The organism is Pantoea sp. WEP, assembly GCF_041678305.1.
Taxonomy (GTDB): domain Bacteria; phylum Pseudomonadota; class Gammaproteobacteria; order Enterobacterales; family Enterobacteriaceae; genus Pantoea; species Pantoea dispersa.
Genome location: NZ_JBGNXB010000001.1, coordinates 3,495,248 through 3,609,546, shown reverse-complemented (window position 1 = coordinate 3,609,546; position 114,299 = coordinate 3,495,248). Strand labels below are relative to the sequence as shown.

Below are 114,299 nucleotides of genomic sequence, written 5' to 3'. Positions count from 1 at the left end.
ACGTATACGAAATTCCATATCGCTCGCCGAATTAACCACGTTGATCGGTGAGAAGACGTTTACTCAGTTAGCCGAAAGCTACATAGATGAATGCAGCAGTCCGGATATTCTTGACGGGAAACAGCTTGAAACCCTGCGAACGGGCTTCCTCCGCGGGGGATTTGAGGTTCTGTATTACCTGCTGACCAACGGCTACATCATGCAGGATTACATGATGTTCAGGTCAATCTTTCAGGAAGGAACCATTTCAGTTAACGATAACGACTATATCAAAGCCGTGGGACGCTTTACCGGATGCAAAGAGATAAATGACAGTTTTTCTCTGGACAGTGAAAAAGAGGTCATTACCGAACTGGCAGAGCAGCATTATATTTACCGTGAAGGTGCGCTGCATCATCAGATTGTAACCTACCTGATGAAGGTACCCACTTCGATAAATTCAGGTTATCTTTCAGTTATGATTTCCAAATTATTTGAAAAGAAGCCTCACGAAATTATTTCAGTATTTGATGTGCTGGCATCCAAGTTTATTCACGGTGAATCCTTTAAGGACTTCATTATTTATGCTCTGGAAAAAAACGGCTATCTGGACAGCATGCTTTCCGTTCTTCAAGCCACTGAGCCTGCACCAGTACGGATAAAAACTATCATAAATATGATTGCGTTTGTGAAGCCGGCAACTTCAGATAATCCTAAAAATTACAGAAAGTTTGTTGAAGAGCAGGAATACGGTCTGCTATCCCGCCTTGATGAAAATACGTTTCAGCCCTTTATGGACAACATCAGGAAACTCGGCGTAATTTACACCGACGTTAAACTGCCGGGGACCGATACTGAGGCACGGGCTTTGAATTATATCGCTGAACATGGTATGTACCGCTTTGATAAAGCCAACTTCAGGACCGTGGTCGCGGGTCTGCTCGCAAAGGATAACGTAACCTGTGAGGATGTGGATGCCCGCCCGCTCTCTCTCGTAACGGACAATGACTTATCGCAGGTGAAATCCCGTATTGATTCGAACAGTGATGTTTTCGTCAGGGAAATGTTTATCGGTTCAGACGAGAGCAGCTCAGCGATTGTCGAGATGCTCCTTCATGACACCCTGTCCGATGAGGCAAAAACGGAGATTTTGGAACAGATGCAGTTTACCGTGCCAGACCTTAAACCGTTCGGCGATGACTTTTTAAATACGGATGAGGGGCGGTCCTGGCGGGACCTGTTTTTCATTCATGACCATGTGGAGCCACACTGGACGTCTCTGCTTGAGTATCTTCATCAGGAGTGTGACCAGGCGGTACTGACCGGCTACGTTGAGAGGCACGCTGAAGCTCTCGGCATGCAGCAGGTGGCTTTGACCGGCGACGGGGATGAAAAACTGTTATACGAACGAATCATCTGCGATGACGATCTGAGCGATGCAGCGTATAAGGCTGTGCTGCACGCCTTGCCTGTAAATACCGATTTATGGGACCAGAACCTGAGTTCCGGAAATGTCCGCCGTATGATATTCAGCAACAAACTCACTCTGGGGACAGGGTCTTTTTCAAAAGTCACAGAGCGGTTAAGCACACTCACTAACGGCGTCGTATGCAAGACTTTACTGTTCTGGTTTACGCAGTTCAGGGAGGAATTTCTGACTGATGCAGAATTCTACCTGAATTCTGATAATGATGAGACTTACCATGAATGTATGCTGGCTTCAGTATGTCGTTCTGCTGAATTCAGCGTAGCGGAGAAGGCCGGCCTTGTCTTAAATGGCTACGAAAATTACAGCGAGGATGTGCTGAATATTTTTGGATTATCCGATGACGTCATTAAAATGATGATTCGCAACGCAGGCACTGACGACCTTAAAATAAGCCTGATCCTGAGACTTTTAAAAACGGGTAACCCTGCCAGAAAAGACATTTCAGCTCTCGTGAACGTACTCAGTGAAACGGAGTACAGAAAAGTATTCTCCCAGAAAACGGCGACCCTCACCCTTAACAACAGTTCCGAGGCCGAAGCCTTACTCGGTGCACTTCAGGGCAGTGGCTTCATCACCTCATGGTCAGCCAAAAGTGAGGGTAAGTATTTCGTCATCTGCAGGAGAACATATTCAGAGGAAGACGAGTAAATCCAAGGGTTTGAGGGCTAACCGTACGAAAACGTACGGTTAGCGAAAAACGAACGTCTGAAAAAATCTATTAGTAGACAATACTGTCCGTTAAATGCCATTTTTCGATTTAAAAGACACCATTTTGAGGGCGTTTTATTATCTCCATTATGTTTCAATTTATCAGAAAGTCACGTCACTAACGTACGTTTTCGTTCCATTGGACTTTAGACCCCTTATTCATCATATGAATTTTTAATTTATTATAAAACAAAATTCTCACAGAGATGGTATAGTACGATAGTAAAAATGAAGTTCATCTTTAAAACATAATGGTGGAAAAATGATCTCATCCAAAACGCATAGACTTAGTTCGCTTTTTAGTCATTCTAGGTTTCAATTAACAAGTGAGCTTTTATCAGCATGCATTGGTTATGGAAGCTATATTGAACCATATGGATATATTACTGGGTTTAGTGGTAAAAAAAGAAATGGATATGCAATTTTACTGCGGCTAATGTCAAGGGCTTTTGATGTGAATGACGTGCCAATTGATGATGACAGAATATACACTAGGTATAGCAAGGAGGTTGATGCATTTATTGCTTCCCTGAGTAAACCACAGTTAAATGAAATCGCCGGTGAGTTGAAATATATTTATCTTCACCTGCAAGGAATTTTTAATGATGCGGGAGTTACTCATATAAAATTAAGGCGAGAAATCGGCCCCAAAGAATTGCCTCGACAAAAAATTAAAGAAGTAACAGTATCATCTCATTTTTCTGAACGTCTTAATTATAGTGACTTACTCATGCTGTATAAATCCGCAGCTGATTTATTAGGTAAAGAAAAAATACCTCTACATATGGACGTACTTAACTCTTTTACTGACACCAATGATAAAGGTGGCTATGGATCTATATCGATTGAGTTAAGCATACCTGCAGAGGATGTCCTGTACTCATACTTAATGTTCCCTTCGGATCAAATGGAAGGAGAAGAGTGGGTAATAATGAACAGGTCCTCAACAGGTGTAGTTGAAATCCCTGCTTCTAGCATTATCATTGAAAATACTAAAATAAGAGACTTTTATAAGGAAAGCTATATGGATTTAACTTTGGATTTTGCACAGCAATTATTCAGCATGGAGTATTCTAGAACATGGGGGAGGTTACCACTGTTCCGTTCTTTCTAACTAGTTTCGAAATGGCGTAGAGTTCTAATAATTTATTGAACCTTTATTCGCTACCTGCTTCAGACTCGTTATCTTATATGATTCACATGAGGCTATGACATTTAACTTGTAAAAGGATCATGCTTCGATCTAACATCTCCCTCGTTGTACCGTTGCGTAAAGCAACATGCCAATGTCCCGGCAATCTGAGAGGGACGCCTTCGGGTGATTGCATGCCAAAACCGTCATGACCTGAGAGACGGTGCCTTAGGGCGGTAACTCCGTTTAACCTTTGAAAACGGAGGTCGCACAACGACGAAGGTCCTTTTCTTTCAATGCCTGTTCAGGGCTTTTTCATCTCCACGGCGTTTTTCGCCAACGTTTACTCTTTCGTTCAGACGCTGAATTCCGGTTGCAAACTTTGCGACGTGGGTATGACCATTTGGAACATTTGGGCATCTTCCACGACTGCATTGAGAGCAGAGGAGCGCGGCGTCACTTGCGTTCGAGTGAAACGAGTACCAAGTGACGCGCGCAGCGCACAACAGGCAGCGCTGACGCACTGCCGTTTAAACAACTTCTTTACCAACTGACCAACACGTACTCAAAGGTTTTAAGCGCCTTAAAGACGTGCTTCATTCACGGTTTGTTCACTTATCAATCAAACGTCTTCACCGTAAAAACGGCCAGGGACTTCATTAAAAGAGGAGAAAATCGACACGATATCGATGGCGACACCAGTCAACACACTGGTGTGTGGAAGCAGACTGATTCATTTCAGCCCGGTGCAAACCGCGAACAGGTCAGAGACCTGGGGAGCTTCGCAATAACTCAACATTTCGCCGCCCCGATGCACAGATATCTGTCGAGACGCAGGAAGCGCAACAATAAACCGTGCCGTCGGGGTGAAATTCATCGTCTGTAGCTGTGGTGCAGTCGGTGTCAGTGCTTTTCCGTTCACACAGACGGAAAAGCACTGACACCTGTTTAAGTGGAGGGGGGATTATGGCAAAACTGAATAAAAATCTTAAAACGCTTGCCAGACAGGCGGGGGGAAGTTTTAAAACTGTTTCTGACCGAATGAAAATTGCTGACAGGTTTGCCGAACGTTTATTAAGGCTTAATGTTCAAATCAGAGATATCAAGAAAATTAAAACGTCGCATATCGAACTGTATATGAAAAGTCGCCTTTCAGAAGAAATTTCCAGGCGCACTCTTCAAAATGAAATGGCGGCGATCCGCGCTTTACTGCGGGTTGCAGGAAAGACATTCATGGCTAATCCTTCTCATGAAAAACTGAGCAACCAGGCCCTGGGCATTTCGGAAACGAGCCGGGACGGAACGAAGGTTGCCATTCCCGATACTTATTTTCGGCAGGTATTAACGAGTGTAGAGCAAAAGGATGAGGGCATTGCCTGCGCAATGAGGCTATCCCGATTACTCGGTTTAAGAACGGAAGAAACAGTTCAGTCTGCTAAATCATTGCGTACCTGGCAAAAAGCGTTACTGAATGGGGACGAAAAAATACGCATTGTATTCGGTACAAAAGGAGGGCGTCCAAGAGATACCACGGTATTAGATCGTGATGCGACTCTGGCTGCAATCAATGCGTCTCTTAAACATCTGAGTGAAAATAATGGAAAGTTAATCGATAAACCATCATTACACACGGCCATTGAACGCTATCGCAATGTCGTCCGTGAATCAGGATTAACCGGTAAATATGCACCCCATAGTTTACGTTATGCGTACTCTGTTGATGTTATGAATCTCCATATGAAAAAAGGTTTTACTAAAGAAGAGGCACAGGCTCTTGCATCAATGGATCTGGGACATGGCGATGGCAGGGGGCATTATGTGGCGCGTATTTATAACAAGGTTGAGCTTCATGATTAAGCATGGTTTTATTTCTGGTGAGGTTTCGATTATTTGTCGCGTGCTTTTAGGGTTTAAAGTAAACATTTCACGCATTATCGACAGGGGACATTGCGAGGTAGCCTGTTTACAGGAGGCTTATGCCCATTATGGTGACAGGTTCACCCGTACTGATGCCTGTCTGTACTTCACTCAGGGCGCACTGTTTGAAACTTTCAGGATTGTGCTGAGAGAAAAATAATGCGGGGAGATCTTTGCGTTGACACTCTTGCCTGAGGTGCGGGAATTGTGTACGCTTATTTTGCTAACGTTGTCTCTGACAACTGCCAATGTTCCGGTGATTTGAGAGGAACGCCTTCGGGTAATCACATGCCAATGCCATCACAACCTGAGAGATGGCGCTTTCGGGCGGTTACAAATCTGTTTAACCTTTGAAAACAGAGACCCCTGTGGTTAAGGTCCTTTTTTACTTCGCTTCACTCTCCTGAACATCTTATTTACTCATCAGCCATTTTTGGCCTGATTCTCACCCTGAGGGATACTTTCCCTTTGGGACGGTTCCCTTTTTTCATAAGGAATCGTACCCATGCATTACACCAGAATGATCAATCCGCTCACGTTACTGAATTGTGATTCCCCCGCTTCTGCAAGAATCATGGTGGATTACGTTAAAACTCAGCTTAACGTACGTCTTGGTTACAAACTCATGGTTGACGCCGATCCTCAGGTTCCTGCTGACGGCCTTCCTGACTACCTGACTTTTCTCAGATATGTCGCACATACCGTAGGTTTTGCAACTGAGCATTGCTTCATAAGACACACCTTTGTCGAAGAGGCCGTGACCGAGCTTACGCTCCTGGGGGTAAATGTTCACAGTCGTCACTGGAATACCGCTTTTCACCAGGGCGTTACCCTGTCTCGCCAGGAAAAAGAACTGGACGACGCTACAGAAGAAGCGCGCAAAATGTTTTATCAGAGCGCCGGTTTTTCTGACAGCGCCTGACTGCCTTATTAAACGAACAATCTTTCACCCTCACGGGACTTCTGTCCCCGTCAGGGACAGATTTCCCCGACGCTTCAGGGAATCCTCAATGAACGATTTAACTCTCACTGCAGATTTTATCATCGTGCCAGCGAGCGTACCGCTCACAAAGTCGCACTGGCCAAAGCAGAGGGCAAGCTGCTGAGTATCGCAGCGCTTCGTCGTCTTGGCCTGAATACCGGGACAAATGACGACGGCTTTCCGTTTTACGTCTGGGAAATGGCTGCGGTCGCCAGGGACCTGGCTGAACTGCATGTCCGGAAGCTTATACCTGAATCATGGGAGGCATTCTTTAACGGTCTTTGCCGCATGGCAGAAGGTATTGATAAAGAGGCCTGGACATATTTCTACAAAAGTGCAGTCAAAGACGAAAAATGCTTTCTGTCTATGGAAAATAGCGATGCAGATTTCTGAGGTGATGCACTTAACCCGTATGGGGATTTTCTCCATACGGAGATAAATCCTCTTATTTTTACTGAAGAGGATTTACCTGTGAATACACTGGCATTTAATACGTTATTACTCGTTAAACATAACAGCAGCGAATGGCACCGGATGTGGAGCAGGCTGGCAAAGCACAGGTCCAACCGCGCCCTTCAGGACCCGGCTGTTGCTGATAATGACGGTGAAGTCTGGCAGTACATGGAGACAGTGGAAAAAAGCGTTCTGTGGTTTGGAAAACGCTACATCCATCGTTTCCGTCATCGTTATCACCCAGCCTGCGGTTGCGCCATGACAGTTAACATTCCTGCCAGCCGAACCTTTAATCCGGACGATCCGGATAACGCTTTATATCATCACTTCGGTTAGTCATTAACCAGACGCCAGTGTCATTTATGACAAAGGCGTTAACCCATGCGGGGACAACCTCCCTGCATCTGCGGTGATGGTTTTCTCCGCATTCATTAAGGAGAAAACCATGAGCAGTATAATGCTGTTACTTATCACCCGCACATCGCGCGCCCTCAGCTGCCTTGCAGAGGCAATGCGTCAGCAGCAGGCTGAATGGTTCACCAACCGCAGCGGACACAGTAGTTTCCGCGCCGAGGTCGTTCAGTCTGAAGGGGGGTTTACCGCCATCATTTCACGCAGAACAGGCTACAGTTCGCGTGACTGGCAGTATCAGCAACTTGGCAGCGCAGGTAAGTTTGCATCCGCACGTAAGGCTTTACGGGCGGGCCGGCAGATGGCGCAGCAAATGGCCGGACTGCGTTACCGTTTCGACTGAATCTGTTTTTACTGATTAACACTTCCCGGAGGGACCTTCCCTCCCGGGGAGGTTTCCTCCTTCTTTTATCCGGAGGAAATATGATCCGTTTTACTTCTGCTGAACTTCGTCCGCTTTTCACACAGAACCTGGGTATGCAGGGCCCGCTGATACTTGAAAAGAACCTGGGGATTTATCTTCGTGTACCTGATGACAATCATCCCGGAGAGTGGCTGAAAGCCTGGGCTGCAGGGTGTAATCCGTCGGAGGATGCAGACTGGTCAGAACTTGCTGACTCACTGATACCCGAACGGGAATTCTCCTTTCAGACCTTTATTGCGCAGAGCATGTTTGATGCTGTGCTGAATGACCAGCATGATCTGCTCATCAAACCCGTGATCAGTAACCTGAACAATGCGCTGACGCTTCATGTGGAAACGCATCCACCGCTGAAGGTGTATGTACCGGTGAGCGAATATCGTGACCGGACCCGCTGGCTTTACGATCAGTCGCTGCGCCATTTTCATGCCTGTGTAGGTAATGCTGAACTTCTCAGCTGGCGTTCGCAGGCACTACATGTTCTCGACCAGGTCATTCGCCTTGATTCAAAGCGGGCGAAACCCGCCGATCGGGAGATGTTTGACTGTGCGGTCGCGAGCGTACGTGACCGTATTCGTTCGGTTATGGCCGACGGCTCATTACGTTTTTACTGATTTTTCCACTCACCGGTGGCGCATCGTCCGCCACCGGCCGGGATGCGCCCCGTTTTCAAAGGATGCATCTCATGAAAAAGACAACAGCGCGATCCAAAGCGGCAGCAGTACAGACTACCGACCTGTATCAGCAGGTCACCGATAAAATCATTGTGGCGCTGGAAAATGGCGTGCCGCCCTGGCGGCGCCCGTGGCGTTCGGCTCAGAACGTGCACGGCAGCTGCCTGCCGGTCAATGCCGTAACCGGCCGTGCCTACAGCGGGGTTAACGTTCCCCTGCTATGGATGGCCGCAGAAGAACACGGTTATATATCCGATCGCTGGCTGACTTTCCTGCAGGCTAAAACTGCGGGAGGTCACGTCAGGAAGAATGAAACCAGCGCGCTGGCCATTATCTACAAACCGTTTGAGAAACAGGCCACGGACAGCAATGATAATCTGCTGTTCCGGGACGGTGAGCCGGTTATGGAGCGACTGACCATGCTGAAGCAACTGCAGCTGTTCAACGTTGAACAGTGTAAGGGCCTGCCTGAATTCGTCAGCGGTGAAGGTGTGGTTTCTGTTCCGGCAGAATCCCCGTCTGAACTCAGCGCGGTACAGCTGAATCAGGTACAGCAGATATTCAGCTCCACGGGAGTTGGGTGCGATCACCGCCGGCAGGACCGCGCTTATTACCGGCCGGGCGCTGACCGCATAGTCATGCCGACGGTATCGCAGTTCCGGACGGAGGCGGACTACTGGTCCACCCTGCTGCATGAACTGGTGCATGCCACCGGGCACGGCAGCCGCCTGAACCGGGAAGGCATTACCTCATCGTCACGGCAGTTTGGTGACCCGGTTTATGCGTTCGAAGAGCTGATAGCGGAAACCGGCAGCGCCTTTCTCTGTGCGGAGCTCGGTATTACCGGCGACGTGCAGCACGAAAGCTATCTTGCCGGCTGGCTGAGAGCACTTCGGGAAGATAAACGGGCAATTTTCCGTGCCTGCCGGTTCGCCCGGGAAGCTTCGGAATATTTAATTGCGCCCCTGAAACGTAATACGGAACAGGCGGCATAATCTGATCCGGCGGCTGCGGCCGCCATCATCTCCCTGAGGGCATCTTCCTCAGGGAGATGCCCTCTTTTCGTTTCAACCGACAAGAGGAGTTTCACAATGTTCTCATGGTGCCAGAACCGCCTGGAAATCACCGGTAAGTCAGTCTGCCTTGATGTTATGCAGCCCTGGATTGCCGGCACGGAAAAACCGCTTTACCGCCATGCCGTCCGGCAGGCGATAAACTGTTTCTCGCTGGCTGTGCCGGCATACTTAAGCCTGTCAGGGCCGTGGACTATGCGCCGTATCCGATGCTGACCGCTTCAGGTACGGGGGCGCAGAATTCACCTAACCAGGCATTCCATCACTTTATCGAGCTGCTGGAGCAGGATGCGTGGCTGGACACGAAGACGCTCTCCCGCATGGAGAAAATCACGCTGCAGTCCGGCATCGATGCGCTGAAATGGGAAGCCATTCCGTTTTCAGCCCGGCAGATAATGGCGCAGCTGATGGCCGTGCATTATGCCGACTGGTTTGGTGTAGCCGGTGCCGGTGGCCAGTTCGATCCGCAGGAGCGCTGGGAATGGCTCAGCAGTATGCCGGAGACAACCTGCCCCTGTGACATGCTGATGCGTGATGCGGTCATGGCGAATTCCCGGGCAGTCCTCCCTCAGCACGGTAGCCTGTTCCTGCGCGTCCGGCGTCAGCACTGCCCGCGCAGCTTCCAGCCCAGCCACTCGTCGAGCTCCCCTTCCGGCAGCGGCCGGGAATAAAAAAAACCCTGCGCCTGGTCGCAGCCGTACTGCGTGAGTGCGGTAACCGTTTCTGCATCCTCGACCCCCTCGGCAAGCACCGTATAGTCCAGCTCCTTCAGCATGGCGATAATGCTGCGCGCGATGATGCGCGAGGCGGTGTCTGACGAGATTTCACTGATGAGCGTGCGGTCCAGCTTGATGACGTCAAGCGGCATGCGCCGCAGGTAGCTGATGTTGCTGTAGCCGGTGCCGAAGTCGTCCAGCGAGATGCCAAAGCCCCTGAGCTTCAGCATCTCCAGCCCCTGCATTGCCGCCGGGCTTTCGATGATGCGCTCGGTCTCCAGGCACTCAATGCCCAGCAGCGAAGTGGGCAGCTTTGCCTTCAGCATCTTTGCCTCCAGCGCGTCGGCAAATCCCTCGCGGGAGAAGTCCCTGCTGCTGACATTGATGGTTACCGGGAGCTGGATGCAGCTGTTGCGCAGGCGGGCAAGGCGCGCGATCGCGCGGTCTGTCACCCAGGCCGTCAGCGCGCTGAGCAGCTCGGTCTGCTCAGACAGCGGCACGAACAGGGCGGGCGAGAGTTCGCCCCGTACTGGATGGCGCCAGCGCACCAGCGCCTCCAGCCCCACCGGCAGGCCACTCTGCAGGCAGACTTTAGGCTGGAAGGCGAGCCACAGCCCCCTGTCTTCCCGCAGCGCGGCGGCCAGGTCGTTCACCAGGGTAAAGTCCTGCGTATGGCGCGAATCGGTCGCTTCGCTGAAGCGCATGGCGGGCACGTCCCGGCCGATGGCCTCGTGCAGGGCGCTGACCGCGCGACGCAGCGCTTCCTGCGCCGGAATGTCGCCCGGGGTGAAGGTGACCTCCCCGGTGTGGGTGCTGAGCGCCACGGCGATGCCGTCGCCCAGGTCGGCGCTGATCCCCTCCAGACGCCCCGCCACCCAGTCCGCGCTGAGCCGGCTGTCGTTACGCGTCAGTACGGCAAAGCGGCCGGTGGCAACGGTGTAGAGCAGCTCGCCGGTGGCAGGACGCAGCCGCAGCGGCAGCAGCGTGGCCACATCCTTCAGCAGGCTCTCTACCGGACCCATGCCCATCGAGCGCGCGAGTTCATAGGCGCGCGGCATGTCGATGCAGTCAATCAGCACTAGCCGGCGCGGCGTACTGTCCCCCGCCGCCGCCAGATACTGCAGGTCGCGGATGAGGCGCTGGCGGTTGGGCAGGCCGGTGACCGGGTCGGCAAAGCCGGCGGAGTGCCAGGCCTCCAGAAACGACATCACCAGCGCGGCCAGCAACTTCAGGGTGGTAACCTGCCCGGCGCCAAACGGGTGTGGGGCAGTGTCCGTGACGCACAGTGTGCCGAGCACGATGCCTTCGCGGTTCTTCAGCGGTACGCCGGCATAGAAGCGGATGTAGGGCGCGCCCGTGATGAGCGGGTGCGTGACGAAGCGGGCGTCCAGCCAGGTGTCGGGCACCACCACCGGGCTGTCGTTGTCCACCGCGTGACGACAGAGTGAGTCCTGCCGCGAGGACCGCGTGAGGGCGAAGTTGTGGGCGGCCTGCACGTGCTGGTGCTCGTCGTCCAGCACGGAGATAAAGCTGCCGGGGATACCCAGCGCCTGGCTCGCCAGCCGCACAAATTTGCGCAGCACGTCGTCGCGGCTTTCGTCGGGGCTGCGCAGTGCTTTCAGCGCCCGCGCGCGGCGATCGCTGTCGCCGTTAATATTCATCAGCATGGGTTCCTCCGCACCGGCCTGGTTCCGGTGCGAAATTATAAAGAGAAAGTGGACGGTAACGGACCGGTGTAAAAGGCAATAACTGCGAAAGGGAAAAGCGATTAAAACTTTCTTATGGTGCTTACTATAGGCGCTTCCTGGTCTGATGTCATGTTTATTTTCTTTAGCAAAATATTTAGCGCAGCGCGATTCTTTTATTTTATCGTCCGTCAGTGTCCTTTTTGAATAATACCTGCCAGACTCTTGCCAAATAAATGTAGTGCGCAACTTAATCACGCGCGTAATTAAAACAAACGATAACGCCTCTTGTTATTTAATAATAACAACACCGGGGAAAACCTCATGCAGTTACTCAGACATTTTACCATCCGCCGCGTCGTGCTGTGGATGATGATTGTTTCATTTAGCATGGTTGCGGTCGCCGGCGCCTGGAGCGCGCTGACGCTGCGCGAAATGTACCGCCACGCCGACCACGCCGACGCGCTGACCCGGCAGCTGACCTTTCTGGCCCGCGCCGGCCTCGTCATGCAGGGCGGGACCGCAGCCGAGAAGACGGCCCTGCTGGCCGCCGTTCCGCCGGAGGCGGCGTGGGACGGCTACCGCGCGGCGTTGAGTGCGCCGGACCGTTATCCGGCCGCCGGCCGCGAGCGGCTCGGAAGCCTGACGCAGCAGCTCGCGGCCGACGACGCGCCGGTGATGGCCGGGCGCCACCGGCTGGAGGTGATTCTCAGCAGCGCGCTGCTGGCCGCTGCCGCGCTGCTGGCGTTCTGTGACCGCTATCTGGTGGTGCACCTGGTGCGCCCGGTGGCGAAAATCCGCGCGCACCTGAAGATTATCGCAGGGGGTGACCTCACGCGCGAGCCGGAAGACCTGGGCCGCAACTGCGTCGGGCAGCTGGTGCCGCTGGTCCGTGAGATGCAGCACAGCCTGCTGGACGCGGTGGCGGCCATCCGCGACAACGCGGCGATCCTGCACCGCGAGGCTGGCGAGATTGCGGCCGGCAACGCCGACCTGTCCGACCGGACCGCCACTCAGGCCGCCGCGCTGGAGCAGACCGCGGCGAGCATGGAGGAAATTACCGCCACTGTGGCACACAACGCGGAAAACGCCTGCGAGGCGCGCGAGCTGGCAGAACGCACCGCCGGCACCACGCAGCGGGGCGCGGAGCAGGTGCAGACCGTGGTTGATGCCATGAGCGGCATCGCGGAGGGCTCAGAAAAAATCCGCCAGTTCACCGCTGCCATCAACGGCATTGCCTTCCAGACCAACATCCTGGCGCTCAACGCCGCCGTTGAGGCCGCCCGCGCCGGGGAGCAGGGGCGGGGCTTTGCCGTGGTGGCGGCCGAAGTGCGGTCGCTGGCACAGCGCAGCGCGGCCGCCTCAAAAGAGATCGAGGGCCTGATTGCCGACACCGTGGCGCGCGTCAGCGACGGGCGACGGGCTGCCGGCAGCGCCGGTGCCACCATGAGCGAGGTGCTGCACGGCGTCGGTGAGGTCAACGCGCTGATCGGACAGATTGCCCTGGCTTCGGAAGAACAGAGCAAAGGGATTGCGCTGGTCACGCTGGCGGTTGCGGAGCTTGACCGCGTCACGCAGCAGAACGCCACCCTGGTGCAGGAGGTTTCTGCCACCGCGGGCAACCTGAATGGGCAGACGATCGCGCTGGGCGGCGCCATCACCCGCTTTACACTGCCTGTAGAAGAAGGCAACGTGGCTGTTGCCGCGTCCGCTTCACCGGTCAGCCCGCGCCGGGCGACGCCGCCACCTGAAGGCGACTGGGTGGCCTTCAGGCATCATTAACGCGTCGTGCGGGGGGGCGGATTTTTCTCCAGCCACGCCCGCACGCGGTCGGCTTCCGGGCCCGCCTCGCGCACGGCCCGGGTCAGACGCTCCTGGGTCGTGCGCAGTTCCAGCGTCCAGAACGTGATCTGCCACTGCTCCCGGATGTCTATGCGGCTCAGGTCGGCGGGTACCCGCCGCTGAATATAATCGCGGTTTTTCATCAGGTTATCCTTTTAATCAGTACAGGGTGTGGCGGCACAATAAATACGGCCGCCGGCAAGCCCTGCCTATCCTGGCGAATAATAATCAGGAAAACACCGGATTAATCCCTCTGTCAGGATTTCGTAAAAAAAGGAGAGGATTCCTGGGTGTATGGATATTATGCCTGTCGCGCTGAGCGGCTGATTTGGTTTAGCGTTATAGAAATAAATCAGGTAATTGCGGTTGACTATCCCGCGATCGATTCAGGGCGCATTGCATTACGGAATAAATATTAAGATAATGTGATGTATCAGGGGCGTGTCCCGTATTTTTTATCCTGACGGCCCGTTGTGGTCCGCCTGCCCGCGAAAGGAGTGTCTTCTGGGAAATCAGCTTTTATACCGGCCCGTCGCGGTCGGTTCCGACGTCCGCGAGCTCCGGCTTGCGGCCGGCCTGTCGCAGGAGGCCGCCGCCGAGCGGTTTGAGCTCAGCCTGCGCGTCTGGCAGATGAAGGAGGCGGCGAAAAATCCCGCCCCCCTGAGCCAGGGAGAGTACGAGTTCCTACTGCTGCTCGCCGGGCGTCACCCGCACTATGCCCTTGTGCCGCAAAAGAAAAAGTAGCAGGCTCTGTTCCCTGAGCCCCCTGAAGTTCAGGCGGGCCCGGCCGATAAAAGGATAAGGACATGAGCGGAAAGTACTACTATGCAGTTCGATGCGGGCGCCCCGCGATTGAAGAGGTGCACTGCGCGGGCTGTGGCGAGCTGGCGCAGGCCGACGGGGGCCGCTTTCTCGGCACGTTTTACTCGCTCAGGCACGCGCTCCAGTCCGCGCGCCTGCGGCATCCCGACTGCGTAATCTGCCTGCGGTGCGCCTCCCTGCTGCGCTGAAACGCGGCCAGGAGTGGTCCTGAAGTAACGTTTTCGTGATGCCCGGACAGCCGGGCGTCACTGTTATCCCTGACTCCGCCCGCGGCGGGGTCAGCTGACGGGCCTTTCTTCCGGCGGCGGGGCGGCAGGGATTTCTGCGGCCCCGTCTGATTGAACGTGTCCCCTTTTTGCTGTGTCATGCCGGCCACAGCTCATTCGACCCGGGGGGGGACAGACCTTGAAACGCCCGACATCAGACCACGAAGCGACCCGTCTTGCGGCGCTGGCACCCTATCAGCAGGCGGAAGCGCTGCCGGAAAACGCGCTGGACCGGCTCACCACGCTCGCCGCGCGCCTTTTCCGCGTGCCCACCGCCTTCGTTTCGCTGATTGACGACCAGCGGCAGCTTTTTGCGTCCCGCTACGGGCTGAACATCACTGGCACCGCCCGCAGCGTCGCCTTCTGCGACCACACGCTGGCGCAGGGGGAGATCCTCTGCGTGCCGGATACCCTCGACGATCCGCGTTTTCGCGACAGCCCGCTGGTGCACGGCTACCCGCACATCCGCTTCTACGCGGGGATCCCGCTCGCCACCCCGGACGGCCACCATATCGGCACCGTGTGCCTGACCGACACGCAGCCGCGCCCGCCGCTCACGGACGCGGACCGGCAGCACCTGGCCGACATCGCCGCGCTGGTGATGGACCGGATGGAGGTCCACCGGCTCGAGGTGCTGCGCCACGCCAGCCAGCAGCGGCTGGAGTCCATCTCGGCCACTTCCCCGGACGCCATCATCTGCACCGACCTGCGCCGGGGCATCACCTTCTGGAACCCGGCTGCCACCGCGATGTTCGGTTACGGCCCGGAGGAGATGGCGGGCCAGTATGTGGCCGGGCTTATTCCCGAGCGCTGCCAGACCGACTACCGCAACGAGCTGGAGCGCCTGACGGCCGACGAGGCGGCGATTTCGCAGCCGCGCACGCTGCAGATATGGGGGCTCAGGCGCGACGGCCGGGAGTTTCCGGCCGAGGTGTCATTCTCGGGCTGGCGGGAGGGCGGCGAACGCCTGGTGGGGATGATTGTGCGCGACGTTACCGCCCGGCACGAGAGTGAGGCCCGCCTCTGCGAGCTCGCCTCGCTGGACATGCTGACGCGTCTGGCCAGCCGCGGTGCCTTTATGCAGCAGCTGGGGCAGCTGACCGAGGCCGGCGTGCCCTACACCCTGCTGATGACCGACCTGGACGGCTTCAAGGAGGTCAATGACACGCTCGGGCACGCCGCCGGCGACGCGCTGCTGTGTCACGTGGCGGAGCAGATCCGGCTGGTGTGCGCGGAGGCGGTCACTGCGGCCCGGCTCGGCGGCGACGAGTTTATCATCCTGCTGCCGGGCGGAAGTACCGGTGCCAGCCTGAAGGCGGAGCGCCTGATTGCCGCCGTGCAGACGCCATTCAGCTACCACGGCTCCCCCGTGATTGTCGGGGCCAGCACTGGCATTGCCGCCTATCCCGAACACGGAGAAGACGCCTCGTCGGTGATGTCGGCGGCGGACCTGGCGCTCTACCGGGCCAAGGCGTCGGGCAAGGGCTGCAGCGTCCTGTTCCGGCCCGAATTCCTGGCGGCGGAGCAGCGGCGCCGGCGCTTTGAACGCGAGCTGGAAACCGCGGTACGCCAGCAGCAGTTCATCCTGCACTACCAGCCGCGCTATGACGCCGGCAGCGGCCGCCTGCTCGGCTGCGAGGCGCTGGTGCGCTGGCAGCATCCGGCCCGCGGCCTGCTGCTGCCAGCCGAGTTTATGGATATGCTGGTGAAAAGCCCGCTGTCCGTGACGCTCGGCGACTGGGTCATCCGCACCGCGCTGGCGCAGGTCCGGCAGTGGCAGGTCCGCTGCCCGCGGCTGCGGGTCAGCGTTAACCTGTTCCCGCGCCAGCTTTCCGGTCCCGGGCTGGAAAGCGTGCTGCGCGAGTCCGCGGGCGGCGACGCCACCTTTGTGGACCTGGAGGTGGACGAGCCGCTGCTGACGGGACTCGTTGAGGAAATGCCGGCACAGTTTGCGGCCATCCGGCGCACGGGGGCCGCGTTCGTCATCGATCACTACGGCCGCACGCTGGGCGCCATCAGCCTGCTGCGGCACGGCTTCGTCAGCGGCTTCAAGATTGACAAGTCGCTGACGCTTGAGCTCGGCACCAGCATGCGCGTGCGGATGATGTTCTGGGCCATCGCGGCGCTGGGGAAAAGCCTCGGGCTCAGCGTGGCGGCCGAGGGTGTGGAAGACGCGGAGCAGCGGGCGTACGTAACAGGCGCCCGGTGCGACATCATGCAGGGGAACGGGCTGTGCAGACCCCTGACGGCGGTGGCGTTTGAGGCGCTGCTCAGCGCGGAGGGTGACAGTAAGACGCTGAAGCACAGCTGATAAAACGGCGCCCTCAGCGGCCCATCAGCCCGTGCGCCAGCTTATCGGGCAGAAGTGAGGGCAGCGAGCCCGGTAACAGCAGACCCCGGCCGGTCCTGTGCAGCGGGTCAGACGCTCATAGTTCGCCAGCTCGAAGTTGGTGGCGGGCACCTCTGCCAGAAGTCCCGCAGGACCGCTTCCGGGCTTTCGACTATCAGGCTGACGTTTCCACCGACGCTGCAGGCGCAGCCAGGCTACTTTGTAATCCAGACCGCCCTTTCCCGCAACTGCCTTACTTAACCGCATCTGCTCCACTGATGAAGTCGGTTCAGCCGGGGCAAACCCGGAAGCCTCAACACGTGTAGCCGCCGCCAGCGTGACGGCCCATGCGCAAGCTTGCTGCACAAGCCAGGTGCCGATACCGCTTCCGCGCAACGGCAGGGCCAGCACCAGACCGCCGGGTGCCAGCGCCACACGTCCCGGCCGGCCGTGCGTGAAAACGGCGCTGACGGTGCCCGAAAGGTCGCCCTGCGGCAGAGCTGATAGCACGTGCCAGGCCAGTATCAGCGAACACATCGGGCTCCGTGACCTCCGGCAGGGAAAGTGCCCCTCCCGGACAGACACCAGGAAGCTGACCGGCGTGTCAGGCAGAATGTCTGTGGATAAACGGCGGACCGTCAGGAAATATTCCGTAAAGGGCCCACCCTGTGGCGGCTGACATAAAACGGCTCCTGATGGTATTCAGGGTACCGTGATGTGAGCGGAGCGCGCTTTACAGCAATGCGCGCTCAGCGGGCCATAATTCAGGATAAACTGTACCGGCTGAAACGATAGTGGCGCAGTCAGTGTAAAAAAATCAGTGAATCAGACACTTCCTGGCATCACTTTCTCGACAGCGTAATATATTCATATAATGTTTTCCCGTATCATGGATGGCGGCTTTCCGCAATATCAGTAAGCACTTTGTGGACTCTGGTCCGCCCTTTACACAGCCAGCGTAAGACCGGTTATGTGAAATCCAGCCTTGATCCCGGGTTACTTTTTGCCATGTGTCCCGCCACATCGTTTCCGGCTGTACTCGCTGCTGCCCCACATTGTTCTGTGACACCGTGCACGCTTATCTATTCCGCCGCCGTCACCTGCTTTACGCCTGCGTGACAGCGTCAGGTTGGGAGTGATAAAACCCAAAAGGTTGAGTTGACAGGAGGCATCCCGATGAAAAATGCTGCCACACCTTACCGCGAAGCGCTGATACGTCTTTGTGCGCTCAGGTTGCGCTACCGGCGTGCGAGCCGTAATCCGGCCGCCGGAGTGGTTGACCTTGCGGCGCTGATGTCCGAGCTCGAAGAGGCCGAACAGGACGTTGAGCGACATGAAAAGCAGTAAATGCTTCCGGCAGATCGGGCTTTAAAGTTTTACGCCAGCAGACCTATACGAATAAGGTGATTAATCCGATGGCCACACTCCACGAGTAAGTCCGTTTATCTCATTGACGTTTTCAGGGGCTGACCGGCCCTGACCGTAACGCGCTTCACAACGTCTTCCATAACTGCAGATGCAGGCATGACACCGCGCCAGTCTGCCGTGATTACTGCCACCGGTTCATGCCTGACATTTTCTGTCTGGTCAGTTTGATAAAAACCGGCTTCCGGGAGGAAGCCATCAGCACAATCAGTCGCAGTATCTGTTATTTGTCCCCTGATAAGGCACACTAAAGATGTCGGTACGCGCAGGCCAGACATATGCGCAGCGACGATGTACTTTTTCTGGCCGGCAGGCACCACGCCAATAACGTAAAAACGCTGAAAGGCTGAGGAAGGGTCCCTGCCCCGTGTTTCAGTCTAAGAAACCGTAACTGCTGCCTCAGAAGCTCTTCCAGTTATCATCTCCCGCTGCCGCAACGGCAGGGGTGGGACGTAATGCAGCAGCCGTCCTTATCGGCCGTGTTGCCTGAGCGCGCACAGTGTCTGACTGTCCCGAATCGGGAACCAGCGTAAAGGCACTGACCAGCTGATTCAGCGCCGCCGCCTGCTCCATCAGCGAGCGTGACGCGGCCGAAGCCTCTTCAACCAGCGCGGCGTTCTGCTGCGTCACGTCATCCATCTGGTTTACGGCAATATGGACCTGCCCGATACCCTGAGATTGTTCACTGGCGGCAACGGATATCTCATCGACAAGGTCGGTGACCTGCCGCACGGCGTCGTTCATGCGGGACATATTCTCTCCTACACCCTCAGCCTGCGTCGCTCCGGCTTCGACAAAGCCCATGGATGACTCAATCAGCTCCTTGATTTCGCGGGCGGAAGAAGAGGAGCGCTGCGCGAGGTTGCGGACTTCGCCGGCGACCACAGCGAAACCACGGCCCTGCTCCCCGGCACGCGCGGCCTCGACGGCGGCGTTCAGGGCCAGAATGTTGGTCTGAAACGCAATCCCTTCAATGAGCCCGATAATATCCGTAATTTTTGCAGAGCTCCCCCTGATGTCACCCATTGTGCCCAACAGCGTGCGCACCCGGCTGGCGCTGTCTTCAGAAATATCGCGGGCATTTTTCGCCAGCTGACTGGCAAGCTGTGTGTTTTCTGCGGTCTGACGTACGGTCTCACTCAGCTCTGACATGCTTGCCGCCGTCTGCTCCAGCGAGGCAGCCTGCTCCTCGGTTCGTGAAGAGAGGTCCTCATTACCGGCTGCTATCTGCGCAGAGGCTGAGCTGACCGACTGTGCAGAAGCCTCGACCTTCGACAGCGAGGCTGAGACGTTTTCAATAAGATGATTAAACGCTTTTGCGGTCAGGCCGATTTCATCCCGGCGCGACTCGTCCACCCTGAGAGTCAGGTCAAGCTGCTGGCTGGCGATTTCCATAGTCTGCCGCATGCCGTTGAGCTGTCCGCGGATAGCGAAAATAGTTTTCAGCGCAAAAAAGGCCAGAATGGAAATGGCCAGCATTGAGCCACCCACAAGGCTCCAGACTGTCATCTGATAAGTCCGGTCATTTTCTTTACGCAGAGTACTACCAATGTTCACATTCAGTTTGAGCTGTTTCTGGTAGCCAGCAATCAGCTGGCGGGCAGCTTCTCCAATGCCGTCATTGCTCTGAAGCGCTCCCAGTGCAACGGCGTCATTCTGTGCGCGTGAGCCAGCAAGAAATGCAGGAAGCGACGATTCAACTTGTTTGATGGTGGAGAACGCCTTCTCTGTCAGTTGCCGGTCCTCCTCGCTCGATATGTCGTTATTTAGGTAATACTGGTTCAGTGATTTGATATTACTGATAGCTTCATCGATTTTCTTTTCGACTTCAGCCTGCCGCCGCGGGTCTGTTGCGCTCTGGTGGCGGTAAAGCCAGATAATAAGGGAGTTACTGCCGTCTACCAGCTTGCCCAGGTCCAGCAGTGAGGCAACGGTATTTTCCTGCACATACTGAAAGCGGGACTGAAATCCGCCGGCAACCATGACGGCCACGATGACCATCGCGACCAGCGCGGCTGAGAGGAGTGAAAAGGTGAGCAATAATCGCTGTGTAATCGTCATCTGTAATTCCTGCCATTGTAAGTGACTGATACTTTATGAAATCTGAAAATAATAAAAACTTTCAGCATATATATCGGCAGAAAAGCAGGAAACGTTATTTCAGGAAAGGCGCACCCGGCGAAATAAATTCTGTTTGTGGCAATCCCATTGCCTGATCCTGTTCGATGAGGATATCCATACAGCATCTCTCAGCAGCACTGTGGCGGATGAGCATCAGCGCCCCCGAGCTCTGAAAGAAAAAAGCCTGTCTGGCCGCTATCGGCCTGCTGGCAGAGCGCCTTCACTGACTCAGAATCGTAATGTTCAGGAATAAACCAGCGGGTCGTTGGCTCTTCCTGAGATACAGGTGCTCATTAACCCGTCCGCTTAAGCAGATAAGGCCTGCGAAGCAGGCCTCATACAATCAGTGTTGTGGCTTCATTGCCGAACCGGACTAAGCGTCCTCTTCCTCTCGCGAATACCCCACAACCATCTCCAGCGCGCCGCGCAGTACATCGAGCCTGACGACGTCAGAGGTGCTCTCCAGCTCTGCTATCAGGCTGAGTATCACGTCCTTTCGCAGCACGCGTCCGCCCTGAGCCTTCAGGCGTGCAAATACCGCGCTGATGATTTCTGATTCAGCGGCCAGCTGATCGCCGCGCTGATTAATTACACTGAGAATTTCTTCTTCGGTTTTGTTCTGCTGCATAACCCATCATCCGGGACAGATAAAGAGAAGGGCGCCGCCGGCGCCCGGGCTGTCTTCAGACTCCGTTCTGCCTCCGCCCGTGGCGGAGATACGTTACCGGTCAGTGCCGGCGCGTGCCTGGCGGAGGGGCATCCTCTGTCATAAACAGCGACTCCGGACTCTGTACGAGCCGGGCGCCAGGAAGCGCCGCACTGACCTCATCAAGCGCCAGTTTCAGGGCCTCAGCCCTGTCGGGATGCGTTTCACGCGCGGCCATTTCGATCAGCCTGACGGCAACCGTTGCACCCGATACCGGTGCATTCTCGCTGAGCAGACCGAGGACGGCCTCACCGATAACGTGGTCCATAAGCATTTCAGTTTTGTTTCTGTACATACCACTTCCCGGGTGTCAGTAAAGGGACGCTTTCCTGTACCTGCCGCCGCTGACGCGGCTGGCTGACGTTACATCCGCATGCATGACCGGATGTGATATCCACGCCGGAGAAGGCACTGCTGTGGGCAGATACCTGATTCAGAGAGCCTCTTCCCGGCCAAACAGCAGGCCAATCAGCGTGCGGCAGAGCTGCTCCTCTTCTGCGCTGCCCGCGAGCTCCAGGCGACGTACGAGCTTTGCGCAGATGGCCGGCCGGTTGAGGGCGGCGCCGCTGCGCAGGATTTCCACCACGATCTGCCCCAGCATGGCCTGCTGCGAAGGGAGTTGGGCGTCAGTGAAATAACGGGCAATGTCTCCCGCATTATCAGGTTGCATGCTGTTCTGGCGCATAGTCATTTCTCTCGAGATAATGGTTAAAATGTCATCGGGTGATGATGCGCGGAAAGTTATACAAAAAATAAAAACCTGTACAGAAATATTTTTGACGGTGAAATGAATTTTTTAGCAAAAAATGCTAATCATTATAAATCATGAGGATAAATAACTTATCTTACGAAGGGCGGAGGGGGGCATCCCTGACAGTTTCTCCGGCCGGCACGCGCACAGCGCGCCCGATGCGAGGCTGGCTTTTCATCGTCGTGTCCCGGCCAGAGCCGTTCTACGTTCCAGGTCGTTCTAACCGTCGTTTTCCTGACCCGTCATCGTCATCCAGTGCAGCTCAGCCTGCTCGCGACTGCCGTACTGACGGAAACCCTGCAGCCAGCGTCTGGCATCAAAGATTTCCGCAAGCTTCTCGTCGCTGACGTCAGCTTCGGCCATCACGGCGAGCTCCTTTCTCAGGGACCCTACCGTACTGTCCTGGCCGGCGCTCGCCAGGCTGACCGCTGCCTCTCCGATAATGAGATGGCCTTTCTCATCGTCGTGATAGAACACAGCAAATCCTCCTTCTCGGGAAAATAACAACCTCAGGACTGAATGTAGACGGAGAAGGCGCCTTCACCAGAAGAAAAATCTGTCATATGGATAAGAAGTAAAATATTGGTTTTGTGTGGCGGAGTCGCCGGGTGTAGAACAGAATATAAATGCGTGAGAAAAACTGATGTGTTCAGTACCAGGGGAATATGCGGTCAATACAATAACGCTTTAAAAATTAGCCGCGGCATAACAGCCGCGGCGTTTCGTTACACAGCCTGCCACTCACTTTCAACTTCATCTTTAGATTTGGAAAGAATGACTTTATTGTCATCCACTTCATTAACCCAGCTGAAGGGGATGATGTGATGCTGACCGCCAGCTTCCGGGTCGCTTTTCGCCAGCTTAATTTTGTCATCACCCTCGAAGTGGTCAACAACACCCACGTGCTCGCCGTTAACGTCCACTACCTGAGCATGGTCCAGAACTTCTGTTTTATCAACCATAATTAATCCTTAATAACGTCTGGTAAATGATAAATTAACCCAGTCATCATGCTGGGTATGCTTTTAAAGCGTGGGTTATTAATGTGTCTGGCGTCAAGAAATTAACATAATGAAACATCTTCCTCATCGCAGTGTATGGCGCATACCTCTGTCCCGCCTTTCAGCCGCGAGGCTGCAGAGGCCGGTCTGAAAACTATTTACCCGGTGCCATGATGAAAGCGCCGGCTGGATTAGATCCAGACTCAGTTAAGGTAAATCGTTGAATTATTCCCCTGGCACTTCCCGGACTCTTTATGAATACGGTTAATCTGCCCTGTGCCACTCTTCTACAGACAACCATACTTTTTCTGGCCTGAATTACTGCCGGTGGATGGATGAGGTAACCTGATTTCCAGCGTTCTGAACGCTACAAAAATGATTAAAGGTGTCGCACTGTATTTTCGGCTCTGTTGCAAAGATCAGCGGCGCTGATAAACTTTCTTCCCATTTTCACCAGTGACGCACCCCATGAATGTATTTAAAGGCGGGCATTTTCATGCGCGACATCATCTTCTGGGTGAAATGCGCCTGGTAGCCAGAGTGTTTGAAATGTGGGCCTTTATCATCGGCCAGAAGGCATATCAACTTTAATATTTGCAACAGTGCCTAAATGCGCACCCTACGAAAACTTCGCACGATCTTCGTAGTGTTGTGACCAAAAAGCGCTTAACAGCAAGCATCAGGGCAGCTTTCGCCGCCCTTTTCATAACTGTTACTTCAACGCAATACGCGCGATGTCGTCAGCGCCTTTTGTAGAAGAGTCTTTATTAAATTCCGCTTTCAGGGTCACATACAGGGTGTTGTCGTCTGGGCCAATCAGCAGACTGTTAGGATTCTGATCAAACGACCAGCTGTTTTTCACCGCGTAAGTGGTGGCATCCAGCTGCAGCACTTTCTTCGATTCACGCTGGCTGATGTAGATTTCGTTGCGCTTCGCGTTGAATTTGATGCCCAGCGAGTCACCTTCAATACGTTTGATCACTTTGCCGGTGTGCTCGTCGAGTACCAGTGTCGCTTTTCCTTTGGAATCGTCAGTGATGAACAGACGGCCAGTGGCAGGATCTTCTGCCATGTTCAGGAACAGATACTCTTTACCGTCACCCGCCGTCCAACGCTTCTCGATTTTGTGGGTGCGCGGGTTAATCACCAAAATTTCGCCAGAACCATTGGCGGCATAAATGCGCTCAGTGACCGGGGAATAGATCAGGCCCGTTACCCATTTACCGGCATTTTTGATCTCGGTTTTTAGCTTGAAGGTTTTCGTATCAACCACCGAGATGTAACCTGGATCGGCAACGCGGCCCACGTATAATTCGTTGCCGTGCCACAGCACTTCACGGGCGCCCGCCGGATAACCTTCTTTACTGATTTTGCCTGGGAACACCAGACGTGCCAGCACTTTGCCACTCTGGGCATCAACCTTAGAGATTGCGCCATCCAATGAGTTAGTGGTGTAGAACACACTGCCTTGTTCATCGATTGCCGCACCAAAGTTTTTCAGATCGGTGTGAGTCTCGCCTTCAGTCGCCAGGGTTGCTGGGTGCAGACGATAGATAACACCGCCATTCACATCCTTAAAGCTCTGCGCGCTGGCGACAAACAGCCCTTTTGAGTCCTGTGAGTAAACCATCTCATACAGGCCATCACCCAGGACACGCTGTGTCACGGCGGTATCAACCGGTTTAGCGGTTTCAGCAACAGGGGCTTCGGCTTTTTTAGCAGGCGCCTGACAAGCAGTCAGACTAAATGCAGCAGCAACCGCCATGGCAACAGCGGCTTTGCGCGGACTAAACAACGATTTCATGCAGTACTCCATCAATGGATGAACGGCTCCGACCGTATCTAACGAGCGGAAAATATAAGAAGAATGAGAATCATACGCATTAAGATGAAGGAGGCAAATATTCACGTGGATTTCTCTGCTCTCCCGCTTTCAAACAGAAAAAATGTTCACTGCATCTGCCGCGCCATTTACCGCAAAGTTCCTGTTTATTCCCGTAACAAAAATGAAAACGCCAGCAACTAACGGGTTATGAACGCATCCATCACACTGATTTCGTTGTTATTTACACATTATTACACTTCAGGTTGAATCATTGCGAGATTCTATAAAGCAAATGATTATCATTGGCGTTCGTAAACAGGAATACGCCGCACCTGCCCCTTTTCTATGGGGGTAAATTCAGGCGCAAACATAACAACCGAAGCCTGATGGCTTTACATAACAATCATTGACCACGGAAATAATTATGTCTTCGAAAGGCAGGGATTCAGGCATCCGAAAAACGTATAGCGTGTCGCTTTTGGCGATGGCAGTACATACCCTTCTCAATCCAGGCATAGTACAGGCGGCAGATAACACGCAGCAGGATTTGGTGGTTAATGCCATCACCAGCGACAACAGCGGAGATAATGAGAAGCAGGATTATGCGGTGAAAACCACGCGTGCTGGCACCAAGTTGTTACTGACGCCGCGCGATGTGCCGCAATCGGTCAGTGTGGTGACTCAGCAGCGTATGCAGGACCAGCAATTACAAACCGTCACCGATGTTTTGAATAACACCACCGGCATCACCAGTAACCTGGTCGACTCAGAACGTTCAGAATATTATTCACGCGGTTTTAAAATCACCAACTTCACCTTTGACGGCATCCCCACGTCGGTGGGTGACAGCTGGAACTACGGTGATGCCGCCTCTGATACCGCGATTTATGATCGTATCGAAGTGGTACGTGGTGCGACCGGACTGATGACTGGTGCGGGCAGCCCATCAGCGTCGGTGAATATGGTGCGTAAGCACGCCGACAGCAAAGAATTCACCGGTAGCGTCAGTGCCAGTTACGGCAGTTGGAATAAGCAGCGCTATGTGGCTGACATTGCGGGCCCGCTGAACAGTAACGGCTCGTTGCGCGGACGTGTTGTAACGGGTTATCAGGACCAGGACAGCTGGTTAGACCGTTACCATAAAAACAAGAAGTTCCTGTATGGCGTCGTTGATGCCGACCTTACCGAACACACCACGCTTTCACTGGGTTATGACTATGAGAAAGCCGACACGCGTGATCCTACCTGGGGCGGCTTACCAGTGTTCTACAGCAATGGATCACTGACGCATTACAATCGCAGTCTCAACTCCGCCGCCGACTGGACTTATTACCACACTGAAGTGCAGAAGTTGTATGCCGACCTGGTGCATAACTTCAACAATGGCTGGAGCATTCATGTTAACGGCACACATGCGAAAAATACCTTTAGCGATAAACTGCTCAATATCTACAGCGCCTTCCCGGATGAAACCACGGGTGAAGGGGTGACCGGTTACGGCAGCCTCGATCGCGGTAAACGTGAACAAACTTCCGTTGATGGCTATGCCAGCGGTCCGTTTGAGTTGTTTGGACGTCAACATCAGCTCATGGCGGGTGTAAGCTACAGCCGTCAGCATAACCAAACCTACAGTCAGGATGGCGTCACCGATCTGGATGAATACGACATTACGTCAGCCGACATGGGGGCTTTTAATAACAACTGGACCGGCAATATCGCTGAACCGCAGTGGCAAGGCTGGTATCTCAACGCCAATGACGTGATCCGTCAGAAATCCGCCTACACCGCCGCGCGCTTCTCGCTGGCTGATCCACTGTCACTGATTATTGGGGCGCGCTACACCGAGTGGAGTACCAACGGCAGCAGTGGCAATATGACCAAGAGCAATACGACGCCGTATGCCGGTTTGGTGTATGACATCAACGATACCTGGTCAGCCTATGCCAGCTACACCTCGATCTTCCAGCCCCAGACTTACCGCGACGCCTCAGGTCATTACCTGTCGCCAGTTACCGGGAAAAGTTACGAAACGGGACTGAAATCAGCGTGGTTTGATGGTCGCCTGACGGCTACCGTCGCGGTATTCCGCATCCAGCAAGAGAATGTCGGTACGGCTATTGACGGCGTTTATGTTAATAACAGTAGCGAGCAAGCGTACTACGCCACTAAGGGCGCGCGCAGTAAGGGTGCAGAGTTTGAGCTAAACGGGGCCTTGACCGATAACCTGCAACTGACCTTCGGTGCCACACGTTACGTGGCACGCGACAGTGATGGGCGATATAACCCGGATCAGCCGCAAACCGACTTCAAACTGTTTACGCGCTACCAGGTACCGATGTTGCCAGACCTGACCATTGGCGGCGGCATCAACTGGCAGAACCGTACCTTTGAAGATGTCAGCGCACCAGATGGCAGTACGCAGCGTGTTTATCAGGGCAGCTATCCGCTGGCCAACCTGTTTGCGCGTTATCAGGTCACCAAACAAGTTGCGGTGCAGGCCAACGTCGATAATTTATTTGACCGCGAGTACTACACCTATATGAACAACTATGTTTACGGTGAACCGCGTAACTTCTCGGTGAGTGTCTCTTATCAGTTTTGATTGAAAAATCCCCGGTGCTAAGCCGGGGATTTTTGACATCAGACCTTGTTTTTATAATTAAGACTGAGCTGCGAATTCTGCTCATGCGGTAAACGCCACGCTTCTAAATAAACCGATTTCCAGTACGGATTATTCAGGGATGAGCGCATCACGCCCCGGCTAACCGAAGCGTGAAGGAATTGATGATCGGTGTCATAAAAGCCGACGTATAACTCATGTTTGATACTAAAGAACACTAAATCACCGGGTTGCAGGTGTGACTGATCAACCGGCTGATCCATGGCGATTAATTCTTTGGTGGTGACACGATCCATCGGAATATTAAAACGATCTTTTAACGTGCGCCAGACGAATCCCGAGCAATCACCCCCGTTAATTGCGTTCGACCCCACTGGTATTTGGTGCCTTCCCATGAGTGCATCTGATCGTGTAATGCGGCTATCATGGGGATTAAATGGCACTGTTGCAAATATTAAAGTTGATATGCCTTCTGGCCGATGATAAAGGCCCACATTTCAAACACTCTGGCTACTAAGTGCATTTCACCCAGAGGATGGCCGAAGTAGAATGACTCAGCCTGGCCTTTGCACAGCGCGCGCATCACTTCAATCCCTTTTATCGTGGCGTGAGCTGTCTTAATCGATTTAAACCCCAGCGTGGCGCTGATTATCCGTTTCAGCTTGCCATGACCGCATTCGATAACGTTGTTCCGGTATTTGATCTGCCGGTGCTCCACCTCCGGCGGGCATTTCCCTTGACGTTTCAGTAACGCCAGTGCCCGGGGGGAGTCGGTGCTTTGTCTGTACTGATGATGCGCGGGATCTTCCACTGTTTTACGTTGTTTAAAATCTTACCCAGAAACCGGTACGCGGCATTCGTATTGCGATGCGGCGAAAAGTAAAAATCGACAGTGCGGCCCCTGCTGTCAACGGCCCGGTACGGATAAGCCCACCGGCCATTCACTTTGATATAAGTTTCATCCAGATGCCATGAACAGAAGCCGGAATGCTGTCCCGTAAAGAAAGACCCAGTGGAAGTCCGCCCGCTTTCGCGTGGGGTAATGTCGCCCGGAAGCTCAACCCCTTTCTGCCCGGTTACAGGGCAGCATTCGCTTTCTCCACCTTCCTGTACCCGCACCTCCATCAGCTTCCCTTGCGGTCGGCTTGCCAGCGTGGGCAGAAGTACGGGCTTACCGTGTTTCACTTCAGTAACAGAATGGGTCAGACCCTGCCTCTTCATCGGCAATCGTGATGTGCGTGTGCTCTCACTCGACAAAAGAGCAGCCGATTGCGTACCTTTTGGTTCAAGCCTGTCAGCATCTTTGGCTTGTCAATGTTAACGGCGATTCACAGTAGTTCACTTATGTTGGTCATGCCATTCACCCTCGATAATGTCGCGGGCCAGCGGCGGGTTCAGCGGGCCGTCAACGGACCACATCTACGCCTCGGCATGGTGTCCATCAGCACCTGCGCGGTGCGGGTGTAGCATTCAAACGCAAACAGCGGATCGTCGCTCAGGCAGCGGGAACCCCAGAAGCGGTAGCCGTCTTTGCGGATAAGCGTGGTGACGTCGTTCTGGTTAAGCAGGCCCGCGTCGGTAGCCGGATCCTGTAAATCCCAGAATACGTCCTTTGAAATACCGGTCACGCCGTTCACGCCGACGTTAGAGAGCGACTTATGCCAGCCGGTTTGTTCGTCGATTTTGGCGCGCAGGCCCAGCGCGCGGGCGGTGGCGTAGGCCGTGGCGTCCTGCTTCAGTACGGTGTCAAAGCTGATGAAGTCCGACCAGATCAGCATCCCTTCGCGCTGGCTGAAGTTGGCGCGGTAAGCGATCGCCTCCTCCACGCTTTTGCAGCCGTAGGCGGACAGGTACGCAAACCCGCGCAGGCTCTGCGCCACACTCAGCAACTCGGTTGCAACGGCCTGCGTATCGTGCCCAGGCGCGCCGAGGATGCGCGGCTTTACGTCGCACACCGACTGCGCGGCCAGCAACGCTTTCATACCGGTGCGCTGGCCGTCGGTGACGCCGCCGATGATGTTCGCGGAGGTCTCCGCCTCAGTCTCGCCCTGCGGCACGCGCACCACGACGGTGACGGGTTTGGACTGGTCGGCGATAGCGTCCAGCGATCGGGCCAGCGTGCCGGATTCGCCCGCCTTGCCGCTGGCGGTGAGTACGTCGGTCAGCAGCACCGGTCGGTTAAGCGAGAATGTTGCCGGGTCGGCGTCGTCGCCGGTGCAGACCAGCCCGACGATCGCGGTACTGACGGTGGTAATGGTTCGGGTGCCCTCGTTGATTTCCTCAACGCGCACGCCGTGATGATAATCCTGTGCCGTTTGGCGGTTCTCCTGTTAAGGGGTTCCGCTATGGTCGTGCCTCATTGCAGATGGCGCATCTGAGTAGTGTTGTGTGAGGGCTCACACAATTATCCGCGACTCCGGAGTAACTGCCGTACCCGCTGGTACAAATTAAGAATGGACCGAATCAGGGATTATTCCCCCTGAATCCGATTGATAACCCTCTTCAATACTTTAACTATGAGGGAAATGTTAAACGGGAGAATAACGATGAAACTGGCCCCGAAACATTACCGCCTGTTGTCCCTACTGCAGGAAAGAGGCTCGATTCCCGCGCGTATCAGGCCTGTTATAAGGGAAGAATTGGTGGCAATGGGCCTCGCTGAATATTTTCACTGTGAGGAGTGGCTCAGGGAAAAGGAACGCTACAGGCTGACGAAGCAGGGCCGGGAATTACTTGAGAAACACGATAAAGAGATTGAGCAGGAAAAGCAGCGTGCCGCCGGTGAGTCACGGCCATTTCGTCCTGGAAGGCCGCGAAAGGACAGCAACCGCTTCCCTTGACGCTTCCAGTCTACAGACTAGCCTTGGTAGGCATTCTAATAAAATCGACGTTTTCGTTACCCCATATTATCCGCGCGCTGGCGCGGTTTTTTTTGCCCAGTAAATCAGTTCGACAGTGTTTAGTCTTGTCATATCAACTCGCCCGCAAATCATGCAATGGGGTATTTGTCAGCGAGACATCTCACCTGCCGTAACCCGATATCCTGCGTAGTGTACCCTCTCAAAACATTGCATCACCTTGACGATGCCGTTAAACCGGTTATATTTACCTACCTGAATAAGAAATTGTGTTTTCATTTTAGTTTGCTGCCGCGCCCTCCAGCGCGGTTTTTTTTGCCCCTGATATAATCACACTGCTGACAGTTAAGTTCTTTATCTTCGCGATTCAAACAAATCATTATCCATTTGTGCAGTAATGGTATTCTCTCACAGCGATTTATCCTGTCGCGAATTTCACTTCTTTATTTTTCCGCCCGACATACCTGGTCAGGTTGCGGCGTTTTTTTATCTGTAATGCTTTCGTCCTTAAGCTCTCTTGGTCTTGCCGCCGGAATATAGCGGTATAGTGTTTTGACTGACACTTCCAGCACCAGTGAAACCTGCAGCATTGTTGCCCCCTGAACCAGCATCCGCTCAGCCCTGGCTGTCACGTCCGCTGTCATCACCCGCCGGCGGCCCCCAACGCGCCCTTTTTCCCGCGCAGCTGCCAGCCCAGCGCGGGTTCGCTCTACGATCAGCTCGCGTTCCATTTCCGCAAGCGCCCCCATCACGTGAAAGAAAAAGCGCCCCATCGGCGTGCTGGTATCAATGCTGTCGGTCAGGCTGCGGAAATTAACGCCGCGTTCACGCAGTTTCTTCCGTCAGCATTACCAGATGACGCATGCTGCGCCCGAGCCTGTCCAGCTTCCAGACAACCAGCGTGTCCCCGGCTTGCAGGCAACGCAGCGCCTTTTTCAGTCCGGGGCGAACACGGGTTTTTCCGCTGATCCTGTCCTCGAAAATCAGCTCACAATCTGCGCTCTGAAGCGCAATCCGCTGTAAATCCGTGTTTTGGTCATTTGTTGATACCCTGATGTAGCCAATCAGCACGCTGCAATCTCCGCAAATGGGCGTGAGTGTGCCAGTCCAGGCCATCACGGGCCAGGCCATTGATTCGCCTAAACCTCGGTTTAGACGATATCGCAAAAGCGGGGGTTGCGACCGGCGTAATGGCATGGCCGGGTTATGCGATACTGCCGCTTATCATCAATGGTGCAAAGGTCACCATGGTTGAGCCGCAGGCGTTGCCGGTGCCGACGTTGAACGCCAGCGACACCAGCGCGTCGCAAACCTGCTGCGCGCCACGCAGCGCGCCAGTGCCGCCTCGACGCGTAACACGTTGGTGGTGAAGTTGCCCGCCGCCTGCCGCTCGGTGATCGTCTTGCCGGGAATGACGCCCAACCTGGCGTCCCACCCGTATTGATGCTCACAGGTAACGCTTCACCTCACGGTATCCGCGCGGCCTAAGTCCGGACTACCTTGTTCTGGCAGCTTCACACAGGCCCGTTGCCGATCCTGCATGTGCCAGTAGGCTACTGATGACGGAACATCAGGTTCCTCTCTGATTTCTCAGCGGAACAATTACTGAAGCGACTTTTTACGTCGCACGTCCAGAAACATTTCGTCGGTTGACTGAATTTTCGTCATCACACGCCGATATAGCGCCTGAAGCATATTTTGTGCCTCATTACGCTGACCAGGAGAAGTGATGTTCCGGAAATTATTAAAAAAAGCGCCTGCCGTAGAAAGGGCTGATACAGTCACATCTGCAATACCGGCTGTTGAAACGGTCTGCGCAGATAACAGCGACACTCTGCTGCTGAAATGTCTGATGAATATCAATCAGACGTGCGTGTGGTACATTGAGGCACCTGACCTGCGGACTGATTCGCCCGCTTTCTTCTCACCTTCGGCCCGTCGTCTTTTAGGATTGTCTTCTCAGAAGGAATTTGGACTCGCCTCGCTGGTGCAGAGGGTTCATCCGGATCACAAAGACGCTTTCAGAAGTTTCATTCATTATGCTGTCAGCCACAGCGTCGTCGGTAATCCCCTACGATGCCGTATTAAAACAGATGCAAATAATTCTCAATGGTTCCTTCTCCGGGCTCAGTACAGCGCAGACTTTATGCCGCCCCGGCTGGTTGGCACTATTGAAAATATCGGGGAAGAAATCGAGCAGGCCCGCCTTTTCGATATCGTATCCACACGCTTTGACCTGTCCCGGGAAATGCTTAACGACGGACTCTGGGACCTCGATATTATCGGTGGAAATCCGCTCAACCCGGACAACGTATTCTGGTGGTCACCGCAATTCAGAAAGCTGCTTGGCTTTGAAACGACTGAAGAGTTTCCGGACGTAATGGAAAGCTGGGCATCACGCCTTCATCCGGAAGATAAACAGGCTGCGCTTGACGCGTTTGTCAGCCATCTCATGGACTTCAGCGGTAAAACCGGTTTTGATATCGAGTATCGCCTTAAACTGCGCAGCGGGGAATACCGGTGGTTTCAGGCCCGGGGCCAGACAAAGCGCGCGCCAGACGGGACGCCACTGCGTGCTGTCGGTGCGCTTATTGACATTCAGGGGCGTAAAGACCGGCTGCAGCACGAAGAAAGTGAAATCAGGCGGAATATCCAGACAGCTGAAACCGCTAAAGAAATTGCGGAACTGGTATCTGAAAACGGAAGCATTGCAGCGCAAATTAAACTCATTTCGCTCAACGCAAGTATTGAAGCCGCAAGGGCCGGGATACACGGCAGGGGATTTTCTGTTATCGCCAGCGCTATCAGGGGGCTGGCCGAAAGAACAGCTGACATCACCGGGCAGATTTCCCGCCTGCAGATGCGCATAAAAAGTTTTGCTGCGGACACTGACAAATCAGACATACGCTGATCGTCCGGCATTATGTGTGTTCATATCAGCCAGCCGCCTGCTCTGCCCTGTTAGTAGGTGCGGGATCCCATTAATGACCCGAGAGGCTGCTTTTGCAGATGCAGTGAGGTAAGTCCTACTACGAACGGGGCGGGGCTCAGGCGATGTGTTGCCGGCAGACAGGTCATGGTTACCTCTTCAGCCAGCCGGTTTCCGCAGAGCGTGCAACCGATCTGACTGCATCCGGTCCGGTTACGGTTTTCGGTGCCAGCAGCACTTTACCGACAAGTAAGGCTGCATAGCCTTTAGCCGGGCGGGCTGAACGAGCCCTGCCGGTGCGTCACGGCACGCCCGGCTAAGCAGGGTCTATGGAACATTCACCCGGTGTCGGCCTGACCGGCTCAGGCATGCCGGGACCATCCGCTGACGGGTGTTATTACCGTGCGCAGCAGGATATTCAGGTGATGTGGTTGCCTGCCACGACAGTGAAAAAACTATATTGCGTGCAATTTTGTTGCGCTCAACCCTACTGAATCAACGCTTTCTGCCGATACCCCTTCACCAAACAAATGTTTCCCGGAGAACTGATGAAAATTTCAACACGCCTCAGCGCAGGATTTGGTTTGCTTATCCTGCTTTTTATCCTGTGCACAGCTATCGCCGTTCACGCACTGTGGCAGGCCAGGGAGGGGATGAACGACACCGTCGACGTGAAGATGAAGCGCTTTGCACTGGTCGTGGACATACGGAACGGCGTGCGCGACATGGCGATTGCCGCGCGCAACCTGGCCCTGCTGTCTGACCCGGCACAGATGCAGCCCGAGTGGCAGCGCCTGACTGCTCAGCGTGATGCGTATATCCGTAATCGTGAGCAACTGCAAAGAAGCATGTCCGGCAACGTTACCGCTCAGGGGAAGGCTGCCCTGGAGAAAGTGCTTTCAGCGGAGGGAGCCGCACTTTCCACCCTGATGACGGCCGGAAAGCTGGGGCTGGATAACCGCCAGCAGGAGGCTACCGCGTTTCTGATGGCCACCGCCCGGCCGGCGCAGAAGGCTTTACTGACACCCCTTGATGACCTGACGGACATTGAGATGCAGCTGAGCCGGGATACGGTATCTGAAAATAGTGCCCGCACCGCCCGGACGGCCGCTATCCTGTCGGGCCTGGCCCTGCTGTCCGTTCTGCTGTCGGTGGCAACCTGTTATCTGCTCGTCCGCATGCTGATGCGCCAGCTGGGCGGTGAACCTGCTCAGGCCCGCGCGCTGGCCGCCGCCATCGCCGCCGGTGACCTGACCTCTCCGGTCACGCTGCGCCGCGGCGATACTTCCAGCCTGCTTGCCTCGCTGGAAGGCATGCAGGCTAACCTGCGCGGACTGGTGTCGCAGATTAAGGATGCGTCCGCCTCGGTGGCGCTCGCCGCAGACGAAATTTCGCAGGGAAATACCGAGCTTTCCTCGCGCACTGAGCAGCAGGCTGCCGCCCTGCAAGAGACGGCAGCCAGCATGGAGCAGCTGACCGCCACGGTGAAAAGCAACGCGGCCGGTGCGCACCAGACTGCGGGCACGGCGCGCGAAACCGCCTCGCTGGCCCGCGCGGGTGAGGCTGACGTGCAACGCATGTCGGAGACCATGAACGAGATCTCGCTGAGCGCGGTCAGGGTCCGGGACATCACCTCGGTCATTGAGGGCATTGCTTTCCAGACCAACATTCTGGCGCTCAATGCGGCCGTAGAGGCCGCACGCGCCGGCGAGGAGGGCCGGGGGTTTGCCGTAGTGGCGGGGGAGGTCAGGTCACTTGCCCAGCGCAGCGCCAGCGCGGCGCGGGACATCAAACTGCTGATTGAGCAGGCCGTTTCCCAGGTCGAAGGCGGCGTGGCCGCGGCCGCCGGCACGGGAGAGAGTATCCTGAGGGTTGTCAGCATGGTGGGCGAGCTGGCAGACGCCATGGACAGCCTTTCCCTCTCCTCCGGCGAGCAGATGCAGGGTATCTCTCAGGTCAGCATCGCCGTCAGTCAGATGGACGGAGTGACGCAGAATAACGCCGCCCTGGTGGAAGACTCCTCTTCGGCATCGCAGTCGCTGTCAGAGCAGGCCCGTGCCCTGCTCGGCATGGTGGAGACCTTCCGCGTATGACGTACGATAGCGATGCTGTATTCGCCGGCCCGGACCGGATCACCTCTCTTAAGGCCGACGTGGACGCGCTGTTACGGCAGCTAAGCGAGGGTGAATACCTTAGCATAGACACGTTTGCCAACAACTGGGTGCACCTGACAGCCCTCTATGCCAGAATCCAGGCACAGATGAATGACCGGGTCCTGATGGACCGGATGGTCCGCACAGACCTGCTGCTGACCGCAGACCTGATAGCAGTAGGCCGGATGATTATGGTGATAAACAACTTTATGCGCTGTGCGGCCGCCACGCGCTGAACCGGCCAGCCGGTTCACGTTGACATCAATTTAATCTGACCCAATACTGTGCGCGCCCTGATAGGGCGCAGAACCGCTGCTGTCCGGCCGGTGAGGCAGACTGACTGACAGAAGCGTGTCCGGCGCCCTGAACCGCTGGCCGGTGCAGGCTGTCACGCCGCACCCGGCCCAATCCGGAAAACGTGATGATATGAAAGATGACATTCCAGCAAACTGCGATGCGGTTCCTGCCGCAGCGGCACCTGAAACCATTGATCAGTTTCTGTGCTTTGCGCTTTACTCGGCATCCCTTGCCATGACGAAACTCTATCAGCCCCGGCTGAAGCCGCTGGGCCTGACCTATCCGCAGTACCTGGTGCTGCTGGTGCTGTGGGAAAAGGATGGCCTGACGGTCTCCGAGGTCGGCGCGCGCGTACGGCTGGACTCCGGCACGCTCAGCCAGCTCCTGAAGCGTCTGGAGAAGACCGGCGTTATCTGCCGGCAGCGCGACATGCAGCATGATGAGCGGCGCGTGCTGGTTTTCCTGACGGAGCAGGGCCGCCGGCTGAAGATAACGGCCGCCGGCGTGCCCGCGGATATGGTGTCGGTGATGGATACGGCCTGTGATGAGTTGGGTGAGCTGACCAGCCGGGTCGCCGCGCTGCGGGAAAAGCTGGCGCGTGCCCGCACATGATACCGCTTCCCGCCGAGTGCGGGAGACATCATAACCCCGCCGGGTGACCCGAATGACGTCGTTCCCGGCGATATAAGCACGACACCAGTTGTGCGTCAGGAGTATGAATTGGGTAGCGACAGTCCGGATAATACGGAAAGCATTGCGTCAGTAATAGGGCAGGCCGTCTCGGCCCTGCTGAAGTCAGGAAAAGAGGTGGGCATGCAGCAGATCCTGACCGTCCTGGAGCAGGAGGCCGCGCGGTCGGTGGACGGCCGTAAAAAGCTTTACGACCGGGCGATCCGCGTCGTCGCCGGAGACACGGATGGATGATGCGGACTCAGCAGGCCACCGGCTGACACACAGCCGGATGGCCGGTGAATCAGTGCCTGAACGCTGCACCCGGGACGGTTACGTCAGCCCGTTCCGGGTCATCTGTCCGGTTCAGGACGCGGCCGGCGGCACTGTCCTGATGCTGCCTGCGCAATGCCGCTTCGGCTTCCCGGATGGCGGAAAAGGTTGCCTTTCTGCAGCCGGCATCCTTTTCCGTCATCAGCATCTGCTGCAGCCGGAGGAGCAGCGTTATCTCATTAACCGGTTCTTTCTCTCTGAGTAAAAAAAGCACCGCCTCACCGAGCTTCGTGTCGGCCCGTTTTTCATCTTCTGTTCTGTACATTACGTTGCACCACATTCCTGGTTTCAGTCAGGGCAGATGCCGGCCTTGCCGGTATCTGCCAGAGAACTCTGCCACCAATGGTAGCCTCTGCCACGGTATGTTCAACCTGAAATTAATGCACCGTCCGGCAGGGCGTATCATCCCTCCGCATGTGCAACCGTTCCGCTGGTTGCCTCTCTGAACTGTCAATATATAAGACTAACCTTATGATTAAATTTATTTTTTACAGATGTCAGAATGATATGAGACGTTTCCCGTAACGAATTTTCCCGCCGCCGGCGGTTTTTTTTCCTGATGTAATGTAATGCCCGGCCGGCTCTGTCATTTCTGCTGGTTCGCTTGCGTAACCTTCAGGCCGGAGTGCCCGTCGTTATGCGAGCGGCACCACAGCTGCCCCCCGGAGAGAGCAAACCATACGCTAATCATGCGCAGCAGGGCGTTGGCGGCGACCGCCCCCTGCCCGAACATGCTCTGGTTGACGTAGCTGATGGCTTGATCAGCCAGCCTACCGGACGTGCTCCGGTCGATGATTGCGTTAAGCGGTCGCCTGCGGGCTTCCGGCACTGCGGCGTAAACGCTAGCCCCCCTTGCCTCGGCATAGAGTTGCTCCTGCCCGATGATATGACGCATGAGCAGAGCCTGTCCGCGATGTTAATTGCGGAGCCGCTGGCAGGCGCCTGAAGATACTGTTTATTCTCCTGTTCAGCAGGCGTCATAGCGGGTCCATGGCACCTGCTGAATAACTGAAATTGTTGTTACGTTGTGTGACATCCACGTACTGGTCTGGCGGTCTCTCCTGTGGCATCTATACTTTTCCACCCAGGATTAATCTCAGTCACCGTAGCATTTATGCCCGGGACCCGCGATGGACTGCCTTTAACACACCAGAAAGAGGTAAGACATGTATATTCGACTGGATCTCTTTGCCGAGATGCTCGGCATCCGGCCGGGCGACCTGCTACAGGCGACGCGCACGGACGGGGTGCTGGCAGGCTTTACTCTCCCCCGACGTCGTCAGGTGCGCGGCGCTGCCGTGATGTTCCTGCAGGAGGAGGCTGTAGCCTTCTTAAAGCAGTGGCAGACGCGTTCATCTGTACCCTCTGCTCCGGATGCCGATGAGCCGCTGGTATCACTGGACGCATTCGCTCGCCAGGCCGGTATCGCGCCGCTGGCACTCTGGCAGGCTGCCAGTGCCGGAAAACCGCTCCGGGGCATTGCCCTGCCCGTGGCTATCAAATCTTACGGCAGCCAGCTGATGTTTTCCGCTGCGGCCGTTGAGTTATTTACCGCCGAGTACCGATGCTGTTTATCGAAAAAGTAAGGTAAATCAGCTTATTGCCAGTTTTTATTTTTGCCGGATAGTCTCATTATCCGGCCCCTTCGCTGACTCTTAATTAACATGTGGAATATGGATGAACCGTACCGAATGGCTGCTAAAGTTCCGGCGATACCAGAATCTGGAAACGCTGGAGAGGGTTTATGAGCACCTGAGCTATACCGGCGACCCTGATGAAGAATTTGCGATGACGTCGGCTTATGACCATCGAAAGGCCGAGCTTGCCGCTGGCAAGCTGTTTGACCGGGTACCCAGGCACATCTGGCAGTACGTAAAGTAATCTCCTTCTGGCGCCGTTCTCATAGTGCGGCTCTCTCTCGGCCGTTTAGCTGGCGATGGTTGATAAGTAGCGGCAATTTCCGAAGGAGCTGGCCAGCGATATCAACAGGCTGCTGCGGGAGGGCCGTGAGAAAGGGCTGCACGCCGACCTTCCCGGCCAGCCGGACTACCCCTGGCGGGCCGGTAACGGCAACCTGAAGGCTCAGAACGACCTGTTCCGGCGGCAGCACGCGCTGCACGTGGTCAAGCTCACCTGCTGGATATATCAGGTGTTGGCAGAGAGCGGGTGGAGCGACCGCAGGCAGCTACGCCTGAGCCTAGCCATGTCCGGCATCTACCTTAACCGTAACGGGCTTGTTTCAGGCTTTGATGAGCATGGCCAGCAGCGTATGGCCATACCCGGCTGTGCCTGCCAACTGGTGCCTTCAGCGATCGCCGATGCTGACCAGCCTGCATTATCCTGACAGCTGTTACGTGCGCAGAGAGATAGATGTCCGATACAAACCCGTAATGCTGTTTAAGGTTCATAGCAGCCGTATCAACAGGAACCGGGCCAGACTTTCACACCATATTATTGCGTGTTGCCGACTCTTCGTCGCCTGTTACCGGTTGCTGACTGACAGGGTTGAGATAGCTTGTGAGGTTATTGCCGCTGCAGCAGGTTAGCGTTATTAAAAGGGTCATAATGGAGAGAATTTTTTTCATATTAACAGCCTATGGAATGAAGGACTGCACATGATCGTTCAATTCGAATGCATGTGTGTAGTCAGTGTGTACATTCCCTAAATGCCCTAACACCTGAAATTATTTTTCCGACTAGGAAGATTTACGCCGTAGTATCAGCACGGGCCATTCCCTACGGAATTCCGTGCGCCAGCGCCACTGCCGGAAGAGAATTTCCAGCTGCATCAGCGCCCTCATCGCTGGTGTAAAAGGGATACGGTAAGTGCGGTGATGGACGGTAAGCCCACCTTCAGCGATACAGGCCAGCATCCGGCGAGCACGAATGTCGGTCAGAAGGTGCGAGGAGATGATAACGATGTGGTACTTTTCCAGAGCCTGTCGGGTTGACGCCTTCACGCATTGCCAGAACTGATGGACCCGCTCTGGCGTCAGATCTGTGGTGGGCTGCCAAGGGGCGAGGTGCACCCACGCCCGACTGCGACGATGGCGGATCAGCGTCAGCGCCGGTCTTAACTGCCGCTCTGCCCATGCGAGCGGGCGAAGGAGAAAGGGAAGAAGGAACAGCAGCACCCATACCAGATAAAACCCGGTGGATGTGCCGTGGAGGGTGAAACTCAGGCTCATCGTCCCGCACAGTGCCAGCCAGATCATAAAAAAAAACAAAACAAAGAATTGCTGCATACGATGGTTCGCGATACCGGTGTAATCAGAGGTATGCAGGAAAGCATCACGGTGTTACCAGATCACCCTGAAAATCTGAAACCACTTCTGAACATTTTAACAAGCAGGATTTCTGTCAGAGACGGTTACGGGTTTCCGGTTGAAATTGTCCGGAGAGCTTTTAGCTTAGCGTCATATTCAGCAGGCATATTACGGCGGAGGTGACGGTGATTGGACTTAACTGGTTAACAGGCAGGGGCAGACAGGAAAACCAGCACGTAGAGGGACTATCTAAGGGCGACACATCCCCCCGGCCTGTTGCTGATGGTAGCTGGCACCCAGCTCTGACGGGCAGTGCGCAGCTTCAGACAAACGAGTACCGTCGTCTTATCCGGGTGCTGACAGAAAACAGTCCGCTTTCAAAGGAAGTCACTGAAGCCTGGTGGCTCAGGCCTCTGGAGGAGATGGCGGCACGGGTGCAGGCCTGCCCGGCTGCCTGGTCCGGCCCGTACTCTGGTCCCGGAGGTTTTAATGAACTAAGCCTGAACGTGGCCGCGCGTGCGGTCAGGCTGGTCCGCGGCATGATGCTGCCAGCAGGCGCCACGCCTGAAGAACAGGCTGAGCAAACGCCCGGCTGGGTCTGTGCGGCATACTGGGCCGGGCTGTTCCATCATCTGCCCTGGCTGATGCAGGTGGAGGGGGCTCTGAAGAACGGTCGGGTCTGGTATCCCGGCCTGAGCGTGCCCGGAGATCAGTGGCGGGTCAGGCAGACCACTGAACCCTCAGGCGAGATGAACTGCGTATTTGTGGCGCTAAGACTATTGCCTGAGACGGCCCTGTTGTGGCTTCAGCGCTGGCCCGCTCTGTCTGATACACTCCTGCTCTTTCTGTCGGGACGCCGTGCCGAAGCCGGGACACTAACCAGTATTGTGAACGATGCCCTGAGCAGTTGCTGTCTTTCAAATGAGACCGTAATGTCCGGGCAAAAACCGCAGCAGGCCTCTCTGGTTAATATAACATCTGTAACAGACCATACCCCCCCGAAATTATATGAAGTAAAACCTAACTCATTGTCCAGTCTCGATAATGCTGAAGGTATTTTAGTGCCAATCAAAAATGTATTTTTGGACTACAGTTCTGCTCAGGAAAGTGAGTTGTCGCCTGAGAAGATTGTCCCGCCTGCTCCTTCATTGGTGCTGGAATCCGCACTCACAGTAGAGGAAGCCCTGCTTTCTGCAGAAAACGCCATCAGTAAGGGAGAAGAAGAGCAGACGCAGGGCTATACGGAGAATCTCCTGTCATTGCTTGATTTAATGGCTGAAGGGAAAACTGCTACGGCATTGGATAATTCTTCTTCGGATAATCGTCCAGCCACGCCAATTACAACTGAGGTGTTTCATTCCGATGAAAACAGGAAAGATAAGGGAGAAGAATCCGGTGTGCTCTTTCTTGAGTGGATTAGGGACAGCATTGAGGACGGCAGGCTGAGCGTAAATCAAAAGGACAGTCTGCTTCACGTTCTGGCGCAGTTTGTTTTTGTGGTCTCACCGGCCTGTTTTTACCGTTACACCACGACTGCAGGAGGCAGCGATACGGATAAGGCCAGACTACAAAAAAGTTTTGAGGCACTGAACGTACACCATTCACGAAATGGTAAGGGGTTATTTCATTACCATCAATACGATACTCTGGATAAGAGTGGTCGTTTTACAAAAGTGTCAGGCTATATGATTAATGCCGACATTTTATTTAAAAAAGGGAGCTGTCCTTCGGACAGCACATGGCTTTCAGCCAGGAAATGACTGGTTGGGGATCATTTATAAAATTGAGGTCAAAATGAAAGATTCGTGTTCATTTGATGAACTTCTTGAAGGATATTTTTTTAGTAAAACTCTTCGAGTTGCAACTGAATGGAGTTACAGAAAAGTATTAAAGACTTTCCTGAACTTTGCTGGAGCAGCCATATCTCCTGCTGATGTTGATGACAGGTTGGTTTTAAACTGGCGCAGACATGTGATTAATGTGGAGGGTCTAACAAAAACCACATGGAACAATAAGCTCACACACATGAGAGCATTGTTCAACTTTGCAATAGAGGAACGTTATATTTCGGCAACCAAAAATCCCTTTAATGGCAAGATTGCACGGCCAGATGTAAAGCGAAAGAAAACCCTAACTGATATCCAGATTAATAAAATATATCTTTTAATGGAGGCCAGGGAGGCGGATGAACAGTATGGTAAAAACTATAACCACAGGTCGGCATTGAGACCTGCATGGTTCTGGCTTACCGTGCTGGATGCTTTACGAAGGACAGGTATGAGGCAGAATCAGCTTCTGCATATACGATTGTGTGACGTTAATTTTATGCATAACTGGATAAGCCTTCGACCGGAAGGAGCAAAAAACCATCGCGAGCATCTTGTTCCGATCACGCGTCATCTGAGACCAAGATTAGAAATGCTTTATAACCGTTCTCTGGAAAGAGGAGCAAAGATGGAGGATCAGCTTTTCAATTTATCCCGATTTGATGGCCGCAGAAATGAGACAAGTGAAAACATGGATAATCCACCATTGCGTGCATTTTTTCGCCGGCTTTCAAATGAATGTGGTTTTGTTGTGAGCCCTCATCGATTCCGGCACACAATAGCTACAAATCTGATGAGTATGCCTGACAGAAACCTGAAAATGGCTCAGGATCTTCTGGGCCATTCAACGCCTGCAGTCACTCTGCAATACGTAGAGAGCGACATTAACAAGGTCAGGATCGTTCTCGAACAGCTGGAAGTGACCTAAGAGTAATCTTAAGTCAAATTTTAACGATATGATTCTTATAGAGGAAAAAAGGGAGGCAAACCTTTACAAAAGATTGACAGAAAACATTTCTAAAGGTAAATACGATGCTGAAGTATTTTTTAAGGATTTGAGAAGTCCAGAGGATGCACGAACATCCTCCGGACTTTAAGTCCCATGTTCAACAATGGTGCGGTAAGCAAACTACCAACATCATGCTGGGGACCACTGTCATGCCCGTTAAGGATCTCAACACCTAACGAACAGGCTCTGAAGAGTGGTGCCCGGAGGCGGAATCGAACCACCGACACGGGGATTTTCAATCCCCTGCTCTACCGACTGAGCTATCCGGGCAACGGGGCGCATTAAACCCTAATGGCTCACAGCCGTCAACGGGTTTCGTAAAAAAAGCGTAGCAATCGTGACTGATTGCCTGCTTTTCAGGCAGACTGAACAAAAAGCCTACGCCAGCGCGCCGTTTTGCCGGCATAGCGCGATGCTCAGCACATCTTCAGCCAGACGCCGCGCGGTAGCGACATCCTGCACGTTGCGTTTCACCAGCAGCTTACTCAGACAGCCTTCGAGGATCAGCTCCATCTGATCGGCCACCATGCTGGGGTTGTCCAGCGCCAGGTCGACGAGGATTTCATGGGTGAACTGCCAGGAACTGCGCTTCTGCTGTTCGGCAAGCTGGTGCACCGGTTGATCCGGCTGGGGATAGAAACTGCAGGCGGCAATAAACAGACAGCCGGGAAAGCGGCCTTTACTGACGTGCTCTGCCAGCACGTCGTAACGCGCCAGCAGCTTTTGTGCCGCACTGAAACGCTCATCCAGTTGCACCTGGCGGCGCCAGCTGTCGATCTGCTGGCCGTGAAAGCGCAGCGCGTCATACAGCAGGGCATCGCGATCGGGCCAGTAGCGCTCCAGCTGATCGCTGGTGAGGCCGCTTTCGCCAGCCAGCTGCTGCAGCGAGGTGGTCGCGGCCAGGCCGCTCTGTTCGAGCACATTCAGCGCATGCTCAAGGATCTGTTCGCGTTGCAAAAGACTCTCCTCCGGAATGCGGGCCCGGGCGCGTACGCCCGGGCAGTGTCGTGCAACCAGTTTCGTTTAACGCGGCAGATTGTGCAAATGGGCGCGGAAATCCGCGGCGTTAAGGAATCCGGTGACGCGTGAATCGGCAATCTCTTTGCCCTGCGCATCAAAGAACAGGATGGTCGGCAGGCCAAGCACCTGCAGATGCTGCAGCAGCGCGTTATCCTGCGCGTTGTTGGCTGTCACGTTAGCCTGTAGCAGCTGCACGTTGCTCAGGGCACTGCGTACGCCGTCATCGCTGAAGGTGTATTTTTCAAACTCTTTGCAGGCCACGCACCAGTCGGCATAGAGATCGACCATAGTGATACGGCCCTGCGCCTGCTGTAATGCGCTATCCAGCTGCTGGCTGCTGCTGATGCGCTGAAACGGCAGGTGCGCGACGCTTTGCGTACTGCTGCTGCCAAATGCCCAGTCCTGCAGCGGGCGCGCCACCACCAGCGCGGCCGCCAGCATGATGATCGGCAGCACGCGCGCTGTGCCGCGCGCGCTGAGACTCAGGCTGAACGCCCAGGCAAAAAATGCCACGCCGAGCAGACTCCACAGCCGCAGTCCCCAGATATCGCCCAGCACGCGCTCCAGCAGAAACACCGGCAGCGCCAGAATCACAAAGCCACAACCCTCTTTCACGCTCTGCATCCACGGCCCGCTTTTCGGCAGCAGCCGGTTGCCGAACATCGTTACAGCAATCAGCGGCAGTCCCATGCCGAAGGCGTACAGCCACAGCGTGCCGGCACCGGCCCACAGATTACCGCTCTGCGCGATATACAGCAGGATAGCGCTGAGCGGCGCGGTGGTGCAGGGTGAGCAGATCAGGCCTGCCAGCGCGCCCATCATAAACACGCCCGCCAGCGATCCGCCTTGCTGACGGTTGCTCCACAGCGTCAGACGCGTCTGGAGGCTGGCAGGCAGCTGCAGCGTGAACAGGCCAAACATCGACAGCGCCAGCAGCACAAACAGCACGGAGAGGCCGATCAACACGTAAGGATGCTGCAGCGCAGCCTGGAAACGCAGGCCCGCCGCAGCCACCACCATACCGAGCAGGGTGTAAGTCAGCGCCATACCCTGCACGTAGACCAGTGCGAGGGCGAACAGCCGGCCCAGCGAGTAGCGGCGCTGACCACCAAGAATGATGCCGGAGATCAGCGGATACATCGGCAGCACGCATGGCGTAAAGGCCACGCCGATGCCAATCAGCAGCGCCCACAGCGGCGAAAACGGCAGCGGCGTGCGGTCAGCGGCCGGTGATGCCGCGATTGCCGGCGCGGCGCTATCGGCAGCCATCGCCGTCAGCGGCACCGAGCGGGTCTCCGGCGGATAGCAGAAACCGGCCGCGGCGCAGCCCTGATAGGTCACGCTGAGCGTTGCACCGGCATCGGCCTGGCGCAGGGTGATCGGCAGCTGTACGTCCTGCGGATAGATTTCGCTCTTGCCGTAAAACTCATCTTCGTGCGGCTGGCCCGGCGGCAGCGTGACCGGCGCCAGCTGCGCGTGTTGCGCGCTGATGTGGAATTGCTGGCGATAGAGGTAATAGCCGTCCTTCACTTTCCAGCTCAGCGTCAGCTGATGGCCCTGCTGGCTGAAATCAAAGCCAAAGGCCTGATCGACCGGCACAAAGCGGTTGTTGGTGGTGGGCGAGAACAGGCTGGCCTGCGCCGACAGGCAAAACAGCAGCGCCAGGCACAGGCTTAACAGGCGGGAAAATCGAGCAGCCATGACGAATTAATCAGCTCCGGTGGCGAATGAGCCGCGATAATAACACGGCTCATTCGCCACGAGGTTTTCAGGATGTAACCACGACGCTACAGAATCAGGCTACCGAACAGGAAGCCAAACGCCACCGAGAAGGTGATTGCCAGTACGCCGGGAATGATAAACGAGTGGTTGAACACGTACTTACCAATGCGGGTCGAGCCGGTGTCGTCCATCTCCACCGCGGCCAGCAGCGTCGGGTAGGTGGGCAGCACGAACAGCGCGGACACCGCGGCGAAGGAGGCGACCGCCGCCAGCGGCGACACGCCGAGCATCAGTGCCGCCGGCATCAGCGCTTTGGTGGTGGCCGCCTGCGAGTAGAGCAGCGTGGCAGCAAAGAACAGCACCAGCGCCAGCATCCACGGATAGCTCTGCAGCATGTCGCCGGCCAGCGTCTGGATGTCGCTCAGGTACGCCTTGACAAAGGTATCGCCCAGCCAGGCGACGCCCATCACGCAGATACAGGCGCTCATGCCGGATTTAAACGTGCTGGCACTGAGAATTTCACCGGTTTCCACTTTGCAGGTCAGGCAAATCAGCGTAGCAACCGTCAGCATAAACACCACAATGGCTTCGTTACGCGGCAGCACCGGATTGCTGATCAGGCCCACGCTGTCGCTGATTGCCGTCGCGTACAGCACCACCGCCGCAATACCGATCAGGAACAGCAGCACCGCGCGTCTGGCTCCCGGCTTGATGTGATAAACCTGCTCACCGCGCAGCGTCACTTCACCTTTCGCCAGGCGCGCCTGATAGACGTCATCTTCTTTGAGTTCTTTGCCGAGAAAGTTGGTGATCACGGCGGCACAGAAAATGGCCAGCATGGTGGCAGGCAGCGCGACGCCGAGCAGCGCCAGATAACTGACGCCGCGCGGTTCAAGAATCGAGGCAAAAAATACCACCGCGGCTGAAAGCGGCGAGGCGGTGATGGCGATTTGCGACGCCACTACGGCTATCGACAGCGGGCGCGAAGGGCGTACGCCTTGCTCTTTGGCCACTTCCGCAATCACCGGCAGGGTAGAAAAAGCGGTGTGCCCGGTACCCGCCAGAAGCGTCATCGCATAGGTCACCAGCGGCGCAAGGAACGTGACATAGCGCGGATGGCGGCGCAGCAGGCGTTCCGCCAGCCCGACCAGATAATCCATGCCGCCAGCCACCTGCATCGCGGCGATGGCCGCAATCACCGCCATAATGATCTCGATGACATCAAACGGGATCGCGCCGGGTTTCATGCCGCAAACCAGCGTCAGCACCAGCACGCCTAAACCGCCGGCAAAGCCAATGCCGATGCCGCCGAGGCGCGCACCCAGCCAGATCGCCAGCAGGACGATGAGCAATTCCACCACTACCATAGTTTCACTCCCTGAAGTGCCGCAACACGCAGCCACTTTAGTTATAGACGTCAAAATAAAAAAGCACGCCGTATTGTATACAGGCGTGCTTCAGACGACTTGATCCGGAACGGATTACTGTTCGTTTTCGTCGGTGTAGCGTTTGGCTTTGTATTCCGGGTGCATCAGGTTCTGAATGGAGAAAATATCGTCCAGCTCGGCTTCGGTCAGCAGACCGCGTTCCAGCACCACTTCGCGTACGCTCTTACCGGTTTCAGCACAGATTTTCCCGACGATATCGCCGTTGTGATGGCCGATGTACGGGTTGAGGTAAGTGACGATACCGATGGAGTTGAACACGTAGGCTTCACAGACCGCTTTGTTGGCGGTGATGCCGTTAACGCATTTTTCCAGCAGGTTGTAGCAGGCGTTAGTCAGGATGCTGATCGACTCAAACAGCGCCTGGCCAATCACCGGTTCCATCACGTTGAGCTGCAGCTGACCGGCTTCAGAAGCCATGGTCACCGTGGTGTCGTTGCCAATCACTTTGAAGCACACCTGATTGACTACTTCCGGAACCACCGGGTTAACTTTCGCAGGCATGATCGAAGAACCGGCCTGCAGTTCCGGCAGGTTGATTTCGTTCAGGCCGGCGCGCGGACCGGATGACAGCAGGCGCAGGTCGTTACAGATTTTCGACAGTTTCACCGCCAGGCGCTTCAGCGCTGAGTGCACCATGACATAAGCGCCACAGTCTGAGGTGGCTTCAATCAGATCTTCGGCGGGCACCACCGGCAGGTTGCTGACTTCCGCCAGGCGCTGTACCGCCAGCTGCTGGTAGCCGTCCGGCGTGTTGAGGCGGGTGCCGATCGCCGTGGCGCCGAGGTTAACCTCCAGCAGCAGTTCGGCGGTGCGCAGAATGCTGCGCGTCTCTTCGTTCAGCAGTACGTTAAACGCGTGGAACTCCTGACCGAGCGACATCGGCACCGCGTCCTGCAGCTGGGTGCGGCCCATCTTCAGGATGTTTTCAAACTCCACCGCTTTGCGCTGAAAACCTTCGCTCAGCTGGCCAATCGCGTCGAGCAGTTTGAGGATCGAGGCGTAAACCGCAATGCGGAAACCGGTAGGATAAGCGTCGTTAGTGGACTGACACTTATTCACGTGATCATTTGGGTTGAGGTACTGATATTCACCTTTCTGGTGACCCATCAGTTCCAGACCGATGTTAGCCAGCACCTCGTTGGTGTTCATATTGACCGAGGTGCCCGCGCCGCCCTGATAGACATCAACCGGGAACTGGTCCATGCACTTACCGTTGTTCAGCACTTCATCACAGGCCTGAATGATGGTGTTGGCGATGTGGCGGGGGATGGTTTGCAGCTCTTTGTTGGCGAGCGCGGCGGCTTTTTTCACCATCACCATGCCGCGAACAAACTCAGGGATGTCGCTGATCTTACTGTTACTGATATAGAAGTTCTCAATCGCACGCAGAGTATGAACACCGTAATAGGCATCTGCCGGAACTTCACGCATGCCTAACAGGTCTTCTTCGATACGAATGTTGTTCGCCATGATTACCTTCTTATTATTGCTGCTGTGTTACTGCCGGGCATCCGGAATGGATGGGCGGCGAATAACGTGCAGGTGAAGCAATTATATTGTCGTGGAATACCAGTGCCGACATTTTATCCATCTTCGGGCTGGCGAGCACGATCATATTCTGTCACTGCAGAAATGCTTGTGCACAGATCACTTTACGGACATTTGCTGGCCCAGCGGTAATAACGATATGTGATGTACTTCGCAATTTTAAGTCAGTGGCATAAATTTAATAGCGGCGGTTGAATTTCCCCGGCCGCGTGCCCATCTCATACGTTATGGTCATGCTGACCCTTCAATTTTGCTGCTCCGCACGCTGCGTGGCGGCACGACTCACAGGAGATATCGGTGCGCTGGTTACCGTTAGTGATTTTTTTTGTTCTGGCCTGGATTGAGATCTCGATTTTCATCCAGGTGGCGCACGCGCTCGGCGTGCTGCTGACCATGCTGCTGGTGATTTTTACCTCGTGCATTGGTGTGTCGCTGGTGAAAAACCAGGGCATGAAGAACTTTATGCTGATGCAGGAGAAGCTGGCGCGTAACGAGAGCCCGGCGGCGGAGATGATCAAAAGCGTGTCGCTGATCATCGCCGGTTTTCTGCTGCTGTTGCCGGGCTTCTTCACCGATTTCCTCGGCCTGCTGCTGCTGCTGCCGCCGGTGCAGAAACACCTGACGCTGAAGCTGATGCCGCACCTGCGCGTATGGCGCGGCCCGGGGCAGGGCCCGGATAGCGGCGTCACCATGGACGGCGAGTTTGAGCGCAAAGATCAGGATCGTATCGGTCACGATAAAGATCGCTGAATGTAAGCGGGGCGGCGTAAGCCGCCCTTTTTGCTGTCTTTTTCGTCATCTGTTACGCAAACGAAAATTTTTTATTTTTTTGCCCTTGAAAGCCCCTTTTCTGCCCCTATCTCTCTCTCCACGAGGCCGGAACCCTCAAGCCCGGCGTTCAACCCAAAAATGAATGATTGGACTTCTCAAAGGAGAGCTATCAAATGAAAATTCGTCCGTTGCACGATCGCGTTATCGTCAAGCGTAAAGAAGTTGAAGCCAAATCTGCTGGCGGTATCGTTCTGACCGGCTCTGCAGCAGGCAAATCAACCCGCGGTGAAGTACTGGCTGTTGGCAATGGCCGCATCCTGGAAAACGGCGACGTGAAGCCGCTGGACGTGAAAGTGGGTGATCTGGTGATTTTCAGCGAAGGCTACGGTGCCAAGACTGAGAAAATCGACAACGAAGAAGTTCTGATCATCTCTGAAAGCGACATTCTGGCGATTGTTGAAGCGTAATTTACGCGTAATTCACTGAACGAAACGAATTTAAGGGATATTTGAAATGGCAGCTAAAGACGTAAAATTCGGTAATGACGCACGCGTAAAAATGCTGCGTGGCGTGAACGTACTGGCAGATGCAGTAAAAGTTACCCTGGGCCCGAAAGGCCGTAACGTGGTTCTGGATAAATCTTTTGGTGCACCGACCATCACTAAAGATGGTGTTTCTGTGGCACGTGAAATCGAGCTGGAAGACAAGTTCGAGAACATGGGTGCGCAGATGGTGAAAGAAGTCGCTTCTAAAGCTAACGACGCAGCAGGCGACGGCACCACCACCGCTACCGTTCTGGCACAGGCTATCGTCAACGAAGGCCTGAAAGCCGTCGCGGCGGGCATGAACCCAATGGATCTGAAGCGCGGTATCGATAAAGCCGTTGCAGCAGCCGTTGAAGAGCTGAAAACCCTGTCTGTACCATGCCAGGATTCCCGCGCTATCGCGCAGGTAGGTACCATTTCTGCCAACTCCGATGAAAGCGTCGGTACCCTGATCGCTCAGGCGATGGACAAAGTGGGTAAAGAAGGCGTGATCACCGTTGAAGAAGGCACCGGTCTGCAGGACGAGCTGGACGTGGTTGAAGGTATGCAGTTTGACCGTGGCTACCTGTCTCCGTACTTCATCAACAAGCCAGAAACCGGTGCAGTGGAGCTGGAAAGCCCATTCATCCTGCTGGCTGACAAGAAAATCTCTAACATCCGCGAAATGCTGCCAGTGCTGGAAGCTGTGGCGAAAGCCGGCAAACCACTGCTGATCATCGCAGAAGACGTGGAAGGCGAAGCGCTGGCTACGCTGGTGGTCAACACCATGCGCGGTATCGTGAAAGTGGCTGCGGTGAAAGCACCGGGCTTCGGCGACCGTCGTAAAGCGATGCTGCAGGATATTGCTATCCTGACCGGCGGTACCGTGATCTCTGAAGAGATCGGTATGGAGCTGGAAAAAGCGACGCTGGAAGACCTGGGTCAGGCAAAACGCGTGGTGATCAACAAAGACACCACCACCATCATCGATGGTGTGGGCGATCAGGGCGCAATCTCTGGCCGCGTGACGCAGATCCGTCAGCAGATCGAAGAAGCGACGTCTGACTACGACAAAGAGAAACTGCAGGAGCGCGTTGCAAAACTGGCAGGCGGTGTAGCCGTACTGAAAGTAGGCGCAGCGACTGAAGTTGAGATGAAAGAGAAGAAAGCACGCGTTGAAGATGCCCTGCACGCTACCCGTGCTGCGGTTGAAGAAGGCGTGGTTGCCGGTGGTGGTGTCGCGCTGGTGCGTGTTGCGGCGAAAATCGCAGCATCTGGCCTGAAAGGTCAGAACGAAGACCAGAACGTCGGTATCAAGGTTGCTCTGCGTGCGATGGAAGCGCCACTGCGTCAGATCGTTTCTAACGCCGGTGAAGAGCCATCTGTGGTTGCTAACAACGTGAAAGCCGGCGACGGTAACTACGGTTACAACGCACAGACCGAAGAGTACGGCAACATGATCGACTTCGGTATCCTGGATCCAACCAAAGTGACCCGTTCTGCGCTGCAGTACGCATCTTCTGTGGCCGGTCTGATGATCACCACCGAAGCGATGGTCACCGACCTGCCGAAAAGCGACGCACCTGACTTAGGTGCTGGCGCTGGCGGCATGGGTGGCATGGGCGGTATGGGCGGCATGATGTAATTGCCCTGAACGTCTGAGCTGTTGAGAAACCCCCGATCGGAAACGGTCGGGGGTTTTTCTTTTGCCGGCGAACAAGGTATAAGTAAGGGCGCAATACTTCGGCTTTGCGGGTTTAGGGCAATGAATGTTCAGAAAAAATGTGCGCTTTTCTGCTACGCTGCCGCCCGACACTGATGATAATAAATGGGGATTATAATGCGGATTAACCTCTCGCTCGGACTGGCAGTCGGTACCTTACTGCTGGCGGGCTGTAGCACCTCCAACCAACTGAGTGCCGCCGGCGAACGTGTCACCTTTGTTGATCAACAGCCAGGCAGCCAATGTCAGCTGCTGGGCAATGTTACCGGTTCGCAGAGCAACTGGCTGACCGGCTCAGGCGGTGAAGGCAGTTCACTGCGCGGCGCGGCCAACGACCTGCGTAACCGCGCAGCAGAGATGGGCGGCAACGTGATTTATGGTGCCACCAGCCCGACGCAGAACCTGCTGTCTGCCTTTGCCCCGCTCGACAGCAAAATGTCGGGTCAGGTGTATAAGTGCCCGTAATGGCAGAGCAGCAATAAAAAAGCCGCGAGAGCGGCTTTTTTGTTTTTGAGTACAGTTCCAGCACGGTCGCCATCAATGGCGACACTACGGTGATGGCGCCGACTGTAGGGTGCGCATTCATGCGCACCGGGCAGCTGGCAGGGAACGTCACTCCTGACGCAGCTGCAGATCCAGCGGCGTTTTGCTCGGCTCACCACCTATTTCCCGCGCCAGCTTCGGCACCATATAGCCCGACACCATGGTCAGCAGCTGCCGCACCAGCGCCCGTGCCTGCTCATCCGGCACAAAGAAGTGCGCCGCCCCCTGCACCTTATCCAGCACATGTAAATAGTAGGGCAGGATGCCGGCATCAAACAGCGCATTGCTGAGCTGTGCCAGAGTCTGCGCATCGTCATTAACGCCGCGCAGCAGCACGCTCTGGTTCAGCAGGGTGACGCCGGCGCGCTTCAGCCTCTGCATGCGTTCGCGCAGCGCCTCGTCAATCTCCTGCGCGTGGTTGATGTGGCTGACCAGCAGCACCTGCAGACGCGTATCCGCCAGCAGCTGGCATAGCCCTTCGGTAATGCGCGCCGGGATCACTACCGGCAGCCGGCTGTGAATGCGCAGGCGTTTCAGGTGCGGAATGTTTTCCAGCGCGCCAATCAGCCACGCCAGCTCCTGATCTTTCGCCATCAGCGGATCGCCGCCGGAGAAGATGATCTCGTCGAGCTCGGGATGGGCGGCAATGTAATCAATCGCCGCCTGCCAGTTGCGCTTGTTGCCCTGATTATCCTGATAGGGGAAATGCCGGCGGAAGCAGTAGCGACAGTTCACCGCGCAGCCGCCCTTGACCAGCAGCAGCGCGCGGTTTCTATACTTATGCAGTAAGCCCGGCACCACGCTGCTCTGCTCATCGAGCGGATCGGTGCTGTAGCCCGGCGCATCGGTAAACTCCTGACGGCTGGTCAGCACCTGCAGCAGCAGCGGGTCCTGCGCATTGCCGCGCTGCATGCGCTGAATAAAGGCGCGCGGTACGCGCAGGGCGAACAGACGGCGTGCTTCGCTCCCGGCTGCCAGATCTGCGTGGTTTTCGAGGGCTAAAAGTTGCAGTAATTCAGCAGGATCGGTGACAACATCAGCAAGTTGCTGCAACCAATCTTCTCTGACGGGGGGATTTAGGGTTACAATGTGTGCCATTTTTTTGGCTATTACCAGTTAATATCTACAGAGGGCCTTTATGGCGACTTATCTTAGCAACGATTTTCGTGCCGGTCTTAAAATCATGTTCGAAGGCGAACCGTATGCCATCGAATCCAGTGAATTCGTTAAGCCGGGTAAAGGCCAGGCGTTTGCACGTGTTAAAATGCGTCGTCTGCTGACCGGTTCACGCGTTGAGAAAACCTTCAAGTCTACCGACTCCGCCGAAGGCGCAGACGTGCGTGACATGACGCTGCAGTACTCCTACAACGACGGTGACTTCTTCTACTTCATGCACCCGGAAACCTTCGAACAGTATCAGGTTGAAGCCAAGGTACTGGACGACGTGACAAAATGGCTGCAGGACAACGCCGAGTGTATCGTAACCCTGTGGAACGATAAACCGATCGCCGTTCAGCCACCGAACTTCATCGAAGCAGAAATCACCGAAACTGACCCAGGTCTGAAAGGTGATACTGCCGGTACCGGCGGCAAGCCAGCGACGCTGTCTACCGGCGCCGTGATCAAAGTGCCACTGTTCGTACAGATTGGCGAAGTGGTAAAAGTGGACACCCGCTCTGGCGAATACGTTTCCCGCGTAAAATAATCGTCAAATCAGGCGCATCATCGATGCGCCTTTTTTATTCCCGCGCTCTTCCCCGCACCGCGTCTTTTTTCAGCGGCTTAACCGCCATCATGGCGTATCCGGTCTATGCTTTAAAAGCTGTACTTTTACTGCAACCAACAAGGATATGGCTATGTTAAAGAAAAGTATTGTCGCGATTTTCTCGGTACTGGTGCTTTCCTCGCTGCTTTCAGCCTGTAACACCACGCGTGGCGTAGGCGAAGATGTTGAAGCGGGCGGTCAGGCAATTCAGCGCAGCGCGCAGTAACTAAAACCGGTGCGAAACCTGCTTTCGTACCGGCTTTCTCTTCTTCCTGTTGTCCTGCCAGCACCTGTGATTTCTGAAACTGCCTGCCGCGACGGCGGTGCCGTTGTTTGCCGTCAGCAATACGGGTAGACTTCCTCCCCTTGTCTGTATAAGGAGTCATCACCATGAGCGAAACGGCAAGCTGGCAGCCGAGCGCACCCATTGCCAATTTGTTGAAACGCGCCGCCATCCTGGCGGAAATCCGGCGTTTCTTTGCCGATCGCGGCGTACTGGAAGTGGATACGCCTGCCATGAGCCAGGCGACGATCACCGACATCCACCTGGTGCCATTCCAGACGCGCTTTGTCGGACCTGGCGCGGCAGACGGGCGCGATCTGTGGCTGATGACCAGTCCGGAATATCACATGAAGCGCCTGCTGGCGGCGGGCAGCGGCCCGATTTATCAGATGGGGCGCTGCTTCCGTAATGAAGAGGCCGGGCGCCACCATAATCCGGAATTCACCATGCTGGAGTGGTATCGGCCGCACTACGACATGTATCGGCTGATGAATGAAGTCGACGACCTGCTGCAGCAGGTGCTGGAGTGCGACAGCGCCGAATCGCTATCGTATCAGCAGGCGTTTATCCGTCATCTGGAGATCGATCCGCTGTCGGCGGACAAGGCGCAGTTGCGCGAAGCGGCGGAAAAGCTGGGTGAGGGCGAGCTGGCGAATCGCGAAGACGATCGCGACACGCTGCTGCAGCTGCTGTTTATGCTGGGCGTGGAACCGAAAATTGGTCTCGATAAGCCGTGCTTCGTCTATCACTTCCCGGCCAGTCAGGCGGCGCTGGCGGAGATCAGTACCGAAGATCACCGCGTGGCAGAGCGTTTTGAGGTCTATTACAAAGGCGTGGAGCTGGCCAACGGTTTCCGCGAACTGACCGATAGCCGCGAACAGCGTCAGCGCTTTGAGCAGGATAATCGTCGTCGCGCCGCGCGCGGTTTGCCACAGCATCCGATTGATACTTACCTGCTGGATGCGCTGGCGCACGGCATGCCGGCCTGTTCCGGCGTGGCGCTGGGCGTCGATCGCCTGATTATGCTGGCGCTGAAGGCCGATGCGCTCAGTGAGGTGATCGCTTTCCCGGTCGATCGCAGTTAGTTACGCCGCGGTTCTGCACACCCGGCCGCGGCTCAGCGAAGGCGCTGTCCGCGGCCGGGTGCGTTTACGGCGAGGTATTATTGGCCGCTTCCGGAAACTCCTGGATGGTAACCGGCAGCGTCATCTTCTGCTCATTGCGCAGCACCTGCACATCAATCACCGATCCCGGGCGGATTTCCGCCACCTGGTCCATGGTCTCCTGCGCGGACAGCGCCGGCTTACCGTTCACCTGCAGCAGGACATCGTTGGCCTGAATGCCGGCGCGATCCGCCGGACCGCCCGGCGTCACTTCACTAACAATAATGCCCTGCACCCGATCGAGGTTGCTGCCCTGACCGTGCAGCGGCGGCAGCTCGCGCCCGGTAATACCGATATAACCGCGGATCACCCGGCCATCGCGAATCAGCTTATCCATAATTTTGGTCGCCAGCGCGGTCGGAATGGCAAAACCAATGCCTTCCGGAGTTTCGCCGTCGTTGCTTTTGTCGAAGGTCAGCGTGTTGATGCCCATCAGCTCGCCCAGCGAGTTAATCAGTGCGCCGCCGGAGTTCCCCTGGTTGATCGAGGCATCGGTTTGCAGGAAGTTCTGCCGACCGGAGGAGCTCAGACCGATGCGGCCGGTGGCGCTGATGATGCCCTGGGTGACCGTCTGGCCGAGGTTGTACGGGTTGCCAATCGCCATCACCACATCACCAATATGCGCGACACGTTTGGCGTTAATCGGAATTACCGGCAGATTGGAGGCGCTGATTTTTAACACCGCCAGATCGGTCATGGCGTCGGAGCCCACCAGCGTCGCTTCAAAAAAGCGTCCGTCCTGCAGCGCGACGATAATCTGGTCAGCGTTATTGATGACATGTTTGTTGGTGAGGATGTAGCCTTTCGCGTTCATGATGACGCCGGAACCGAGCGTGGTAATGCCGCGATTATTGTTACCGTGCGCGCTGCGGTTATAGACGTTGACCACCGCCGGCACAGCACGGCGCACGCCCTGATTGAAACTGAAGGGCGCTTGATCGGCGCTGCTGTCGTGATCAAAGGTGACGTTGCTGCCCATTCGCAGCGCCGGGATCGCGACAAGCAGTAAACCTGCCACGATCAGGCCCATCACCACAGAACGTAAAAGTTTAAGAAACATGGTGTTATTTCAGGCAAGAGTTGATCGCAGGGCAGAATAGCACGAGAAGGGCGGACAAACACCTGCTTGTCCGCCCGTTGCGAGGATTATCGCAGAAGCAGGTAAATACTCTCGTCGCCGCGCACCACGTTCAGCGCCAGTACCGGCGGTTTGCCCTCCAGCACTTTGCGCATCTCGGCGAGGCTCTGCACCCGCGTACGGTTGACGCCGACAATCACATCGTCTTTCTGCAGGCCAACCTGTTCTGCCGGCGTGCCTTTTTCGATGGTATCGACTTTGACCCCTTTATCGCCGGCTTTGGTATTGCCGTCACTGAGCGTGGCGCCCTGCAGCGCCGGCGACATCAGCTGGGCGCTGGCGGTGCTCTGCGCGCTCTGTTCCAGCGTTACGGTCACCGTCAGCGGTTTGCCATCGCGCAGCAGACCGATTTTCACCTGCTGGCCTGGCGGCGTGGTGCCGACTTTCACCCGCAGCTCGGCAAAACTGGTGATTGGCTTATCGTTAATGGCGGTGATGATGTCGCCCGCTTTGATGCCCGCCTGTTCCGCCGCCGACTTCGGCAGCACTTCAGAGACAAATGCTCCGCGCTGCGCATCGACGTTAAACGCTTTCGCGATATCGGCGGTCATTTCTGTCCCTTTGATCCCGAGCTGACCGCGCTTCACTTCGCCGAACTGAATCAGCTGCTGCGCCAGGTTCATCGCCATGTTGCTGGGGATGGCAAAGCCAATACCAATATTGCCACCGCTCGACGCCAGAATGGCGGTGTTAATGCCGATCAGCTCACCGTTGAGGTTCACCAGCGCGCCGCCAGAGTTACCACGGTTGATGGCGGCATCGGTCTGAATAAAGTTCTCCAGCCCTTCCAGATTCAGCCCGCTGCGGCCCAGCGCCGAGATAATGCCGGACGTCGCCGTCTGGCCGAGGCCGAACGGGTTGCCGATCGCCACGGCGAAATCACCCACTTGCAGCGCGTCAGAATCAGCAATTTTCACCTGCGTGAGGTTTTTTGCGCCTTCTACCTGAATCAGTGCGATGTCGGTTTGCTCGTCATGACCAATCAGCTTTGCGTCATATTCGTTGCCATCGCTCAGCTGCACGCTGATTTTATCCGCACCGTTTACCACGTGGTTGTTGGTCAGGATGTAGCCTTTGGCCGCGTCGATGATGACGCCGGAACCCAGTCCTTCAAACGGCTGTGGCTGAGACTGCCCGGGCGCCTGGCCAAAGAAGCGCTTCAGCGGCTCGGGAATATCCTGGCCCTGCTGACCGCTGTCGGTGCCCTCGACATGCACGCTGACCACCGCCGGCAGCACTTTTTCCAGCATCGGTGCCAGGCTTGGCAGTGCTTGTCCCTGAATCTGTGCCGGCAACGTGGCCATGGCACCCGGCGTCGCCGCCAGACTCATCCCAATGCTCAAGGCTAATGCGCTTAACAGTCGTGCTGGTTTTTTCATTGCTATGACGCTCTCGCTGCGAAAAGGGGGATAAAAGAAGTGTGACAGTTATTGGTAATAAGCGTTCGGAAAACAAAAAGGGCACAGCCATGCTGTGCCCCAAAAGGATTAACTGCGGGTGGTGCGCTCGCCGCTGCGCAGCAGGCCCGATGCGCCTTCAGAGTAGTCGCGCGGGATCTGCACCGGCGCCTGGTCGTTATCGGCCTCGGCTTCCGTCAGCTGGTAAGCAAACGGGTTTTTCTCGCCCGGCAGATTTGGCAGCAGGTCATTCGACCCTTTCGCCATGTGCTGATACAGCTGGCGATAGTCGCGCGCCATGTTGTCCAGCAACTCTGCGCTGCGCGCAAAGTGGTTGGTGAGCTCTTCGCGGTAATCCGCCAGCTCCGCTTTGGATTTTTCCAGTTCGTACTGCATGCTGCGCTGCTCACGCAGCTTTTTGTTGCCAAAACGCATCGCTACCGCGCCGACAATAATGCCAATCACTAAACCAATCAGCCCGTATTCCCAGGTCATAATGACTCCCGTGTAATTTCCGTTGCTTCGTAGGGCATTGCTTCTGTTTCAACTTCAATAGTAGCCACTATACCCGTTAATCCATCGGAAGTGGAATCCTCGGGCTGTATCGCTTAGTGTAGAGCGGCCTAATTTTCGACAACCGACACGTGAATCGGACTTTTTCAGGGATTCTGAGAGAACCATGCAAACCTCATCTCCGCTTGCGCGCTATGAGCAGGCGCTGTCGCAGGGCGAGTTTCGTCCGGACGATGTACAACGTGACGCCATCACCCGTTTAGATCGCATTCAGCAAGGCCTGATTGCCCGCCAGCCGCAGCCGCAGCCGGCAGCTAAAGGGCTGTTTGGCCGCTTATCAAAGCTGATGAATAAAGCGCCGGAGAGCCATGAAGCGCCGGTGCGTGGCCTGTATATGTGGGGCGGCGTCGGACGCGGTAAAACCTGGGTAATGGATCTGTTTTTTCAGTCTATTCCTGGCGATCGCAAACTGCGTCTGCATTTCCATCGCTTCATGCTGCGCGTGCACGAAGAGTTAACGCAGCTGCAGGGCCACAGCGACCCGCTGCTGATTGTCGCTGACCGTTTCAAAGCGGAAACCGATATTCTCTGTTTCGACGAGTTTTTCGTCTCCGACATCACCGACGCAATGCTGCTTGGTACGCTGATGGAAGCGCTGTTTGCCCGCGGCATTACGCTGGTGGCGACCTCCAACATTCCGCCGGATGAGCTGTACCGCAACGGCCTGCAGCGGGCGCGTTTTCTGCCGGCTATCGAGCAGATCAAGCGCCACTGCGATGTGATGAATGTCGATGCCGGCATTGATTATCGCCTGCGCACCCTGACATCGGCCCATCTGTGGAATTTCCCGCTTAACGACGCGACGCACGCGGAGATGGAGCGCATGTTCAGCGCGCTGTCCGGTAAACCGCGCACCGACGCGCCGGTGCTGGAGATTAACCATCGCCAGCTGCCGACGCTCGGCGTTCATGAAGGCGTACTGGCCATCAACTTCCTCGCGCTGTGTGGCGAAGGGCGCAGCCAGCACGATTACATTGAGCTGTCGCGCCGCTTCCACAGCGTGCTGCTATACGATGTGCCGGTGATGATTTACAAAACGGAAGACCAGGCGCGGCGGTTCCTCGCGCTGGTGGATGAGTTCTACGAGCGCCACGTCAAGCTGGTGGTGGCGGCAGAAACCTCGCTGTTTGAAATCTATCAGGGCACGCGGCTGAAATTCGAATATCAGCGCTGTCTGTCGCGCCTGCAGGAGATGCAGAGCGAGGAGTATCTTCGCCTGCCGCACCTGCCCTGAGGGGCAAACAGAAATCACCGCTTCGGGCGCAAAAAGAGTCGATCTTTAGATTCGACTTCTCTATAATCTTGCGACCCCACGTTACAGCACAGGCTTTCTTTTCCCGGAAAACTGTGTGATCCGGTAACTCTACCTGAGGGGGTGGGCTTGCTGGGCGAATTGGTCGTGTGAGCCTCAATCGTTAACTTAGCGTTTGGGATTTCACCAACGTGTAACTTTTATTTGGGTAAGCTTTTCAATGAAAACTTTTACAGCTAAACCAGAAACCGTACAGCGTGACTGGTATGTTGTTGACGCAACTGGCAAAACCCTGGGTCGCCTGGCGACTGAACTGGCGCGCCGTCTGCGTGGTAAGCACAAAGCGGAATACACTCCGCACGTTGATACCGGTGATTACATCATCGTTCTGAACGCTGACAAAGTTGCTGTAACCGGCAACAAGCGTAACGACAAGATTTACTATCACCACACTGGCCACATCGGTGGTATCAAGCAAGCGACCTTTGCAGAGATGATCGAACGCCGTCCTGAGCGTGTGATTGAAATCGCGGTTAAAGGCATGCTGCCAAAAGGCCCACTGGGTCGTGCTATGTACCGTAAACTGAAAGTTTACGCAGGTAACGAGCACAACCACGCGGCGCAGCAACCGCAAGTTCTTGACATTTAATCGGGATTATAGGCAATGGCTGAAACTCAAAACTACGGCACTGGTCGCCGCAAAAGCTCTGCCGCTCGCGTCTTTATCAAGCCGGGTAGCGGTAACATCGTCATTAACCAGCGCTCTCTGGAGCAGTACTTCGGTCGTGAGACTGCACGCATGGTCGTGCGTCAGCCGCTGGAGCTGGTTGATATGGTTGGTAAACTGGACCTGTACATCACCGTTAAAGGTGGTGGTATTTCTGGTCAGGCTGGTGCGATCCGTCACGGTATCACCCGCGCTCTGATGGAATACGACGAGTCTCTGCGTTCTGAACTGCGTAAAGCGGGCTTCGTTACCCGTGACGCGCGTCAGGTTGAACGTAAGAAAGTCGGTCTGCGTAAAGCACGCCGTCGTCCACAGTTCTCCAAGCGTTAATTGCTGGCTGCTTCGGCAGTTACAATTGGCTCAAAAAACCCGCTTCGGCGGGTTTTTTATTGCCTGAATCGCGGCTTTTTCAGCGCAAAAACGCGAGCTTTCCCCGCATTTTGCCCGCAAATGATTATCCCCGCCCCACAAGCTGCTTAAAATCTGGTAAACTGACTGACACTTTGCGCCCGCGAGTCGCGGCGTTGTGCATACTGCTCCTGTCGGGACGACCGGACAATGCCCGTAACGCCCGGCTGTGTGCGAATCTGATGAGCAGGTGAGTCGCCGCGTGGTTGGCTATTCGCAGTATTTTTTTGTGAACAAACTTGGAGGTTTTCATGGCTGTCGCTGCCAACAAACGTTCGGTAATGACGCTGTTTTCTGGTCCGACTGACATTTTCAGCCATCAGGTACGTATCGTGCTGGCTGAGAAGGGCGTCAGCGTGGAGATCGAGCAGGTTGAAACGGATAATCTGCCGCAGGATCTGATTGACCTCAACCCGTATCGCACTGTGCCAACGCTGGTCGACCGTGAACTGACGCTGTATGAATCCCGCATCATCATGGAATACCTCGATGAGCGTTTCCCGCATCCGCCACTGATGCCGGTTTATCCGGTCGCGCGCGGTGAAAGCCGTCTGATGATGCACCGCATTGAGCAGGACTGGTACAGCCTGATGCGTACCATTGAAACCAGCAGCGGTGCCGAAGCCGATGCCGCGCGCAAGCAACTGCGCGAAGAGCTGCTGGCCATTGCGCCGCTGTTCTCACGTACGCCGTTCTTTATGAGCGAAGAGTTCAGCCTGGTTGACTGCTATCTGGCGCCGCTGTTGTGGCGTCTGCCGCAACTGGGTGTGGATCTGGCTGGCGCAGGTTCGAAAGAGCTGAAAGGCTACATGACGCGCGTATTTGAACGTGACTCCTTCCTCGCTTCTTTGACGGAAGCCGAACGTGAAATGCGCCTGCAAGCCCGGGGCTAATCTATGGAAATGTCGCAACTTACTGCCCGCCGTCCCTATCTGCTGCGGGCCTTTTATGAATGGCTGCTCGACAACCAGCTGACGCCGCATCTGGTGGTGGATATCAATCTGCCTGGCGTACAGGTGCCGCTGGAGTACGCTCGTGACGGACAGATTGTCCTGAACATCGCGCCGCGCGCGGTGGGTAACCTTGAGCTTGCCAACGATCAGGTGCGCTTCAATGCGCGTTTCGGCGGCGTGCCGCGCCAGGTATCTGTGCCGATGGCTGCGGTGCTGGCGATTTACGCGCGCGAAAACGGCGCCGGCACCATGTTCGAACCGGAGCCTGCTTATGAGCTGTCCGGCGACGAGCAGGAAGGCGGCCAGGAAGAGACGCTGATGTCGGTGATTGATGGTGACCGTCCGGACGATGCGACGGATGACGACTCTTCACCGGATGATGAACCGCCGCCGCGCGGTGGACGTCCTTCACTGCGCGTAGTGAAGTAAATCGCGGAAAATAAAAAACGGGCTGATTAGCCCGTTTTTTTATGCCTGTGTCGCGGCGCGGCTTAGTGCGCAGCAGACCAAAGGGAGCGTAGCGCTCCCTTTGTACCGATCTTAATAAACGTCGCGCAGGTAACGCTTATCTTTCTTCAGCTGATCGATATAGGCTGCGGCACGCTCGCTGGAAAGACCACCGAACTGACGCACCACTTCATACAGCGCGGCATCGACATCTTTCGCCATGCGTGAGGCATCGCCACAGACGTAGAAGTAGGCGCCTTCCTGCAGCCAGGCGTACAGCTCAGCGCCTTTCTCCAGCATGCGGTTCTGCACGTAAATCTTCTCTTCCTGATCGCGGGAGAAGGCCAGGTCGAGATGCGTCAGCAGACCGCTCTGCTGCCAGCCCGCCAGCTCATCCGCGTAAATGTAATCATGTTCCTGATGCTGGTCGCCAAAGAACAGCCAGTTTTTACCTTCAGCACCGGTCGCCTGGCGCTCCTGCAGGAAGGCGCGGAACGGCGCGATGCCGGTACCCGGACCGACCATGATCAGCGGGGCGTTATTGTTCGCCGGCACGCGGAACGCTTTGTTCGGCGAAATAAAGATCGCCGGCTTCTCTCCGCGACGCACGCGTTCAGCCAGATAGGTTGAGCACACGCCTTTACGCTCGCGGCCACCGCTGTGATAGCGCACGGAAGCGATGGTCAGATGGACCTGGTTAGGGTGCGCCTTCGAGCTGGACGAAATGGAGTAAGCACGGTGCTGCAGCGGACGCAGCATCGCCACCAGCTCCGGCACCGACAGATTACGCTTCAGCTCGAGCTGCAGCAGATCCAGCGTATCTTTGCCCCACAGCCAGTTGGCCAGCGTATCTTTATCGTCGTGCTGCAGGACGTGCAGCAGCTCCTGGTTGGTGGTGTGCTGTCCGACCCACTCAATCAGCTTGCGCGACGGCTCAGAAATCTCGAACTGATAGGTCAGCAGATCGCCGAGGTTACGGTCAAAGCCCGGCACTGGGGTTTCGTAGTCGGCTTTCAGCTCGCTCAGCAGCAGGCTCACCAGCCCGGCATCGTTCACCGGGATCACGCCCAGCGCATCACCGGCTTCGTATTTCAGGCCGCTGTCGCTCAGGTCAAATTCGAAGTGACGGATATCTTTGGCGGACTGCTCGCCGGACAGACGCTTATTGGTCACCAGCGCCGCCGCGTACGGGTTTTGCTTGTTGCTGCCCGGGATCACCGGCGCTTCCGGCGCGCTCTCCAGCACCGTGCCGCTGCTGCCCGCGCTGGCGGCAAACTGTGGCATGGCGCTGCCAATCCACTCGCTGGAAGGCTCTTCGTAATCGATGTCGCAGTCGATGCGATCCACCACGCGTTTCGCCCCCAGCTGCTCCAGGCGCATATCAATGAACTTACCGGCCTGGCAGAAACCGTCGTAGCCGGTATCGCCGATTGCCAGCACGGCAAAGTGCATCTGCTCCAGACGCGGCGCGGTGCTGGCTGAGATGGCCTGCCAGAACAGCTGTGCGTTATCCGGCATTTCGCCTTCGCCGTAGGTGGAGGTGACGATCAGTACATGACGCATGGTGGCGAACACATCCAGATCCACTTCACCCAGCGCCTGCACTACCGGCACCAGGCCTTTAGCGCGCGCCGCTTTGGCTGCGGTCTGCGCCAGCGCTTCGGCGTTACCGGTCTGGGAGCCAAACAGAATATGCAGCTGGGTGGTGGCACTGGCGCCCGCTGCCGGTGCGGTCTGCTTGTCTTCTAATACCAGCAGGCGCGAGTGGAGACCGGCGAGAAACCCCGCCAGCCAGTATTTCTGTTCGCCGTTAAACGGCGCGTCTTCAGGAATGTAAGGAATCTTCATGGATATCAGTACTCAAACCGTTTTATCGTCATCAATCTTCTTTCGCAGCGCAATCAGGAGAGTTTCCCGACCGCGGCGGCAATCTCTGGCAGTGCGGCGCGTGCAAACAGCTCTTCAAAATCAGGCAGATGGCCCAGCACCTCACGGTTGCAGGCGTCCTGATAAATGATCCAGCCATAGGTTGCCAGGCTGTCCATGGAGCGAATGTTGCGCTGCGTCAGCGCGGCTTTGTAATCCGACATACGCTTGGCGGCGATCAGGCTTGCCAGCTCATCATCGCTGTAGTTCTCAATGGCCGCACGGGCATGACGCTGCAGCTTGCTGACCAGCGCGAAATCTTCGGTCATCAGCAGGTTGCGAACCGCTTTCTCGACTGCCGCATCTTCCACCGCTGTGCCTTTCGGCAGTTTGCCCAGCGCCAGCTGCTGCGCGAAGCTCAGAACGGTGTAGTTATTCAGCAGAACAAACATCTCCTGCGTATCGGTCGCGCCGTAGGCCGGTACCGCACCGTCGGCGATGGTTTTGCCCGCACGCCAGGCTGATTTGAACTTGGCAACCTGATGCGCGGCCAGCGACGTGGACAGCTCTTCCAGCAGATCCTTACGCGTTTTCGCTTTCAGAATTTCGCCGCCATCCTGATACAGCAGCAGCGAGCGCGGCATCACATAAACGAAGTGCTGACACTCGGTTTCCCAGTTCTCCAGCAGCCACGCCGCGCGCGGCGACTGGGTAGCTTCGAGGTGCCAGTGCAGCATGGTCAGCACTGCCTGCTTGTGCACCTGCGCCATTTCGTCTTCGTCAGCGATGGAGCCGAACAGCACCGAATCACCGGCGGCGTGCGCGGCCAGGGAACGGTACGGATCGTACTGATAGGCGAAGCCGCCGCTCATGCCGTTACCGAAACCTTTACCAAAGGTGCCGAGGTTAAGAATCGCGCCATTGGTCATGTATTCACAGCAGAAGTCGCCGACGCCTTCAACCACCGCGGTGGCGCCCGAGTTACGCACGGCGAAACGGTCACCGGCCTGGCCCTGAACAAACAGACGACCGCCGGTCGCGCCGAACAGCGCAAAGTTACCGATCAGCACGTTGCCGTCGCTGTCCTGTGCGCCGCCGCCCGGTGACATCACCACCAGTTCGCCGCCACACTGACCTTTACCGACGCCATCGTTACAGGTGCCGTAATGCTTCATCTGCATGCCGTCGTTGCAGAACGCGCCAAATGACTGACCGGCTGACCCGCGGGTATCAACCTGCACTGTGCGCGGTGCCAGATATTTCCGGCCACGGTCATCCTGCAGTACCGCTGGCAGCGCGGCCAGCTGCTGCGCCGACAGCTCGTGGTTCAGCATGCGCTCAATATCGATCGCCAGCTGACCGCCAACGCTCTTGTTACGGTTGTTCAGCGTCACGCCGTTACCCAGCGTAATCTCGCGGCGGGCGGCATCAACCAGCTGCGCTTTCAGCTCGTCTACCCAGCCATCGTCCAGCTCGAAATCTTTTTCCAGATACACTGGCTGAGCGATCTTCTGCTCCGGCACCACGGTCAGCATGGCGCGCAGATCGAGTTTGCCCACTTCCAGCGGATGATCCATCAGATGCAGCAGGTCAGAGCGGCCGCGCGCTTCACGCAGCGAACGCAGACCGAGGCGTGCGAGGAACTCACGCACTTCCTGCGCCACGTTGATAAAATACTGCGCCAGCTGACGCGGATCGCCATCGAAGGCTTCAGCGTTAGTGGTGAGGCCAGCCGGGCATTTGACGTTGCAGTTTTTCGCCATCACGCATTTCAGCATCATCAGCGCGGTGGTGCCAAACTCGAAGCTGTCGCCGCCGAGCAGCGCTGATTTGATCACATCGCTGCCGGTCTGCTGTGCGCCGGAACAGCGCAGCTGCACTTTGTCACGCAGCCCGTTAGCGCACAGCGCCTGGTGTACTTCGGCGATACCGATTTCCGCCACGCGCCCGGTGTATTTCAGGCTGGTGACCGACGCCGCGCCGGTGCCGCCGGTGTTACCGGCGACGTTGATGACGTCTGCGCCGGCTTTTGCCACGCCGACTGCGATAGTACCGATGCCTTCAGACGACACCAGTTTGACGATAACGCGCACGCGTGCCGCTTTACAGTCGTGGATCAGCTGCGCCAAATCCTCGATAGAATAAGTATCGTGATGCGGCGGCGGTGATACCAGCTCAACGCCCGGCGTACCGCCACGCGCGGCCGCAATCTCCACCGTCACTTTCGGTGCAGGCAACTGACCGCCTTCGCCCGGTTTAGCGCCCTGGCCAATTTTGATCTCCAGCTCTTCCAGCATCGGGTCGGCCAGATAAGCCGCCCACACGCCGAAACGACCGGACGCCAGCTGTTTGATGCGCGATGCGCGAATGGTGCCGTGGCGTGAATAGTGTTCGCCACCTTCACCACAGTTACTCATTCCGCCCACCATATTGGTGCCGTGCGCCACCGCTTCGTGCGCCGGCGCGACCAGCGCGCCGTGGCTCATGGCGCCTGAGGCGAAGGTACGGGTGATTTCGTGCGCCGGCTGGATCTCTTCCAGCGGCAGCGAAGGCAGCGCGGTAAAGATTTTTGCCAGATAGTCTGCTGCCTGACCGTAAGCGGTAATGTGCAACACGCCTTCAGTGATGCTGCTGCTTTCGATCTCATCGTTAAAGCGGGTTTTCAGCGCGCGTGACAGCGCGGCCAGACGCTCGCTCTCCGGCTTCAGGCCGGCAATGGCATCAATCAGACGCAGCTCAAACTGGTTGAGGCTGCCGTTCACCGCTTCACAGCGCAGGCCGCGAATGGCGAAGCCGTTGTTAACCAGCGAGTAGCGGCCCAGCTTGCGGCCAAATTCGGCTTCGCTGTCCACGTGGGTCAGATCGCACGGCAGCGCGAGGATGTCGCGCAGCGCCGCCGGACGACGCTTACGCTCAGCGTGCATCAGGCTGGAGAACTGACGGTAATCCGGCGTGATAGCAAAGCTGTCGATCACCGCATTCGGGATGCGCTCGAAGCTGCTGTCTTTAAACGACTCGGCTTTGATGCTGAACGCGTTGTCCAGCCTGGCCAGCGTCATCAGACGGATAAAATTGTCCTCTTCGCGCGCTTTGTCAGCGAAGCGAATCGGCTGCTCTGTCATATCAATAAAGGTACGCACCGCGATGGTGCCGTACGAGTGGCCCGCGCCTTCGGCACGTTCTTTAAACAGACCCAGCAGCGGCACTTCGGCTTCGCCCTGAATTTTCAGCGCGCTCTGGTGCCAGTCCACCGCCATCTGCGCGATGGCCGGGAAGCCCGCGCCGCCCACCGGGGTTTTGATATTCGGGAAATATTTCTTCAGCACCGGATCTTCGGTATCGAGGAAGTTCGGCTCGAAGAACTCACCGCAGCTGTAGCTCTCAACGGTACACAGGCCCACTTTGCCCATGGTTTTCATCAGCGCTTTTTCTGCCGCTTTGGCATAGCGTTTGAACGCTTTGTTGCCTTCTTCACCTTCACCAAACTTCTCTTCTGCACGCATCTGTACGCCCAGCGGATACACGGCAGAGGCGCCGAAGCCGAGCGTGGCGGCGATATGGTGTGAGGAGATGCTCTGGCCGCTCTCGACCACCAGCGACACATCCAGACGCAGGCCTTCCTGCACCAGACGCTGGTTGATGGCCGACACCATCAGCAGCATCGGAATGGCAGCATGGGTTGACGAGATATGGCGATCGGTGATCACCGCGATGCCGCCCTGCTGACGGGCAAAATCCACCACCTGCTGCGCCAGGTTATCGATAGCGTTTTCCAGCGCTTTGGCGTTGGCGGCGCGGCTGACGATGTCTTTACCGATGACCGGCTCATACAGCATCTCGAAGCGCGCATACGGCGCCACTTTCTGCTCGCGCAGACGCAGCATGTCCAGGTGCGTCAGGATCGGGCTTGGCACGATGATCTGCTGGCCTTTACTGCGGCCGAGATGCGGTTTGGCGCCGAGCGCCACGCGCAGCGTCATGCCGTCCGCTTCACGGATAGAGTCGAGCGGCGGGTTGGTGACCTGTGCAAAGCGCTGCGAGAAGTAGTGCGCCATGCCGCCTTCATGATCGGACAGGCCATTGATGGCGTTGCCGTAACCCATCGCGGAGATCTTCTCAGCGCCGGTTTGCAGCATCGGGTCCATCATGAATTTGAAGCTTTCCTGGTTGTAGTAGTAAGCCACAAAGCGCTGATAGGTTTTCAGGTCGCCGCGATAGCGCAGCGGTGAGCCGAGTTTCTCTGCCGGCACTTCCGGCAGCTGCTGCAGTTCAACGCGTGCCGCCTGCACCAGGGAGAGATAATCTTTTTCTGCCGCCAGCTTTTCCAGCGCCTGCACGGTGGTGTAAGAGCGTTTCTCTTTGTGATCGTAATAGAGCATGCCGCCAGCTTCGATACGGCCACGGCGCAGCACGCTCTCCGGTGGGAAGGCGATCTGGCCGGCTTCTGACATCGCACCGATGTATTCAGCGGTTTCTACGGAGCGCAGCGGACGCAGACCAAGACGGTCCAGCCGTGCGCCAATCACTTCGCCGTTACCGAAGATCAGCGCGGCGGGGCCGTCGTTCTTCTCTTCATACAGCGAGAAGTATTCCAGCATGGCGCGCACTTCAGCTGACAGCGAGGTGTCGTTTTCCCACGCCGGCGGCATCATTGAAACCACGGCGTTGATCAGATCGAGGTTATCTTCCATCAGACGGCTGTGGATGCTCTGATCGAGACGCGAACTGTCAGACTGGCCTTTTGGCCGCACGATCTTTTTGCCGCGCGCCAGCATCAGTGCCGCTTCCGCGATGCGGTTTTTACGGTCCGTGTTCAGCTCACCGTTGTGCGCCATCAGGCGGAACGGCTGCGCCATCGTGGTATGCGGATCGGTATTGGTGGAGAAGCGGGTATGGAAAAACAGTCCGCGCACCTGATGATCGGGATCGGTCAGATCTTTGAAGTAAGGGATCACTTCGTTGGAGTTCAGGCGGGCTTTGAACACCTGAGTGCGCGACGACAGCGACAGCGGATAAAGACCGCCGAATTCGCTTTCGGTAAAGGCGCGTGCTTCGATGTCCAGCAGCGCACGGTAAATGTGGCGCTCGAAGTCGCTCTGCTCGGTAACGTCCTGCGGTGCGGCAAACACCCACTGCACGATCGGCAGCTGGAACTGCTGTGCGGCCGGGCGCGTGACGCTGTTGTCCAGCGGCATATCACGCTTCAGCAGCACCGGGAAGTTGTAAGCGGCCAGCGTCTCTTCAACCAGACGCTCTGCGTTCGCGCGCAGCGCCGCATCTTTTGGCACAAAGAAGTTGCCCACGCCAAAGCGGCCCGCTTCCAGCGCCTGACCGGTCAGCTTACGGAAGAAGTTCAGGGAGAGGTCAACGTTAACGCCTGCACCATCGCCCACACCCTCTGCAGACATCCCGCCACGGTGCGGTACCGTGCACAGGGCGCTATGCGCCATCTGCAGGATTTCATGGGTCTGCTCGCCGTCCTTGCGGGTAATGAAACCTACACCACAGCTGTCGCTTCCTGCTGATGGATCATACAAACCCCAGGGGTTAGGTTGTTGAGTGGACATTGAGGGTCTCCTTAAACTGCTTTAGACATTACCTGCATTATTTCAGGCACAGAGCGCTGCTGCGTGCTGTATCAATTTGTTTTCGCGCGCTTTTACGCGGACGTCGCAACACCGGACAACGACAATCAAGGCACTGATTTACGTCCTTGATTGGCTGTCCATAAAATCCGGTCTCTAAGGGAGATAACTTGCATCCAGAGGGAGTCTTCTTGCTGCATAGATATGCCGAGACACAGTCCCGACTGGAAAGCATCCAGCGGAATTCCAACTTATCGGGAAAGCGAACTCAGGTCAAATAGCCAGCTTTATTACGGTTAATCAGCCTTTTTGCAATTTAACTGTATGATTATTATGTTTTTATTACGTAAATATATGTCAATCTGACCTTTCTGATTCCCTTATGAAGTGTGAGCCGTCTCACTGTGTGATCGGCCTCATATTTCCAGACCATGCTGTTGAATATGGGGATGCCAGCACAAAATTCTGTTTGGACCGTTTCGTGCACAGCATGTATCTGTTTTTCTTATGGCGGAACATTTGAATCAAAACGCGGTTGCCATTAGTAAAATTAATTAACCAGGGTGTGATTAAAACAGCACTTAAGCTGAATGGATATGCAATAACGGAAGGCAACCATCAGGAGGGATGGCTGCAGAAAGCGGATGCGCCGGGCACGCGGCACCGGGACCCGCAAAAGCGCGGCCCTCCAGATTATTCAGTTGGCAGAATTAGTCAAGCGCTTTAGGCATAAAGCCGCGAACGTCGGCGAAACGCCGCGCTGCTGCACCATAACAGGGCGTAAAGTCAGTCCGCACGGCGCGTGCGGCGGCGCAGCGCGCGGATAATTACGCTATGATGAGCCAGATTCGTTCAGGGAGCGCGTAATGAAACAGATTCGTCTTTTAGCACAGTACTACGTGGATTTAATGGTCAAGCTCGGGCTGGTGCGGTTTTCGCTGCTGCTGGCTTCGGCGCTGGTGGTGCTGGCAATGGTGGTGCAGATGGCGGTCACCATGGTGCTGCGTGGCCACGTTGAAAGTATCGACGTGGTGCGTTCAGTGTTTTTTGGCCTGCTGATTACCCCATGGGCGGTCTACTTTCTCTCCGTGGTGGTCGATCAGCTGGAGGAGTCGCGCCAGCGGCTGTCGAAGCTGGTGGACAAGCTGGAGGAGATGCGCACGCGCGACCTTGAACTGAATCAGCAGATGAAAGAGACCATCAGCCAGCTGAACCAGGAAATCAGCGACCGTATTAAAGCAGAGCAGGCGCGCGAGCAGGTGATGGATAAGCTGCGCGAAGAGATGACGCGGCGTGAACAGGCGCAGATTGAGCTGGAGCAGCAATCTTCCTTCCTGCGTTCGTTCCTCGACGCCTCGCCCGACCTGGTGTTCTATCGCAACATCGACAAACAGTTCTCCGGCTGTAACCGCGCCATGGAACTGCTCACCGGCCTGAGCGAGAAGCAGCTGATTGGCCTGACGCCGCGCGACATTTATGACGAAGATGCCGCCACCAAAGTGCTGGAGACCGATGAGAAGGTGTTTCGCCACAATGTGTCGCTCACCTATGAACAGTGGCTGCAGTATCCGGACGGGCGCAAAGCCTGCTTTGAAATCCGCAAAGTGCCGTATTACGACCGCGTCGGTAAGCGTAGCGGCCTGATGGGCTTCGGACGCGATATTACCGAGCGTAAGCGCTATCAGGACGCGCTGGAGAACGCCAGCCGTGAAAAGACCACCTTTATCTCCACCATCAGCCACGAGCTGCGTACGCCGCTTAACGGCATCGTCGGGTTAAGCCGCATCCTGCTGGATACCGATCTCAACCAGGAGCAGCTGAAGTACCTGAAAACCATTCACGTCTCGGCCATCACGCTCGGCAATATCTTTAATGATGTGATCGAAGTCGACAAGATTGAGCGGCGCAAAGTGCAGCTGGATAACCAGCCGCTGGATTTCACCGGCTTCCTCGCCGACCTGGAAAACCTCTCCGGCCTGCTGGCGCAGCCGAAAGGGCTGAAGTTCGTCATGGCACCGGAATTGCCGCTGCCGCACAAGATCTCCGCCGACGGCACGCGCCTGCGCCAGATTCTGTGGAACCTGATCGGCAATGCCGTGAAGTTTACCCGGCAGGGCGAAATCGTGGTGCGCGTCGCCTATCGCCAGGACGAAACGCTGCACTTTGAGGTGCAGGACTCCGGGATGGGCATTCCGCAGGAAGAGCAGGACAAAATCTTCGCCATGTATTACCAGGTGAAAGATCAGCACGGCGGTAAACCGGCCACCGGCACCGGGATTGGCCTGGCGGTGTCACGCCGGCTGGCGCAGGCGATGGGCGGCGATATCACCGTCAGCAGCGCACCGGGTCAGGGCTCGTGCTTTACCGTGGAAATCCACGCGCCGCGCGTGGCGGATGAAGTGGAAGATGAGGATCAGGACGACAGCATGCCGCTGCCGGCGCTGCACGTGCTGCTGGTAGAAGATATCGAGCTCAACGTGATTGTGGCGCGCTCGGTACTGGAGAAGCTGGGTTGCAGCGTGGAGGTGGCGATGACCGGCGGTGAGGCGCTGGCGATGTTCGATCCGCAGGAGTTCGACCTGGTGCTGCTGGATATCCAGCTGCCGGACATGACTGGCCTCGATGTGTCGCGCGCCATTCATCAGCAGCACGCCGGCGTGACGCTGCCGCCGCTGGTGGCGCTGACTGCCAACGTGCTGAAGGATAAAAAAGAGTATCTCGATGCCGGCATGGACGATGTGCTGAGCAAACCGCTGGCGGTGCCGGCGCTGACCGCGATGATCAAGAAATTCTGGGATTACCAAGCCGAAGCGGAAGCGGTGGTGAGTGACGCCGACGCGGAACAGTCACGCACGCTGCTGGATGTCGACATGCTGGAGCAGTATATCGAGCTGGTTGGTCCGGGGCTGATCACCCAAAGCCTGACGATGTTCGAGCAGATGATGCCGGGTTATCTTGAGGTGCTGGACTCCAACATGATGGCGCGTGACCAGAAGGGCATCGCCGAAGAGGGGCACAAGATCAAAGGCGCGGCGGGCTCCGTCGGCCTGCTGCATCTGCAGAAGCTGGCGAAACAGATTCAGTCACCGGAATTGCCGGCCTGGTGGGATAACGTGCAGGAGTGGGTCGACGAGCTGAAGCACGAGTGGCGGCACGACGTTGAAGTATTACGGAACTGGGTTGCGGAGCGGGAAAAATAGCGCGGGCCAGAAAAAAAATGACCCCAGTCGAAACCGGGGTGCGCGAATACTGCGCCAACACCAGGGAAATGGGCGCTGCTGCTATTATTAGAAATCGAATACAAAAGCAACAGCGTGGTATTGGTTAACGCTTCAAAATCACCTTAGCAAATTCGCCACAGCTTGTGACAAGATTCATTAAATTGTGTGATGTTGAGCAGCGTTTAAATACAGAAAACATTAATTTGCTGACACAGTCAAGCAAGGAATCAATTTCTTTGGCGTATTGCACTATTTTTGAGCAAATGTGCGCTTTTTTGCCTGGTTTTCCCACAGTCGCGGTCCGGAAAGCGCTGTGCGGCGAAGGGAAACGGCAAAAAGCGCAGCGCAACGGTCTTTTTTATGCTCATGTTATTGATTCTAATAATGAATAACCAGATTTTGTGGCGGTTATCCAAAACGTTTTGGAAACCCCCGGCTGAAAGTTCCAGTTCGGGCATTGAACGGTTAGCGTAAACCGGATGGGCGGTAAAACGTTTTACAGGTTGCGCCCTGGTCTGAAGCGTAATTGTCGCTATTTGCGCCGTGTTTTTCAGAATGGTCTCGGTTGTCAATGAACATCTTCACTGACTACTAAAGATGATAGTTAAACATCGTGAAAGGTTTAACGTGAGCGGTATCACAATCGGTTAAGTATTTATGCCTGTGCGCGCTGCGCGATTTTTCTGCATGGAACCGATTCCTTTTTGCCGGAAGTGCTTGATGCGACTGGCTCTAATAGAGGAACGATGGTTGCCCGCGCAATGAGTTTGGCTGGTGGTCGCGATGCTGCAGAGATAAAATTCCGGCTTGCATCACCGCTATTTGAAATCATGACCTGAGTAATTGATTAATCCAGGGAACCGGTAAGAGACGATTGCATGAGTAAGAGTAAAGGGAAGAAGGTCCAGCGCCTGAAGCGGCTGGCTGGCAGGGTGCTTCTGGCATGGCTGGGTCTGTGGCTGGCCGGCATTGTGCTGTTCGCATTTTTGCCGGTGCCGTTTTCGGCGGTAATGGTGGAGCGGCAGCTTGGCGCGTGGTTCAGCGGACGCTTCGATTATGTCGCGCATTCAGACTGGGTGGGAATGGATGAGATTTCACCGTGGATGGCGCTGGCGGTGATCGCCTCGGAAGATCAAAAATTCCCCGAGCACTGGGGCTTTGACGTGCATGCCATTCAGCAGGTGCTGGACAATGACGGCAGCGAACGGATGCGCGGCGCTTCAACGCTGTCTCAGCAGACGGCGAAGAACCTGTTCTTGTGGGATGGCCGCAGTTGGGTGCGCAAAGGGCTGGAGGCCGGGCTGACGGTGGGACTGGAAACGGTATGGACCAAACGCCGCATTCTGACGGTGTACCTGAATATTGCGGAATTCGGTAATGGAGTGTTTGGTGTGGAAGAGGCATCGCAGCGCTATTTCCACAAGCCTGCCAGCCGGCTGAGCATGGCGGAAGCCGCTTTGCTGGCGGCGGTGCTGCCGAATCCGATTCGCTTCCGCGCGGATGCACCGTCCGGCTACATTCGTCAGCGCCAGCAGTGGATTATGCGCCAGATGCGCCAGCTGGGCGGCGAGGGCTTCCTCAACCGTTACCAGCTGCACTGACGCGGTTAATCTTCGTCAAAACCGGCTTCAAACAGCTCAATGACCGCGGCCAGCGCCTGGGTTTCCTGCGGGCCGCTGGCCTCGATTTCGATATGACCGCCTTTAGCGGAGTCGAGCATCAGTAGCGCAATCACGCTGCTGGCTTCGGCTTCGGTACCGGCCTCGTTACGCAGCAGCACTTCCGCATCAAAACTCTGCACCAGCTCAAACAGCTTCATCGCCGGGCGCGCATGCATACCCAGCTTATTTCGAATCTCAACGGTTTGCTTCACGGTCATGATTTGCGTTTTTCCAGGGTGCGATGACGGGACTGCACATTTTTACCGCGCGAACGGAAATAGTCTGCCAGCTGTTCGGCAATGTAGACCGAACGGTGCTTACCGCCGGTACAGCCAATCGCCACAGTCAGATAGCTGCGGTTATTGGTTTCCAGCATCGGCAGCCACAGCTCGAGATAGCTGCGCGTCTGGTAGATAAAGTTGTGCACTTCGGTGTGACGATCGAGGAAGGCCGCCACCGGACGATCGAGCCCGGTCATCGGACGCAGCTTCGGATCCCAGTGTGGGTTGGGCAGAAAACGCACGTCAAACACGTAATCAGCGTCGATCGGGATACCGTGCTTGAAGCCGAAGGATTCAAACACCATGGTGAGTTCACGCTCACGCTTGCCCAGCAGGCGCGTGCGCAGCATTTCTGCCAGCTCATGCACCGACATCTCTGAGGTATCGATGATCAGATCGGCACGCGAGCGCAGCGGCTCCAGCAGATCGTTCTCCTCATCAATGGCGCTTTCCAGCGACAGATTTTTGCTGGAGAGCGGATGCAGGCGGCGCGTGTCGCTGTAGCGGCGGATCAGCGTGTTGCGATCGGCGTCCAGAAACAGCAGCTGTGGCGAGAACGCTTCCGGCAGATTGTTCAGTGCCTGCTCAAACACCTCCGGTGATTCCGGCATGTTGCGCACGTCAATGCTAACCGCCGCTGAGATATTGCGCTCGGTTAAGGTGTTCGCCAGCTCCGGCAGCAGCACCACCGGCAGGTTATCGACACAGTAGAAGCCCATATCCTCGAGGGCGCGCAGCGCGACTGATTTTCCTGAGCCTGACCGACCGCTAACGATCATCAGCACCATCACATTTCTCCCGTGTTAAACCGGCACGCAGGCCGGTAAAAGTGTCTGTCGCTTAAGCGTGATCTTCCTGAGCTTCTGTAATGATGGCGTAGAGCTCTTCATCGCTCTGTGCCGCGCGCAAACGGCGGCAGACGGTTTTATCCGCCAGGCGTTTCGCCACCAGCGACAGGGTGTGCAGATGGGTTTTGCACTGGTCTGCGGGCACCAGCAGGGCAAACAGCAGGTCAACCGGCTGGTTGTCGACGGCGTCAAAGGCGATAGGCTGGTCGAGGCTGATAAACACGCCAACGGCGCGCAGCGTATCCTCCTCCAGCTTGCCGTGCGGAATGGCGATGCCGTTACCAATGCCGGTACTTCCCATGCGTTCACGGGTCAGGATGGCTTCAAAAAGCGTCTGGTGCGGCAGATTGAGCTGCTTAGCGGCCAGCTCGCTGATAATTTCCAGCGCGCGCTTTTTACTCTGGCAGTGTACGCCGCTGCGGGTGCAGTCCAGCGAAAGGACCGCGCTCAATTCCAGTGTCAGATCGTTGTTCATCATCGTTTCACTTGCGTGTTCACATAGCCGTAAGGCACGTACCGGGACACCGCGAACGGGCAGGGCAGGTGACTGCAGGCGCTTGCGCAGATGACAAAACGGGGCGGTGACCCGCCCCATTTCTCCTCTGAGTGCTGAACCCGTCAGCACTCTGCAAGCGTGAAGGTTAGTGTTTTTTCAGTTTGTCTTTGTGTTTGGTCAGCTGACGGGCCAGCTTGTCAATCAGCCCGTCGATGGCCGCATACATGTCTTCCGCTTCCGATGTGGCGTGCAGCTCCCCGCCGTTGACGTGCAGGGTTGCTTCCGCAATCTGCGTCACCTTCTCCACTTTCAGAACAATATAAACCTGATTGATACGATCAAAATAGTGTTCCAGTTTGGCAAATTTGTTATTTACAAATTCGCGCAGTGGGTCGGTTATCTCAACATTCAGTCCGGTAAGGTTTAGCTGCATAGGTCTTCCTTCTTGTTTCGGTCAAACCAGCTGCTTGCGCTGGTTTGATGGCGGTATAGATAAAGACTCGCGATACTTAGCAACCGTACGTCGCGCCACCATGATGCCCTGTTCAGATAACATGGAGGTCAGTTTGCTGTCGCTCAAGGGTTTTGCGGGATTTTCCGCGGAGATTAATTTTTTCACCAGTGCACGGATCGCCGTCGACGAGGCTTCGCCACCGCCTTCGGTGCTGACGTGACTGGAGAAAAAATACTTCAGTTCAAAAATGCCACGCGGGCTGTGCAAATACTTTTGCGTGGTGACGCGGGAAATGGTGGATTCATGCATATCCACGGCCTGGGCGATATCCGCCAGCACCATCGGACGCATATACTCTTCACCCTGTTCAAAAAACGCCTGCTGCTGTTCGACAATACAGCGCGTCACTTTCAGCAGCGTGTCGTTGCGGCTCTCCAGGCTCTTAATCAGCCAGCGGGCTTCCTGTAAGTTGCTGCGAATAAACTGACTGTCACTGTCATTACGCGCAGAACCGCCCATCGCGGCGTAATGCTGATTGATCTTCAGGCGCGGCAGGCTGTCAGCGTTCAGCTCCACCGTCCAGCGCGTGCCAGTCTTGCGCACCAGCACATCGGGAATCACGTACTCGGGCTCGCTGGTATTGATGGACTGCCCGGGGCGCGGATCGAGCGACTGAATCAGCAGCATCGCTTCCTTCAGCACCTCTTCTTTCAGCCGCGTCACGCGCATCAGGCTGCGGAAATCGTGGTTAGCCAGCAGGTCGAGGTGCTCGCTGACAATCAGCCGTGCTTCGTTCAGCATCGGCATATCGGCCGCATACTGCGACAGCTGCACCAGCAGGCAGTCACGCAAATCGCGTGCGCCGACACCCACCGGATCGAAACGCTGTACGCGCTTCAGCACCGCTTCCACCTCTTCCAGCGTCAGCTCTTCGTCACCAATACTGTCACAAATGTCCTGTAAGCTGACGGTGAGATAACCGGTATCGTCAATGGCATCGACGATGGAGGTAGCGATGGCGCGGTCGGTGTCGGTGAACGGCGTCAGTTCTACCTGCCACATCAGATAGTCCTGCAGCGATTGCGTGGTTTCCCCCTGATACACCGGCAGCTCGTCGTCCTGGTAATCGGTGCCGGTGCCGGAGGGCGTGCCGGCCGTGTAGATCTCGTCCCAGGTGGCATCGAGCGGCAGCTCTTCCGGCATCTCTTTCTGTTCGAGTGCCTCACGGGTATCTAACGCCTCGTTCTCCTGAAATTCGCGGGCGTCGACTTCATCGTGCAGATCGGTTTGTTCAAGCAGCGGATTGCTTTCCAGCGCCAGTTGCAGTTCCTGCTGGAGTTCAAGCGTAGAGAGTTGCAGCAAGCGGATTGCCTGCTGCAACTGGGGGGTCATCGCCAGCTGTTGGCTGAGCCTGAGTTGCAAACCTTGCTTCATAATCCGGCTAGAATTTCCTAAGCAAATGTCGGGTATGCCGACACCTTATCAGAGTCTGAACTCTTCGCCCAAATAAACCCGCTTAACTTGCTCATCTGCAAGAATTTCATCTGGCGTGCCGTGGGCAATCAGATGGCCCTGGCTGACGATATATGCGCGCTCACACACCGCGAGCGTTTCACGCACGTTGTGGTCGGTGATCAGCACGCCGAGGCCGCTGTCACGCAGGTGTTCGATGATCTTTTTGATATCGATAACGGAGATGGGGTCAACGCCGGCAAAAGGTTCATCCAGCAGGATAAACTTTGGATTGGCGGCCAGCGCACGGGCAATCTCGACGCGGCGACGTTCACCGCCCGACAGCGCCTGGCCCATGCTGTCGCGCAGATGGCCGATGTGGAACTCGTCCATCAGCTCATTGGCGCGGTCCTGACGCTGCTCTTCCGTCAGGTCGTCACGCACCTGCAGTACCGCCATCAGGTTGTCGTAGACGCTCAGACGGCGAAAGATCGACGCTTCCTGCGGCAGATAACCGATGCCGCGGCGCGCGCGCGCATGCAGCGGCAGAATACTGATATCTTCTTCATCGATAATAATGCGTCCGGCATCGCGCGGCACGATGCCGACCACCATGTAGAAGGTGGTGGTTTTACCGGCCCCGTTGGGGCCCAGCAGGCCGACAATCTCGCCGGATTTCACCTGCAGGCTGACATCTTCTACTACGCGACGGCCTTTGTAGGCTTTCGCCAGGTTTTCAGCGACTAATGTGGCCATAGCGATCAGTTACTCTTTTTGGGGCTCGCAGACGAACCGTTTTTATCCTGCAGCTGCGACGGCACCAGCACGGTGGTGACACGCTTGCTCTGGCCCTGACTGTAGGCCTGCATTTTCTGCTCTTTCACCAGATAGGTGATGCGATCGCCTTTGATGTTGCTGTCCTGCTGCTCGATAAAGGCGTTGCCGGTCAGCTCGACGAAATCGTTGGCCAGCTCATAGTGCAGTTTGGCGGCGTGACCCTGCACCGGTTTGCCGTTGTCCTGCATCTGATAAAAGGTGGCCGGATTGCCGTAGGCATCAACGATGGTTTTGTTGCTGTCGCCACCGGGACGCGTTACCACCACTTTATCGGCGGTAATTTTGATGGTGCCCTGGGTCACGATCACGTTGCCGGTAAAGGTGGCGACGTTACCCTGCAAATCGAGCGCCTGGTTCACCGAGTCGATGTTAACCGGCTTGTCCGAATCGCCTGTTAACGCCAGCGCCGGCAGGCTGGTTGCCAGCAGCGCACTCACCAGCAGCAACTTAAGGCTATTTTTGTTCATTTTGAATTTCATAGGAGGTTTTGACCTTTTCAAGCAGCTCGGCATTCTTTGTCCGTAGGTTGCCGCGCATCTTCATGCCAGTGGAGTTAAAACTGCGGCCAAATAGGGTGACCTGATCGTCAGACGTCACATCCTGGCTGACCAGATTAACCTGAGCATTATCCGTGATGATGCGCTCAAGCTGGGAATCCTGCGTCAATGTGTGTACTTCAACGTGGCCATAAAGATACAGCATACGATCTTTCGTCAGCTTTGCCTTGTCAGCACGAACCGACCACGTGGGCACTTTGTTTTCGTCGTAAGTGGTCATCACCGGATTATCGAACCAGCTCACTTCTTCGGCCGAAAAGTAGGTCACTTTATCCGAGACCAGCTTATAGGCCAGCGCACCCGTCGGGTTATATACCACGGTGCTGGAGTTGGCGCTGGTGTAGGTCGGCGCCTGATCGTTGGTCGCCACCGGCGTGGCGCTGTCGTCCTGGTTGGTAAGATTCCAGCCGATCAGCACCAGGGCGATCAGCGCCAGAATCAGCGTTATCCAACGCCTGCTTTTACTCATACTGATTGCCCTTTGGCATCCTCAAATTTGTTCTGCGCCAGCAAAATCAGGTCGCATAGCTCACGTACTGCACCGCGACCGCCAGCAATGCGCGTCACGTAATGCGCGCGCGGCAGTAATACCGGATGCGCATCGGCGACGGCCACGCTCAGACCCGCCTGTGCCATTACCGGCCAGTCGATCAGGTCGTCACCAATATACGCGACCTGATCTGCCGATAGTGACAGTTTATCCAGGAGTTCGCGCCAGGCCAAAAGCTTATCCGACTGTCCCTGGTAAAGATGCGTAATGCCGAGCGTTTTACAGCGATCTTCCAGCAGTTTAGCGCGACGGCCGGTAATAATAGCCACTTCGATGTCCGAGGTCAGCAGGCAGCGCACGCCGTAACCGTCGCGCACGTTAAAGGCCTTTAGCTCTTCACCGCTGTTGCCCATGTAAATCAGGCCGTCGGACATCACGCCATCGACATCGCAAATCAGCAGGCGGATGTTGGCCGCCCGCGCCATCACGTCGGCGCTCACCGGGCCGTAGCAGGTGTCGACCATCGTGGTTTCAGCACTCATTGTTGTTTCCCGTTCAGACCACGCCAGCGCGCAGCATGTCATGCATATGTACCACACCGAGCAGGCGATCGTCATCGGCCACCAGCAGCGCAGTGATGTTTTTGTTTTGCATCAGATTAAGCGCGTCCACCGCCAGCAGGTTAGGGCGCACGCGAATCCCGCCGCGCGTCATCACATCCTGGATGCGGGCCGACTGGAAATCGATGCCCATATCGAAGATGCGGCGCAGGTCACCGTCCGTGAAAATCCCTTCGATTTTCATCAGGTCGTCGACAATCACTGTCAGACCGAGGTTTTTGCGCGTGATTTCCAGCAGCGCGTCGCGCAACGAGGCGTCACGGGTGACGTGGGGAATTTCATCGCCGCTGTGCATAATGTCGCTGACGTGCAGCAGCAGTTTGCGCCCCAGTGCGCCACCCGGATGCGACAGCGCGAAATCTTCCTGCGTGAAGCCGCGCGCTTCCAGCAGCGCCACCGCCAGCGCATCGCCCATCACCAGCGTGGCGGTGGTGCTGGAGGTCGGTGCCAGCCCGAGCGGACAGGCTTCCTGCGGCACTTTCACGCATAAATGCACATCGGCAGCCCGGCCCATGGCGCTCTCCGGACGGCTGGTCAGGCAAATCAGCTGCACTTTCTGCCGTTTGAGCACCGGGATCAGTGCGAGGATTTCGCCCGACTCGCCGCTGTTCGAGATGGCGATCACCACATCGTTGGTGCTGACCATGCCGAGATCGCCGTGGCTGGCTTCACCCGGGTGGACGAAGAACGACGGCGTGCCGGTGCTGGCGAAGGTGGCGGCCATCTTCTTGCCGATATGGCCGGATTTGCCCATGCCCATCACCACCACTTTGCCACGGCAGGCAAAGATCATTTCGCAGGCGCGGCTGAAGTCGGCGTTAATATACTGGTCGAGCTGTTCCAGCCCTTCGCGTTCAATGCGCAGTACCGCTTTACCTGCCTGCTGGAAGTCGAAATCCGGTTGCTGATGTGACATGGTCAGTCATCCTTAATAGCTTGTGATAAGCGTGGGGCTGAGCCACAGCCACAGCACCCACACGATAAATCCACCTAACAGCAGCGTGCCCGCTATGCGGCCGATGCGGCGCTTGCGCAGCAGGCACAGCAGGGCGAACAGCACGCTGACGCCCAGCATAATCCAGTAATCCCGCGCAAAGGCGTGCGCATCGATCGCGCCGGGATGCACCAGCGCCGGCAGGCCCAGCACAATCGCCAGATTGAAGATATTGGCGCCAATCAGGTTGCCGATGGCGATATCGTCTTCGCCTTTCAGCGCGCCGGCCAGCACCGTGGCCAGTTCCGGCAGGCTGGTACCGACAGCAATCAGCGTCAGTCCCATCACCAGTTCGCTAATGCCGAAGTAATCCGCAAACACCGTGGCGTTGTCGATCACCATGCGTGTCGACATCGGCAGAATAATCAGCGCCACCGCCAGCCAGAGAAACGCCACCGTATTGCCGCTTTCGTCACGCGGCAGCTCCGCCAGTTGTTCACGCGTCAGGGTGTCATTATTATCGCGCTCGGCCCGCCGGGCGATGCGGATCGCCACCAGCAGATAACCCAGCGCCAGCAGCAGCAGTGCCACGCCATCCAGCCGGCTGAGCTGGTTATCAAACAGCATGATGCCGCTGAGCAGTGAGACCAGCAGCAGCAGAGGGAGTTCGCGGCGAATCAGATTGGAGTGTACGGTTAAAGGGTGCAGCAGCGCAGCGCCACCCAGAATCAGCAGAATATTGGTGATGTTCGAGCCCAGCGCGGTACCCACGGCTAAATCCATCTGACCATGCTGCGCGGCAGAGAACGAGACGATCAGTTCCGGCAGTGAAGTGCCAATGCTCACCACCGTCATGCCAATGATCAACGGGGGAATGCCAAGGGATCGACACAGGATCGCGGCGCTGAACACCAGGCGGTCAGCTCCGTAAGCCAGTAAAATCAATCCGATAAACAGCAGGGCAGTGGCTACGAACATGAAAAATCCTTGATGGATAACGGTGCCGGCAAACCTTGTCCGACAGGTAAAAGCAGTGCGCGTGCGGAATCAGGCGCTGATTTTGACTGTCTGAGAGGCAAAAGTAAATTTTAAGGCCGTTTTCGCCACACCGGACGGGTAAGTTTCTGTAAAACTATCGTGCATTGTGGTTTACCAGGCTACCATCCACCACGTTAATTACGCCCGATCCGTTTAAAGAGGTAATGATGATCCAGCAGCAAACGAATCTGGTTGAGGTTCGTGGCGTCAGTTTTACGCGCGGCAATCGCACCATCTTCGACGACATTTCGCTGACCGTTCCGGCGGGCAAAGTCACGGCGATTATGGGCCCTTCCGGCATCGGTAAAACCACCCTGCTGCGCCTGATTGGCGGGCAGCTGCAGCCGGACAAAGGTGAGATCTGGTTTCGTGACCAGAACATTCCGACGCTGTCGCGCCGTAAGCTGTATGACGTGCGTAAAAAAATGAGCATGCTGTTCCAGTCCGGTGCGCTGTTCACCGACCTTAACGTCTATGAAAACGTTGCCTGGCCGCTGCGCGAACACACCCGGCTGCCAGCGGAATTGCTGCACAGCACGGTGATGATGAAGCTGGAAGCCGTGGGACTGCGCGGCGCAGCGCAGCTGATGCCGGCCGAACTCTCCGGCGGCATGGCGCGCCGGGCGGCGCTGGCGCGTGCAATTGCGCTGGAGCCGGAGCTGATCATGTTCGACGAACCCTTTGTCGGCCAGGATCCCATTACCATGGGCGTGCTGGTCAAGCTGATCGATGAGCTCAACCATTCGCTGGGCGTCACCTGCATTGTGGTTTCACACGATGTGCCGGAGGTCTTGAGCATTGCCGACCATGCCTATATTGTTGCCGGGCAAAAGATTATTGCTCAGGGTAGTGCGCCGCAGCTGAGGGAGAATCCCGATCCGCGCGTGCGCCAGTTTATTGAGGGTCATGCGGATGGTCCGGTACCGTTCCGCTTCGCTGCCGGGGATTACCTCAGCGATCTGACCCGCACAGGGAGAAGCTAAACTGATGTGGTTACAGGCACTGGCGTCATTTGGGCGTCAGGGAATTAACACCTGTGCGGCCTTTGGCCGGGCGGGCTTAATGCTCTTCCATGCGCTGGTGGGTAAACCGGCGTTTCGTAAGCATGCGCCGCTGCTGGTGAAGCAGCTGTATAGCGTGGGCGTGCTGTCATTGCTGATCATTGTGGTCTCCGGCCTGTTCATTGGCATGGTGCTGGGGCTGCAGGGCTATCTGGTACTCACCACTTACAGTGCGGAAACCAGCCTGGGTATGCTGGTGGCGCTGTCGCTGCTGCGCGAACTGGGGCCGGTGGTCACCGCGCTGCTGTTTGCCGGGCGCGCCGGCTCGGCGCTCACTGCGGAAATTGGCCTGATGAAAGCCACCGAGCAGCTCTCCAGCATGGAGATGATGGCGGTCGATCCGCTGCGCCGCGTAGTGTCGCCGCGCTTCTGGGCCGGCTTTATCAGTATGCCGCTGCTGGCGCTGATCTTTACTGCGGTGGGCATTGCCGGTGGCGCGCTGGTCGGGGTGGCCTGGAAAGGCATCGACCCGGGCTTTTTCTGGTCGGCGATGCAGAACGCGGTGGATTTTCGTACCGATGTGATCAACTGCCTGATCAAGAGCGCGGTGTTTGCCATCACGGTGACCTGGATCGCGCTGTTCAATGGGTATGACGCCATCCCGACTTCGGAAGGGATCAGTCGCGCGACGACGCGTACCGTAGTCCATGCTTCGCTGGCGGTGCTTGGACTGGATTTTGTGCTGACGGCACTGATGTTTGGGAATTAATGCAATGCAAAGCAAAAAAAACGAAATCTGGGTTGGCGTGTTTATGCTGGCTGCGCTGCTGGCGCTGCTGTTCCTCAGCCTGCGCGTCGCCGATCTTAAATCGCTGGGCACCGAGCCAACGTGGAAGCTGTACGCCACCTTCGATAATATCGGCGGCCTGAAAGTCAGCTCGCCGGTGAAAATTGGCGGCGTGGTGATTGGCCGCGTCACCGACATTTCACTGGATGACAAAACGCTGTCGCCGCGCGTCACCATGGACATCAGCGAACAGTATGCCAATAAAATTCCTGACACCAGCTCGCTGGCGATTCGCACCCAGGGTCTGCTGGGTGAGCAGTTCCTCGCGCTCAACTTAGGTTTTGACGATCCGGAGCTTGGCTCGGCGATGCTAAAAGATGGCGGCACGCTGCGGGATACCAAATCGGCGCTGGTACTGGAAGACCTGATCGGCCAGTTCCTCTACAAGAGCGGCGACAACAAGGACAATGAGAAATCGTCGGGCGCCGCCAGCGCGAGCGCCCCGGCAGCACCTGCTACAACGGAATAACCCAGAGAGGTACAACACGATGTTAAAACGTTTCCTGATGGTGGCCCTGCTGGCCATCGCGCCGCTGGCGGCAAACGCAGCGGATGCCAACCAGAGCAATCCGTACAAAATGATGAACGAAGCGGCGGAGAAGACCTTTACCCGCCTGAAGAACGAACAGCCGAAGATTAAGCAGAATCCTGACTACCTGCGCGAAATCGTGCGCCAGGAGCTGCTGCCGTACGTGCAGATTAAATATGCGGGGGCGCTGGTACTGGGCCGTTACTACCGCGAAGCCACGCCGGCGCAGCGCGACGCCTACTTTGCCGCGTTCGGGGATTATCTGGCGCAGGCTTATGGTCAGGCGCTGGCGTTGTATCACGGCCAGACTTACCAGATTCAGCCTGAGCAGCCGATTGGCGATGCCAATATCGTGGCGATTCGCGTCACCATCATCGATCCCAACGGTCGTCCGCCGGTGCGCCTTGATTTCCAGTGGCGCAAGAACAGCCAGACCGGCAACTGGCAGGCTTATGACATGATTGCCGAAGGCATCAGCATGATCACCACCAAACAGAATGAGTGGAGCGATCTGCTGCGCACCAAAGGCATCGACGGCCTGACTGCGCAGCTGAAAACCTATGCCGCGCAGCCTATCACCCTGGACAAGCAGCAATAATGAGCGAACCGTTACGCTGGCAGCGCACTGCCAGCACGCTGGCCCTGAGCGGCAAACTGGACCGCGATACGCTACTGGCGCTGTGGCAGGCGCGTGACAGCGCCATGGCCGGTATCACCACGATTGACGTGGCGGCGCTGGATCGGGTTGATTCTGCCGGGCTGGCGCTGCTGGTGCATCTGCGCGAAATCGCGCGGGCGCAGGGCACAACGCCGCTTTTCAGTGGTATCACCGATAAGCTCGACTCGTTAATCAAGCTGTACAACCTGCAGCAGATTATTGTTTCTGCGGAACAAATCGCCTGATTAACGGCGCTGCTGACAAAGCCCCTGATTTTTTCAGGGGCTTTTGCGTATTTAAGAGTCAGGCGCTTTCCTCTAAGATATCCGCCTTATTATTATCAAGTGAAGCAATGAGCGATGGAAAATAGTGAAGTTCAGGCCGTGCTAATGCAGGCGCTGCCGTTAGAAGAAGTACATGTTCTCAGCAACGATGGCAGCCATTTCCAGGTCATTGCCGTGGGCGAAATGTTTGGCGAGCTGAGCCGCGTAAAGAAACAGCAGGCTGTGTACGCACCGCTGATGGAATATATTGCGGATAACCGTATTCATGCGGTGTCCATCAAGACTTATACCCCAGCCGAGTGGGCGCGCGACCGTAAACTCAACGGTTTCTAAGCGCCACTCTGGCTGTTTTGTTGATAGATAATTGAGAGCCGTGTTAATGGACAAATTTCGTGTGCAAGGCCCCACCCGTTTAAGCGGTGAAGTGACCATTTCCGGGGCGAAGAATGCTGCGCTGCCGATTCTGTTTGCTGCGCTGCTGGCTGAAGAGCCGGTAGAGATTCAGAACGTGCCGAAGCTGCGTGACATCGATACCACCATGAAGCTGCTGAGCCTGCTCGGTGCGCGCGTGGAACGCAATGGTTCGGTCCACGTTGATGCGCGCGAAGTTAATGTCTTCAGTGCGCCGTACGATCTGGTGAAAACCATGCGCGCCTCCATCTGGGCGCTGGGGCCGCTGGTGGCGCGTTTTGGCCAGGGCCAGGTTTCTCTGCCAGGCGGCTGTGCGATTGGTGCGCGTCCGGTCGATCTGCACATTACCGGCCTCGAGCAGCTGGGTGCCGAGATCAAACTGGAAGAGGGCTATGTTAAAGCCTCTGTGGATGGCCGCCTGAAGGGCGCGCACATTGTGATGGATAAGGTCAGCGTGGGCGCGACCGTGACCATCATGAGCGCCGCAACGCTGGCGACGGGCACCACCATCATTGAAAACGCGGCGCGTGAACCGGAGATTGTCGACACGGCAAACTTCCTTAACACGCTGGGCGCGAAAATCAGCGGCGCCGGCACCGACAAAATCACCATCGAGGGCGTTGAGCGCCTCGGCGGCGGCGTCTATCGCGTGCTGCCGGACCGTATCGAAACCGGCACCTTCCTCGTGGCCGGCGCCATCTCGCGCGGCAAAGTGGTGTGCCGCAATGCGCAGCCAGACACGCTGGACGCCGTGCTGGCGAAACTGCGTGACGCGGGTGCGGAGATTGAAGTCGGTGAAGACTGGGTGAGCCTGGATATGCACGGCAAGCGTCCGAAAGCGGTTAATATCCGTACCGCACCGCACCCGGGTTTCCCGACCGACATGCAGGCGCAGTTTACGCTGCTCAACCTGGTGGCTGAAGGCACCGGCGTGATTACCGAGACCATCTTCGAAAACCGCTTCATGCACATCCCGGAGCTGATTCGTATGGGGGCGCACGCCGAAATCGAAAGCAACACCGCTATCTGTCACGGTGTTGAAACCTTGTCCGGCGCGCAGGTGATGGCGACCGATCTGCGTGCGTCAGCCAGTCTGGTACTGGCAGGCTGCATTGCAGAAGGTGCGACGCTGGTGGATCGTATCTACCACATCGATCGTGGCTACGAGCACATTGAAGACAAGCTGAAAGCGTTAGGCGCCAACATCGAGCGCGTCAGCGGCGAGTAATCCTTTGTCCTGATTGCCAGGCATGAAAACCAGTCACGACAGCGTGGCTGGTTTTTTTTTGCTTTACCCGCGTGAGACGATCTTTTTCAGATCCTGGGGCGATCGAATGCGTTTTTTACGATCCAGCAGACGCTGTGTGACCGGATCAAAATAGCGGCTGGGCCAGATCTCGGAAGGATGGACCTTCAGCGCCGTGGCGATCAGCCATTCACCTTTAGGCCAGGGGCGTGACAGCGCGTTGGCCAGCGTCGATGAACTGAGGCCAGATTGACGTGACAGGGCGGCCAGTGACGTACCGCGCTTGCGCAGGGCCGCAATGATATCTGCCGGATGCCAGTCTTCTCTCCTTGCATGCATAACTCTCTTCTCCGTGTCCGTGTTAGTGCTCCATCTCTGCAGCGCTGTGGCTCTCCTGCGCAGAGATAACTGGAAAAATCCGGATTTTTATAGCAAATAATTTCCATATGTTTCCAGTAATTGTTTTGCCTGTGCACGAAACTGCGCAGTTTTTCGCAAAAATGCTGCAAGGGAATGTAATCAGACCGGCAGAGCAGGGGGAGAAATAAAAACGGGGCCGAACGGCCCCGTAGCAGGTCAGAAATCGCGCTGCACCGACATGTGCGCCAGCGCTTCCAGCGCGCTGCGCCACGGCGTTTCTGGCAGTGCCTGTAGCGCCGCGATGGCTTTATCCGCCTCTTCTTCGGCACGTTTGCGCGTCCATTCCAGCGAACCAGTTTGCTGCATTGCCGCCAGCACCGGCTCCAGCAGATGACGGCCATTACCTTCTTCGATGGCCTTGCGGATCATCTGCGCCTGCTCTGGCGTGCCGTTGTGCATGGCGTGCAGCAGCGGCAGCGTCGGCTTACCTTCGCTCAGATCGTCACCGGTATTTTTACCCAGCGTCTCGCCGTCGGCACTGTAATCCAGCAGATCGTCGATCAGCTGAAACGCCGTACCGAGATAGCGGCCATAATCCTGCAGCGCTTTCTCCTGCGCTGGCGTGGCCTCCGCGAGGATCGCCGAAGCCTGCGAAGCGGCTTCAAACAGGCGGGCGGTTTTGCTGTAGATCACCCGCATGTAGCTCTCTTCGGTGATATCCGGATCGTTGCAGTTCATCAGCTGCAGCACTTCGCCTTCGGCGATCACGTTCACCGCTTCGGACATCAGTGCGAGGATCTTCAGCGATCCCATGCTGGTCATCATCTGGAAGGCGCGGGTATAGATAAAATCCCCGACCAGCACGCTCGCCGCATTGCCGAACGCGGCGTTAGCGGTGGCTTTGCCACGGCGCATATCGGATTCATCCACCACATCATCGTGCAGCAGCGTCGCCGTGTGGATAAATTCGATCAGCGCCGCATTGGTCACATGCAGCGATCCCTGATAATTCAGCGCGCGTGCTGACAGCACCGCGATCATCGGACGGATGCGTTTGCCTCCCCCGCTGATGATGTAATAGCCCAACTGGTTAATCAGTGAGACATCTGAATTCAGCTGGTCGAGGATGGTCTGGTTGACGGCCGCCATGTCCTGCGCGGTTAATTCGTTAATCTGTTCTAAGTTCATTCGTCTGTTCAGCTTTGACTCGTTTTCTGCATGGTAAGCGCTTTTACCCAGCGTGAGTTCAGGTAATCTGTTACTGATTGTACTTGAAAAATCGGGTTGAGAAACGTTTGCATTCGTCCTGCGCTTTTTTTCTGCAAGAGAGTGCAAAGTGCACTTGTCTTCTGCTGGAGTTTTGCGTAGAATTCGCGCCCTATTGTGAATATTTATCGCGCCGCCTGATGAACAGAAAGGCATGCGCAGAAGCGGAGTTTTATATGTACGCGGTTTTCCAAAGTGGTGGTAAACAACACCGAGTTAGCGAAGGTCAGACCGTTCGCCTGGAAAAGCTGGACATCGCAACCGGTGAAACCATCGAGTTCGACCAGGTTCTGATGATTGCAAATGGCGAAGACGTGAAAATCGGCGCGCCACTGGTTTCAGGCGGTGTGATCAAGGCAGAAGTTGTTGCTCACGGTCGTGGCGAGAAAATTAAAATCGTTAAGTTTCGTCGTCGTAAACACTACCGTAAGCAAGCTGGTCACCGTCAGTGGTTCACTGATGTGAAAATCACTGTGATCAGCGCGTAAGAGGAGATCTGACAAATGGCACATAAAAAGGCTGGTGGCTCGACTCGTAACGGTCGCGACTCCAATGCAAAACGTCTGGGTGTTAAGCGTTTCGGTGGTGAATCTGTTCTGGCAGGTAGCATCATCGTTCGTCAGCGTGGTACCAAATTCCACGCCGGTAACAACGTAGGTTGTGGTCGTGACCACACTCTGTTTGCTACCGCAGACGGCAAAGTTAAATTCGAAGTTAAAGGTCCTAACAACCGTAAATACATCAGCATCGTTGCTGAGTAAGGTTGTTGTGCCGCAGACGATTAACGTCTGAACACACGAATGGAAGGCCCCGCAGCTTTGCGGGGCTTTTTACATTCTGCCGCAGGTTACGGCAATCACGCTGACCTTGCGCCTCAGTTTGCTGTACACTTTATGTACACATGGCTTTGCCAATCCTGTATTATCCGCCGCCGGTCAGCGCAGAAGACCCTGGCGGACCCGTTTGTCGCCCGCAGCGTGGCGCAAACGACAGTGTGACGGAGATAAAAAATGAAGTTTGTTGATGAAGCGACGATCCTGGTGGTCGCGGGTGATGGTGGCAACGGTTGCGTCAGCTTCCGCCGCGAGAAGTACATTCCCAAAGGGGGACCGGACGGCGGTGACGGCGGTGACGGCGGCGATGTTTACCTGCTGGCGGATGAAAACCTCAACACCCTGATCGATTATCGTTTCGAAAAATCTTTCCGCGCCGAACGCGGCCAGAATGGCCAGAGCCGTGACTGTACCGGTAAACGCGGTAAAGACATCATTGTTAAAGTGCCGGTGGGTACGCGCGTTATCGATCAGGGCACGGGCGAAACGCTGGGCGACATGACGCGCCATGAGCAGAAGCTGATGGTGGCGAAAGGTGGCTGGCACGGTCTGGGCAACACCCGCTTCAAATCGTCAGTGAACCGTACGCCGCGTCAGAAAACCATGGGCACGCCGGGCGAGAAGCGCGACCTGCAGCTGGAACTGATGCTGCTGGCAGACGTGGGTATGCTGGGTCTGCCTAACGCCGGTAAATCGACCTTTATCCGTGCGGTATCAGCGGCGAAGCCAAAAGTGGCGGATTATCCGTTCACCACGTTGGTGCCAAGCCTCGGCGTGGTGCGTATGGACAGCGAAAAGAGCTTCGTGGTCGCCGACATTCCCGGCCTGATTGAAGGCGCAGCGGAAGGCGCGGGCCTCGGAATTCGCTTCCTCAAGCATCTGGAGCGCTGCCGCGTGCTGCTGCACCTCATCGACATCGCGCCAATCGACGAATCCGATCCGGTAGAGAACGCCCGCATCATTCTCGGCGAGCTGGAGAAATACAGCGACAAGCTGTACCAGAAGCCGCGCTGGCTGGTGTTCAATAAAACTGACCTGCTGAGCCGTGAAGAGGCGGAAAGCCGCGCTAAAGCGATTGCCGAAGCGCTGGGCTGGGATGAGAAATACTATCTGATCTCCGCTGCCAGCCGTGACGGTGTCAATGAGCTGTGCTGGGATGTGATGAGCTTTATCATCGCGAATCCAAAAGAAGCGGAAGAAGAAGCGAAGCAGCCGGAGAAAGTGGCCTTCATGTGGGATGATTACCACCGTGAAGCGCTGGAAAATGCTCAGGAAGTGGAAGAAGACGAAGACTGGGATGACGACTGGGATGAAGACGACGACGAAGGCGTCGAGATCATTTATCAGCGTTGATGTCAGCGAAAAAAGCGGCCAGATGGCCGCTTTTTTTATTGCTGTTTAGCGCCGAGCACCAGGCCGCACAATCATTCCCTCTCCCCGTGGGAGAGGGCAGGGTGAGGGCATCAGGCCGCAGCGGAGCCAAACCTACCCCAGCACCGCCACCGTCAGCCGCGAACTACAGCACAGCTGATCGCGACCATTGCGTATCTCAATCTGCCAGCTCTGATTGCGCGCCCCCAGATGCAGCGGACGACAAACACCGCGCACCTCGCCGCTGCTCACCGCCCGATGATGGCTGGCGCTCACCTCAATGCCCACCACGCTTTTACCTTCTTCCACGCTCAGGTAACCGGCAATGGAGCCCATCGACTCCGCCAGCACCACCGACGCGCCGCCGTGCAGCAGGCCAAACGGCTGCTGCGTGCGGCTGTCTACCGGCATGGTGGCCTCCAGATAATCGTCACCGATGGCGGTAAACACGATGCCCAGATGCGCCACCAGCGAGTTATCGCCCAGCTGATTCAGCGTGGCAAGATCCACCGTACGTTTCCAGATTGCCATGCCTCAGGCTCCCAGCGTTGCGCCACCGTCCACCACAATATCCTGCAGCACCACGTGGCTGGCAAGATCTGAGGCCAGGAACAGGATGTTGTTCACGATCTCCTGCGGCTGGGCGATCTTACGCAGCGGGATCCCCAGCTTGTACTGATCCGGGAAACCGTTGATCATCTCCTGCTCGGCTTCCGGCGTATGCCACAGGCTGCGCTGCATATCGGTATCGGTTGATCCCGGTGAGACAATATTGCAGCGCACGCCATACGGTGCCATCTCAAGGCCAACCGTCTGGCACAGGCTGCGCAGCGCTGCTTTAGACGCGCCATAGGCTGACATGCCGAGGCGCGGGGCGTGCGCGGCGTTAGAGGCGATGGTGACAATCGCGCCAGCGCGCTGCTGGCGGAAGACCGGCAGCGTCTGCTGGAACAGGTTAAACGCGCCGCCGGCGTTGACGGCGAGACACGCCTGCCAGTCAGTAAACGACAGCGCATCGGTGCTGCCGATGCGCAGAATGCCCGCGCCGTTCACCAGGATATCCAGCCGCGGCTGGCTGGCCAGCAGTGACTGACAGCAATCGCGCACCGCAGCGCTGTCGGCGACATCCAGCTGGCAGGTGGCAAACGGATAGTCATCCTGGCCAAAGTGCAAATCAAAACCGGTCACCTGCGCACCGGCCTGATGGAACGCCAGCGCGGTGTGATAGCCGATGCCTTTGCCGGCACCGGTCACCCAGACAATTTTTCCGCTGAAATCAAAACAGGCGCTCATTATGCTGGCACCCGTGACAGCAGCGCCCACCAGCCATCAATGCTGGGATTTTTCGCCAGACTGATGAAGTCGATATCGCTGTGCACCTGACGCCAGCGCGCCGCCAGCGCCATCACGCGCACTGAATCCAGCCCATAGTCGATCAGGTTTTCATCATCTTCCGGCACGTCATCATCTTCCAGCAGCGGCAGAATCAGCGCGCGCAGCGCGTCCTTGCTCTGTGGCAGCGGCATCAGGTCGGCGGTCATCACCACTTTGCCACTGCGGCCTGCGGTGTAGGTCAGCGCCATCATATGCTCGTCGCGCGAGAAGTCGGCCAGCGCATCGGCCACCATAAACGGCTGGATGTTACGCATGAAGGCGTCGGTGGCAGTGGTCAGGCAGCCGATATGCGCATACACGCCAGTAATGATCAGCTGATCGCGGCCCATCTCCTGCAGGATCGACTCCAGCGGCGAGCGCACGAACGCGCTGTAGCGCCATTTGGTCAGTACCTGATCGTCCTGATCCGGCGTCAGCGCGTCGACGATCTTCTGCTGATCCGGATGTTTGTTCAGCCCCGGTCCCCACATATCATTCAGCAGCGCGCGATCTTCATCGCTCTGCTGGTTGGGCTGGGCGGTATAGAACACCGGAATACCCTGCGCTTTGCAGTAAGCGCGCAGGCGGGCAATGTTCTCTACTACCTGATTCACCAGCGGGCTGTCTTCGCCCCAGAAGTTAAGGAAATAGGCCTGCATATCGTGAATCAGCAGCGCCGCGCGCTGCGGCTCCAGCGCCCATTGTACTTTGTTAGCCGGCAGCTCAGTGGCGGCGGGCAGCGCATAAGACGTCAGTTTTGGAATAGCCATTACAATCTCCGGAAAAAATCAGGCTTGCGTCTGCTCAGCAAGCTGTTGGCGTAAACGTTTTTTATCCACTTTGCCCACCGGGGTCAGCGGCAGGGCGTCGACGCAGGTAATGCGGTCGGGAAGTTTGAATTCGGCAATGCCCAGCTCGCGCAGATGGCGGCGCAGCGCGACCGGTTTCACCGGCTGGCGCGCCACAATGAAGGCACAGCTCTTTTCACCCATCAGCTCGTCATGCATGGACACCAGCGCGGCGTGGATCACATCCGGATGGCGCAGCAGCAGGTTTTCAATCTCTTCGGCCGCGATCTTCTCACCGCCGCGGTTGATCTGATCCTTTTCGCGTCCCTGTACGGTGATGTAACCCTGAGCGTTGATCTCAATCAGATCGCCTGAGCAGTAAAAACCGTTGGCGTCGAAGCTGGCGGCATTGTGCTCCGGGCTGTTGTAGTAGCCCCGGAAGGTGTAAGGGCCGCGCGTCATCAGGCGACCCACCTGGCCTGGCGGCAGCGGATTGCCGTTCTCGTCGGCCACCCACACTTCGTCATCTTCCGAAATCGGACGCCCCTGGGTAGTCAGAATGGTTTGCTCGTCATCGCCGAAGCGCGTGTAGTTAACCAGCCCTTCCGCCATGCCAAACACCTGCTGCAGCTGGCAGCCGATTTCACGCTGAATGCGTGCGGCCAGCGTTTCGCCCAGTTTGGCTCCGCCCACCTGAATGCGCTGCAGCGAGGCCAGCGCTGAATTGCTGCCCCACTCCTGAATCGCCTGCAACCACAGGCTGACCGCCGGCGGCACCAGTCCGGTATCGGTCACCTGGTGCTGCTCAATCAGCGGGAAGCAGAGCGTGGCGCTGGGATCCGCGGCGAGAATCACCTGGCCACCGGCATAGAACACCCCGAGCGAACCCGGGGAACTCATGGCGAAGTTATGCGGCGCGGGCAGGGCGATCAGATAGCGCGTGTCGGCGTTGATGTGGCAAATCTCGTCACTGGCGCGAATGCTGTAGTAGTAGTCGTTGTGGGTGCGCGGAATCAGCTTCGGCGTGCCGGTGCTGCCGCCGGAGAGCTGGAAAAACGCCACTTCATCGGCGGCCGTCGGTGTCGCGACAAAATCGCCAGCCGCTTCATCCTGCAGCGACGCCAGCGTATTTTCCGCCTGCGCGTCGTTACGCAGGATCACCTGCTGCAGCGTGGGCTGCGCCTCGCACAGCGTGGCGATGAAGTCGTCGCTGGCAAACAGCGCGTGCTGGCGATCGGCGATCAGCAGTTTCGGTGCAATCTGCTGCGCATAGGCCAGCAGTTCAGTGCGCTGATGGCTGAACAGCGCGTACACCGGGACCACGCCCAGCTTAAACAGGGCAAACAGCGTAACGTAAAAGTCCGCCACGTTGCCGAGCTGCACCAGCGCCGTGTCACCGCGCTGTAAACCGCGTCGCTGCAGCGCCGCCGCCAGATTATCACTGCGTTGCGCCAGCTGGCGGTAGCTGAGCTGTAAAGGGCCGTCGATCACGGCGATAGCGTCGTTTTCGCGATGGCGGTCGATGATGTCGGTCAGCGGCACGTCGATCCAGTAGCCTTTTTCGCGGTAGCGCGCGGCCAGATGTGCTGGCCAGCGGCTGAAGGGAATGCTCATGCTTGTTCCTTTATTGCAGTCCAAAAGCGCGCAACATGGTGTCCAGCTTCACACCTGTTTCACGCCATTCTGATTCCGGTTGCGAGTCGGCGACGATGCCAGCGCCGGCAAACAGCCGCACGCGCGTGCCGTTTACCGTTCCGCAGCGGATGGTCACCACCCATTCGCCGTTGCCTTCGCTGTCGCACCAGCCGACGATGCCGCCAAACAGCTGGCGATCAAAGGGTTCGAGCTGCTGAATCAGCTGCTGCGCGCGGGCGTGCGGGAAGCCGCTCAGGGCAGGGGTTGGGTGCAGCAGCGCCGCCAGCGACAGCGCGTTTTCGCGCTCATCCTGCACTTCGCCATCGATTTGCGTCGCCAGATGCCACAGCGTGGCGGTGGTGATCAGCGACGGCACGGTAGGCACTGACAGCAGGCGGCTACGCGGCTGCAGCGTACTGCGCATCGCGTCGGTCACCAGCTGATGTTCGTGGCGATCTTTGGCTGACGCCATCAGGGTGTTACCTGCCGCGCGATCGGCGCTGACGTCGTCGTGATGGCGGCGCGCCGAGCCGGCCAGTGGGCAGGAGGAGAAATCGCGCCCCTGTTTGCGCAGCATCAGTTCCGGGCTGGCACCTACCAGCGCGCCTCCTTCCGCCAGCGGCAGATGGAAATGGTAGCTATTGGGATTTTGCGCGATCACGCGCTGCATCAGCGCGGCGGTATCCACCGGCTGCTCCGTGACGATATCCATCAGGCGCGACAGCACCACTTTGTCCGGATCGCCGCGCTGGATGGTGGCAACGGCGTCGGCCACCATGCGGGTAAACACCGCGTGGTCTGGCACTGCCGTCCGCCGCCGCACTGCCGGCAGATCGCTCTGCTGCGCCGGCAGCGCATGTTGCAGGTCGGCGCGATTAAAGCTCTGCCAGGATTCGGGTATGAACAGGGACGCTGGCTGGCTGACGTCAAACGGAATCGCGCCCACCAGCAGCGGATTGGCGATCCCCTGCTTTTTCGCCGCGGCAAAGTGCTGGCGCAGCTGCTGTTGAAAGTCGCCCTGCAGCAGCGCGGCATTGCCCACCGGCGTGTTGATCGTGGTATAGCAGCCCTGGGTGGCCAGGCTGCGCCATGGCGAGGTGAAAAGGAAACCGCGGCACAGCGCGGAAAAATCCTTCAGCCAGGCATTTTCAAACGTGGAGCTTTCCACCATAATTTTCACCTATAAATGATAAGATTATTAAGAATGATTATCATTTTTATTATGGCTCTGTAACCTACGTCGAAAGGGGCAAAGAGTCAATCCATTCGCGGGATTTACCGTGCTGTCAGACGTAAGCGGCGGCTGACGCCGGGCCAGGCATTAAGCTAAAAGGTGGATCAAAACTTATGAATAAATGCGGTTTATGGGGCATGGCTGTCCTGTTGTTCATTTTCCAGTCGCTGTCAGGGACAGCGCGGGCCGACCAGGGCTGGCCGCGCAGCGTACAGGGCGCGACCGGAACGGTAACGCTTCACCAGGCACCGCAGCGCATTGTCTCCACCAGCGTCACGCTGACCGGCTCGCTGCTGGCGATTGACGCGCCGGTCATCGCCTCAGGCGCGACCGCACCGAAAAGCCGCCTGGCCGACGATCAGGGCTTCTTCCGTCAGTGGGGCGAGGTGGCAAAGCAGCGCCACGTTAAGCGGCTGTACATTGGTGAGCCGAGCGCCGAGGCGATTGCGGCGCAAGCCCCGGATCTGATTATCGTCAGCGCCACCGGTAATGACTCCGCCCTGAAGCTGGTCAGTCAGCTGTCCGCCATTGCCCCCACGCTGGTGGTCAACTACGACGATAAGAGCTGGCAGGATGTGGTTACGCTGCTGGGGCAGGCCACCGGACATGAAGCACAGGCGGCGCAGCGGGTTAAAGAGTTCGACGATCGCGAAGCGGCGCTGAAGCAGGCCATTACGCTGCCGCCGCAGCCGGTCTCCGCGATGGTATGGAACGGTGATGGCCGGGCAGTGAATCTGTGGACCGCCGCATCGGCGCAGGGCAAACTGCTGCAGCAGCTCGGTTTTACCCTGGCGCAGCCGCCGGCCGGCACGCAACAGGGGCACAGCATGGGCCAGCGCAAAGACATTATTCAGCTCTCGGGCGAGAATCTCGCCGCCAGCCTGACCGGTCACAGCTTCCTGCTGTTTGCCGGCGATGACAAAACTGCGCAGTCAGTGCTGAGCAACCCGTTCCTGGCACAAAACGCGGCGGTGCGCGATAAGCAGGTCTATGCGCTGGGTATCGACACCTTCCGCCTGGATTACTACAGCGCCAGCAATCTGCTGACGCGTCTGCATCAGCTGTTCGTCAAATCATGATGTTTGCTGCGCCAGCACCGGCGCGGGCGCCTGATAGCGCCGCAATCCTTTCATCATCAGCCACATCATGACGCCAAGCAGTGTCGCGGCACAGCCAAACGCCGCGGCAGCCTGCGCCGGCAGCAGCCACGAACCGAGGGCACCAATCAGCGCGGCGCCGAGGGCATCGCCGCACACGTTCTGCGCCGTCCACAGGCTGTTGATGCGGCCCAGCAGATGATCCGGCGTCAGCAGCTGAATCATCGCGTACTGCACCAGGCTGTTGATGGCGCTGAAATAGCCGAAGCCCGCCAGACACAGCAGCGCCAGCCACAGCGTCGGCATCAGGCTGAACAGGCCCAGGGCGACGAAACCGGCCACGGCGCTGCCCAGCACCAGCCGGCCCGGGCGCGCTGCCTGTTTCAGCCTGCCGCTGGTAAATGCACCCACGGCGGCACCGAGCGGCACGGCAGCGTACAGCATACCGAGCTGGTCGGCGCTGACTGACCAGTGCGGTGCCAGCGCCGGGTACAGCACGCGGATGGCGCTGGCCAGCGTCACCAGCGCGCCGGTCAGCGCCACCATGCCGACCAGCGGGCTGGCGAACAGGAACTGCACGCCGGTTGCCAGCGCCCGCAACGGATGCTCACGCGGCTGCGGAGGCGGTGGCAGCGCAGGCAGCTTCAGCAGCGTTAGCACCGTCAGCAGCGTGCCGAAGGCGGTCAGTCCATAATTCCACAGCACGCCGCCGTGCGCGATCACCACACCAGCAATTGCCGGCGATAAAATCGAGCCGAAGCGCACCGTCAGCATGGTAATGGCACCAGCCTGCATGATGTTTTCGCGTCCCACCAGCGCTGGCGTAGCGGCCAGCAGCGCCGTGACGCCAATCGCACCGAAAAAGCCATCCCACAAGCCCAGCAGATAGACCGCCAGCAGCGAAGGCGCGGGCAGCGCGGCATTTATCGCCAGCGCGACAAAGCCCAGTCCGCAGGTGGTGCGGGCAAACAGGATCAACGTCTTACGCTCATAGCGATCGGCCAGCACGCCGCCGGTCAGCAGGCCAGTAAACATGCCGGCAGCGGACAGCGTGACGGCGAGGCCCACCAGCAGCGGGGAATGGGTCATCTGCTGAATCTGCACCGGCACGGCAACGGCCAGCATGCCGAGCGCCACAATCGAGATAAAACGCGCAATAAACACCGCGCGAAACGCCGCGTGGGTTTTCAGCAGTGAGAGATCGATAAAGTGAGAGGGTTTGTTCATTGTTTCGCCTTTTTGCACCAATTTTCCTCATCATCCGCGAGGCGACTCATGGTAACATAGGCAAACGCGAGTAATAACGATAACAAATATCATTATCACATTACGTTGCACTGCAACGACGTCGAACAGTGAAGGTTTAGAACGCTATGCGCCAGATCCGTGCATTAGCAGGCTCAGGAATTCTGCTTTTGCTCCTCATGGCGCTCAGTCTGATGCTGGGTGCCAAATCAATACCGCTTTCCGATGTGTATCACGCTCTCACCGCCTCCTGCTCCAGCGCGGAGTGCATCATCGTGCGCGATGCGCGCCTGCCGCGCACGCTGGCCGGTCTGCTGGCGGGCGTGGCGCTGGGGCTGGCGGGCGCGCTGATGCAGAGTCTGACGCGTAACCCGTTGGCCGAGCCGGGCATTCTGGGCGTGAACGCCGGTGCCGGTTTTGCCATCGTGCTCGGCATCGCGCTGCTGGGAGCGGACTCCCCGCTGCAGTGGCTGACGCTGGCCTTCAGCGGCGCGCTGCTGGCGGCGCTGCTGATGACGGTGATTGGCGCGATGGGCGGCGGGCGCGTCAATCCGGTGCGTCTGACGCTAGCAGGCGTGGCGCTGGCAGCGGTACTGGAGGGCTTAACCTCCGGCCTGTCGCTGCTCAATCCGGACATTTACGATCACCTGCGCTTCTGGCAGAGCGGCTCGCTGGATATCCGCGATTTCAGCGTGTTGCGTACCCTGAGCCCGGCGGTGCTGGCCGGTGCGGCGCTGGCGCTGGGGCTGGCGCAGTCGCTGAACAGCCTGAGCATGGGCGGCGATATGGCGGCGGCGCTGGGTACGCGCGTGGTACGCACCCAACTGCTGGGCCTGCTGGCGATTGCCTTACTGAGCGGCGCGGCGACCGCCGCCGTCGGGCCGATCGCTTTTATCGGCCTGATGACGCCGCATTTTGCCCGCTGGCTGGTGGGCAACGATCACCGCTGGCTGCTGCCGGCGACGGCGCTGATCACCCCGGCGCTGCTGCTGGCGGCGGATATTCTGGGGCGGATGATGGTGGCAGGCGAACTGCGCGTCTCAATAGTGACCGCCATCCTTGGCGCGCCGATGCTGATTTTGCTGGTACGGCGCCAGCGCGGGCGAGGTGAACTATGACGCGGCGCGCCTGGTTGCATGGTGGCTGGCTGCTATTAGCGTGTGCGCTGCTGACGTGGCTGGCGCTGACGCGCGGTGCGCTGCCGATTACGGCAGAGCAGGTGTGGCAGGCGCTGCGCGGGCAGGGAGCGGCTAATGTGCAGCTGATTGTGGTGGAGTGGCGGCTGCCGCGCGTGCTGATGGCGCTGCTGATCGGTGCGGCGCTGGGTGTCAGCGGGGCAATTTTTCAGTCGCTGCTGCGTAACCCGCTCGGCAGCCCGGATATCCTCGGCTTCAATACCGGCGCTTATAGCGGTGTGCTGGTGGCGCTGGTGCTGTTCAATCAAAGTATTACCGCGATGACCGGGGCCGCGCTGATCGGCGGTATCGCAACGGCTGCGCTGGTGTATCTGTTTGCCTGGCGCAACGGGGTGGACACGTTTCGCTTAATCATCGTGGGCATCAGCGTGCGCGCGCTGCTGATGGCGCTCAATGCCTGGCTGATTATCAGCGCTTCGCTGGAGTCGGCGCTCAGCGCCGGGCTATGGAGCGCCGGATCGCTCAACGGCATCACCTGGGCAAAAACGCCGCCGGTGGTGACGGTGCTGTTGCTGTCGCTGCTGCTGGTGGTGCTGTTAACGCGCCGCATGCGTCTGCTGGAGATGGGCGACGACACCGCCTGCGCGCTCGGCGTGCCGGTGGAGCGCAGCCGCCTGTGGCTGATGCTGCTGGGCGTGCTGCTGACCGCGGCGTCCACCGCGCTGGCGGGGCCGATCTCGTTCGTGGCGCTGCTGGCACCGCAGATTGCGCGCCGGCTGAGCGGCGGGGAAAAAGGCGCATTATGGCTGGCGGCGCTGTGCGGCGCGCTGCTGTTGTGCGCCGCCGATTATGCCGCGCAGCATCTGTTCCTGCCTTATCAACTGCCGGTTGGCGTGATCACCGTCAGCCTGGGCGGACTCTATCTGATTGCGTTACTGGTGCGGGAGGCGCGACGCCAATGATCGATATTCCTTCACGGCTGTATGGCGAAGGCCTGACGCTGGGTTATGACAAAAAAGTGGTGGCGGAAAATCTGTCGGTGGCGATTCCGCAAGGGGAGCTGACCGTGATTATCGGCCCTAACGCCTGCGGTAAATCCACTCTGCTGCGTACTCTCAGCCGCCTGCAGGCACCGCTGAAAGGCGACGTGCTGCTGGACGGCGAGGCGATTGCACGTTATCCCACCAAAGAGGTGGCGCGCCGTCTTGGCCTGCTGCCGCAGAGTTCAAACGCACCGGCGGGCATCAGCGTGAGCGAGCTGGTGGCGCGCGGACGTTATCCGCATCAGTCACTGTTTGGCCGCTGGCGCGCGGAGGATGAAGCGGCGGTGCAGCAGGCGATGCTGGCCACCGGCGTGGCGGACCTGGCGCAACAGGCGGTCGATACCCTGTCCGGCGGGCAGCGTCAGCGCGTGTGGATTGCCATGGTACTGGCGCAGCAGACGTCGCTGCTGCTGCTGGATGAGCCCACCACCTGGCTGGATATAACCCACCAGATTGAGCTGCTTGAGCTGATGCAGACGCTCAATCAGCAGCATGGCCGCACGCTGGTGGTGGTGCTGCACGACCTTAATCACGCCTGCCGCTACGCCACCCATCTGATCGCCATGCGTCACGGGAAGATCATTGCCGAGGGCAAGCCTGGCGAGATTGTGACGCCAGCACTGATTGAGCAGGTGTACGGATTACGCTGTGTGATTGTTGAGGATCCGGTGGCGCATACGCCAATGATTGTGCCGCTGGGGCGCGGGCGCTAAGGCGAAAGAAAGGGCTGTTGTTTAAACGTTTTCTGCCATACGGTTCCCTCTCCCGCCGGGAGAGGGTTAGAGTGAGGGCAAAACCGCTACGCCAGCAACTGCTGCAACAGCGGCCCGATCTGCTCAAACATGCGAGGCGAGATAATCTCGACGTGGGCACAATCCATCGGCCACACCGTCAGCTCACCGACATAGGGCGCCCAGGCGCGGCGCGCATCCTGGCCTGGCTGCTGCGTCTGTTCGGCGAGGAACAGCGTAGCGCGGCCGCCGAAGCGTGCGCTGCGCGCCGTGGCCAGCAGACGCACCGAGCTGGCGTAGTTGGCTTCGATGGTATCGAACATGGCCTGCATCTCTTCACCGGCCTGATGGCGCTGCGCGGCGATAAACTGTTCGCGCTCGCGATTCACCTCCTCCAGCACCGCCGGATCCAACACATTCTCGCCGCGCTTCTCATCCCAGTTCTGCGTTTCCGGCGGCCAGGTGTCGAGCAGGCCAAGGAAGGCGACCTCTTCACCCGCCGCTTCCAGCCGGGCAGCAATGCCCTGCGCCAGCGTACCGCCCAGCGAGTAGCCGAGAAAATAGTAGGGCCCGTGCGGTTGTACCTCGCGCAGCGTACGCAAATGCGCTTCACAGACCTCATCGAGATGCGCGCTCTGATTCAGCGGTCCCTGCGTGTCAGGCGACTGAATGCCGACCAGTGACCAGCGTGGGTCAAGGTAACGCTGCAGCACGCTGAACTGCCAGGCGAAGCCGGACGCCGGGTGGAAGCAGAATAGCGTCGGTCCGCTGCCTTTACGCAGCGGCAGCACCGCTTCAAAGCCCGCCTGCTGATGGGATTGTCCATCGCTCAGTAGCGCCGCCAGTTTTTCCACCGTCGGGGCGATCATGATCTGCCCAACCGAAACCGGCAGCTGGAGCTCGCGGCGCAGCTGCGCAGCCAGGCGCATCGCCAGCAGCGAATGGCCACCGAGCGCAAAGAAATCATCCTGCGCACCGATCGTATCGCAGGCCAGCAGGCGGCAGAACGCTGCGGCCAGCGTGCTCTCTAAACCGGGCAGTGGCGCTCGCCCCTGGCGCTGCGTGGTGCTCTGCGGCAGCGGCAGCGCTTTGCGATCCAGTTTGCCGTTGCTGCTGAGCGGCAGCGCCTCAAGCTGGACGATGGCCACCGGCACCATGTGTGCCGGTAGCTGCTGTGCCAGCGCCTGACGCAGCGCATCGCCATCCACCGGCTGAGGCGCCACCACGTAGCCCACCAGCTGACGCGCATCGCCCTGTGCCGCCGCACTGCCCAGCACCACCGCATGCGTCACCGCCTGCTCAATGCCGGGCTGGGCGCACAGCGCATGATCGATTTCGTTCAGCTCAATGCGCTGACCGCGGATCTTCAGCTGGTCATCGCTGCGTCCGAGATACTCCACCGCACCGTTGTCCAGCCAGCGCGCTACGTCGCCGGTCAGGTACATGCGCTCGCCAGCGGCGTACGGGTCGGCGATAAAGCGGCTGGCGGTCAGCTCCGGCCGGTTGAGATAGCCGTGCGCCAGCTGAATGCCGGTAAGATAGAGATCGCCGGCCACGCCCGGCGGCACCGGCTGCATTTGCGCATCAAGAATGCGCAGACCGGTGTTCCACACCGGGAAGCCGATCGGTACGCTCGGGCCATCGACGGCGGCGAGCGCCGCGCCATACGCCGGATACCAGCTGACATCAACGGCCGCTTCGGTCGGCCCATACAGATTGTGCAGCGGCACGCGGGTCAATGTTTCCCAGCTGCGCGACAGATCGGTGGGCAATGCTTCACCGCTGCAGAACACGTTGCGCAGACTGGCGCAGCACGCTATCGCAGCGGGGTGGTCGAGCGCCGCGACAAAGGCCGCCAGCATCGAGGGTACGAAATGCGTGGTGGTGACTTTGTAGCGGGCAAACAGTTGCTGTAAGGCTTCCGGATCGCGGTGTGCATCCGGCGGCGCCATTACCAGCTGCGCGCCGACCAGCAGCGGCCAGAAGAACTCCCATACCGAGACATCAAAGCTGCTCGGCGTTTTCTGCAGCACCACATCATCCGCCTGCAGCGGATAACGATCCTGCATCCACAGCAGGCGATTAACGATCGCCTGATGGCCGACCAGCACGCCTTTCGCCCTGCCGGTAGAGCCGGAGGTATAGATGATGTACGCGCCATCCTGCGGCGTCGGCGCGCTGGCCGGTGCCGGTGCATATTCGGCATTATACAGGGTGTCAAAGTGCAGCTGACTGACCGGCGCGATGGCGCGGAAGCGGGCACTGAGCGCGGCAGCGGTAATCAGCGTTTTGGGCGCGGCGTCTTCCAGCATCAGCTGGAGCCGCTCGTCCGGATAGCCGGTATCCAGCGGCAGATAAGCGGCCCCGAGCGTCACAATCGCCTGCAGTGCCAGCGACAGCTGCACCGAACGCGGCAGCGCCACGGCGACGATATCACCCCGCTGCACGCCGGCCGCACTGAGATCGGCCGCCAGCGCGAATACCTGCTGCTGCATCTGGCGATAGTTCAGCTGGTGCTGCGCATCGGCCAGCGCCGGTGCGTCCGGGGTGCGCTGCGCCTGCTGCGCCAGCAGCGACGCCAGGGTTTCCGCTGGCAGCGGATGGGCGGTCTGATTGATGGCCGCAATCTGCTGCTGCTCCGCTGGCGTCAGCAGATCGAGCTCGCCCAGCGCGCGCTGCGGCTGCGCGGCCAGCTGGCTGAGCAGCAGGGCAAAGCGGCTGGCATGGCGCTGCAGCGTCTCGGCAGCATAGCGCTGCGCGTTCGCCAGCAGCTCCAGCGTCAGATCGCCGTGCTCGCTGAGGTAAATCGCGATTTCCAGGTCGCGCACCGGGCCGGAGGCCAGCTGATGCGTAATGCCTTCAATGCCAGCGAAATCAAGCTGGTAGTCAAACATCTTCAGGTTGATCACCGGGCCATACAGCGGATCGCTATCGCCGAGGCGGCCGAGATCGCGCTGCACCTGTTCAGCATCGTAACGCTGATGACGGCGCATTTTTTTCACTTCCGCGGCCAGCTGAGCGGCGAGATCGCCGAGCGTTTGTCCCGGCTGATAATGCACCGCCATTGGCAGCACGTTGATCACCGGACCGGTGGCGCACAGCGCGGCGGAGCCGATGCGACGCATGAAGATGAAGCCGGCAGCAAAATCATTTTGTCCGCTGAGACGAGCCAGCCACAGCGCCACCAGCGCAAAGGCCAGATCGGCGGCGCTGTGCTGTAGATGCTGGCTGGTCAGCGTCTGGAAGCGGTGACGATCCAGCGTAACGCTGTGGCGTAGCAGATCGGTGCTGGCGCTCTGACCGGCCAGCGGCAGCGGCGACAGCGAGGCGGGCGCGGGCAGGGCGCGGCCTTTTTCGCGCCAGAATTCGCCGTCACGGGTGTAAGACGCCGATTGCTGATAGCGCTGATACTCGTCAACCACGGCGCTGAACGGAATAAACGGTGTCGGCTCAGGCGGCTGGTGCTGTACGGCGGCGCTGTACAGATTGGCGATGCGGCGCGTCAGCGCGGTAAAGCTGAAGCCATCCACCACCAGATGGTGATAGCGCTGATACCAGAACCAGTGCTGTTCGCCGAGGCGGAACAGACGATGGTGCCACAGCGGTGCGCCACTCAGCACACGCAGGTCGCCCTGCATATCGGCACGCATCAGGGCGCGCGCGGCGGCAGCGGCATCCGCTTCGCTGCGCAGATCAACGATGTCTGGCAGGCTGAAAGTCTGCGGCTGCGGCCACTGCAGCGGCTCGCCGTCGATTTCGCCGAACGCCATATTCAGGGTATCGGCTTCCTGCATCCCGTCGACGATGGCCTGCGCCAGCAGCGCGCTGTTGATGTCGCCGCGCAGTTCGACAAAGTGCGCGACCGCGTAAGCGTTGTGATGGCGGCTGAGCTGGTCGGCGATCCAGATGCCAGGCTGTGCCGCCACCAGCGGCAGAGTTTGTTGGTCAATCATAGTGTCGTTCATCAGAGAATTTACTGTCGCTCCGGTTCACGTCTGGCGTGATGAATGAATTTGGATTGCGCCACAAAGCTTGCAGACCGTCGAGCAGACCACCGCGCCAGCACAGCGCGTCATGGCCGCCCTCTACCGGCTGGTAATGTACCTGATAGCCGGCAGCGGTAAGTTGTTGTTGTAATTGTTGATTGGCTTGCAGAATCAGGCCTTCACGCTGGCCTGCCTCCAGCCAGAAACGCAGCGGCTGGCGAGGTGCCAGGCCATGGTCCAGCGCCTGCAACAGCCAGCCATGCGGGTTACCGCGCTCCGGCCACCAGAAGGAGCCGGACAGGCTGAGCGCGTTACCAAAGGTGTGGGGAAAGTGCAGCGCGGCAAACACCGCGGCCAAACCGCCGAAGCTTTGTCCGGCAACCAGCGTGCGCGCCGGCTGCGCATCGTACGGCATCCAGCGTGCCACCTGCGGCAACAGCTCCTGCTGCACCGCCTGCCAGAATTGCGGATTGCATGGCAGCTCGCGGCTGCGGTGTTCGCGATCGATGATGTCGATAAACAGGTAGACCGCCGGCGGCAGCTTGCCCGCGGCGGTCAGCTGCTGCAGCGGGCCGGCGATCGGCATCTGCTGCGCCCAGAACTGACCATCGAGCAGTATCGCCAGCGGACGCGGGCCGTGCTGCGCCTCGCCTGTAGCGTACAGCCACACCCGGCGACGATTGCCGAGCAGCGCGCTGTCCCACTGCTGCTCCTGCAGCGTCAGCGCCGGGGCGCGGCCCTCATCCACCGCACGCCACACCTGCTGGTCGGGCGCGTCAGGCAGGTGCAGCGGTGACACGCCCATGCCGCGTCCGCCGGACCAGCTGCGCAGCGGATTGAGCGCATCGGCCTGCGCGGCAGGGAATTTTTCGCGCCACCAGTGGCGCAGCGCATGCATGTCAGGCTCGCCGCTGAAATCGCTGGCCTGCCGATCCGGCATCAGGCAGTAGCTGCCGCGCCAGTGTGACGGCAGCACGGTTTGCCAGTACCAGACATCGCTACTGGCGACGCGCATCAGCGATTGCGGCGGGTGCCGCTGGTGGTGATCGGTCACGCCGGTGATGTTGATCCACACGCGCTGGGTGTGGGAGGTGGTTTCACTGCCTTGCGGATCGCGCCAGAAGAAGGTCACCAGACAGGTGCCATCCTGCTGCGGCTCAATGCGCGGAATGCCCTGAGTCTGTTGCTCCTGCCACCAGGCTTCGCTACCAATTCCATCATTTCGCCAGGTCATAGGGGCTGCCAGTCGCCGTCTGTACGGGGAGGTTTACATAGGATTGATAAATAATACTATTGATAATTATTTGCATTTGCAATAGGGTGACTGCGCTCAAAATGAGCACGCACGTTCCGTCTGGCACCCGGTAAGTCATGGGATTCAGCAAAGGATGGCCCTGCCAGGTGTGAACGGCTGCGCGATAAAGACAGGGATCTTCTCACCGGCTCGCCAGTCACTCCGCTGTGGCGCAGAACTGGCCTTCCAGGAATGAAAAAAAATGAAGCATTACTCGCGGTTAACCTTCGCTATTTTGATCGAACTGGGGCTCAGCGCCTCACTGCTCTCCGGCAGCGCCTGGGCAGCAGAGACTTCCAGCAAGACGACTTCCAGCAACGCCTCTTCTCCCGATGCCAGCGCGATGGACGGTGGCACCTTAATGGTGACGGCCCAGCAGCAGACGCTGCAGGCACCGGGGGTTTCCACCATCACCGCCGATGAGATCAAAAAGCATCCACCGGCGCGCGATGTCTCAGAAATTATCCGTACCATGCCGGGGGTTAACCTGACCGGTAACTCGACCAGCGGCCAGCGCGGCAACAACCGTCAGATCGATATTCGCGGCATGGGGCCGGAAAATACCCTGATCATGGTGGACGGCATGCCGATCACCAGCCGTAACTCGGTGCGTCTTGGCTGGCGCGGTGAGCGTGATACGCGCGGCGATACCAACTGGGTGCCGCCGGAGATGATTGATCACATCGACGTGATTCGCGGGCCGGCCGCGGTGCGCTACGGTAACGGCGCGGCGGGCGGTGTGGTGAACATCATCACCAAAAAGTACAGCGATCAGCAGTGGCACGGTTCGTGGAATACCTACTTCAACGCGCCGGAACACAAATCGGAAGGGGCGACCAAACGCACCAACTTCAGCCTTGAAGGGCCGCTGGGCGACGACTTCAACTTCCGGCTGTATGGCGGCTTAGCCAAAACCCAGGCCGACGCGTACGACATCAATGAAGGGCACGCGGCAGCGCGCACCGGCAGCTATGCCGGCAGTTACCCGGCAGGCCGCGAAGGCTCGGTAAACAAAGACATCAATGCGTTGCTGAGCTGGGCGTTTGCCCCCATGCAGACGCTGGAGCTGCAGGCCGGTTACAGTCGTCAGGGCAACCTGTACGCGGGCGATACGCAGAACACCAACACTAACGCGCTGGTGAAGAGCCTGTACGGCGACGAAACCAACCGTCTGTATCGCCAGAATATTTCACTGAAATGGACCGGCGCGTGGGACAACGGCATCAGCACCAGCAGCTGGGCGCGCTACGAGAAAACCCGCAATACGCGCATTAATGAAGGTCTGGCGGGCGGCACGGAAGGGATCTTCTCCAACAGCGGGTTCAATACCATCCAGCTGGACGATGTGCTGCTGCACAGTGAAATCAGCCTGCCGTTTGAGCTGGGCGTCAATCAGACCGCGACGCTGGGCACCGAGTGGAACCAGCAGCGCATGAAAGATCCTTCGTCGACCACCCAGGCCGCCAGCAACGGTGCCGTGCCAGACATCGCCAGCACCGGCCGCAGTCCTTATGCCCAGGCGGAGATTTTCTCCCTGTTTGCCGAAGACAACATGGAGCTGACCGACAGCACCATGCTGACGCCGGCGCTGCGCTTCGATCATCACTCCATCGTTGGCAACAACTGGAGCCCGTCGCTTAACCTGTCACAGGGGCTGGGCGATGACTTCACGCTGAAGATGGGGATTGGCCGGGCCTACAAAGCGCCGAGTCTGTACCAGACGAACCCGAACTACCTGCTGTACAGCAACGGCCAGGGCTGCGCCGCCAGCACCGGTGCCTGCTATCTGCAGGGTAATCCGAATCTGAAAGCGGAAAACAGCATCAATAAAGAAGTTGGGCTGGAGTGGAAGCATGAAGGTTATCAGGCCGGTCTGACCTGGTTCCGTAACGACTACCGCAACAAGATTGAAGCCGGCTATGCGCCTTCAGGTAAAGCCTCTAACGGCACCACGGATATCTATCGCTGGGAGAACGTGCCGAAAGCGGTGGTGGAAGGGCTGGAAGGCACGGTCAATGTTCCTTTCTCTGACAGCGTGATGTGGAATAACAACTTCACCTACATGCTGCAGAGCAAGAACAAGGAGACCGGCGATCGTCTGTCGATCATTCCGGAGTATACGCTGAACTCGACGCTGAGCTGGCAGGCAACGCAGGATCTGTCGCTGCAAACCACCCTGACGTGGTACGGCACCCAGACGCCGAAGAAGTACGACTACAAAGGACAGCCGGTGACCGGCAGCGCCACCGACAAAGTGAGCCCGTACTCGATTGTCGGCCTGAGCGGTACTTACGATATCAATAAGTACGCCAGCGTGACGCTGGGCATCGATAACCTGTTCGATAAGCGCCACTTCCGTGAGGGCAATGCGCAAACCACCGGTAACGCTACCACCGGCGCTTATCTCTACGGTGCCGGTGCCAATACCTATAACGAATCAGGCCGTACTTACTATATGAGCCTCAACACCCACTTCTGATGGCGCTCAGCCAATCAGTTGCGTTGGCAAACAGCAGCGGGCGACCAGTCCGCTGCTGTCTTCGCGGTTGACCAGTTCCAGCCTGCCGCGATGCATCTGCACAATACGCAGCACAATGTTCAGGCCCAGGCCGCTGCCGCCATAGCGTTGATCGCGCCGCCGGAACGCCTGCGTCAGCTCTTCTGCCGCATCGGCATCAATACCCGGCCCCTGATCCCACACTTCAACCCAGACCTGCTGTTGCACCTGACGCAGCTTCACCTGCACGCTGCTGCCTTCCGGACTGTAGCGCGATGCGTTCTCCAGCAAATTGCGCAGCATCAGGCGCAGCAGCACCGCTTCACCCTGCTGCGGCACATCGTCGCCGTCTGGCCAGTGCAGCGTCTGCTGACGCTGGGCATACAGTTCAGCCATCTCCGGCATCAGCGGCTGCATGATGTCACGCTGCCACTGCAGCTGCTGATAGTGGCCGCCCGCCAGCGCCTGACCGGCGCGCGACAGCATCAGCAGCTGTTCGACGGTGTGCATCAACTGGTCGATACGCTCAATCAGCATGGCGCTTTGCGGCACCTGCTGCTGATGCAGAAGCTCGAGATGCAGGCGCAGCCCGGCCAGCGGCGTACGCAGCTCGTGCGCGGCGTCGGCGGTGAATAATCGCTCCTGCTGCAGCGTGTGGTCGAGACGGGAAAACAGTTGATTGATGGAGGAGGTGACCGCAACGATCTCATCCATCTCGGAGTAAATCGGCAGCGGCGTCAGGTTGTCGGCAGAGCGGTGGGCAAGGCTGTCCTGTAGTGATTTGAGCGGACGGATAATCCAGTTGATGGCCCAGAACGACAGCAGCAGTGTCAGGCTTACCATCACCAGCGAAGGCAGCAACAGCGAAGCGATGGCCTCACGGATCTCATTCTCCACGCGATCGTTACGCGCCTGGGCCGACAGGGTTTCATTGACGAGGAAACTGATCTGTTCGCGGCTTTCATGCCACAGCCAGATGGCGCTCATCACCTGGCAGGTGAGGAGAATCAGCGCCAGCATGATCAGTAACCGCTGACGCATGCTGTTCATTCGCGCAGTTCCAGCCGGTAGCCAACGCCGCGCACGGTTTTGATGCGATCTTTCCCCAGCTTGCGGCGCAGATTATGAATGTGGACTTCTAAAGTGTTGGAGCCGGGATCGTCGTTCCAGCTGTAGAGATCCTGCTGCAGCGTTTCGCGATGCACATTTTGCCCCACGCGCATCAGCAGGCGAGTGAGCAGGGCGAACTCTTTGGGGGTGATCTCCAGCGGCAGATTCTCCAGCAGCACCTGCTGCGAGCTGAGATTGAGCGTCAGATCGCCCTGCTGCAGCAGGTTGTCGCTGTGCCCCTGATAGCGGCGGATCAGCGCGCGCACCCGCGCCTGCAGTTCTGCCAGCGCAAACGGCTTGACCAGGTAATCATCGGCACCGGCGTCCAGCCCGTCGACGCGATCCTCCAGCGCATCGCGCGCGGTCAGGATCAGCACCGGCACCGCGATGCCGTCTCGCCGCCACTGGCGCAGCAGCGTGGCGCCATCGCGATCCGGCAGACCGAGATCCAGCACGATCAGGCTGTACTGGCTACTGCGCAGCAGGGCGTTGCTTTCCGCCGCGCTGCCAGCGCAATCCACGGCGTAGCCCTCGCTGCTCAGCGCCTGCGCCAGGCCCGATTGTAACAACGCATCATCTTCAACGATCAACAGTTTCATTAGTTGTTCTTGTTAATGTCGGTATAGAGCCGGCTCTCAAAGCGCACCAGCGGAATCCGCCGCGTTTTCTGGTCTTCCGGCGGTACCGCATAGCCAGAGAGGAACTGGACAAAGGCCACGCGCGCACCGCTCGACGTGGTGATGAACCCAGCCAGATTATAGACGCCCTGCAGCGAACCGGTTTTTGCCGACACTTTGCCATCCAGCCCCGCTTCGTGCAGACCGCCGCGATACTGCAGCGTGCCGTCATAACCTGCCAGCGGCAGCATCGAAATATAATTCAGCGTGGCGTCATTTTTGGCGATGAACTGCAGCACCTGCATCATGGTATCCGGCGCGATCAGGTCGTGACGCGACAGGCCGGAGCCATCCACCTGAATACTGTTGCCGAGGTCAACGCCGGCTTTTTCGCGCAGCACACGCCTGACCGCATCCGAACCGGCGCGGAAGGTGCCCGGCACGTTAAAGTAGTGATGGCCGATGGTGCGGAACACGGTATCGGCGATCATGTTGTCTGACTTTTTCAGCATGGTGTGCAGCAGGTTGTGCAGCGGTGCGGACTGCGTCGAGGCCAGCACCGTGCCCGGTGACGTCACCTGCGTCTGGCGCACTAAATGGCCGCTGTAATCAATATCGGCGTCGCGCAGCTGCGCTTTAAGGATCTCGCCGGCCCACGCGGCGCCATCCTGCACGGCAAACGCCAGGGGCAGTGGTTCCGCACGCTGGCGCATACAGCCGGTCAGCGTGTAGCGATTAAGCTCGCCGGGCACCACGTCGAGCTCGCAATACTGCCCGTCACCGCTGTTGCGTCCGATCGTGCGCACCTGGCTGAACATGTGCGCCGGATAATAAGAGGCGATGCGCACAAAAGCGTTTTCGCCGGGCGTATTGGCACTGTAGAGCGAAACCGAGAAGCAGTTTTTATCAACAATCGCCGCACCAGGCGGGGCGCTGAAACACTGTGTCAGATCGTTCCACGGCCAGCCTGGCGCCATATCGTGACTGGCGAACACCGAGGTGTCGATCACCAGATTGCCTTTGATATGGTTGATGCCCTGCTTTTTCAGCGCCGCCACCATATTGCGCAGATCCTGGCGGCTGAGCGTCGGATCGCCGGCAAAGCGCGCTACCAGGTCGCCATTTAAGGTGCCATCGCTGACTGCGCCTTTGGTCTCCAGAGTGGTCTGAAAACGGAAGTCCGGGCCCAGCTCCAGCAGTGCCGCCAGCGCGGTGATCACTTTCATGGTACTGGCCGGCAACGCCATCTGTTTGCCGTGATAGTCGATTATCGGGGTGGATGCGCCCACTTTTTGTACCATCAGCGCCAGGTTTGCGCCGTCTGGCAAATACTGCATGTATTCTTCAACGGGTGCTGCTTGTGCCTGCAGCATAAACGCACAGGTTAATCCGGTAACAAGTCGTGAAAATCGCATAATCTCGCGGTAACTGACGGGTGAAGGCGTCAATACTATGTCCCCGGACGGTGCAAAGTAAACAATGACCCACAGGGAACTCTGGGGTAAAATACGTATCAAAATGCAAAACCGATACCTGACCCGGAAAGCTTTCCGGGTCAGGATTCTTTTGCTTGTGAAAAGAGGTTACGCGCCGCAGAAGCCGATCTTCTGCTGTCACCGGTCAGGATGACGCCGTTAACCAGGATAGATGACGAGGAGCCAAAATGAATCAGATTCCGATGACGTTGAAAGGCGCTGAGAAGCTGCGTGAAGAGCTGAACGAACTGAAAACCGTTAAGCGTCCGCGCATCATCGCCTCTATCGCCGAAGCCCGTGAGCACGGCGATCTGAAAGAGAATGCCGAATACCACGCCGCGCGCGAAGAACAGGGGTTCTGCGAAGGGCGTATTCAGGAGATCGAAGCCAAGCTCTCCAATGCACAGGTGATTGACGTGACCGCCATGCCGAAAACCGGCCGCGTGATTTTTGGCGCCACCGTCACCGTGCTGAATGTCGATACCGATGAAGAGTTTACTTACCGGATTGTCGGTGACGACGAAGCGGACTTTAAACAGAACCTGATTTCCGTGAATTCGCCGATGGCGCGCGGTCTGGTGGGCAAAGAGGCCGATGACGTGGCTATTGTCAAAACCCCAGGCGGCGATGTGGAATATGAAGTGCTGAAAGTGGAATACATCTAAGATATTGCTACGCTTTGAAATGCGCAGCTGCATATTGTAAAGAAAGGAAAAAGGCCGCGCTGCGGCCTTTTATCCCATGCAGGAGCATGGCACTTTCTGTGCCCGTCGGACGAGCCGTAACGGTACGCTTAACGTGGCAGAGTAATTTTGCGCTCTTTGGCAGGGCGATACAGCACCAGCACGTTGCCGATGACCTGAACGTTGTTTGCCTTAGTTTCACGCACGATAGCGTCCACGATCAGCTGCTTGGTTTCACGATCTTCCGAGGCAATTTTTACCTTGATCAATTCGTGATGTTCGAGCGCCTGTTCGATCTCGGCGAGCACGCCTTCAGTCAGGCCATTGCCGCCCAGCATGACCACTGGCTTCAGTGGATGGGCAAGGCCTTTCAGGTGCTGTTTTTGTTTGGTACTCAGATTCATCGTATTTTTTGCTTACTCAGGGATTGAAAACGGTTCATTCTACCGCCATCTCGGGTATATCGCCAAATCAACGCGACCCATTGCGTGCTGATTTATCGCTACGATGACGATTTAACTGGAAATATTATGACGGGTAAAAAGCGTTCGGCCAGTTCCAGTCGCTGGCTTCAGGAACACTTTAGCGATAAATATGTGCAACAGGCACAGAAAAAAGGGTTGCGCTCGCGCGCCTGGTTTAAACTGGATGAAATTCAGCAGGGTGACAAGCTGTTCAAACCCGGTATGACCGTGGTTGACCTGGGCGCAGCGCCCGGCGGCTGGTCGCAATATGTGGTACAACAGATTGGTTCGGGTGGCCGTATTATTGCCTGCGATCTGCTGCCGATGGATCCCATCGTCGGCGTTGACTTCCTGCAGGGCGATTTTCGCGACGAAGCGGTGTTGAAAGCGTTACTGGAGCGCGTGGGCGACCAGAAAGTGCAGGTGGTGATGTCGGACATGGCGCCGAACATGAGCGGTACGCCTGCAGTCGATATCCCGCGTTCCATGTATTTAGTTGAACTGGCGTTAGAAATGTGTCGGGATGTACTGGCACCTGGCGGCAGTTTTGTAGTGAAAGTGTTTCAGGGAGATGGCTTCGATGAATACCTGCGGGAAATTCGCTCCCTGTTTACGAAAGTGAAAATTCGTAAGCCGGACGCTTCGCGATCA

General features: G+C 57.2%; 104 protein-coding genes, 1 tRNA gene and 6 pseudogenes (2 of these 111 running past the window's edge). 58 read left to right on the top strand and 53 right to left on the bottom strand.

Annotation, left to right across the window (positions count from 1 at the left end):
• From ABVR31_RS16905 to ABVR31_RS16860, 10 genes and pseudogenes are all read left to right on the top strand, one after another.
• On the top strand, positions 1-2,116 hold the 3' portion of the coding sequence (locus tag ABVR31_RS16905; RefSeq protein WP_372773569.1) for a P-loop NTPase fold protein. 1,700 nt of this gene lie to the left of the window's left edge; 2,116 of the gene's 3,816 nt are visible here — the last part of the coding sequence; its start codon lies off the left edge, out of view; the stop codon is at positions 2,114-2,116.
• A 322-nt stretch (positions 2,117-2,438) separates the two neighbouring features.
• Positions 2,439-3,290 (top strand): hypothetical protein, encoded by an 852-nt coding sequence (locus ABVR31_RS16900; RefSeq protein WP_372773567.1) that lies wholly within the window; start codon positions 2,439-2,441, stop codon positions 3,288-3,290.
• Between the two features lie 984 nt (positions 3,291-4,274).
• Positions 4,275-5,165, top strand: coding sequence for an integrase domain-containing protein (locus ABVR31_RS16895; RefSeq protein WP_372773565.1), 891 nt, complete (start codon positions 4,275-4,277; stop codon positions 5,163-5,165).
• Positions 5,158-5,385 (top strand): hypothetical protein, encoded by a 228-nt coding sequence (locus tag ABVR31_RS16890; protein ID WP_059009506.1) that lies wholly within the window; start codon positions 5,158-5,160, stop codon positions 5,383-5,385. The genes ABVR31_RS16895 and ABVR31_RS16890 overlap by 8 nt, the downstream gene beginning before the upstream one ends.
• 345 nt (positions 5,386-5,730) lie before the next feature.
• Entirely contained in the window at positions 5,731-6,147 is a 417-nt protein-coding gene (locus tag ABVR31_RS16885; protein ID WP_372773563.1) for a hypothetical protein, read from the top strand.
• Between the two features lie 531 nt (positions 6,148-6,678).
• Positions 6,679-6,996, top strand: a complete 318-nt coding sequence (locus ABVR31_RS16880; protein ID WP_372773561.1) for a hypothetical protein — start codon at positions 6,679-6,681, stop codon at positions 6,994-6,996.
• A gap of 109 nt (positions 6,997-7,105) precedes the next feature.
• Positions 7,106-7,414, top strand: coding sequence for a hypothetical protein (locus tag ABVR31_RS16875; protein ID WP_059009494.1), 309 nt, complete (start codon positions 7,106-7,108; stop codon positions 7,412-7,414).
• A gap of 80 nt (positions 7,415-7,494) precedes the next feature.
• Positions 7,495-8,106: a hypothetical protein gene (locus tag ABVR31_RS16870; protein ID WP_372773559.1), complete on the top strand. Its 612-nt coding sequence runs from the start codon at positions 7,495-7,497 to the stop codon at positions 8,104-8,106.
• Positions 8,107-8,177: 71 nt separating this feature from the next.
• A complete protein-coding gene (locus tag ABVR31_RS16865; RefSeq protein ID WP_372773557.1) occupies positions 8,178-9,161 on the top strand; it encodes an ArdC family protein in 984 nt (327 codons plus the stop codon).
• A gap of 96 nt (positions 9,162-9,257) precedes the next feature.
• Positions 9,258-9,769 (top strand): annotated as a pseudogene (locus tag ABVR31_RS16860) (DUF1281 domain-containing protein); the annotation flags it as partial.
• Positions 9,770-9,840: 71 nt separating this feature from the next.
• Here ABVR31_RS16860 and ABVR31_RS16855 read toward each other — a convergent pair.
• Positions 9,841-11,622 (bottom strand): EAL domain-containing protein, encoded by a 1,782-nt coding sequence (locus ABVR31_RS16855; RefSeq protein WP_372773555.1) that lies wholly within the window; start codon positions 11,620-11,622, stop codon positions 9,841-9,843.
• 342 nt (positions 11,623-11,964) lie between these two features.
• Here ABVR31_RS16855 and ABVR31_RS16850 point away from each other — a divergent pair, with 342 nt between their 5' ends.
• On the top strand, positions 11,965-13,422 hold the full coding sequence (locus ABVR31_RS16850; protein WP_372773553.1) for a methyl-accepting chemotaxis protein: 1,458 nt from the start codon (positions 11,965-11,967) through the stop codon (positions 13,420-13,422).
• Here ABVR31_RS16850 and ABVR31_RS16845 read toward each other — a convergent pair.
• Positions 13,419-13,625 carry a DUF3606 domain-containing protein gene (locus tag ABVR31_RS16845; RefSeq protein ID WP_045814937.1) on the bottom strand — a complete coding sequence of 69 codons (207 nt, stop codon included), beginning with the start codon at positions 13,623-13,625 and terminating at the stop codon, positions 13,419-13,421. The two genes, ABVR31_RS16850 and ABVR31_RS16845, sit on opposite strands and share 4 nt — an antisense overlap.
• A gap of 361 nt (positions 13,626-13,986) precedes the next feature.
• Here ABVR31_RS16845 and ABVR31_RS16840 point away from each other — a divergent pair, with 361 nt between their 5' ends.
• The 3 genes from ABVR31_RS16840 (at position 13,987) to ABVR31_RS16830 (ending at position 18,246) form a co-directional block, all read left to right on the top strand.
• Entirely contained in the window at positions 13,987-14,226 is a 240-nt protein-coding gene (locus ABVR31_RS16840; protein WP_059009563.1) for a hypothetical protein, read from the top strand.
• 528 nt (positions 14,227-14,754) lie between these two features.
• Positions 14,755-16,881 (top strand): putative bifunctional diguanylate cyclase/phosphodiesterase, encoded by a 2,127-nt coding sequence (locus ABVR31_RS16835; protein ID WP_372774076.1) that lies wholly within the window; start codon positions 14,755-14,757, stop codon positions 16,879-16,881.
• Positions 16,882-18,075: 1,194 nt separating this feature from the next.
• Positions 18,076-18,246: a hypothetical protein gene (locus tag ABVR31_RS16830; RefSeq protein WP_176428074.1), complete on the top strand. Its 171-nt coding sequence runs from the start codon at positions 18,076-18,078 to the stop codon at positions 18,244-18,246.
• Positions 18,247-18,723: 477 nt separating this feature from the next.
• Here ABVR31_RS16830 and ABVR31_RS16825 read toward each other — a convergent pair whose 3' ends face one another.
• From ABVR31_RS16825 to ABVR31_RS16795, 7 genes are all read right to left on the bottom strand, one after another.
• Positions 18,724-20,385: a methyl-accepting chemotaxis protein gene (locus tag ABVR31_RS16825; protein WP_372773551.1), complete on the bottom strand. Its 1,662-nt coding sequence runs from the start codon at positions 20,383-20,385 to the stop codon at positions 18,724-18,726.
• Between the two features lie 433 nt (positions 20,386-20,818).
• Positions 20,819-21,073, bottom strand: coding sequence for a biofilm development regulator YmgB/AriR family protein (locus ABVR31_RS16820; protein ID WP_222985823.1), 255 nt, complete (start codon positions 21,071-21,073; stop codon positions 20,819-20,821).
• Between the two features lie 100 nt (positions 21,074-21,173).
• Positions 21,174-21,446: a hypothetical protein gene (locus ABVR31_RS16815; protein ID WP_059009459.1), complete on the bottom strand. Its 273-nt coding sequence runs from the start codon at positions 21,444-21,446 to the stop codon at positions 21,174-21,176.
• 138 nt (positions 21,447-21,584) lie between these two features.
• Entirely contained in the window at positions 21,585-21,836 is a 252-nt protein-coding gene (gene ycgZ / locus ABVR31_RS16810) for a regulatory protein YcgZ (RefSeq protein WP_222985824.1), read from the bottom strand.
• Between the two features lie 285 nt (positions 21,837-22,121).
• On the bottom strand, positions 22,122-22,379 hold the full coding sequence (locus ABVR31_RS16805; RefSeq protein ID WP_059009454.1) for a hypothetical protein: 258 nt from the start codon (positions 22,377-22,379) through the stop codon (positions 22,122-22,124).
• 248 nt (positions 22,380-22,627) lie between these two features.
• Complete coding sequence (locus ABVR31_RS16800; RefSeq protein WP_372773548.1) at positions 22,628-22,864, bottom strand: DUF2171 domain-containing protein; 237 nt, start codon at positions 22,862-22,864, stop codon at positions 22,628-22,630.
• Positions 22,865-23,615: 751 nt separating this feature from the next.
• A complete protein-coding gene (locus tag ABVR31_RS16795; protein WP_372774074.1) occupies positions 23,616-24,707 on the bottom strand; it encodes a YncE family protein in 1,092 nt (363 codons plus the stop codon).
• A 445-nt stretch (positions 24,708-25,152) separates the two neighbouring features.
• Here ABVR31_RS16795 and fhuE point away from each other — a divergent pair, with 445 nt between their 5' ends.
• Positions 25,153-27,330, top strand: coding sequence for a ferric-rhodotorulic acid/ferric-coprogen receptor FhuE (gene fhuE / locus ABVR31_RS16790; protein WP_372773546.1), 2,178 nt, complete (start codon positions 25,153-25,155; stop codon positions 27,328-27,330).
• A 38-nt stretch (positions 27,331-27,368) separates the two neighbouring features.
• Here the strand turns inward: fhuE and ABVR31_RS16785 are convergent.
• From ABVR31_RS16785 to ABVR31_RS16775, 3 pseudogenes are all read right to left on the bottom strand, one after another.
• Positions 27,369-27,784: pseudogene (locus ABVR31_RS16785) on the bottom strand (C40 family peptidase); the annotation flags it as partial.
• 18 nt (positions 27,785-27,802) lie between these two features.
• Positions 27,803-28,335: pseudogene (locus ABVR31_RS16780) on the bottom strand (IS6 family transposase); the annotation flags it as partial.
• A gap of 375 nt (positions 28,336-28,710) precedes the next feature.
• Positions 28,711-29,639, bottom strand: a pseudogene (locus ABVR31_RS16775) (phage tail sheath subtilisin-like domain-containing protein); the annotation flags it as partial.
• Between the two features lie 255 nt (positions 29,640-29,894).
• Here ABVR31_RS16775 and ABVR31_RS16770 point away from each other — a divergent pair.
• Positions 29,895-30,188, top strand: a complete 294-nt coding sequence (locus tag ABVR31_RS16770; protein WP_141097287.1) for a hypothetical protein — start codon at positions 29,895-29,897, stop codon at positions 30,186-30,188.
• A 461-nt stretch (positions 30,189-30,649) separates the two neighbouring features.
• Here ABVR31_RS16770 and ABVR31_RS16765 read toward each other — a convergent pair.
• Together ABVR31_RS16765 and ABVR31_RS16760 are read right to left on the bottom strand one after the other, a co-directional pair.
• A pseudogene (locus ABVR31_RS16765) lies at positions 30,650-31,277 on the bottom strand (recombinase family protein).
• 166 nt (positions 31,278-31,443) lie between these two features.
• Positions 31,444-31,625: pseudogene (locus tag ABVR31_RS16760) on the bottom strand (lysozyme); the annotation flags it as partial.
• A 310-nt stretch (positions 31,626-31,935) separates the two neighbouring features.
• Here ABVR31_RS16760 and ABVR31_RS16755 point away from each other — a divergent pair.
• From ABVR31_RS16755 to ABVR31_RS16730, 6 genes are all read left to right on the top strand, one after another.
• A complete protein-coding gene (locus tag ABVR31_RS16755; RefSeq protein WP_372773544.1) occupies positions 31,936-33,117 on the top strand; it encodes a PAS domain-containing protein in 1,182 nt (393 codons plus the stop codon).
• Between the two features lie 566 nt (positions 33,118-33,683).
• Positions 33,684-35,228 (top strand): methyl-accepting chemotaxis protein, encoded by a 1,545-nt coding sequence (locus ABVR31_RS16750; protein ID WP_372773542.1) that lies wholly within the window; start codon positions 33,684-33,686, stop codon positions 35,226-35,228.
• Positions 35,225-35,524, top strand: coding sequence for a hypothetical protein (locus ABVR31_RS16745; RefSeq protein ID WP_372773540.1), 300 nt, complete (start codon positions 35,225-35,227; stop codon positions 35,522-35,524). The genes ABVR31_RS16750 and ABVR31_RS16745 overlap by 4 nt, the downstream gene beginning before the upstream one ends.
• A 190-nt stretch (positions 35,525-35,714) precedes the next feature.
• A complete protein-coding gene (locus tag ABVR31_RS16740; RefSeq protein ID WP_088516082.1) occupies positions 35,715-36,197 on the top strand; it encodes a MarR family winged helix-turn-helix transcriptional regulator in 483 nt (160 codons plus the stop codon).
• A gap of 108 nt (positions 36,198-36,305) precedes the next feature.
• The gene (locus tag ABVR31_RS16735) at positions 36,306-36,509 is read left to right on the top strand and encodes a hypothetical protein (RefSeq protein WP_254919464.1); all 204 of its coding nucleotides are present in this window, start codon (positions 36,306-36,308) and stop codon (positions 36,507-36,509) included.
• Complete coding sequence (locus ABVR31_RS16730) at positions 36,502-36,792, top strand: hypothetical protein (protein ID WP_372773537.1); 291 nt, start codon at positions 36,502-36,504, stop codon at positions 36,790-36,792. The genes ABVR31_RS16735 and ABVR31_RS16730 overlap by 8 nt, the downstream gene beginning before the upstream one ends.
• 381 nt (positions 36,793-37,173) lie before the next feature.
• Here the strand turns inward: ABVR31_RS16730 and ABVR31_RS16725 are convergent, their stop codons facing one another.
• Positions 37,174-37,482 carry a hypothetical protein gene (locus tag ABVR31_RS16725; RefSeq protein ID WP_222985830.1) on the bottom strand — a complete coding sequence of 103 codons (309 nt, stop codon included), beginning with the start codon at positions 37,480-37,482 and terminating at the stop codon, positions 37,174-37,176.
• 271 nt (positions 37,483-37,753) lie between these two features.
• Here ABVR31_RS16725 and ABVR31_RS16720 point away from each other — a divergent pair, with 271 nt between their 5' ends.
• From ABVR31_RS16720 to ABVR31_RS16710, 3 genes are all read left to right on the top strand, one after another.
• The gene (locus tag ABVR31_RS16720) at positions 37,754-38,173 is read left to right on the top strand and encodes a hypothetical protein (protein WP_059009436.1); all 420 of its coding nucleotides are present in this window, start codon (positions 37,754-37,756) and stop codon (positions 38,171-38,173) included.
• A 91-nt stretch (positions 38,174-38,264) separates the two neighbouring features.
• Entirely contained in the window at positions 38,265-38,468 is a 204-nt protein-coding gene (locus tag ABVR31_RS16715; RefSeq protein WP_059009433.1) for an Hha/YmoA family nucleoid-associated regulatory protein, read from the top strand.
• A 322-nt stretch (positions 38,469-38,790) separates the two neighbouring features.
• Positions 38,791-38,931: a hypothetical protein gene (locus ABVR31_RS16710; protein ID WP_372773534.1), complete on the top strand. Its 141-nt coding sequence runs from the start codon at positions 38,791-38,793 to the stop codon at positions 38,929-38,931.
• 352 nt (positions 38,932-39,283) lie between these two features.
• On the opposite strand, the gene ABVR31_RS16705 is transcribed toward ABVR31_RS16710, so the two are convergent.
• Complete coding sequence (locus ABVR31_RS16705) at positions 39,284-39,832, bottom strand: hypothetical protein (RefSeq protein WP_372773532.1); 549 nt, start codon at positions 39,830-39,832, stop codon at positions 39,284-39,286.
• Positions 39,833-40,038: 206 nt separating this feature from the next.
• On the opposite strand from ABVR31_RS16705, the gene ABVR31_RS16700 reads away from it, so the two are divergent.
• Positions 40,039-41,613: a TraI domain-containing protein gene (locus ABVR31_RS16700; protein WP_372773530.1), complete on the top strand. Its 1,575-nt coding sequence runs from the start codon at positions 40,039-40,041 to the stop codon at positions 41,611-41,613.
• Positions 41,614-41,647: 34 nt separating this feature from the next.
• Positions 41,648-42,607 carry a tyrosine-type recombinase/integrase gene (locus ABVR31_RS16695; protein ID WP_372774072.1) on the top strand — a complete coding sequence of 320 codons (960 nt, stop codon included), beginning with the start codon at positions 41,648-41,650 and terminating at the stop codon, positions 42,605-42,607.
• Between the two features lie 275 nt (positions 42,608-42,882).
• Here ABVR31_RS16695 and ABVR31_RS16690 read toward each other — a convergent pair.
• From ABVR31_RS16690 to aspA, 5 genes are all read right to left on the bottom strand, one after another.
• A tRNA-Phe gene (locus tag ABVR31_RS16690) sits at positions 42,883-42,958 on the bottom strand.
• Between the two features lie 108 nt (positions 42,959-43,066).
• A complete protein-coding gene (locus ABVR31_RS16685) occupies positions 43,067-43,645 on the bottom strand; it encodes a transcriptional regulator (RefSeq protein ID WP_372773528.1) in 579 nt (192 codons plus the stop codon).
• Between the two features lie 66 nt (positions 43,646-43,711).
• Positions 43,712-45,409 carry a protein-disulfide reductase DsbD gene (locus tag ABVR31_RS16680; protein WP_372773526.1) on the bottom strand — a complete coding sequence of 566 codons (1,698 nt, stop codon included), beginning with the start codon at positions 45,407-45,409 and terminating at the stop codon, positions 43,712-43,714.
• A gap of 86 nt (positions 45,410-45,495) precedes the next feature.
• Positions 45,496-46,797, bottom strand: a complete 1,302-nt coding sequence (locus tag ABVR31_RS16675) for an anaerobic C4-dicarboxylate transporter (RefSeq protein WP_372773524.1) — start codon at positions 46,795-46,797, stop codon at positions 45,496-45,498.
• A 114-nt stretch (positions 46,798-46,911) separates the two neighbouring features.
• Positions 46,912-48,348: an aspartate ammonia-lyase gene (aspA, locus tag ABVR31_RS16670; protein WP_021507768.1), complete on the bottom strand. Its 1,437-nt coding sequence runs from the start codon at positions 48,346-48,348 to the stop codon at positions 46,912-46,914.
• Between the two features lie 375 nt (positions 48,349-48,723).
• Here aspA and ABVR31_RS16665 point away from each other — a divergent pair, with 375 nt between their 5' ends.
• The 4 genes from ABVR31_RS16665 (at position 48,724) to ABVR31_RS16650 (ending at position 51,909) form a co-directional block, all read left to right on the top strand.
• Positions 48,724-49,176, top strand: a complete 453-nt coding sequence (locus ABVR31_RS16665; protein WP_021507767.1) for an FxsA family protein — start codon at positions 48,724-48,726, stop codon at positions 49,174-49,176.
• Positions 49,177-49,370: 194 nt separating this feature from the next.
• Entirely contained in the window at positions 49,371-49,664 is a 294-nt protein-coding gene (locus ABVR31_RS16660; protein WP_021507766.1) for a co-chaperone GroES, read from the top strand.
• Between the two features lie 46 nt (positions 49,665-49,710).
• Positions 49,711-51,366, top strand: coding sequence for a chaperonin GroEL (gene groL, locus ABVR31_RS16655; RefSeq protein WP_058759603.1), 1,656 nt, complete (start codon positions 49,711-49,713; stop codon positions 51,364-51,366).
• Positions 51,367-51,561: 195 nt separating this feature from the next.
• Positions 51,562-51,909, top strand: a complete 348-nt coding sequence (locus tag ABVR31_RS16650) for a DUF4156 domain-containing protein (protein WP_021507764.1) — start codon at positions 51,562-51,564, stop codon at positions 51,907-51,909.
• A gap of 147 nt (positions 51,910-52,056) precedes the next feature.
• Here ABVR31_RS16650 and epmB read toward each other — a convergent pair whose 3' ends face one another.
• A complete protein-coding gene (epmB, locus tag ABVR31_RS16645) occupies positions 52,057-53,085 on the bottom strand; it encodes an EF-P beta-lysylation protein EpmB (protein WP_058759602.1) in 1,029 nt (342 codons plus the stop codon).
• Positions 53,086-53,125: 40 nt separating this feature from the next.
• Here epmB and efp point away from each other — a divergent pair, with 40 nt between their 5' ends.
• The 3 genes from efp (at position 53,126) to epmA (ending at position 55,120) form a co-directional block, all read left to right on the top strand.
• The gene (efp, locus tag ABVR31_RS16640; RefSeq protein ID WP_021507762.1) at positions 53,126-53,692 is read left to right on the top strand and encodes an elongation factor P; all 567 of its coding nucleotides are present in this window, start codon (positions 53,126-53,128) and stop codon (positions 53,690-53,692) included.
• 151 nt (positions 53,693-53,843) lie between these two features.
• A complete protein-coding gene (locus ABVR31_RS16635) occupies positions 53,844-53,978 on the top strand; it encodes an entericidin A/B family lipoprotein (protein WP_031279745.1) in 135 nt (44 codons plus the stop codon).
• Positions 53,979-54,142: 164 nt separating this feature from the next.
• The gene (gene epmA / locus ABVR31_RS16630; protein ID WP_021507760.1) at positions 54,143-55,120 is read left to right on the top strand and encodes an elongation factor P--(R)-beta-lysine ligase; all 978 of its coding nucleotides are present in this window, start codon (positions 54,143-54,145) and stop codon (positions 55,118-55,120) included.
• 64 nt (positions 55,121-55,184) lie between these two features.
• Here epmA and degS read toward each other — a convergent pair whose 3' ends face one another.
• The 3 genes from degS to zapG all read right to left on the bottom strand — a co-directional run bounded on the left by degS (position 55,185) and on the right by zapG (position 58,228).
• Complete coding sequence (degS, locus tag ABVR31_RS16625; RefSeq protein ID WP_150059174.1) at positions 55,185-56,258, bottom strand: outer membrane-stress sensor serine endopeptidase DegS; 1,074 nt, start codon at positions 56,256-56,258, stop codon at positions 55,185-55,187.
• Positions 56,259-56,344: 86 nt separating this feature from the next.
• Positions 56,345-57,715 (bottom strand): serine endoprotease DegQ, encoded by a 1,371-nt coding sequence (gene degQ, locus ABVR31_RS16620; RefSeq protein WP_088516008.1) that lies wholly within the window; start codon positions 57,713-57,715, stop codon positions 56,345-56,347.
• Positions 57,716-57,823: 108 nt separating this feature from the next.
• A complete protein-coding gene (zapG, locus tag ABVR31_RS16615; protein ID WP_021507757.1) occupies positions 57,824-58,228 on the bottom strand; it encodes a Z-ring associated protein ZapG in 405 nt (134 codons plus the stop codon).
• A 184-nt stretch (positions 58,229-58,412) separates the two neighbouring features.
• On the opposite strand from zapG, the gene zapE reads away from it, so the two are divergent.
• The 5 genes from zapE (at position 58,413) to sspB (ending at position 62,075) form a co-directional block, all read left to right on the top strand.
• Positions 58,413-59,540, top strand: a complete 1,128-nt coding sequence (gene zapE, locus ABVR31_RS16610; protein ID WP_372773519.1) for a cell division protein ZapE — start codon at positions 58,413-58,415, stop codon at positions 59,538-59,540.
• A gap of 238 nt (positions 59,541-59,778) precedes the next feature.
• Positions 59,779-60,207, top strand: coding sequence for a 50S ribosomal protein L13 (gene rplM, locus ABVR31_RS16605; protein WP_021507755.1), 429 nt, complete (start codon positions 59,779-59,781; stop codon positions 60,205-60,207).
• Positions 60,208-60,222: 15 nt separating this feature from the next.
• On the top strand, positions 60,223-60,615 hold the full coding sequence (gene rpsI, locus ABVR31_RS16600) for a 30S ribosomal protein S9 (protein ID WP_021507754.1): 393 nt from the start codon (positions 60,223-60,225) through the stop codon (positions 60,613-60,615).
• Between the two features lie 329 nt (positions 60,616-60,944).
• Positions 60,945-61,586, top strand: coding sequence for a stringent starvation protein SspA (sspA, locus tag ABVR31_RS16595; protein ID WP_021507753.1), 642 nt, complete (start codon positions 60,945-60,947; stop codon positions 61,584-61,586).
• A 3-nt stretch (positions 61,587-61,589) separates the two neighbouring features.
• Positions 61,590-62,075 (top strand): ClpXP protease specificity-enhancing factor, encoded by a 486-nt coding sequence (sspB, locus tag ABVR31_RS16590; RefSeq protein ID WP_021507752.1) that lies wholly within the window; start codon positions 61,590-61,592, stop codon positions 62,073-62,075.
• A gap of 111 nt (positions 62,076-62,186) precedes the next feature.
• Here the strand turns inward: sspB and ABVR31_RS16585 are convergent, their stop codons facing one another.
• The gene (locus tag ABVR31_RS16585) at positions 62,187-63,941 is read right to left on the bottom strand and encodes a sulfite reductase subunit alpha (RefSeq protein ID WP_058770697.1); all 1,755 of its coding nucleotides are present in this window, start codon (positions 63,939-63,941) and stop codon (positions 62,187-62,189) included.
• A gap of 53 nt (positions 63,942-63,994) precedes the next feature.
• Positions 63,995-69,526 (bottom strand): glutamate synthase-related protein, encoded by a 5,532-nt coding sequence (locus ABVR31_RS16580; RefSeq protein WP_372773515.1) that lies wholly within the window; start codon positions 69,524-69,526, stop codon positions 63,995-63,997.
• Between the two features lie 884 nt (positions 69,527-70,410).
• Here ABVR31_RS16580 and arcB point away from each other — a divergent pair.
• Positions 70,411-72,744 (top strand): aerobic respiration two-component sensor histidine kinase ArcB, encoded by a 2,334-nt coding sequence (arcB, locus tag ABVR31_RS16575; RefSeq protein WP_058759597.1) that lies wholly within the window; start codon positions 70,411-70,413, stop codon positions 72,742-72,744.
• 248 nt (positions 72,745-72,992) lie between these two features.
• Here the strand turns inward: arcB and ABVR31_RS16570 are convergent, their stop codons facing one another.
• Positions 72,993-73,337: a hypothetical protein gene (locus ABVR31_RS16570; RefSeq protein ID WP_215800413.1), complete on the bottom strand. Its 345-nt coding sequence runs from the start codon at positions 73,335-73,337 to the stop codon at positions 72,993-72,995.
• A gap of 306 nt (positions 73,338-73,643) precedes the next feature.
• Between ABVR31_RS16570 and mtgA the strand changes: the two genes are divergently transcribed.
• Positions 73,644-74,366: a monofunctional biosynthetic peptidoglycan transglycosylase gene (gene mtgA / locus ABVR31_RS16565; protein WP_372773513.1), complete on the top strand. Its 723-nt coding sequence runs from the start codon at positions 73,644-73,646 to the stop codon at positions 74,364-74,366.
• A gap of 5 nt (positions 74,367-74,371) precedes the next feature.
• On the opposite strand, the gene npr is transcribed toward mtgA, so the two are convergent.
• The 11 genes from npr to ABVR31_RS16510 form a co-directional block, all read right to left on the bottom strand.
• Entirely contained in the window at positions 74,372-74,644 is a 273-nt protein-coding gene (gene npr / locus ABVR31_RS16560; RefSeq protein WP_058759594.1) for a PTS phosphocarrier protein NPr, read from the bottom strand.
• Entirely contained in the window at positions 74,641-75,495 is an 855-nt protein-coding gene (gene rapZ, locus ABVR31_RS16555) for an RNase adapter RapZ (RefSeq protein WP_021507744.1), read from the bottom strand. Before rapZ ends, npr begins: the two co-directional genes overlap by 4 nt.
• 52 nt (positions 75,496-75,547) lie before the next feature.
• On the bottom strand, positions 75,548-76,030 hold the full coding sequence (gene ptsN / locus ABVR31_RS16550; protein WP_031279741.1) for a PTS IIA-like nitrogen regulatory protein PtsN: 483 nt from the start codon (positions 76,028-76,030) through the stop codon (positions 75,548-75,550).
• 166 nt (positions 76,031-76,196) lie between these two features.
• Entirely contained in the window at positions 76,197-76,484 is a 288-nt protein-coding gene (gene hpf, locus ABVR31_RS16545; protein WP_010618250.1) for a ribosome hibernation promoting factor, read from the bottom strand.
• Positions 76,485-76,505: 21 nt separating this feature from the next.
• Entirely contained in the window at positions 76,506-77,939 is a 1,434-nt protein-coding gene (gene rpoN / locus ABVR31_RS16540) for an RNA polymerase factor sigma-54 (protein ID WP_031279740.1), read from the bottom strand.
• A gap of 48 nt (positions 77,940-77,987) precedes the next feature.
• Positions 77,988-78,713 (bottom strand): LPS export ABC transporter ATP-binding protein, encoded by a 726-nt coding sequence (gene lptB, locus ABVR31_RS16535; RefSeq protein WP_010618248.1) that lies wholly within the window; start codon positions 78,711-78,713, stop codon positions 77,988-77,990.
• A gap of 5 nt (positions 78,714-78,718) precedes the next feature.
• Positions 78,719-79,273 (bottom strand): lipopolysaccharide ABC transporter substrate-binding protein LptA, encoded by a 555-nt coding sequence (gene lptA / locus ABVR31_RS16530; protein ID WP_031279739.1) that lies wholly within the window; start codon positions 79,271-79,273, stop codon positions 78,719-78,721.
• Complete coding sequence (lptC, locus tag ABVR31_RS16525) at positions 79,248-79,820, bottom strand: LPS export ABC transporter periplasmic protein LptC (RefSeq protein ID WP_021507740.1); 573 nt, start codon at positions 79,818-79,820, stop codon at positions 79,248-79,250. The genes lptA and lptC overlap by 26 nt, the downstream gene beginning before the upstream one ends.
• Positions 79,817-80,383: a 3-deoxy-manno-octulosonate-8-phosphatase KdsC gene (kdsC, locus tag ABVR31_RS16520; RefSeq protein WP_021507739.1), complete on the bottom strand. Its 567-nt coding sequence runs from the start codon at positions 80,381-80,383 to the stop codon at positions 79,817-79,819. The genes lptC and kdsC overlap by 4 nt, the downstream gene beginning before the upstream one ends.
• A 13-nt stretch (positions 80,384-80,396) precedes the next feature.
• Positions 80,397-81,377: an arabinose-5-phosphate isomerase KdsD gene (gene kdsD, locus ABVR31_RS16515; RefSeq protein ID WP_372773508.1), complete on the bottom strand. Its 981-nt coding sequence runs from the start codon at positions 81,375-81,377 to the stop codon at positions 80,397-80,399.
• A 12-nt stretch (positions 81,378-81,389) separates the two neighbouring features.
• Positions 81,390-82,373, bottom strand: a complete 984-nt coding sequence (locus tag ABVR31_RS16510; RefSeq protein WP_372773506.1) for a calcium/sodium antiporter — start codon at positions 82,371-82,373, stop codon at positions 81,390-81,392.
• A gap of 227 nt (positions 82,374-82,600) precedes the next feature.
• On the opposite strand from ABVR31_RS16510, the gene mlaF reads away from it, so the two are divergent.
• The 7 genes from mlaF (at position 82,601) to murA (ending at position 87,391) form a co-directional block, all read left to right on the top strand.
• Positions 82,601-83,416, top strand: a complete 816-nt coding sequence (mlaF, locus tag ABVR31_RS16505) for a phospholipid ABC transporter ATP-binding protein MlaF (protein WP_021507736.1) — start codon at positions 82,601-82,603, stop codon at positions 83,414-83,416.
• Between the two features lie 4 nt (positions 83,417-83,420).
• The gene (gene mlaE, locus ABVR31_RS16500) at positions 83,421-84,203 is read left to right on the top strand and encodes a lipid asymmetry maintenance ABC transporter permease subunit MlaE (protein WP_021507735.1); all 783 of its coding nucleotides are present in this window, start codon (positions 83,421-83,423) and stop codon (positions 84,201-84,203) included.
• A gap of 4 nt (positions 84,204-84,207) precedes the next feature.
• Complete coding sequence (gene mlaD / locus ABVR31_RS16495) at positions 84,208-84,750, top strand: outer membrane lipid asymmetry maintenance protein MlaD (RefSeq protein ID WP_021507734.1); 543 nt, start codon at positions 84,208-84,210, stop codon at positions 84,748-84,750.
• Between the two features lie 19 nt (positions 84,751-84,769).
• On the top strand, positions 84,770-85,408 hold the full coding sequence (gene mlaC, locus ABVR31_RS16490; RefSeq protein WP_372773503.1) for a phospholipid-binding protein MlaC: 639 nt from the start codon (positions 84,770-84,772) through the stop codon (positions 85,406-85,408).
• Positions 85,408-85,713, top strand: a complete 306-nt coding sequence (gene mlaB, locus ABVR31_RS16485; protein ID WP_021507732.1) for a lipid asymmetry maintenance protein MlaB — start codon at positions 85,408-85,410, stop codon at positions 85,711-85,713. The genes mlaC and mlaB overlap by 1 nt, the downstream gene beginning before the upstream one ends.
• 114 nt (positions 85,714-85,827) lie before the next feature.
• Positions 85,828-86,085, top strand: coding sequence for a BolA family iron metabolism protein IbaG (gene ibaG / locus ABVR31_RS16480; RefSeq protein ID WP_007886637.1), 258 nt, complete (start codon positions 85,828-85,830; stop codon positions 86,083-86,085).
• Positions 86,086-86,131: 46 nt separating this feature from the next.
• The gene (murA, locus tag ABVR31_RS16475; RefSeq protein ID WP_021507731.1) at positions 86,132-87,391 is read left to right on the top strand and encodes a UDP-N-acetylglucosamine 1-carboxyvinyltransferase; all 1,260 of its coding nucleotides are present in this window, start codon (positions 86,132-86,134) and stop codon (positions 87,389-87,391) included.
• A 63-nt stretch (positions 87,392-87,454) separates the two neighbouring features.
• Here the strand turns inward: murA and ABVR31_RS16470 are convergent, their stop codons facing one another.
• On the bottom strand, positions 87,455-87,748 hold the full coding sequence (locus tag ABVR31_RS16470) for a helix-turn-helix transcriptional regulator (RefSeq protein WP_021507730.1): 294 nt from the start codon (positions 87,746-87,748) through the stop codon (positions 87,455-87,457).
• A gap of 237 nt (positions 87,749-87,985) precedes the next feature.
• Entirely contained in the window at positions 87,986-88,957 is a 972-nt protein-coding gene (gene ispB / locus ABVR31_RS16465; protein WP_021507729.1) for an octaprenyl diphosphate synthase, read from the bottom strand.
• A gap of 254 nt (positions 88,958-89,211) precedes the next feature.
• On the opposite strand from ispB, the gene rplU reads away from it, so the two are divergent.
• From rplU to cgtA, 3 genes are all read left to right on the top strand, one after another.
• On the top strand, positions 89,212-89,523 hold the full coding sequence (gene rplU, locus ABVR31_RS16460; protein WP_021507728.1) for a 50S ribosomal protein L21: 312 nt from the start codon (positions 89,212-89,214) through the stop codon (positions 89,521-89,523).
• Between the two features lie 15 nt (positions 89,524-89,538).
• A complete protein-coding gene (gene rpmA, locus ABVR31_RS16455; protein ID WP_006121751.1) occupies positions 89,539-89,796 on the top strand; it encodes a 50S ribosomal protein L27 in 258 nt (85 codons plus the stop codon).
• Positions 89,797-90,045: 249 nt separating this feature from the next.
• The gene (cgtA, locus tag ABVR31_RS16450) at positions 90,046-91,221 is read left to right on the top strand and encodes an Obg family GTPase CgtA (RefSeq protein ID WP_058759590.1); all 1,176 of its coding nucleotides are present in this window, start codon (positions 90,046-90,048) and stop codon (positions 91,219-91,221) included.
• 132 nt (positions 91,222-91,353) lie between these two features.
• On the opposite strand, the gene ABVR31_RS16445 is transcribed toward cgtA, so the two are convergent.
• From ABVR31_RS16445 to ABVR31_RS16425, 5 genes are read right to left on the bottom strand one after another with little or no spacing between them, the layout of a single operon-like run.
• A complete protein-coding gene (locus ABVR31_RS16445; RefSeq protein ID WP_021507726.1) occupies positions 91,354-91,770 on the bottom strand; it encodes a hotdog fold thioesterase in 417 nt (138 codons plus the stop codon).
• Positions 91,771-91,773: 3 nt separating this feature from the next.
• On the bottom strand, positions 91,774-92,532 hold the full coding sequence (gene dhbA / locus ABVR31_RS16440) for a 2,3-dihydro-2,3-dihydroxybenzoate dehydrogenase (RefSeq protein ID WP_088516018.1): 759 nt from the start codon (positions 92,530-92,532) through the stop codon (positions 91,774-91,776).
• Complete coding sequence (locus tag ABVR31_RS16435; RefSeq protein WP_372773498.1) at positions 92,532-93,383, bottom strand: isochorismatase family protein; 852 nt, start codon at positions 93,381-93,383, stop codon at positions 92,532-92,534. The genes dhbA and ABVR31_RS16435 overlap by 1 nt, the downstream gene beginning before the upstream one ends.
• Positions 93,384-93,401: 18 nt before the next feature.
• On the bottom strand, positions 93,402-95,015 hold the full coding sequence (locus ABVR31_RS16430; protein WP_058770692.1) for a (2,3-dihydroxybenzoyl)adenylate synthase: 1,614 nt from the start codon (positions 95,013-95,015) through the stop codon (positions 93,402-93,404).
• 10 nt (positions 95,016-95,025) lie between these two features.
• Positions 95,026-96,204: an isochorismate synthase gene (locus ABVR31_RS16425; RefSeq protein ID WP_372774070.1), complete on the bottom strand. Its 1,179-nt coding sequence runs from the start codon at positions 96,202-96,204 to the stop codon at positions 95,026-95,028.
• A gap of 179 nt (positions 96,205-96,383) precedes the next feature.
• Here ABVR31_RS16425 and fepB point away from each other — a divergent pair, with 179 nt between their 5' ends.
• Positions 96,384-97,349, top strand: a complete 966-nt coding sequence (fepB, locus tag ABVR31_RS16420) for a Fe2+-enterobactin ABC transporter substrate-binding protein (protein ID WP_372773496.1) — start codon at positions 96,384-96,386, stop codon at positions 97,347-97,349.
• On the opposite strand, the gene entS is transcribed toward fepB, so the two are convergent.
• On the bottom strand, positions 97,344-98,594 hold the full coding sequence (gene entS / locus ABVR31_RS16415) for an enterobactin transporter EntS (protein ID WP_104188008.1): 1,251 nt from the start codon (positions 98,592-98,594) through the stop codon (positions 97,344-97,346). The genes fepB and entS overlap by 6 nt on opposite strands.
• 146 nt (positions 98,595-98,740) lie before the next feature.
• Here entS and fepD point away from each other — a divergent pair, with 146 nt between their 5' ends.
• The 3 genes from fepD to ABVR31_RS16400 are packed head-to-tail and all read left to right on the top strand — an operon-like array spanning position 98,741 to position 101,504.
• Complete coding sequence (gene fepD / locus ABVR31_RS16410; RefSeq protein ID WP_372773494.1) at positions 98,741-99,730, top strand: Fe(3+)-siderophore ABC transporter permease; 990 nt, start codon at positions 98,741-98,743, stop codon at positions 99,728-99,730.
• Entirely contained in the window at positions 99,727-100,710 is a 984-nt protein-coding gene (fepG, locus tag ABVR31_RS16405) for an iron-enterobactin ABC transporter permease (protein WP_371221746.1), read from the top strand. Before fepD ends, fepG begins: the two co-directional genes overlap by 4 nt.
• Positions 100,707-101,504: an ATP-binding cassette domain-containing protein gene (locus ABVR31_RS16400; RefSeq protein WP_372773492.1), complete on the top strand. Its 798-nt coding sequence runs from the start codon at positions 100,707-100,709 to the stop codon at positions 101,502-101,504. The genes fepG and ABVR31_RS16400 overlap by 4 nt, the downstream gene beginning before the upstream one ends.
• 86 nt (positions 101,505-101,590) lie before the next feature.
• Here ABVR31_RS16400 and ABVR31_RS16395 read toward each other — a convergent pair whose 3' ends face one another.
• Positions 101,591-105,475 (bottom strand): enterobactin synthase subunit F, encoded by a 3,885-nt coding sequence (locus ABVR31_RS16395; protein ID WP_372773490.1) that lies wholly within the window; start codon positions 105,473-105,475, stop codon positions 101,591-101,593.
• The gene (gene fes, locus ABVR31_RS16390) at positions 105,468-106,742 is read right to left on the bottom strand and encodes an enterochelin esterase (RefSeq protein WP_372773488.1); all 1,275 of its coding nucleotides are present in this window, start codon (positions 106,740-106,742) and stop codon (positions 105,468-105,470) included. The genes ABVR31_RS16395 and fes overlap by 8 nt, the downstream gene beginning before the upstream one ends.
• Positions 106,743-107,004: 262 nt before the next feature.
• Between fes and ABVR31_RS16385 the strand changes: the two genes are divergently transcribed.
• The gene (locus ABVR31_RS16385) at positions 107,005-109,281 is read left to right on the top strand and encodes a TonB-dependent siderophore receptor (RefSeq protein ID WP_372773486.1); all 2,277 of its coding nucleotides are present in this window, start codon (positions 107,005-107,007) and stop codon (positions 109,279-109,281) included.
• A gap of 6 nt (positions 109,282-109,287) precedes the next feature.
• Here the strand turns inward: ABVR31_RS16385 and pmrB are convergent, their stop codons facing one another.
• The 3 genes from pmrB to dacB are packed head-to-tail and all read right to left on the bottom strand — an operon-like array spanning position 109,288 to position 112,441.
• Positions 109,288-110,349, bottom strand: coding sequence for a two-component system sensor histidine kinase PmrB (pmrB, locus tag ABVR31_RS16380; protein WP_021507712.1), 1,062 nt, complete (start codon positions 110,347-110,349; stop codon positions 109,288-109,290).
• On the bottom strand, positions 110,346-111,008 hold the full coding sequence (gene pmrA / locus ABVR31_RS16375; protein WP_021507711.1) for a two-component system response regulator PmrA: 663 nt from the start codon (positions 111,006-111,008) through the stop codon (positions 110,346-110,348). The genes pmrB and pmrA overlap by 4 nt, the downstream gene beginning before the upstream one ends.
• Positions 111,008-112,441, bottom strand: a complete 1,434-nt coding sequence (dacB, locus tag ABVR31_RS16370; protein WP_031279733.1) for a serine-type D-Ala-D-Ala carboxypeptidase — start codon at positions 112,439-112,441, stop codon at positions 111,008-111,010. Before dacB ends, pmrA begins: the two co-directional genes overlap by 1 nt.
• 248 nt (positions 112,442-112,689) lie before the next feature.
• Between dacB and greA the strand changes: the two genes are divergently transcribed.
• Positions 112,690-113,166, top strand: coding sequence for a transcription elongation factor GreA (gene greA, locus ABVR31_RS16365; RefSeq protein ID WP_021507709.1), 477 nt, complete (start codon positions 112,690-112,692; stop codon positions 113,164-113,166).
• Between the two features lie 128 nt (positions 113,167-113,294).
• On the opposite strand, the gene yhbY is transcribed toward greA, so the two are convergent.
• Complete coding sequence (yhbY, locus tag ABVR31_RS16360; protein WP_010617345.1) at positions 113,295-113,588, bottom strand: ribosome assembly RNA-binding protein YhbY; 294 nt, start codon at positions 113,586-113,588, stop codon at positions 113,295-113,297.
• A gap of 126 nt (positions 113,589-113,714) precedes the next feature.
• On the opposite strand from yhbY, the gene rlmE reads away from it, so the two are divergent.
• Positions 113,715-114,299, top strand: partial view of a 23S rRNA (uridine(2552)-2'-O)-methyltransferase RlmE gene (gene rlmE / locus ABVR31_RS16355; protein WP_021507708.1) — the 5' portion only. It continues 45 nt past the right edge of the window; the window shows 585 of its 630 coding nt (coding positions 1-585); the start codon lies at positions 113,715-113,717; its stop codon lies off the right edge, out of view.

Bases quoted from the DNA above. Each gene is read 5' to 3' on its own strand.
- ABVR31_RS16510 (WP_372773506.1), bottom strand. From the start codon at position 82,373: ATGTTCGTAGCCACTGCCCTGCTGTTTATCGGATTGATTTTACTGGCT.
- ABVR31_RS16755 (WP_372773544.1), top strand. From the start codon at position 31,936: ATGTTCCGGAAATTATTAAAAAAAGCGCCTGCCGTAGAAAGGGCTGAT.
- ABVR31_RS16845 (WP_045814937.1), bottom strand. From the start codon at position 13,625: ATGAAAAACCGCGATTATATTCAGCGGCGGGTACCCGCCGACCTGAGC.
- yhbY (WP_010617345.1), bottom strand. From the start codon at position 113,588: ATGAATCTGAGTACCAAACAAAAACAGCACCTGAAAGGCCTTGCCCAT.
- rpoN (WP_031279740.1), bottom strand. From the start codon at position 77,939: ATGAAGCAAGGTTTGCAACTCAGGCTCAGCCAACAGCTGGCGATGACC.
- rapZ (WP_021507744.1), bottom strand. From the start codon at position 75,495: ATGGTGCTGATGATCGTTAGCGGTCGGTCAGGCTCAGGAAAATCAGTC.
- ABVR31_RS16695 (WP_372774072.1), top strand. From the start codon at position 41,648: ATGAAAGATTCGTGTTCATTTGATGAACTTCTTGAAGGATATTTTTTT.
- kdsD (WP_372773508.1), bottom strand. From the start codon at position 81,377: ATGTCACATCAGCAACCGGATTTCGACTTCCAGCAGGCAGGTAAAGCG.
- zapG (WP_021507757.1), bottom strand. From the start codon at position 58,228: ATGACCTGGGAATACGGGCTGATTGGTTTAGTGATTGGCATTATTGTC.
- epmA (WP_021507760.1), top strand. From the start codon at position 54,143: ATGAGCGAAACGGCAAGCTGGCAGCCGAGCGCACCCATTGCCAATTTG.
- mlaD (WP_021507734.1), top strand. From the start codon at position 84,208: ATGCAAAGCAAAAAAAACGAAATCTGGGTTGGCGTGTTTATGCTGGCT.
- dhbA (WP_088516018.1), bottom strand. From the start codon at position 92,532: ATGAGCGCCTGTTTTGATTTCAGCGGAAAAATTGTCTGGGTGACCGGT.
- mlaC (WP_372773503.1), top strand. From the start codon at position 84,770: ATGTTAAAACGTTTCCTGATGGTGGCCCTGCTGGCCATCGCGCCGCTG.
- degS (WP_150059174.1), bottom strand. From the start codon at position 56,258: ATGTTTCTTAAACTTTTACGTTCTGTGGTGATGGGCCTGATCGTGGCA.
- ABVR31_RS16815 (WP_059009459.1), bottom strand. From the start codon at position 21,446: ATGTACAGAAACAAAACTGAAATGCTTATGGACCACGTTATCGGTGAG.
- ABVR31_RS16750 (WP_372773542.1), top strand. From the start codon at position 33,684: ATGAAAATTTCAACACGCCTCAGCGCAGGATTTGGTTTGCTTATCCTG.
- ABVR31_RS16650 (WP_021507764.1), top strand. From the start codon at position 51,562: ATGCGGATTAACCTCTCGCTCGGACTGGCAGTCGGTACCTTACTGCTG.
- lptA (WP_031279739.1), bottom strand. From the start codon at position 79,273: ATGAAATTCAAAATGAACAAAAATAGCCTTAAGTTGCTGCTGGTGAGT.
- zapE (WP_372773519.1), top strand. From the start codon at position 58,413: ATGCAAACCTCATCTCCGCTTGCGCGCTATGAGCAGGCGCTGTCGCAG.
- fepB (WP_372773496.1), top strand. From the start codon at position 96,384: ATGAATAAATGCGGTTTATGGGGCATGGCTGTCCTGTTGTTCATTTTC.
- ABVR31_RS16730 (WP_372773537.1), top strand. From the start codon at position 36,502: ATGGATGATGCGGACTCAGCAGGCCACCGGCTGACACACAGCCGGATG.
- ispB (WP_021507729.1), bottom strand. From the start codon at position 88,957: ATGAACTTAGAACAGATTAACGAATTAACCGCGCAGGACATGGCGGCC.
- ABVR31_RS16435 (WP_372773498.1), bottom strand. From the start codon at position 93,383: ATGGCTATTCCAAAACTGACGTCTTATGCGCTGCCCGCCGCCACTGAG.
- fepD (WP_372773494.1), top strand. From the start codon at position 98,741: ATGCGCCAGATCCGTGCATTAGCAGGCTCAGGAATTCTGCTTTTGCTC.
- ABVR31_RS16865 (WP_372773557.1), top strand. From the start codon at position 8,178: ATGAAAAAGACAACAGCGCGATCCAAAGCGGCAGCAGTACAGACTACC.
- ABVR31_RS16850 (WP_372773553.1), top strand. From the start codon at position 11,965: ATGCAGTTACTCAGACATTTTACCATCCGCCGCGTCGTGCTGTGGATG.
- fepG (WP_371221746.1), top strand. From the start codon at position 99,727: ATGACGCGGCGCGCCTGGTTGCATGGTGGCTGGCTGCTATTAGCGTGT.
- ABVR31_RS16445 (WP_021507726.1), bottom strand. From the start codon at position 91,770: ATGGCAATCTGGAAACGTACGGTGGATCTTGCCACGCTGAATCAGCTG.
- degQ (WP_088516008.1), bottom strand. From the start codon at position 57,715: ATGAAAAAACCAGCACGACTGTTAAGCGCATTAGCCTTGAGCATTGGG.
- ABVR31_RS16680 (WP_372773526.1), bottom strand. From the start codon at position 45,409: ATGGCTGCTCGATTTTCCCGCCTGTTAAGCCTGTGCCTGGCGCTGCTG.
- pmrA (WP_021507711.1), bottom strand. From the start codon at position 111,008: ATGAAACTGTTGATCGTTGAAGATGATGCGTTGTTACAATCGGGCCTG.
- dacB (WP_031279733.1), bottom strand. From the start codon at position 112,441: ATGCGATTTTCACGACTTGTTACCGGATTAACCTGTGCGTTTATGCTG.
- ibaG (WP_007886637.1), top strand. From the start codon at position 85,828: ATGGAAAATAGTGAAGTTCAGGCCGTGCTAATGCAGGCGCTGCCGTTA.
- kdsC (WP_021507739.1), bottom strand. From the start codon at position 80,383: ATGAGTGCTGAAACCACGATGGTCGACACCTGCTACGGCCCGGTGAGC.
- ABVR31_RS16800 (WP_372773548.1), bottom strand. From the start codon at position 22,864: ATGGTTGATAAAACAGAAGTTCTGGACCATGCTCAGGTAGTGGACGTT.
- sspA (WP_021507753.1), top strand. From the start codon at position 60,945: ATGGCTGTCGCTGCCAACAAACGTTCGGTAATGACGCTGTTTTCTGGT.
- rpmA (WP_006121751.1), top strand. From the start codon at position 89,539: ATGGCACATAAAAAGGCTGGTGGCTCGACTCGTAACGGTCGCGACTCC.
- mtgA (WP_372773513.1), top strand. From the start codon at position 73,644: ATGAGTAAGAGTAAAGGGAAGAAGGTCCAGCGCCTGAAGCGGCTGGCT.
- ycgZ (WP_222985824.1), bottom strand. From the start codon at position 21,836: ATGCGCCAGAACAGCATGCAACCTGATAATGCGGGAGACATTGCCCGT.
- rpsI (WP_021507754.1), top strand. From the start codon at position 60,223: ATGGCTGAAACTCAAAACTACGGCACTGGTCGCCGCAAAAGCTCTGCC.
- lptC (WP_021507740.1), bottom strand. From the start codon at position 79,820: ATGAGTAAAAGCAGGCGTTGGATAACGCTGATTCTGGCGCTGATCGCC.
- ABVR31_RS16890 (WP_059009506.1), top strand. From the start codon at position 5,158: ATGATTAAGCATGGTTTTATTTCTGGTGAGGTTTCGATTATTTGTCGC.
- mlaF (WP_021507736.1), top strand. From the start codon at position 82,601: ATGATCCAGCAGCAAACGAATCTGGTTGAGGTTCGTGGCGTCAGTTTT.
- ABVR31_RS16830 (WP_176428074.1), top strand. From the start codon at position 18,076: ATGAAAAATGCTGCCACACCTTACCGCGAAGCGCTGATACGTCTTTGT.
- ptsN (WP_031279741.1), bottom strand. From the start codon at position 76,030: ATGAACAACGATCTGACACTGGAATTGAGCGCGGTCCTTTCGCTGGAC.
- ABVR31_RS16580 (WP_372773515.1), bottom strand. From the start codon at position 69,526: ATGTCCACTCAACAACCTAACCCCTGGGGTTTGTATGATCCATCAGCA.
- mlaB (WP_021507732.1), top strand. From the start codon at position 85,408: ATGAGCGAACCGTTACGCTGGCAGCGCACTGCCAGCACGCTGGCCCTG.
- groL (WP_058759603.1), top strand. From the start codon at position 49,711: ATGGCAGCTAAAGACGTAAAATTCGGTAATGACGCACGCGTAAAAATG.
- ABVR31_RS16470 (WP_021507730.1), bottom strand. From the start codon at position 87,748: ATGCATGCAAGGAGAGAAGACTGGCATCCGGCAGATATCATTGCGGCC.
- ABVR31_RS16585 (WP_058770697.1), bottom strand. From the start codon at position 63,941: ATGAAGATTCCTTACATTCCTGAAGACGCGCCGTTTAACGGCGAACAG.
- cgtA (WP_058759590.1), top strand. From the start codon at position 90,046: ATGAAGTTTGTTGATGAAGCGACGATCCTGGTGGTCGCGGGTGATGGT.
- rplU (WP_021507728.1), top strand. From the start codon at position 89,212: ATGTACGCGGTTTTCCAAAGTGGTGGTAAACAACACCGAGTTAGCGAA.
- ABVR31_RS16395 (WP_372773490.1), bottom strand. From the start codon at position 105,475: ATGATTGACCAACAAACTCTGCCGCTGGTGGCGGCACAGCCTGGCATC.
- ABVR31_RS16705 (WP_372773532.1), bottom strand. From the start codon at position 39,832: ATGCAGCAATTCTTTGTTTTGTTTTTTTTTATGATCTGGCTGGCACTG.
- ABVR31_RS16720 (WP_059009436.1), top strand. From the start codon at position 37,754: ATGTATATTCGACTGGATCTCTTTGCCGAGATGCTCGGCATCCGGCCG.
- ABVR31_RS16820 (WP_222985823.1), bottom strand. From the start codon at position 21,073: ATGCAGCAGAACAAAACCGAAGAAGAAATTCTCAGTGTAATTAATCAG.
- murA (WP_021507731.1), top strand. From the start codon at position 86,132: ATGGACAAATTTCGTGTGCAAGGCCCCACCCGTTTAAGCGGTGAAGTG.
- ABVR31_RS16725 (WP_222985830.1), bottom strand. From the start codon at position 37,482: ATGCGTCATATCATCGGGCAGGAGCAACTCTATGCCGAGGCAAGGGGG.
- rplM (WP_021507755.1), top strand. From the start codon at position 59,779: ATGAAAACTTTTACAGCTAAACCAGAAACCGTACAGCGTGACTGGTAT.
- ABVR31_RS16660 (WP_021507766.1), top strand. From the start codon at position 49,371: ATGAAAATTCGTCCGTTGCACGATCGCGTTATCGTCAAGCGTAAAGAA.
- ABVR31_RS16795 (WP_372774074.1), bottom strand. From the start codon at position 24,707: ATGAAATCGTTGTTTAGTCCGCGCAAAGCCGCTGTTGCCATGGCGGTT.
- mlaE (WP_021507735.1), top strand. From the start codon at position 83,421: ATGTGGTTACAGGCACTGGCGTCATTTGGGCGTCAGGGAATTAACACC.
- hpf (WP_010618250.1), bottom strand. From the start codon at position 76,484: ATGCAGCTAAACCTTACCGGACTGAATGTTGAGATAACCGACCCACTG.
- ABVR31_RS16430 (WP_058770692.1), bottom strand. From the start codon at position 95,015: ATGAGCATTCCCTTCAGCCGCTGGCCAGCACATCTGGCCGCGCGCTAC.
- aspA (WP_021507768.1), bottom strand. From the start codon at position 48,348: ATGGCGAACAACATTCGTATCGAAGAAGACCTGTTAGGCATGCGTGAA.
- pmrB (WP_021507712.1), bottom strand. From the start codon at position 110,349: ATGAACAGCATGCGTCAGCGGTTACTGATCATGCTGGCGCTGATTCTC.
- ABVR31_RS16740 (WP_088516082.1), top strand. From the start codon at position 35,715: ATGAAAGATGACATTCCAGCAAACTGCGATGCGGTTCCTGCCGCAGCG.
- ABVR31_RS16745 (WP_372773540.1), top strand. From the start codon at position 35,225: ATGACGTACGATAGCGATGCTGTATTCGCCGGCCCGGACCGGATCACC.
- sspB (WP_021507752.1), top strand. From the start codon at position 61,590: ATGGAAATGTCGCAACTTACTGCCCGCCGTCCCTATCTGCTGCGGGCC.
- ABVR31_RS16870 (WP_372773559.1), top strand. From the start codon at position 7,495: ATGATCCGTTTTACTTCTGCTGAACTTCGTCCGCTTTTCACACAGAAC.
- fhuE (WP_372773546.1), top strand. From the start codon at position 25,153: ATGTCTTCGAAAGGCAGGGATTCAGGCATCCGAAAAACGTATAGCGTG.
- fes (WP_372773488.1), bottom strand. From the start codon at position 106,742: ATGACCTGGCGAAATGATGGAATTGGTAGCGAAGCCTGGTGGCAGGAG.
- ABVR31_RS16715 (WP_059009433.1), top strand. From the start codon at position 38,265: ATGAACCGTACCGAATGGCTGCTAAAGTTCCGGCGATACCAGAATCTG.
- arcB (WP_058759597.1), top strand. From the start codon at position 70,411: ATGAAACAGATTCGTCTTTTAGCACAGTACTACGTGGATTTAATGGTC.
- ABVR31_RS16825 (WP_372773551.1), bottom strand. From the start codon at position 20,385: ATGACGATTACACAGCGATTATTGCTCACCTTTTCACTCCTCTCAGCC.
- ABVR31_RS16710 (WP_372773534.1), top strand. From the start codon at position 38,791: ATGTCCGGCATCTACCTTAACCGTAACGGGCTTGTTTCAGGCTTTGAT.
- greA (WP_021507709.1), top strand. From the start codon at position 112,690: ATGAATCAGATTCCGATGACGTTGAAAGGCGCTGAGAAGCTGCGTGAA.
- ABVR31_RS16400 (WP_372773492.1), top strand. From the start codon at position 100,707: ATGATCGATATTCCTTCACGGCTGTATGGCGAAGGCCTGACGCTGGGT.
- lptB (WP_010618248.1), bottom strand. From the start codon at position 78,713: ATGGCCACATTAGTCGCTGAAAACCTGGCGAAAGCCTACAAAGGCCGT.
- ABVR31_RS16675 (WP_372773524.1), bottom strand. From the start codon at position 46,797: ATGGTAGTGGTGGAATTGCTCATCGTCCTGCTGGCGATCTGGCTGGGT.
- ABVR31_RS16770 (WP_141097287.1), top strand. From the start codon at position 29,895: ATGAAACTGGCCCCGAAACATTACCGCCTGTTGTCCCTACTGCAGGAA.
- ABVR31_RS16900 (WP_372773567.1), top strand. From the start codon at position 2,439: ATGATCTCATCCAAAACGCATAGACTTAGTTCGCTTTTTAGTCATTCT.
- ABVR31_RS16385 (WP_372773486.1), top strand. From the start codon at position 107,005: ATGAAGCATTACTCGCGGTTAACCTTCGCTATTTTGATCGAACTGGGG.
- ABVR31_RS16895 (WP_372773565.1), top strand. From the start codon at position 4,275: ATGGCAAAACTGAATAAAAATCTTAAAACGCTTGCCAGACAGGCGGGG.
- ABVR31_RS16885 (WP_372773563.1), top strand. From the start codon at position 5,731: ATGCATTACACCAGAATGATCAATCCGCTCACGTTACTGAATTGTGAT.
- epmB (WP_058759602.1), bottom strand. From the start codon at position 53,085: ATGGCACACATTGTAACCCTAAATCCCCCCGTCAGAGAAGATTGGTTG.
- npr (WP_058759594.1), bottom strand. From the start codon at position 74,644: ATGACCGTGAAGCAAACCGTTGAGATTCGAAATAAGCTGGGTATGCAT.
- ABVR31_RS16855 (WP_372773555.1), bottom strand. From the start codon at position 11,622: ATGCTGATGAATATTAACGGCGACAGCGATCGCCGCGCGCGGGCGCTG.
- efp (WP_021507762.1), top strand. From the start codon at position 53,126: ATGGCGACTTATCTTAGCAACGATTTTCGTGCCGGTCTTAAAATCATG.
- ABVR31_RS16875 (WP_059009494.1), top strand. From the start codon at position 7,106: ATGAGCAGTATAATGCTGTTACTTATCACCCGCACATCGCGCGCCCTC.
- ABVR31_RS16635 (WP_031279745.1), top strand. From the start codon at position 53,844: ATGTTAAAGAAAAGTATTGTCGCGATTTTCTCGGTACTGGTGCTTTCC.
- entS (WP_104188008.1), bottom strand. From the start codon at position 98,594: ATGAACAAACCCTCTCACTTTATCGATCTCTCACTGCTGAAAACCCAC.